The sequence below is a fragment of the Flavobacterium rhizosphaerae genome (assembly GCF_046000445.1).
Classification (GTDB): Bacteria; Bacteroidota; Bacteroidia; order Flavobacteriales; family Flavobacteriaceae; genus Flavobacterium; species Flavobacterium rhizosphaerae.
The window spans coordinates 230,686-346,028 of sequence record NZ_JBELPZ010000001.1 but is presented as its reverse complement, the minus strand read 5'-3'; the positions used below and the strand labels follow the sequence as shown (position 1 = coordinate 346,028).

General features: G+C 39.5%; 108 protein-coding genes, 2 tRNA genes and 1 riboswitch (2 of these 111 only partly in view). Of the genes, 70 read left to right on the top strand and 40 right to left on the bottom strand.

Translation table 11 applies throughout. The features are described 5' to 3' along the window. Positions 1 to 277: the beginning of a thioredoxin domain-containing protein gene (locus ABS766_RS01550; RefSeq protein ID WP_408083324.1), read on the bottom strand. 1,742 nt of this gene lie to the left of the window's left edge; only the first 277 of its 2,019 coding nucleotides appear in the window; the start codon lies at positions 275 to 277; its stop codon lies off the left edge, out of view. Positions 278 to 503: 226 nt separating this feature from the next. On the opposite strand from ABS766_RS01550, the gene ABS766_RS01545 reads away from it, so the two are divergent. Further along, complete coding sequence (locus ABS766_RS01545) at positions 504 to 1,775, top strand: glycosyl hydrolase family 8 (RefSeq protein WP_408083323.1); 1,272 nt, start codon at positions 504 to 506, stop codon at positions 1,773 to 1,775. Between the two features lie 50 nt (positions 1,776 to 1,825). Here ABS766_RS01545 and ABS766_RS01540 read toward each other — a convergent pair whose 3' ends face one another. Then, complete coding sequence (locus tag ABS766_RS01540; protein ID WP_408083322.1) at positions 1,826 to 2,272, bottom strand: KTSC domain-containing protein; 447 nt, start codon at positions 2,270 to 2,272, stop codon at positions 1,826 to 1,828. A 75-nt stretch (positions 2,273 to 2,347) separates the two neighbouring features. Beyond that, positions 2,348 to 2,420 (bottom strand) — tRNA-Phe (locus ABS766_RS01535). Positions 2,421 to 2,519: 99 nt separating this feature from the next. Between ABS766_RS01535 and ABS766_RS01530 the strand changes: the two genes are divergently transcribed. The 6 genes from ABS766_RS01530 (at position 2,520) to ABS766_RS01505 (ending at position 10,143) form a co-directional block, all read left to right on the top strand. Next, a complete protein-coding gene (locus tag ABS766_RS01530; RefSeq protein WP_408083321.1) occupies positions 2,520 to 3,251 on the top strand; it encodes a type III pantothenate kinase in 732 nt (243 codons plus the stop codon). Beyond that, positions 3,248 to 4,516 carry a hypothetical protein gene (locus tag ABS766_RS01525; protein ID WP_408083320.1) on the top strand — a complete coding sequence of 423 codons (1,269 nt, stop codon included), beginning with the start codon at positions 3,248 to 3,250 and terminating at the stop codon, positions 4,514 to 4,516. The genes ABS766_RS01530 and ABS766_RS01525 overlap by 4 nt, the downstream gene beginning before the upstream one ends. 18 nt (positions 4,517 to 4,534) lie before the next feature. After that, on the top strand, positions 4,535 to 5,905 hold the full coding sequence (locus tag ABS766_RS01520) for a tetratricopeptide repeat protein (protein WP_408083319.1): 1,371 nt from the start codon (positions 4,535 to 4,537) through the stop codon (positions 5,903 to 5,905). A gap of 7 nt (positions 5,906 to 5,912) precedes the next feature. After that, entirely contained in the window at positions 5,913 to 6,461 is a 549-nt protein-coding gene (lptC, locus tag ABS766_RS01515) for an LPS export ABC transporter periplasmic protein LptC (protein WP_408083318.1), read from the top strand. A 212-nt stretch (positions 6,462 to 6,673) separates the two neighbouring features. Next, a complete protein-coding gene (locus ABS766_RS01510; protein WP_408083317.1) occupies positions 6,674 to 7,939 on the top strand; it encodes a hemolysin family protein in 1,266 nt (421 codons plus the stop codon). A 95-nt stretch (positions 7,940 to 8,034) separates the two neighbouring features. Next, positions 8,035 to 10,143, top strand: a complete 2,109-nt coding sequence (locus ABS766_RS01505; RefSeq protein WP_408083316.1) for a peptidylprolyl isomerase — start codon at positions 8,035 to 8,037, stop codon at positions 10,141 to 10,143. Between the two features lie 55 nt (positions 10,144 to 10,198). Here the strand turns inward: ABS766_RS01505 and ABS766_RS01500 are convergent, their stop codons facing one another. Then, positions 10,199 to 11,068, bottom strand: coding sequence for a GYDIA family GHMP kinase (locus tag ABS766_RS01500; RefSeq protein WP_408083315.1), 870 nt, complete (start codon positions 11,066 to 11,068; stop codon positions 10,199 to 10,201). A 16-nt stretch (positions 11,069 to 11,084) separates the two neighbouring features. Next, complete coding sequence (locus ABS766_RS01495) at positions 11,085 to 12,431, bottom strand: hydroxymethylglutaryl-CoA reductase, degradative (protein WP_408083314.1); 1,347 nt, start codon at positions 12,429 to 12,431, stop codon at positions 11,085 to 11,087. A gap of 163 nt (positions 12,432 to 12,594) precedes the next feature. Here ABS766_RS01495 and ABS766_RS01490 point away from each other — a divergent pair, with 163 nt between their 5' ends. From ABS766_RS01490 to ABS766_RS01475, 4 genes are read left to right on the top strand one after another with little or no spacing between them, the layout of a single operon-like run. After that, a complete protein-coding gene (locus ABS766_RS01490; RefSeq protein ID WP_408083313.1) occupies positions 12,595 to 14,760 on the top strand; it encodes a S9 family peptidase in 2,166 nt (721 codons plus the stop codon). Between the two features lie 18 nt (positions 14,761 to 14,778). Next, positions 14,779 to 16,614, top strand: coding sequence for a peptide MFS transporter (locus ABS766_RS01485; protein WP_408083312.1), 1,836 nt, complete (start codon positions 14,779 to 14,781; stop codon positions 16,612 to 16,614). A gap of 19 nt (positions 16,615 to 16,633) precedes the next feature. Beyond that, on the top strand, positions 16,634 to 18,502 hold the full coding sequence (locus tag ABS766_RS01480) for a peptide MFS transporter (RefSeq protein ID WP_408083311.1): 1,869 nt from the start codon (positions 16,634 to 16,636) through the stop codon (positions 18,500 to 18,502). A gap of 43 nt (positions 18,503 to 18,545) precedes the next feature. After that, positions 18,546 to 19,034 (top strand): thioredoxin family protein, encoded by a 489-nt coding sequence (locus ABS766_RS01475; RefSeq protein ID WP_408083310.1) that lies wholly within the window; start codon positions 18,546 to 18,548, stop codon positions 19,032 to 19,034. A gap of 5 nt (positions 19,035 to 19,039) precedes the next feature. Here ABS766_RS01475 and ABS766_RS01470 read toward each other — a convergent pair whose 3' ends face one another. From ABS766_RS01470 to surE, 4 genes are all read right to left on the bottom strand, one after another. Beyond that, positions 19,040 to 21,064 (bottom strand): ComEC/Rec2 family competence protein, encoded by a 2,025-nt coding sequence (locus tag ABS766_RS01470; RefSeq protein ID WP_408083309.1) that lies wholly within the window; start codon positions 21,062 to 21,064, stop codon positions 19,040 to 19,042. Between the two features lie 24 nt (positions 21,065 to 21,088). After that, positions 21,089 to 21,823, bottom strand: a complete 735-nt coding sequence (locus ABS766_RS01465) for a C40 family peptidase (protein ID WP_408083308.1) — start codon at positions 21,821 to 21,823, stop codon at positions 21,089 to 21,091. A 66-nt stretch (positions 21,824 to 21,889) separates the two neighbouring features. Next, positions 21,890 to 23,002 (bottom strand): lipid-A-disaccharide synthase, encoded by a 1,113-nt coding sequence (lpxB, locus tag ABS766_RS01460; RefSeq protein ID WP_408083307.1) that lies wholly within the window; start codon positions 23,000 to 23,002, stop codon positions 21,890 to 21,892. Positions 23,003 to 23,173: 171 nt separating this feature from the next. Beyond that, positions 23,174 to 23,947 (bottom strand): 5'/3'-nucleotidase SurE, encoded by a 774-nt coding sequence (gene surE / locus ABS766_RS01455; protein ID WP_408083306.1) that lies wholly within the window; start codon positions 23,945 to 23,947, stop codon positions 23,174 to 23,176. Positions 23,948 to 24,075: 128 nt separating this feature from the next. Between surE and ABS766_RS01450 the strand changes: the two genes are divergently transcribed. Continuing rightward, positions 24,076 to 26,334, top strand: coding sequence for a carboxy terminal-processing peptidase (locus ABS766_RS01450; RefSeq protein ID WP_408083305.1), 2,259 nt, complete (start codon positions 24,076 to 24,078; stop codon positions 26,332 to 26,334). A gap of 9 nt (positions 26,335 to 26,343) precedes the next feature. After that, positions 26,344 to 27,447, top strand: coding sequence for an ABC transporter permease (locus ABS766_RS01445; RefSeq protein ID WP_408083304.1), 1,104 nt, complete (start codon positions 26,344 to 26,346; stop codon positions 27,445 to 27,447). 99 nt (positions 27,448 to 27,546) lie between these two features. Here ABS766_RS01445 and rodA read toward each other — a convergent pair whose 3' ends face one another. From rodA to purH, 6 genes are all read right to left on the bottom strand, one after another. Then, positions 27,547 to 28,803: a rod shape-determining protein RodA gene (gene rodA, locus ABS766_RS01440; RefSeq protein WP_408083303.1), complete on the bottom strand. Its 1,257-nt coding sequence runs from the start codon at positions 28,801 to 28,803 to the stop codon at positions 27,547 to 27,549. Positions 28,804 to 28,812: 9 nt separating this feature from the next. Further along, entirely contained in the window at positions 28,813 to 30,684 is a 1,872-nt protein-coding gene (mrdA, locus tag ABS766_RS01435; protein ID WP_408083302.1) for a penicillin-binding protein 2, read from the bottom strand. Continuing rightward, a complete protein-coding gene (locus tag ABS766_RS01430) occupies positions 30,681 to 31,187 on the bottom strand; it encodes a rod shape-determining protein MreD (RefSeq protein ID WP_408083301.1) in 507 nt (168 codons plus the stop codon). The genes mrdA and ABS766_RS01430 overlap by 4 nt, the downstream gene beginning before the upstream one ends. Further along, positions 31,180 to 31,998: a rod shape-determining protein MreC gene (gene mreC, locus ABS766_RS01425; protein ID WP_408083300.1), complete on the bottom strand. Its 819-nt coding sequence runs from the start codon at positions 31,996 to 31,998 to the stop codon at positions 31,180 to 31,182. The genes ABS766_RS01430 and mreC overlap by 8 nt, the downstream gene beginning before the upstream one ends. A gap of 7 nt (positions 31,999 to 32,005) precedes the next feature. Continuing rightward, positions 32,006 to 33,034: a rod shape-determining protein gene (locus ABS766_RS01420; protein ID WP_408083299.1), complete on the bottom strand. Its 1,029-nt coding sequence runs from the start codon at positions 33,032 to 33,034 to the stop codon at positions 32,006 to 32,008. A gap of 61 nt (positions 33,035 to 33,095) precedes the next feature. Continuing rightward, positions 33,096 to 34,619 carry a bifunctional phosphoribosylaminoimidazolecarboxamide formyltransferase/IMP cyclohydrolase gene (gene purH, locus ABS766_RS01415; RefSeq protein WP_408083298.1) on the bottom strand — a complete coding sequence of 508 codons (1,524 nt, stop codon included), beginning with the start codon at positions 34,617 to 34,619 and terminating at the stop codon, positions 33,096 to 33,098. A gap of 158 nt (positions 34,620 to 34,777) precedes the next feature. On the opposite strand from purH, the gene ABS766_RS01410 reads away from it, so the two are divergent. Further along, entirely contained in the window at positions 34,778 to 36,028 is a 1,251-nt protein-coding gene (locus tag ABS766_RS01410) for an ABC transporter permease (protein ID WP_408083297.1), read from the top strand. Between the two features lie 626 nt (positions 36,029 to 36,654). Here the strand turns inward: ABS766_RS01410 and ABS766_RS01405 are convergent. From ABS766_RS01405 to ABS766_RS01385, 5 genes are all read right to left on the bottom strand, one after another. Next, positions 36,655 to 37,173, bottom strand: a complete 519-nt coding sequence (locus tag ABS766_RS01405; RefSeq protein WP_408083296.1) for an inorganic diphosphatase — start codon at positions 37,171 to 37,173, stop codon at positions 36,655 to 36,657. Between the two features lie 163 nt (positions 37,174 to 37,336). Next, entirely contained in the window at positions 37,337 to 37,876 is a 540-nt protein-coding gene (locus tag ABS766_RS01400) for a hypothetical protein (RefSeq protein WP_408083295.1), read from the bottom strand. Between the two features lie 82 nt (positions 37,877 to 37,958). Continuing rightward, on the bottom strand, positions 37,959 to 38,453 hold the full coding sequence (locus tag ABS766_RS01395) for a hypothetical protein (protein WP_408083294.1): 495 nt from the start codon (positions 38,451 to 38,453) through the stop codon (positions 37,959 to 37,961). Positions 38,454 to 38,517: 64 nt separating this feature from the next. Further along, complete coding sequence (locus ABS766_RS01390) at positions 38,518 to 41,013, bottom strand: DUF5686 and carboxypeptidase-like regulatory domain-containing protein (RefSeq protein ID WP_408083293.1); 2,496 nt, start codon at positions 41,011 to 41,013, stop codon at positions 38,518 to 38,520. Between the two features lie 72 nt (positions 41,014 to 41,085). Continuing rightward, positions 41,086 to 42,069 (bottom strand): pyruvate dehydrogenase complex E1 component subunit beta, encoded by a 984-nt coding sequence (locus ABS766_RS01385; protein ID WP_408083495.1) that lies wholly within the window; start codon positions 42,067 to 42,069, stop codon positions 41,086 to 41,088. A 433-nt stretch (positions 42,070 to 42,502) separates the two neighbouring features. Between ABS766_RS01385 and ABS766_RS01380 the strand changes: the two genes are divergently transcribed. The 10 genes from ABS766_RS01380 (at position 42,503) to porT (ending at position 49,724) form a co-directional block, all read left to right on the top strand. Next, positions 42,503 to 43,249: an electron transfer flavoprotein subunit beta/FixA family protein gene (locus tag ABS766_RS01380; protein ID WP_408083292.1), complete on the top strand. Its 747-nt coding sequence runs from the start codon at positions 42,503 to 42,505 to the stop codon at positions 43,247 to 43,249. An 87-nt stretch (positions 43,250 to 43,336) separates the two neighbouring features. Continuing rightward, the gene (locus ABS766_RS01375; protein WP_408083291.1) at positions 43,337 to 44,305 is read left to right on the top strand and encodes an electron transfer flavoprotein subunit alpha/FixB family protein; all 969 of its coding nucleotides are present in this window, start codon (positions 43,337 to 43,339) and stop codon (positions 44,303 to 44,305) included. 91 nt (positions 44,306 to 44,396) lie between these two features. Then, the gene (locus ABS766_RS01370; protein WP_408083290.1) at positions 44,397 to 45,014 is read left to right on the top strand and encodes a bifunctional nuclease family protein; all 618 of its coding nucleotides are present in this window, start codon (positions 44,397 to 44,399) and stop codon (positions 45,012 to 45,014) included. Further along, entirely contained in the window at positions 44,989 to 45,630 is a 642-nt protein-coding gene (locus tag ABS766_RS01365) for a hypothetical protein (protein ID WP_408083289.1), read from the top strand. Before ABS766_RS01370 ends, ABS766_RS01365 begins: the two co-directional genes overlap by 26 nt. A gap of 150 nt (positions 45,631 to 45,780) precedes the next feature. Then, the gene (locus ABS766_RS01360; RefSeq protein ID WP_408083288.1) at positions 45,781 to 46,605 is read left to right on the top strand and encodes a thymidylate synthase; all 825 of its coding nucleotides are present in this window, start codon (positions 45,781 to 45,783) and stop codon (positions 46,603 to 46,605) included. A 34-nt stretch (positions 46,606 to 46,639) separates the two neighbouring features. After that, positions 46,640 to 46,984, top strand: coding sequence for a 2TM domain-containing protein (locus ABS766_RS01355; protein WP_408083287.1), 345 nt, complete (start codon positions 46,640 to 46,642; stop codon positions 46,982 to 46,984). Continuing rightward, complete coding sequence (locus ABS766_RS01350; protein ID WP_408083286.1) at positions 46,981 to 47,472, top strand: dihydrofolate reductase; 492 nt, start codon at positions 46,981 to 46,983, stop codon at positions 47,470 to 47,472. The genes ABS766_RS01355 and ABS766_RS01350 overlap by 4 nt, the downstream gene beginning before the upstream one ends. A gap of 12 nt (positions 47,473 to 47,484) precedes the next feature. Continuing rightward, complete coding sequence (locus ABS766_RS01345; protein WP_408083285.1) at positions 47,485 to 48,018, top strand: hypothetical protein; 534 nt, start codon at positions 47,485 to 47,487, stop codon at positions 48,016 to 48,018. Positions 48,019 to 48,280: 262 nt separating this feature from the next. Continuing rightward, positions 48,281 to 49,012 carry a bifunctional demethylmenaquinone methyltransferase/2-methoxy-6-polyprenyl-1,4-benzoquinol methylase UbiE gene (ubiE, locus tag ABS766_RS01340; RefSeq protein WP_408083284.1) on the top strand — a complete coding sequence of 244 codons (732 nt, stop codon included), beginning with the start codon at positions 48,281 to 48,283 and terminating at the stop codon, positions 49,010 to 49,012. Between the two features lies 1 nt (position 49,013). Then, positions 49,014 to 49,724, top strand: coding sequence for a type IX secretion/gliding motility protein PorT/SprT (gene porT / locus ABS766_RS01335; protein WP_408083283.1), 711 nt, complete (start codon positions 49,014 to 49,016; stop codon positions 49,722 to 49,724). On the opposite strand, the gene ABS766_RS01330 is transcribed toward porT, so the two are convergent. After that, positions 49,711 to 50,448, bottom strand: coding sequence for a TrmH family RNA methyltransferase (locus ABS766_RS01330; protein ID WP_408083282.1), 738 nt, complete (start codon positions 50,446 to 50,448; stop codon positions 49,711 to 49,713). The two genes, porT and ABS766_RS01330, sit on opposite strands and share 14 nt — an antisense overlap. 38 nt (positions 50,449 to 50,486) lie before the next feature. On the opposite strand from ABS766_RS01330, the gene tamL reads away from it, so the two are divergent. From tamL to accD, 3 genes are all read left to right on the top strand, one after another. Further along, the gene (gene tamL, locus ABS766_RS01325) at positions 50,487 to 53,045 is read left to right on the top strand and encodes a translocation and assembly module lipoprotein TamL (RefSeq protein WP_408083281.1); all 2,559 of its coding nucleotides are present in this window, start codon (positions 50,487 to 50,489) and stop codon (positions 53,043 to 53,045) included. A gap of 45 nt (positions 53,046 to 53,090) precedes the next feature. After that, the gene (gene fbaA / locus ABS766_RS01320; RefSeq protein ID WP_408083280.1) at positions 53,091 to 54,158 is read left to right on the top strand and encodes a class II fructose-bisphosphate aldolase; all 1,068 of its coding nucleotides are present in this window, start codon (positions 53,091 to 53,093) and stop codon (positions 54,156 to 54,158) included. A 76-nt stretch (positions 54,159 to 54,234) separates the two neighbouring features. Continuing rightward, complete coding sequence (gene accD / locus ABS766_RS01315; RefSeq protein WP_408083279.1) at positions 54,235 to 55,089, top strand: acetyl-CoA carboxylase, carboxyltransferase subunit beta; 855 nt, start codon at positions 54,235 to 54,237, stop codon at positions 55,087 to 55,089. A gap of 34 nt (positions 55,090 to 55,123) precedes the next feature. On the opposite strand, the gene ABS766_RS01310 is transcribed toward accD, so the two are convergent. Continuing rightward, positions 55,124 to 55,738, bottom strand: coding sequence for a deoxynucleoside kinase (locus tag ABS766_RS01310; protein WP_408083278.1), 615 nt, complete (start codon positions 55,736 to 55,738; stop codon positions 55,124 to 55,126). 9 nt (positions 55,739 to 55,747) lie between these two features. Then, complete coding sequence (locus ABS766_RS01305) at positions 55,748 to 56,545, bottom strand: hypothetical protein (RefSeq protein WP_408083277.1); 798 nt, start codon at positions 56,543 to 56,545, stop codon at positions 55,748 to 55,750. 202 nt (positions 56,546 to 56,747) lie between these two features. On the opposite strand from ABS766_RS01305, the gene ABS766_RS01300 reads away from it, so the two are divergent. From ABS766_RS01300 to ABS766_RS01290, 3 genes are all read left to right on the top strand, one after another. After that, positions 56,748 to 57,632 (top strand): GLPGLI family protein, encoded by an 885-nt coding sequence (locus ABS766_RS01300; RefSeq protein WP_408083276.1) that lies wholly within the window; start codon positions 56,748 to 56,750, stop codon positions 57,630 to 57,632. Positions 57,633 to 57,674: 42 nt separating this feature from the next. Beyond that, positions 57,675 to 60,419 (top strand): carboxypeptidase regulatory-like domain-containing protein, encoded by a 2,745-nt coding sequence (locus ABS766_RS01295; protein WP_408083275.1) that lies wholly within the window; start codon positions 57,675 to 57,677, stop codon positions 60,417 to 60,419. 84 nt (positions 60,420 to 60,503) lie between these two features. Next, the gene (locus ABS766_RS01290) at positions 60,504 to 60,983 is read left to right on the top strand and encodes a hypothetical protein (protein WP_408083274.1); all 480 of its coding nucleotides are present in this window, start codon (positions 60,504 to 60,506) and stop codon (positions 60,981 to 60,983) included. 94 nt (positions 60,984 to 61,077) lie between these two features. Here the strand turns inward: ABS766_RS01290 and metK are convergent, their stop codons facing one another. Together metK and ABS766_RS01280 are read right to left on the bottom strand one after the other, a co-directional pair. Then, positions 61,078 to 62,328, bottom strand: a complete 1,251-nt coding sequence (gene metK, locus ABS766_RS01285; RefSeq protein ID WP_408083273.1) for a methionine adenosyltransferase — start codon at positions 62,326 to 62,328, stop codon at positions 61,078 to 61,080. Between the two features lie 256 nt (positions 62,329 to 62,584). After that, positions 62,585 to 63,016: a hypothetical protein gene (locus tag ABS766_RS01280; RefSeq protein WP_408083272.1), complete on the bottom strand. Its 432-nt coding sequence runs from the start codon at positions 63,014 to 63,016 to the stop codon at positions 62,585 to 62,587. Between the two features lie 483 nt (positions 63,017 to 63,499). Between ABS766_RS01280 and ABS766_RS01275 the strand changes: the two genes are divergently transcribed. From ABS766_RS01275 to ABS766_RS01215, 13 genes are all read left to right on the top strand, one after another. Then, positions 63,500 to 64,792, top strand: a complete 1,293-nt coding sequence (locus ABS766_RS01275; protein WP_408083271.1) for an O-acetylhomoserine aminocarboxypropyltransferase/cysteine synthase family protein — start codon at positions 63,500 to 63,502, stop codon at positions 64,790 to 64,792. A gap of 74 nt (positions 64,793 to 64,866) precedes the next feature. Beyond that, positions 64,867 to 65,871 (top strand): alpha/beta fold hydrolase, encoded by a 1,005-nt coding sequence (locus ABS766_RS01270; protein ID WP_408083270.1) that lies wholly within the window; start codon positions 64,867 to 64,869, stop codon positions 65,869 to 65,871. Between the two features lie 414 nt (positions 65,872 to 66,285). After that, positions 66,286 to 66,726, top strand: coding sequence for an OsmC family protein (locus ABS766_RS01265; RefSeq protein WP_408083269.1), 441 nt, complete (start codon positions 66,286 to 66,288; stop codon positions 66,724 to 66,726). 142 nt (positions 66,727 to 66,868) lie between these two features. Beyond that, entirely contained in the window at positions 66,869 to 67,393 is a 525-nt protein-coding gene (locus ABS766_RS01260; protein ID WP_408083268.1) for a hypothetical protein, read from the top strand. Between the two features lie 45 nt (positions 67,394 to 67,438). Continuing rightward, entirely contained in the window at positions 67,439 to 68,230 is a 792-nt protein-coding gene (locus ABS766_RS01255; RefSeq protein ID WP_408083267.1) for an FRG domain-containing protein, read from the top strand. Between the two features lie 72 nt (positions 68,231 to 68,302). Continuing rightward, positions 68,303 to 68,405: riboswitch (SAM riboswitch) on the top strand. 106 nt (positions 68,406 to 68,511) lie between these two features. Then, on the top strand, positions 68,512 to 69,516 hold the full coding sequence (locus tag ABS766_RS01250) for a homocysteine S-methyltransferase family protein (RefSeq protein ID WP_408083266.1): 1,005 nt from the start codon (positions 68,512 to 68,514) through the stop codon (positions 69,514 to 69,516). A 27-nt stretch (positions 69,517 to 69,543) separates the two neighbouring features. Next, positions 69,544 to 69,897 carry a four helix bundle protein gene (locus ABS766_RS01245; RefSeq protein WP_408083265.1) on the top strand — a complete coding sequence of 118 codons (354 nt, stop codon included), beginning with the start codon at positions 69,544 to 69,546 and terminating at the stop codon, positions 69,895 to 69,897. A gap of 2 nt (positions 69,898 to 69,899) precedes the next feature. After that, on the top strand, positions 69,900 to 72,635 hold the full coding sequence (metH, locus tag ABS766_RS01240) for a methionine synthase (RefSeq protein ID WP_408083264.1): 2,736 nt from the start codon (positions 69,900 to 69,902) through the stop codon (positions 72,633 to 72,635). Positions 72,636 to 72,748: 113 nt separating this feature from the next. After that, positions 72,749 to 73,705: a methylenetetrahydrofolate reductase [NAD(P)H] gene (gene metF / locus ABS766_RS01235; RefSeq protein WP_408083263.1), complete on the top strand. Its 957-nt coding sequence runs from the start codon at positions 72,749 to 72,751 to the stop codon at positions 73,703 to 73,705. A 61-nt stretch (positions 73,706 to 73,766) separates the two neighbouring features. Continuing rightward, positions 73,767 to 74,147: a hypothetical protein gene (locus tag ABS766_RS01230; protein WP_408083262.1), complete on the top strand. Its 381-nt coding sequence runs from the start codon at positions 73,767 to 73,769 to the stop codon at positions 74,145 to 74,147. Between the two features lie 11 nt (positions 74,148 to 74,158). Further along, positions 74,159 to 74,590, top strand: coding sequence for a TlpA family protein disulfide reductase (locus ABS766_RS01225; protein ID WP_408083494.1), 432 nt, complete (start codon positions 74,159 to 74,161; stop codon positions 74,588 to 74,590). Between the two features lie 59 nt (positions 74,591 to 74,649). Beyond that, complete coding sequence (locus ABS766_RS01220; RefSeq protein ID WP_408083261.1) at positions 74,650 to 75,744, top strand: acyloxyacyl hydrolase; 1,095 nt, start codon at positions 74,650 to 74,652, stop codon at positions 75,742 to 75,744. A gap of 4 nt (positions 75,745 to 75,748) precedes the next feature. Next, positions 75,749 to 76,510 (top strand): head GIN domain-containing protein, encoded by a 762-nt coding sequence (locus ABS766_RS01215; protein WP_408083260.1) that lies wholly within the window; start codon positions 75,749 to 75,751, stop codon positions 76,508 to 76,510. A gap of 163 nt (positions 76,511 to 76,673) precedes the next feature. Here the strand turns inward: ABS766_RS01215 and gldA are convergent, their stop codons facing one another. Continuing rightward, positions 76,674 to 77,579, bottom strand: coding sequence for a gliding motility-associated ABC transporter ATP-binding subunit GldA (gene gldA, locus ABS766_RS01210; RefSeq protein ID WP_408083259.1), 906 nt, complete (start codon positions 77,577 to 77,579; stop codon positions 76,674 to 76,676). 284 nt (positions 77,580 to 77,863) lie between these two features. Between gldA and ABS766_RS01205 the strand changes: the two genes are divergently transcribed. The 16 genes from ABS766_RS01205 to ABS766_RS01130 all read left to right on the top strand — a co-directional run bounded on the left by ABS766_RS01205 (position 77,864) and on the right by ABS766_RS01130 (position 93,762). Further along, positions 77,864 to 78,703, top strand: coding sequence for a prephenate dehydratase (locus ABS766_RS01205; RefSeq protein WP_408083258.1), 840 nt, complete (start codon positions 77,864 to 77,866; stop codon positions 78,701 to 78,703). Further along, positions 78,700 to 79,881, top strand: a complete 1,182-nt coding sequence (locus ABS766_RS01200) for a pyridoxal phosphate-dependent aminotransferase (RefSeq protein WP_408083257.1) — start codon at positions 78,700 to 78,702, stop codon at positions 79,879 to 79,881. The genes ABS766_RS01205 and ABS766_RS01200 overlap by 4 nt, the downstream gene beginning before the upstream one ends. 94 nt (positions 79,882 to 79,975) lie before the next feature. After that, positions 79,976 to 80,824 carry a prephenate dehydrogenase gene (locus tag ABS766_RS01195; protein ID WP_408083256.1) on the top strand — a complete coding sequence of 283 codons (849 nt, stop codon included), beginning with the start codon at positions 79,976 to 79,978 and terminating at the stop codon, positions 80,822 to 80,824. Positions 80,825 to 80,884: 60 nt separating this feature from the next. Further along, entirely contained in the window at positions 80,885 to 81,967 is a 1,083-nt protein-coding gene (locus ABS766_RS01190; protein WP_408083255.1) for a chorismate mutase, read from the top strand. 31 nt (positions 81,968 to 81,998) lie between these two features. Next, on the top strand, positions 81,999 to 83,123 hold the full coding sequence (locus ABS766_RS01185; RefSeq protein ID WP_408083254.1) for a WG repeat-containing protein: 1,125 nt from the start codon (positions 81,999 to 82,001) through the stop codon (positions 83,121 to 83,123). A gap of 59 nt (positions 83,124 to 83,182) precedes the next feature. Beyond that, positions 83,183 to 84,151: a ribosome small subunit-dependent GTPase A gene (rsgA, locus tag ABS766_RS01180; RefSeq protein ID WP_408083252.1), complete on the top strand. Its 969-nt coding sequence runs from the start codon at positions 83,183 to 83,185 to the stop codon at positions 84,149 to 84,151. Continuing rightward, complete coding sequence (gene dtd / locus ABS766_RS01175; protein ID WP_408083251.1) at positions 84,151 to 84,603, top strand: D-aminoacyl-tRNA deacylase; 453 nt, start codon at positions 84,151 to 84,153, stop codon at positions 84,601 to 84,603. The genes rsgA and dtd overlap by 1 nt, the downstream gene beginning before the upstream one ends. A 53-nt stretch (positions 84,604 to 84,656) precedes the next feature. Then, positions 84,657 to 86,558 (top strand): DUF3857 domain-containing protein, encoded by a 1,902-nt coding sequence (locus ABS766_RS01170; protein ID WP_408083250.1) that lies wholly within the window; start codon positions 84,657 to 84,659, stop codon positions 86,556 to 86,558. Between the two features lie 31 nt (positions 86,559 to 86,589). After that, positions 86,590 to 88,596 carry a DUF3857 domain-containing protein gene (locus ABS766_RS01165; protein WP_408083249.1) on the top strand — a complete coding sequence of 669 codons (2,007 nt, stop codon included), beginning with the start codon at positions 86,590 to 86,592 and terminating at the stop codon, positions 88,594 to 88,596. A 4-nt stretch (positions 88,597 to 88,600) separates the two neighbouring features. Then, positions 88,601 to 90,538: a DUF3857 domain-containing protein gene (locus tag ABS766_RS01160; RefSeq protein ID WP_408083248.1), complete on the top strand. Its 1,938-nt coding sequence runs from the start codon at positions 88,601 to 88,603 to the stop codon at positions 90,536 to 90,538. A 78-nt stretch (positions 90,539 to 90,616) separates the two neighbouring features. Continuing rightward, entirely contained in the window at positions 90,617 to 91,150 is a 534-nt protein-coding gene (idi, locus tag ABS766_RS01155; RefSeq protein ID WP_408083247.1) for an isopentenyl-diphosphate Delta-isomerase, read from the top strand. A gap of 68 nt (positions 91,151 to 91,218) precedes the next feature. Next, positions 91,219 to 91,629 carry a 6-pyruvoyl trahydropterin synthase family protein gene (locus ABS766_RS01150; RefSeq protein ID WP_408083246.1) on the top strand — a complete coding sequence of 137 codons (411 nt, stop codon included), beginning with the start codon at positions 91,219 to 91,221 and terminating at the stop codon, positions 91,627 to 91,629. An 8-nt stretch (positions 91,630 to 91,637) separates the two neighbouring features. Continuing rightward, complete coding sequence (locus ABS766_RS01145) at positions 91,638 to 92,606, top strand: type I phosphomannose isomerase catalytic subunit (RefSeq protein WP_408083245.1); 969 nt, start codon at positions 91,638 to 91,640, stop codon at positions 92,604 to 92,606. A gap of 58 nt (positions 92,607 to 92,664) precedes the next feature. Beyond that, a complete protein-coding gene (locus ABS766_RS01140; protein WP_408083244.1) occupies positions 92,665 to 92,931 on the top strand; it encodes a hypothetical protein in 267 nt (88 codons plus the stop codon). Positions 92,932 to 93,010: 79 nt separating this feature from the next. Further along, a tRNA-Thr gene (locus tag ABS766_RS01135) sits at positions 93,011 to 93,084 on the top strand. Positions 93,085 to 93,165: 81 nt separating this feature from the next. Continuing rightward, complete coding sequence (locus tag ABS766_RS01130) at positions 93,166 to 93,762, top strand: 5'-methylthioadenosine/S-adenosylhomocysteine nucleosidase family protein (protein ID WP_408083243.1); 597 nt, start codon at positions 93,166 to 93,168, stop codon at positions 93,760 to 93,762. Between the two features lie 65 nt (positions 93,763 to 93,827). Here the strand turns inward: ABS766_RS01130 and ABS766_RS01125 are convergent, their stop codons facing one another. Genes ABS766_RS01125 through ABS766_RS01115 form a run of 3 tightly spaced genes read right to left on the bottom strand, consistent with a single transcriptional unit; the run spans position 93,828 to position 97,029 of the window. Then, the gene (locus ABS766_RS01125) at positions 93,828 to 95,777 is read right to left on the bottom strand and encodes an SMI1/KNR4 family protein (RefSeq protein ID WP_408083242.1); all 1,950 of its coding nucleotides are present in this window, start codon (positions 95,775 to 95,777) and stop codon (positions 93,828 to 93,830) included. Between the two features lie 55 nt (positions 95,778 to 95,832). Continuing rightward, positions 95,833 to 96,282: a hypothetical protein gene (locus ABS766_RS01120; RefSeq protein WP_408083241.1), complete on the bottom strand. Its 450-nt coding sequence runs from the start codon at positions 96,280 to 96,282 to the stop codon at positions 95,833 to 95,835. A 6-nt stretch (positions 96,283 to 96,288) separates the two neighbouring features. Beyond that, entirely contained in the window at positions 96,289 to 97,029 is a 741-nt protein-coding gene (locus ABS766_RS01115; protein ID WP_408083240.1) for a DUF4369 domain-containing protein, read from the bottom strand. Between the two features lie 356 nt (positions 97,030 to 97,385). Between ABS766_RS01115 and ABS766_RS01110 the strand changes: the two genes are divergently transcribed. Next, positions 97,386 to 97,850 carry a hypothetical protein gene (locus tag ABS766_RS01110; protein ID WP_408083239.1) on the top strand — a complete coding sequence of 155 codons (465 nt, stop codon included), beginning with the start codon at positions 97,386 to 97,388 and terminating at the stop codon, positions 97,848 to 97,850. 278 nt (positions 97,851 to 98,128) lie between these two features. Here ABS766_RS01110 and ABS766_RS01105 read toward each other — a convergent pair whose 3' ends face one another. The 7 genes from ABS766_RS01105 to ABS766_RS01075 all read right to left on the bottom strand — a co-directional run bounded on the left by ABS766_RS01105 (position 98,129) and on the right by ABS766_RS01075 (position 104,156). After that, positions 98,129 to 99,964 carry a M61 family metallopeptidase gene (locus ABS766_RS01105; RefSeq protein WP_408083238.1) on the bottom strand — a complete coding sequence of 612 codons (1,836 nt, stop codon included), beginning with the start codon at positions 99,962 to 99,964 and terminating at the stop codon, positions 98,129 to 98,131. Between the two features lie 90 nt (positions 99,965 to 100,054). Next, on the bottom strand, positions 100,055 to 101,449 hold the full coding sequence (locus tag ABS766_RS01100; RefSeq protein WP_408083237.1) for an alpha/beta hydrolase family protein: 1,395 nt from the start codon (positions 101,447 to 101,449) through the stop codon (positions 100,055 to 100,057). Between the two features lie 2 nt (positions 101,450 to 101,451). Beyond that, positions 101,452 to 102,060: a hypothetical protein gene (locus tag ABS766_RS01095; protein ID WP_408083236.1), complete on the bottom strand. Its 609-nt coding sequence runs from the start codon at positions 102,058 to 102,060 to the stop codon at positions 101,452 to 101,454. 11 nt (positions 102,061 to 102,071) lie between these two features. Further along, positions 102,072 to 102,350, bottom strand: a complete 279-nt coding sequence (locus ABS766_RS01090) for a DUF2089 domain-containing protein (protein WP_408083235.1) — start codon at positions 102,348 to 102,350, stop codon at positions 102,072 to 102,074. Between the two features lie 118 nt (positions 102,351 to 102,468). Further along, the gene (locus tag ABS766_RS01085) at positions 102,469 to 102,741 is read right to left on the bottom strand and encodes a DUF2805 domain-containing protein (protein WP_408083234.1); all 273 of its coding nucleotides are present in this window, start codon (positions 102,739 to 102,741) and stop codon (positions 102,469 to 102,471) included. Between the two features lie 132 nt (positions 102,742 to 102,873). Beyond that, positions 102,874 to 103,227 (bottom strand): DoxX family protein, encoded by a 354-nt coding sequence (locus ABS766_RS01080; RefSeq protein WP_408083233.1) that lies wholly within the window; start codon positions 103,225 to 103,227, stop codon positions 102,874 to 102,876. Between the two features lie 35 nt (positions 103,228 to 103,262). Continuing rightward, positions 103,263 to 104,156, bottom strand: coding sequence for an EamA family transporter (locus ABS766_RS01075; RefSeq protein ID WP_408083232.1), 894 nt, complete (start codon positions 104,154 to 104,156; stop codon positions 103,263 to 103,265). Between the two features lie 117 nt (positions 104,157 to 104,273). Between ABS766_RS01075 and ABS766_RS01070 the strand changes: the two genes are divergently transcribed. Together ABS766_RS01070 and ABS766_RS01065 are read left to right on the top strand one after the other, a co-directional pair. Then, on the top strand, positions 104,274 to 104,672 hold the full coding sequence (locus tag ABS766_RS01070; RefSeq protein ID WP_408083231.1) for a hypothetical protein: 399 nt from the start codon (positions 104,274 to 104,276) through the stop codon (positions 104,670 to 104,672). 93 nt (positions 104,673 to 104,765) lie between these two features. After that, a complete protein-coding gene (locus ABS766_RS01065) occupies positions 104,766 to 105,368 on the top strand; it encodes a murein L,D-transpeptidase catalytic domain-containing protein (RefSeq protein ID WP_408083230.1) in 603 nt (200 codons plus the stop codon). On the opposite strand, the gene ABS766_RS01060 is transcribed toward ABS766_RS01065, so the two are convergent. The 3 genes from ABS766_RS01060 to ABS766_RS01050 are packed head-to-tail and all read right to left on the bottom strand — an operon-like array spanning position 105,369 to position 108,423. Further along, the gene (locus ABS766_RS01060; RefSeq protein ID WP_408083229.1) at positions 105,369 to 106,535 is read right to left on the bottom strand and encodes a DUF1501 domain-containing protein; all 1,167 of its coding nucleotides are present in this window, start codon (positions 106,533 to 106,535) and stop codon (positions 105,369 to 105,371) included. Positions 106,536 to 106,546: 11 nt separating this feature from the next. Next, the gene (locus tag ABS766_RS01055; RefSeq protein WP_408083228.1) at positions 106,547 to 107,950 is read right to left on the bottom strand and encodes a DUF1800 family protein; all 1,404 of its coding nucleotides are present in this window, start codon (positions 107,948 to 107,950) and stop codon (positions 106,547 to 106,549) included. Between the two features lie 56 nt (positions 107,951 to 108,006). Continuing rightward, positions 108,007 to 108,423, bottom strand: a complete 417-nt coding sequence (locus tag ABS766_RS01050; RefSeq protein ID WP_408083227.1) for a DUF2721 domain-containing protein — start codon at positions 108,421 to 108,423, stop codon at positions 108,007 to 108,009. Between the two features lie 221 nt (positions 108,424 to 108,644). Here ABS766_RS01050 and ABS766_RS01045 point away from each other — a divergent pair, with 221 nt between their 5' ends. From ABS766_RS01045 to ABS766_RS01035, 3 genes are all read left to right on the top strand, one after another. Beyond that, complete coding sequence (locus ABS766_RS01045) at positions 108,645 to 109,181, top strand: pyridoxamine 5'-phosphate oxidase family protein (protein WP_408083226.1); 537 nt, start codon at positions 108,645 to 108,647, stop codon at positions 109,179 to 109,181. Positions 109,182 to 109,393: 212 nt separating this feature from the next. Then, positions 109,394 to 109,900, top strand: a complete 507-nt coding sequence (locus ABS766_RS01040; RefSeq protein ID WP_408083224.1) for a hypothetical protein — start codon at positions 109,394 to 109,396, stop codon at positions 109,898 to 109,900. Positions 109,901 to 109,907: 7 nt separating this feature from the next. Further along, the gene (locus ABS766_RS01035) at positions 109,908 to 110,060 is read left to right on the top strand and encodes a hypothetical protein (protein WP_408083223.1); all 153 of its coding nucleotides are present in this window, start codon (positions 109,908 to 109,910) and stop codon (positions 110,058 to 110,060) included. Between the two features lie 64 nt (positions 110,061 to 110,124). On the opposite strand, the gene htpG is transcribed toward ABS766_RS01035, so the two are convergent. After that, positions 110,125 to 112,011 (bottom strand): molecular chaperone HtpG, encoded by a 1,887-nt coding sequence (htpG, locus tag ABS766_RS01030; RefSeq protein WP_408083222.1) that lies wholly within the window; start codon positions 112,009 to 112,011, stop codon positions 110,125 to 110,127. A gap of 356 nt (positions 112,012 to 112,367) precedes the next feature. On the opposite strand from htpG, the gene ABS766_RS01025 reads away from it, so the two are divergent. From ABS766_RS01025 to ABS766_RS01005, 5 genes are all read left to right on the top strand, one after another. Further along, a complete protein-coding gene (locus ABS766_RS01025) occupies positions 112,368 to 112,817 on the top strand; it encodes a lipocalin family protein (protein ID WP_408083221.1) in 450 nt (149 codons plus the stop codon). Positions 112,818 to 112,843: 26 nt separating this feature from the next. Next, complete coding sequence (locus tag ABS766_RS01020; RefSeq protein WP_408083220.1) at positions 112,844 to 113,539, top strand: OmpA family protein; 696 nt, start codon at positions 112,844 to 112,846, stop codon at positions 113,537 to 113,539. A gap of 240 nt (positions 113,540 to 113,779) precedes the next feature. Then, entirely contained in the window at positions 113,780 to 114,946 is a 1,167-nt protein-coding gene (locus ABS766_RS01015; RefSeq protein WP_408083219.1) for a THUMP domain-containing class I SAM-dependent RNA methyltransferase, read from the top strand. After that, positions 114,939 to 115,172 carry a hypothetical protein gene (locus ABS766_RS01010; RefSeq protein ID WP_408083218.1) on the top strand — a complete coding sequence of 78 codons (234 nt, stop codon included), beginning with the start codon at positions 114,939 to 114,941 and terminating at the stop codon, positions 115,170 to 115,172. The genes ABS766_RS01015 and ABS766_RS01010 overlap by 8 nt, the downstream gene beginning before the upstream one ends. A 15-nt stretch (positions 115,173 to 115,187) precedes the next feature. Continuing rightward, positions 115,188 to 115,343, top strand: the beginning of a protein-coding gene (locus ABS766_RS01005) for an O-acetyl-ADP-ribose deacetylase (RefSeq protein ID WP_408083217.1). Its footprint extends 357 nt past the window's final position; 156 of the gene's 513 nt are visible here — the first part of the coding sequence; the start codon lies at positions 115,188 to 115,190; its stop codon lies beyond the right edge, outside the window.

The window sequence follows — 115,343 nt, the reverse complement described above, 5'->3', positions numbered from 1 at the left end:
CTTTCATGTAGGTAGCATCAACATCAGGGCGTTCTTCACGGTCTACCTTAATGCTTATATAATATCTATTCATTATTTCGGCAACGTCATTATCTTCAAAGCTTTCATGCTCCATTACATGGCACCAGTGGCAGGCACTATAGCCAATGCTTACTATAATAAGTTTATCGGCATTTTTAGCATGTTCCAGTATTTTGGGTGACCATGCTTTCCAATGTATTGGATTGCCGGCATGCTGTAACAGGTAAGGACTGGTTTCTAAAGATAGCTCGTTCATTGCTGTAAATTGAAGCATAAAATTAGTAAAACATACCCCTCTAGGCAAGATAAACCCATAGTATTGTAGAATGGTTTAAAAATTATATGCTGAAAGTTATAGGCAAAATGCTATTCAGGTTTATTAAAACGTTTTCGTAGTTTCTCCATTTGATTTCATTTATGGCCTTTTTGTATACGTATTTTTGAGAGGTACTACAAAAGTTAGTAAACTTGAATATACTTATATGAAAAAACTGATACTGTTACTACTTACCTTTTTATCTTCTACTTATTTTTCTAATGGCCAAAATAAAAGCATAGCAAAATCTACAGGTAGTGGCGCATTTTATTCGGGCCACTACAAAAATACACTAAAGGAAAGCGGCTATAGAAAAAAAGCTATTGACCAAAAATTAGCAAAGGCCTACTACGACCTTTTTGAAGGGCCTGATAAAATTTATTTTGAAGTAGGCGATTCTATGGCATATGTTTCAGATATTAAAAATCACGATGCCCGTACCGAAGGACTTTCTTATGGGATGATGGTAGCGGTACAGCTGGATAAAAAAAACGTTTTTGACCGCATCTGGCGCTGGTCTAAAAAATACCTGCAACACCGGGAAGGGCCACGGAAAGGCTATTTTGCATGGAGTATTAACCCGCAAACCATGAAAAAAAATTCTGAAGGCTCTGCGTCAGACGGGGAGTTGTATTATGTTACGGGCCTGCTGTTTGCGGCTAACCGATGGGGGAATGATACCGGAATTGATTATTACAAAGAAGCCCGCTTTATATTGGATGAAATGTGGAAGAAAAATGGCGAAGGCAATATTTATAACCTGATTAATACAGATCATAAAATAATAACTTTTGTGCCTGAAGGCGATGGGTATAAATGGACAGATCCTTCATATCAGGTTCCGGCTTTTTATGAAGTATGGGCTCTGTATGCCAAAGACGGGCACGAAGAGTTTTACAGCGAGTGTGCCGATGCTGCCCGGGAGTTTTTACATCTGGCCTGCAAAGCGCCCACCGCCTTAAATTATGATTATACCGAATTTAACGGAGATGCACACCCTACACCATGGATGCCTGCAGCTTTTAGGTACGACTCTTGGCGGGTGCCTATGAATATTGCTATGGATTATACATGGTTTGGAAAAGACAAAGCCTGGCAGGAAGATTATGCAAAGCGTTTTCAGGGCTTTCTCCGGTCTAAAGGTATTGATACCTTTGACGACCAGTTTGCCATTGACGGCTCAAAGCCCGACTATATATTGCCTGCGGGTGGTATAACAAAACTGCGCCATTCACTGGGGTTGGTAGGTACTGCAGCTACAGCTTCTATGGTTAACAAAGACCCTGAAAGTAAAGATTTTATAAATGCCCTGTGGAAAGCAAGGCTCGAACCTTATGAAGATGGGTATTTTGACCCGTACTATGATGGGTTGATGTATCTCTTCAGCCTAATGCACTTAAGCGGCAATTATCAGCTTATTGAGCCGCAGGCCAGATAGTGCTTTGGTATGACTATACCTGGCAAGAAGGAAAAATCTTACTGATAGTTTTAGCTGTTAGCTACAATTTTAACTGCGCTACGGTATAAATAAGCGCCATGTATATTGCGTTTTGCAAAACGTGCAGGAGAGTCTGCATTTACCATTTTAATGTAAATGTTTTTGGGTACACCAAAATATTCATACTGGTTGCCGTCTGCAAAATTCATGTACAGTACATTATTGTCAAAATAAAAATCTACTAATGGCTGGGTAGTGGTAGTCTGTATATATTCCGCTTTGGTTTTTTCAAGTGTTTCGGGTGCTACGCTTACTAAAAAATGATATGCTTCAATAATAGCAGTACTTCTTTCTTCGGCAGCAATACGTTCTGCATCATCGGCAATAGTGTCCGGATGATGGTCTTTCATGTTATTCCTGTAAATGGTTTTCAGTTCTTTAAGGGTAGCCGTTTTAGTAACGTTGAGTAGCTTTCGGTACTCTATAATCTTCTTCATATTCATAACCCAAACATTTAATGTGTTTATTTTTTTACTTAAAAACCAAAAAACCCGCTATTAGCGGGTTTTTAGTGGTACCTCCAGGAATCGAACCAGGGACACATGGATTTTCAGTCCATTGCTCTACCAACTGAGCTAAGGTACCGTTGTTATTGCGGGTGCAAATATAGAACCATTTTTATATTATGCAAAACAAAATATAAAAAAAATCAATTACTATCTTTGCGCTTCAAAATTAAGTAAGATGCTCTTAGCTGTAGATATAGGCAATACCAGTGTCAAGATGGCTGTTTTTGAGGCTGATGCCCTTTTGGAGCGTTTTGTTTCAGATAAAAAAACAGTACTGCCGGCTTTTTTACAAATTTTTCAAAAATACCCCGGGGTAGCCCATACTATACTTACTTCTGTAGGAAAAGAGGATGATAACCTGTTGGTGTTTTTGAAAAGTAAAACACAAGTAACACAAGTTAATCACAGAACAAAGTTTCCGTTTATTAATAATTACGCCACGCCCCATACCCTGGGTACAGACCGTATGGTGCTTGCAGCCGGGGCAGTTTTAAGCCATCCGGCACAAAACAGGCTGGTTATAGATGCCGGCACCTGTATTACCTATGACTTTGTGGATGCGGATAATGCCTATGCCGGCGGTGCAATATCCCCGGGTATACGTTTACGGTATGAGTCAATGCATAATTTTACGGCAAAACTTCCGTTGTTATATGCTGAGGTGCCACAGGGCTATATTGGCAACACCACCGCAGGGTCTATGCACTCGGGCGTTATAAACGGTGTAGTATTTGAAATTGAAGGGTTTGTGAAGGAGTATGCGCAACAATATCAGCAGGTAACGGTAATATTAACAGGAGGAGATGCAGAGTTTTTGGCAAAGAGATTAAAAAGCACCATATTTGCCAATTCAAATTTCCTGCTGCAAAGCCTGAATCTTTTATATTTATATACAAATCAAAAATGATTAAAAAAATTATTGCGGGCGTATGCCTTCTTTTCTCGAGCATAGTTTTTTCACAGCAAAACAGCGCTTCACCATATTCATATTATGGCATTGGTACAGTTAAAACGGGTACTGTTGACACAAGGTCAATGGGGGGGCTGGGTATTTTTCCGGACAGTATACACTTAAACCTGCAAAACCCTGCTTCTTATAGTGCCTTACGCCTAACAACATTTACCGTAGCAGGCAGCAATGCCAGGACAACTTTAAAATCAGACGAAGGTTCAGAAAAAACCAGTACAGCTACAATAGATTATATTGCACTGGCGCTTCCCTTTGAAAAAATAGCATTTTCGGTAGGGCTAATGCCTTATTCTTCGGTAGGCTACCGTATAGAAAACACTACACAGCCAGACCCGGGTGACGGACTTACCCGCGCCCACAGGTTTGAAGGTAACGGTGGTATAAACCGTGTATATGCCGGGGTAGGTTATGCTATATCATCTAAGCTACGCTTAGGGGTAGATGTACAGTATAATTTTGGTAATATAGAAACCAAAGCCATTACTACGGTTCCCGATGGGCAACTACAATATTATACCCGCGAAATAAACTCATCAGATTACAGCGGTTTTTCTTTTAACATCGGCGCTATGTATGCTGCAAAGTTCAGGGACAAATACAACTGGTTTACCAGTGCTACTTTTTCACCTCAATATAACTTAAACAGCGATTCCAGCAGGCAGATTGCTACAATTACTTTAGGGAGCTCAGGTGCTGAAGGTGTTGTTGATGAAGTAGATATTAATGCTATTAATGCCGATACAAAAATGCCAATGAAATTTTCGTTAGGTACCGGTATAGGGCAGGCACAAAAATGGTTTGCAGGGTTAGAGTATACCTATACAGGCGAAAATGAGCTTAGCAGCCGTTTTGATAATGTAACTAACGCCGGTTATGAGGTGTCGCATAAAGTATCATTAGGCGGGTTTTATATCCCTAATTATTTTTCTTATACCAGTTATTTAAGCAGGGTTACTTACAGGGCCGGTATACGTTATGAAAAAACAGGTTTGGTTTTAAATAATGAGCCTATTAATGATTACGGCCTTACCCTTGGACTTGGCCTGCCGCTTGGCGGTATTGGCGGCTCTAACCTTAACATAGGGGCTGAGTTTGGAAAAAGGGGTACTACTAACGCAGGTCTTGTGGTTGAAAATTACATGAACTTTTTTGTAAGCCTGTCCTTAAATGACAAGTGGTTTATAAAGAGAAAGTATGATTAATTTATTATATTTGGGAGTATGAAAACAAAACACACCCTTTTATGGTTTCTGGCAATGGTTTTTCCTGTGCTCTCATCAGCACAGGCATTTAAGTGCGAAGAGGCGTTCAATTCTTTTCAGGAAAAAACCGTATCGGCAAACTATAAAGAGGCAGCAGTGTTTTTACAGGACTTAAGAAAATCATGCCCCAAATATGATGTAAAGCTATATATTCTTGGGCAGGAAGTGCTTCATTATACAATAGAAGCGTCACGCACACCGGAGGAAAAGCAAAAAAATATTGATAACCTTATCAGCCTTTATACAGAACAGGAACGTAATTTTCCATATACAGGTGGTAGTGTAAATAAGGCATTGCTGTTGTATGAAAATAAACTTGCTGATGGTGATGAGGTATATAAAATGCTGGATGCAGCAGCTACACTGCACCCTGAGTCATTTACAGATTATAAAGCCATAGAAACATATTTTAACCTGTACCTTAAGCAATATGAGGGGGGTGAAAAAGGTATAAATCAACTTGATTTTATTGAAAAATACAGTATGATGGCCGGTCAGCTCGCCGGGGCTAAAAAAACACTTCAGGTAAAAGAGCGTGAACTGAAAGAAAAAGAAGAAGCAGGTGTTGAGCCTTTAGAGTATGCAGAGAAAAAGTTTTTAGCCAATGCACCGCTTGCGCTTAATGCGTTTGATGCCGTAAAAGATAATATGCATATACAGGCCTCTGAATATTTTACCTGTGATAACCTTGAAGCTTATTACGGGCAAGGTTACGATAAAAAAAAGGATGATGCCGCATGGCTACAGGGCCTTGTTGCATCTATGTATGATAACAAATGTTATCAGTCGGCAGTGCTTGAAAAGGCGGCTGTAAGGCTGCAAGAGTTGCAACCTGATGTAAATACGCTGTTTATCTTAGGTAACCTTTCGCTAAGAAATAACAAGCAGGCCTATGGTATTGCTTATTTTGATAAGGCCGCAAGCCTGGAAGATAATCCAAAAGAGAAAGCAGAACTTTATGGCCGTATTGCCGGCATATACAGAAATATTGACAGGGCGCAGGCCAAGCAATACATACAAAAAGCTATTGATCTTGATAGGGCTTCGGGTAAAAACTACCTGTTTTTGGCAGAGTTATATAGTACCCCGTCTAAAGATTGCCCGCTTGATGATTTTGAAAAAAAAGCTTTGTTGTGGCTGGCGGTTGACGCTGCCAGAAAAGCTGAGGTGGCAGAGCCACGCTACAAGCCTACGGTAGCCTCTTTAATGAATACGTATAACAAAAAACTCCCTACCAGGGCAGACCTTAAAGCCTCTAAGTATAAAAGTGGCGATACCGTAACTTTTGGTTGCTGGATTAATGAAACCGTTACCATTCCTAAATTATAATACTACAATGAGGTTACGTTTTGCTGGTTTATGGTGTGTTGTTTTGTTAACGGTGTTTTTTTTGCTTTCGTGCGAGAGCAACCTTAAAGATGTTCAGCGTATGAACGCCACATCATTTAACCCTGCCGGTATAACCGAAGATATTAACCTGAAATATACCGATTCGGGAAAAATAAAAGCAATACTCATAAGTCCGCTTATGAATGATTTTACCAATTTGCAATACGGGTTTAATGAGTTTCCTAAAGGGGTAAATGTAACTTTTTATGATAATAAGGGAGGTAAAAGCCATGTAGTGGCCGATTATGCCATAACGTATGAGGAAACCAGTATTATAGATCTGCAGGGCAATGTAAAACTTTCTACAGATGATGGCAAAGTGCTGCAAACAGAGCAGCTTTACTATGACCAGAAAAACGAGTGGTTCTATACCGAGAAATATTTTAAATTTACAGATGGTGAAGGGGAATATGAAGGCCCCGGTATAGACTTTAGTAAAGACTTCAGTGTGTTTAATATGCAGCAAAACTCTGGCCGTATAAACAATTTGCAATAAAAAATAATTAAAACAATGACGTATTTTAAATACACAATATATTTATACTTAATAGCCGCTGCGTTTTTAACCTTTGATGGTTTTATGAAATTGCAGGATAATGAAAATCCTTTTTTGAGTTTTTTTCTTGCCGCAATTGCAATCTTTATGTTTTTCTTTCGCAGAAGGTTCCAGAAAAAATTTGAACAGCGGCATAAGGATAGTTAACACCTATGGAGGCAGTAACAATTATAGTATGCCTGCTTTTTTCAGCCTTTTTTTCGGGCATGGAGATAGCTTATGTTTCCTGCAATAAGGTATACCTTGGTGTAGAAAAACAACAGCTAAGCCTGCGCTCAAGGGTATTGGCCCGACTTATTGATAAGCCCATACAGTTTTTAACTGCCATGATGGTAGGCAACAGCGTAGCGCTGGTAATTTATGCCTACAATATATCCAATGCCATAACAAGGTGGTTTGTACCGGAAGGGTCTGGTATTGCGGCATTTTACCATCTACTCATACAGGTGGCCATATCGGTTATGGTATTACTGTTTACAGCAGAGTTCATCCCGAAAGTTTTTTTTCAGATATACGCCAATAACCTTATTAAGTTTTTTGCATTACCGGCCTACGTTTTTTATTGGCTTTTTTACCAGGTAAGCAAATACCTGATTGTAGTTTCAGATTTTATACTGGTAAAACTATTACGCACCAATGGGGATAAGCACCAGGCTTTTTTTAGCAAAGGCGACCTGGGAAATTACATTACAGAGCAGCTTAGCAATAAGCACCATGAAGAAGAAGTTGATTCTGAAATACAGATATTCAGGAACGCTCTCGAATTTAGCGGACGTAAAGCCAGGGATATTATGACACCTCGTACAGAAATCGCAGCTATAGATATAAACGAAGGAATTGCCTCCTTAAAAGATCTTTTTGTGGAAACCGGGTACAGTAAACTGGTAATATACAATGAGGGTATTGATGATGCTATTGGATATGTACACTCGTTTGAACTTTTTAAAAAACCTAAATCTATAAAACAGGTGCTTATACCTGTTGAGTTTGTGCCTGAAACCATATTAATAAAAGACGTACTGGACCTGCTTACCCGCAAACGCAAGAGTATGTCTGTGGTGCTGGATGAATATGGAGGCACATCAGGTATTATAACGGTAGAAGATATTATAGAAGAGTTGTTTGGCGAAATTGAAGATGAGCATGACGAAGAAGAAGAGCTTATTGAAAAAGAATTAGAAAATGGGGCATACCTGTTTTCTGCGCGCCTTGATGTTGCTTATCTAAATGAAGAATATAGCCTTGACCTGCCCGAAAGCGACTCCTATGCTACATTAGGTGGCCTTGTAGTACATCAGGCTGGTGAAATACCACAGGACGGCCAGCGGCTTGAAACAGATGGTTTTGTGTTTGTAATTCAGCAGGCATCAGGTAAAAAGATAGAGTTGATAAAGGTATACCCCGTTACCAACAAATAATAAAAATAAAACTTACGTAAAAAACACTGCACTATTTTTATTATTAAATAGATAATTGTATTTTCGCCCACTGAATAAAATTAATAACATAAAAAATGGCGGTTTTATCAAAAATCAGGGAGCGTTCGCTGTTGCTAATACTTGTAATAGGCTTTTGCCTTTTAGCTTTTATTGTAGGTGATATTATAAGGAACGGCGGTTTTGGCGTAACCAAAAATGTAGGAAGCGTAAACGGGGAAGATATTCCTTCGCAGGAGTTTTTACAAAAAGTTCAAAACATGGAGCGCAACCAACCCGGTAGCGGCTCAATGGCTTTTAATTCTGTATGGAACCAGGAAGTTGAAAGCATACTATATAAAGAAAAAACTGACAAGGCAGGTTTACGTGCCGGGCGTGAGCATGTGCTTGATGTATATGCACAGCAGTTTGCCGGCAATCCTCAGTTTTTAAATGCTTTTGGTAAGTTTGATAAAGCTAAATTTAATACTTACCTGCAGGAAATGAAGTCAACTAACCCTGAAATGTACAGGGCTATTGAAAGCAACAGACCTGCGGTAGAGGATTATGCCAAAAGACAGTTTTATGTTGCATTGCTGCAGGGAGGTGTGTATACTACAAAAGCAGAAGCGAAAGCAAAATATGAAATGGAGAACGATAAAGTTTCGTTTGATTATGTATATGTGCCTTATACTACTGTAAATGATGAAGAGGTAAAGGTAAGCGATGATGAGATTGTAGCTTATATGAAAAAGAATGAAAAGAAATATAAAGCTGATGCTACACGCAACCTTGAATATGTGCTTATAGAAAATAAACCTTCTACTGCTGATGAAAATGAAATAAGGGGAAACATCAATTCACTTCTTTCTCCTTCGGTAGAGTATAATGAATCTACAGGTAAAAACGATACAATTCCAAGTTTTGCCAATGTAAGCGATGATAAAATTGGCGAATACGTAAGGGAGCATTCAGATATGCCTTATGATACTACATATGTAACCAAAGAGCAGCTTCCTGTTGATTATGCCAATGAAATATTTAATCTTCAGAAAGGGCAGGTTTACGGGCCTTACACATTTAACGGTTACCAGATGTTAACCAAAATGGTAGGCAGGAAACCAAATGAGAGCACTAAAGTAGTTCACGTACTTGTGGCTTACAAAGGCGCTTTAAGGGCTGCACCTTCTATAACAAGAACGAAAGAAGAAGCAAAAGCGCTTGCTGATACTTATCTGAACCAGACAAACAGTAACCCTGAGGCTATTAAAGAACTTGCCAAAACAAATTCAGACGATCCGGGTTCTGCACAAAATGCCGGGATTTATGATGTTACCCCTGATGGCGGATGGGCAGAAGAGTTTAAAGACTTTGCGGTTAAAAGCCCTGCCGGTAAAACAGGTGTGGTTGAAACCGATTTTGGGTACCACGTAATGAGGATACTTGAAAAGAACGATGCTGTACAAATAGCTACTATAGCACAAAAAATACAGCCTTCAGAAAAAACAGTAGATGATTTGTTTACAAAAGCTACCAAACTTGAAGTTGATGCAGCTGAAGGCAAAAAATCTTTTGAAGAGCTTGCTAAAGAAAACGGACTGACTGTAGTTCCTGTAAACGGGGTTACAATTAACGACCAAAATATACAAGGCCTTGGTGCCCAAAGAGGTATTATTCGCTGGGCTTATGATGACGAAACTGAAGAAGGCGCTGTAAAAAGGTTTGATGTAACCAACGGGCACGTTATTGTAAAAGTAAAATCGATTAATAAAGAAGGCTTGCAACCTGTTGACGCTGTTAAGCTTACCATACTGCCTATTTTACAAAATGAAAAAAAAGCAGCTATTATAAAAGAAAAAATGAAAGGCGAATCGTTAGAGGAGGTTGCTAAAAGCACCGGATCTTCGGTTAGTTCTGCAAGTAGTATTACTATGGCTAACCCTATAATTCAGGGTGTGGGCTCAGAGCCTAAAGTTGTAGGAACTGCTTTCGGACTTGAAGATGGTAAAACTTCAGGCCTTGTTGACGATACAACGGGTGTATTTAAAGTGAGGAAAAAATCTGTAGAGAAAGCTCCTGAACTTCCTAACTATACCTCATACGTTTCAAGGATGAATTCACAAAACAGAGGCAGTGTACAGCCAAGGCTTACCAAAGCTATGAAAGAAGAAGCTGATATAGAAGATAACAGATATATGTTCTACTAATAATTATTAGTAAAGCGAGATAAAAAAAGGTTCCGGTATTTCCGGAACCTTTTTTTTATAGTACCATTTTATGATAGGGTAGTATGGTTTTAAAGCCTTTTTCAGTAAAATAAGCTTCAGGGTTTTCTTCAGAAACTGCCAGTATAAAATCGCCTCCCCAGGCGCCAAGGCTTTTAACAACTCCGTTAAAATCGGGAAAAAGCTTTTCCTGAACGGTTGCTATACCCAGTATGCCCGCCATAAGTGCTTCCTGCTTTTCTAATGCCGAAGCAAATGAGATTAGGTCGCGAGCCTGTATAAGCTGGTTTATCAACCGGTCTATATGGTGTACTAAGATTTCTTTATCATAATCCCGTTTACGATAGGCAGCAATAGCTTCACGGCTGTTTTGTTTTTGGTTAAGATATACAAAGTAAAGCTTATCTGTAAAATCAGGATTAAAGTGTACCGGAGTTACCTTGGGTATTTCTGCTTTAAGGTTATAAATAAGCGGCGTGTTATATTGCGCACAGGCAATATCATAACCGCTGCCGCCAAAAGTTGCTGACAATAAGGCATAAGCATCAATACCAAACCATTTTGCCACCAGTGCAATAAGGGTAGATGAGGTGCCAAGCCCCCATTTGCGCGGAAAGGTAAGTTTGGTTACCACATTGTATCCTGTTTGCAATATCTCCTTATTGGCGTTGTGTGCTGCGCTCAGTACTTTTACCAGCATGGCGGTTTCTGTTTCCGGTTTTTCTTCTGTGCGGGTGTTTACTATCTGTTTTAAAGGTATAGATACATCGAGCCATAATTTACCGTCAGCATCATAACTTTTCCAGTATATAGCCTGGCTCATGTTGTTTTCTGCCTCCAGGTGTTGTCCAAATTTAGTGGGCAATGCAAAAGCATCAGAACCGTCTAAAACGGTATACTCACCCATTATAAATAGTTTGCCGTTAGCGTATAAAGTCTTTTTCAATAGTAGAAGGGTCATTTTGGCGCAGCCGGGTGATAAATTCAACCGCTGCAGCATGGCTTACGGTTACTTTTTCAAAATGCTTAAAAGCCAGTTGCTTTTCGTTATCAGTAGCGCTAAGCTGGTTTAATATGTTCATCAGGTGCATTTTCATGTGCCCTTTTTGTATGCCTGTAGTGGTGAGCGAACGCAAGGCTGCAAAATTTTGTGCCAGCCCGGCCACTGCCACTACCTGCATGAGCTCTTCAGCCGAAGGGCTGCCCAGCAGTTGCAGGCAAAATTTTACCAGCGGGTGCAGGGTAGTAAGGCCGCCTACAGTGCCGAGGGCTAAAGGTACATCAAGCCAAAAGGTAAAAATGCCGTTCTCTATCTTAGCGTGGCTCAGGCTGGTATATTTGCCATCTTTGGCAGCATAGGCATGCACGCCTGCTTCTATAGCCCTAAAGTCGTTACCGGTAGCCACTACAAGGGCATCAACACCATTCATAATACCTTTATTATGTGTTACGGCACGGTATGGCTCAGCTTCTGCAATGCGTACTGCGGTGATGAATTTTTGTGCAAATTCTTCCCCGTTTATAGTGCCTTCGGTTAAATCATCAACCGGGCAAGATACTTCTGCACGTACAACACAATTGGGTACATAGTTGGAGAGTATACTCATAACCACCTCAGGCTGATTATTTTTATCAAACCCCGAAAAGTTTTCTGCCTCATGTTTCAACGTGTTAGAAAACTGCTCAAGGCAGGAGTTAATAAAATTAGCCCCCATACTGTCTACTGTTTCAAAAGTAGCATGCAGCTGGTAATAATTTTCGATAGCTTCGGTTTTGTCGTGCAGTTCTATACCGGTAATACCGCCGCCACGTTTTTGCATGTTATGGGTAATACTTTCGGTATCAGCTATAAGCTGTGGTTTTATCTGTGAAAAAAAATCTTCAAGCTGTTCTTTTGGACCACTGTATAAAAAATGCACCTGGCCAATTTTTTCGGTACTTAATACCGTAGCTTTAAACCCGCCGCGCTCTGCCCAGAATTTAGCCGATTTTGATGCCGCTGCTACTACAGAACTTTCTTCTATAGCCATGGGCAAGGTGTAATTTTTACCGTTTATTATAAAGTTTGGCGCAATGCCCAAGGGAAGGTAAAAATTACTTATGGTATTTTCTATAAATTCATCATGCAGTTTTTGCAACACCCCATCGGCATTCCAATATGATTTCAAAACAGCAATGGCCTCTTCCGGGTCAGAAAAAAATTCACTGGCCAGCCAGTTTATTTTTTCTTCCTTTGAGCGTTTTGAAAAGCCTGCAATATTTTTACTCATTATCAGTGTCTTAAAAAAATTATGTGTTGCAAAGATACATTTTCGCTCCCTTAAACATCAAATATATACCCTGTAAAAAGAAGCCGTATTCTTATTTAACAAAAAAAAGGCCGGGTAAGTCATAAAATTTTACTAAAATTGAAAGTTTTTTTACCCAAACTAAATGAAATATAATTTTACAGCGTTTTTATTCTTTTTATTAACGGCACTGCCACTGGCAGCACAGCAAAAATTAACCCTTGAAGCAATTTGGGGCAGCGCCTTCCGCACACAGGATATGGATGAACTCCATGCCCTGAAAAATGCTAACCAGTATACTGTGCTTAATGCCGATTATCGCAATGGCATTGCTACTATAGACCTTTATGATTTTAAAACACTTGAAAAGGTAAAAACACTCATTAATTCCAGAGATTTTCCTGAACTGAACGGCATTGATGATTATACATTTAGCCCGGATGAAAAAAAATTGCTCATTGCAACAAATTCTGAACAGATTTACAGGCATTCTTTTACTGCCGATTTTTATATTTACGATATAACATCAAAATCGCTTACAAAGCTTAGTGATAATAAAGTACAGGAGCCAACTTTTAGTGCTGATAACTCTAAAGTTGCCTATGGTTTTGATAATAACCTGTATGTTTATGATATTGCTGCCAAATCTACCAAACAAATAACTACCGATGGCAAGCGCAATGCTGTGATAAATGGCATTACCGATTGGGTATATGAAGAAGAATTTGCTTTTGTACGCGCTTATGACTGGAATGCAACGGGAGATAAAATAGCGTATATTCGCTTTGATGAAACCGAAGTGCCGGAATTTACGATGGAGTATTATAACCAAGGGCTTTACCCTGTGCCGTATACCTTTAAATACCCAAAGGCCGGGGAGAAAAACTCAGAGGTTTCATTACATATTTATGATGTAAAAGCCGGAACTGATAAAACGGTTAACTTAGGAGATACCTATTACATTCCGCGGATACAGTGGACTAATGAAGCACAAACCCTTAGCGTACAAACCCTGAACCGCCACCAAAACAACTTAAACCTGTTTTTTATTGATGCTACTACCGGCAAGGCATCGGTTATTATGAATGAAACTGATAAAGCGTATATTGAAATTACCGACAACCTGACTTTTTTAGATGATAACAGCTACATCTGGACGAGTGAGAAAGATGGCTATAACCATATTTACCATTATAATAAAAACGGTAAGCTTATACGGCAGGTAACACAAGGCTCATGGGAGATTACAGCTTATTACGGTTATGATAAAAAGTCTAAAAATATATTTTACCAATCGGTAGAAAACGGCAGTATCAACCGCGATGTATACCGTATAGGTATTGACGGCAAAAATAAAGTAAGGCTTAGTCTCAAAGAAGGTACAACTTCGGCCACCTTTAGCCCGGAATATGATTATTTTATACAGTCATATGCCAGTGTAAACCAATCCCCAACTTATACGCTAAATAGCAGTAAAGATGGTAAACAGGTTAAGGAAATCATTAACAATAATGCTTTAGCACAAAAGCTAAGAGATTATAACCTGCCTCAAAAAGAGTTCATGGTGATTACAACAGATAAAGGCCATCAACTGAATGCATGGATGATTAAACCCAAAGATTTTGACCCTTTAAAAAAATATCCGGTACTAATGTACCAGTACAGCGGGCCAGGCTCTCAGGAAGTATCTAACGACTGGTTTAGTATTAACGACTATTACTATTTTATGCTGGCACAGCAAGGCTATATTGTAGCCTGTGTAGATGGCCGCGGTACTGGCTATAAAGGTGCCGAATTTAAAAAAGTTACTTACAAAGAGTTGGGTAAATATGAAGTGGAAGACCAGATTGATGCAGTAAAAGTAATTGGTAGGTATAGCTATGTAGACCCTGAAAGGATTGGTATATGGGGGTGGAGCTTTGGTGGTTTTATGGCCTCAAACTGTATATTAAAAGGTAATGATGTATTTAGTATGGCTATTGCCGTAGCCCCGGTAACCAACTGGAGGTTTTATGATACGGTGTACACCGAGCGCTATATGCAAACACCACAGGAAAACCCTGCGGGTTATGACCAGAATTCACCCATTAACTTTGCAGGTAATTTAAAGGGGAAATTCCTTTTAGTGCATGGCTCTGCAGATGATAATGTACACGTGCAGAATTCTATGCTGATGATAGAAGCACTAGTTCAGAATAATAAACAATTTGACTGGGCTATATACCCCGATAAAAACCACGGCATTTATGGGGGCTATACACGATTACAGCTTTATACCAAAATGCTGAACTTTATTAAAGAAAATTTATAACCGAACCTTAATAACTATATGTCTACACTTGTAAAACAACCTCACCAAAAAGAGCTTTTCGGCCACCCGGCGGGATTGTTTATCTTGTTTTTTACCGAAATGTGGGAGCGCTTTTCGTATTACGGAATGCGCGGAATTTTAACCTTATATATTGCTACGTCTGCTACAGCTATAGACCCCGGGCTGGGATGGACTAATAAAGATGCGCTTTGGCTTTACGGTTGGTATACCATGCTGGTATATGTGGCCTCTATACCCGGAGGGTGGATTGCAGATAAGTTTTTAGGCCAGAAAAAAACGGTAATGCTCGGAGGCTTATTGTTGTGTATCGGGCACGGTGTGCTGGCAATACCGGAAAGTTGGGCATTTTTTACGGGCCTTATTCTTATTATTTTAGGGGTAGGCGGCTTAAAGCCAAACATTTCTACCATGGTAGGCGGTTTGTATAAAGAAGGCGATATACGCCGTGACAGCGGTTTTACCATTTTTTATATAGGTATTAACGTAGGGGCTTTCCTGGCCAGTATATCAGTTGGCTTTGTAGCTTATATTTACGGTTGGCATTATGGGTTTGGCCTTGCCGGTATTGGTATGCTTTTAGGGCAGATTGTATATATTTGGGGGCAACGCTTTCTTAAAGGTGTAGGCGAATTTTCGGGAGGTGCTGAAGTTTCTGAAGCCGAACGTGAGGTAGCAAAACGCCCTTTAACTAAAATTGAGAAAGACAGGATAATTGTACTTTTAATATCATTCCTTATTGTAATAGTATTTTGGGGAGCCTTTGAGCAGGCCGGGGGGTTAATGAACCTGTATACTGATGCCAAAGTTGACCGTACTGTTGGCCTAAGCTGGTTAGAGGAAATACCGGCAGCGGTATTTCAGTCGCTTAATGCCGGATATATTATTATTTTTGGCACTATGGTGGGCAGCTTTTGGTTTTGGAGAAAGAAAAAAGGTAAAGAAGCCTCATCATTATATAAAATGGCTATTGGTACCATGATTATGGGGTTAGGCTATGTATTTATGATGTTTGCCAGTAAAGAGGCCAGCGCCGAGGTATTTGGCAAAGCAGCTATGGGGTGGGTATTTTTAGCCTACCTTTTTCACACTATTGGAGAGTTATGTACTTCGCCGGTTGCATTATCATTCATTACAAAACTGGCGCCGCTTAAATATGCTTCTATTATGATGGGGGTTTATTTTGCTGCAACCGGTTTCGGTAATAAACTTGCAGGTACTATTGGCGAATCATCTCAGTTAGAACCTTTTTCGGGTGCAATGGTAGCTTCTAAAGAGCAGGTTTTACCTTTAATAAGCAAAGATTATATTAAAGAAAAAGGTGCGGATAAAAAAATACATAAAATTTATGATTATCCTATAAACCTTGATAAAAATTTCAGCATCAAAGCCGATGTATATCTTAGTGGTGATAAAGTAATGTTTGAAAAAATAGGAAGCAATGAAAACCTGAACGGTCTTTTTACGCTTTCTGATGGTGAAGATTCAAATACGCCTGAGCTTAAAGAAACGTTAGAAGCAAATAATGTAACAAAAAACCATCCTTACCATGCCCGTCTTGTATTTGAAAAAGACAGTGATGCAGTACAGAAAACGGAAAACAAAGGGGATGGTAAAAATTACGGTGTTTCTTTTGTTTTAGAAGAACAGCAAAGTGAGCAGGAATACAAAACCTTTATGTGGCTAACCATATTTACGGTGGCCTTTGGTATTTTATTATTGCTCTTCCTTAAAAAGCTTAAAAAGCTTACGCACGGGGCAGAAGATAACGAACGTGATTTAACAGAGCAGGATAATAAAGGCCCTGAACTGGAACAATTTGAAGAATCTAAATAAATAATAAGAGACTATATAAATGGCAACTACAGCACAAAACGACTTTTTTAAATCTAATGTATTAGGGCACCCTGCCGGGCTTTTTGTTCTTTTCTTTACTGAAATGTGGGAACGTTTTTCATATTATGGAATGCGTGCGCTCTTAATATTATTTTTCACTACCTCTTTAACAGATGCCCGCCCAGGGTGGGGATGGCCCCAGGACCATGCGTATGCGCTTTTTGGCTCATATACTGCATTAGTATATCTGTCAACCATGATAGGCGGCTATTTTGCAGATAAGCTGATAGGGTATAGATGGGCTGTGATTGTAGGTGCCTTTTTGATGACGATGGGTCACGCCAGTATGGCTGTAGAAACGCCTTTCTTTATTTATCTTGGCCTTACATTGCTTGTGTTTGGTACTGGTTTTTTTAAGCCAAACATGACCTCAATTATTTCTGAAATGTATAAAGACCGTCCTGAGAAAAAGGATGGAGCCTATACCATATTTTATATGGGGGTTAATGCCGGGGCTTTCTTTGGTATTTTATTATGTGGCTACCTTGGCGAGAAGGTTGGCTGGAGTATTGGTTTTGGACTTGCAGGAATATTTATGCTTTTCGGCCTTTTACAGTTTTACTTTTCCCAAAATATTTTTGGCACTATAGGGTTAAGCCCTAAAATGGCTGAGAAGCTTGCCCTGGCCAATTCTGATGCCATGGAAATAAATACGAATATAGCTTCTGAAGAAGATGTAAATAAAAAAGAAGTAGCCGATAAACGTGTGCCTTTTGCGCCCTGGCAACTTGTAATAATTGCCGTATGTAGCCTATTGGGGCTTGTATGGGTTATAAATGACCCAGCTTCTAAAATATCATATGGCAAAGTAAACTTTTTTAAGTGGGGAGATACAGATTATTCTAATGCAGCAATACTAACTGCACTGGTGCTCTTCTTTATATTATTAATATACAGGATAGTTCAGTATTCTTATGTTACAAGGCAAAAAATGCTTGCAGTTACATTTTTTGCTACATTAACATTCTGTTTTTTTGCCGTATTTGAGCAGGCTCCCGGTACACTTACCATGTTTGCAAACAATTATACTGACAGGGTTTTAACGGGCAATGCAAGCCTGATATTTTTAGTTGTCAATTCACTTATTGCAGTAGTGCCTTTGGCCATTATTACATGGGTACTATATATGCTGTTCAGGCAGACGTTTAAAAATTATGCACTTGCAAATATTTTTCTGGGCCTGAGTTTTGTGATCATTTGGTGTATAACCATATGGATGCTTGTTAAAGATTTTTATTCAGCAGGTTACCTTGAATTATCAGACAGTACCCTGATGGCTTTGAAAATTGATAAGGTGCTAAATCCGCTTACAGAGATTCCTGCAACCTGGTTTAATGTATTAAATTCACTCTTCATTATTACTCTTGCCCCCTTGTTTTCAAAATGGTGGGAAAGTAAATATAATCCGTCAGCTAATGCCAAATTCGGTATTGGTATGATACTTTTAGGATTGGGTATGGGCTTTGTTGCCTATGGCGGTAAAGATATTGTCCCCGGCGCTACCACAGCTTCGGTTAGTTTATTCTGGTTAGTTTTTGTATATTTATTTCACACAATGGGAGAATTATGTATTTCCCCTGTAGGGTTATCTTATGTAAGTAAGCTGGTTCCCGGCAGGATGATTGCCTTTATGTTTGGAGTATGGTACCTTGCCATTGCGATAGCTAATAAAGTAGCAGGTATAATAGGAGAGAGTAGTACCGATATTGCTAAAGAAGAGGGGATTGGTAATTTCTTTTTTATAATTACTATTGTTGCCATTGCTGTAGGTGTTATATCAATAGTGCTTAATAAGCCTATCAAAAAACTAATGCATGGTGTACGTTAATATTCGGCATTGTTTTTGGTTATAGCGTATAAAATATCTGGTTATGAAAAAAATACTATTACTATTGTTAGTTGCCTTTGCAGCTCCCAATCTACAAGCACAGGAAAGTGAATTGGACTGGCATACGGATATTAGCGAGGCGGTAAGCCTTTCTTCTAAAACACAAAAGCCTATGATGCTGTTTTTTACGGGCAGCGACTGGTGTGGATGGTGTAAAAAACTTGAAAGGGAAGTATTTTTCACTCCGGAATTTACAAAATGGGCTAAGGATAATGTGATACTTGTTGAGCTTGACTTTCCAAGAAGCAAGCCCCAGAGTGTTGAATTAAAGCAGCAAAATGCACAGCTTAATGCCTTTTTTAAAGTAAGGGGCTACCCAACAATATGGTTTGTAAATGGAAATGAAAATGGTGAGGGTAAAATAGCTTTTGAAGCTCTTGGCAGCACAGGATATGTAGCCGGAGGGCCGGAAAAATGGCTTGCCGGAGCCAACAGTATTATAAATAAAGATAAAAGTACAGGCTCTAAATAAGCTGCTTATTTTATAACATAATATCCCTTTTCGGCTGTGGCATGAAAAGGGATGTTTTTTTTACGGCAGGTGGCTTTCCACCGTTTTATATCCCAGGGTTTATTGGTTCCATCAGCTACTACCGTATCAGGTTGCAAAGTCTCCAGCGTACGCTCAAGGTTGATTTTTGGCGAGCTGGTTAGCAATAATATATCAGGCTTCATGGCATTGCTGTAAAGGCAGAGGCTATCTATTACAAGTATTTTTTTATTGTGGTGCCATAATATATTTTCTAATGGCTTATATGTAATACTTTTATTAACCTGCCCTTTCAGGTAGCTGCTTACAGCATAATTTTCTCCCAAAAGGCTATCTGCCCCCGCTATTATTATTTTTCCTGCATTGTTGGTTATTATCAGTGGTGCTTCCGGGTTGTTTAATATCACCATTTCTTCCACTTTTTTGCCTTTTTCTGCTATCGTCATGTGTAATACCTGAAACAGTAAAACGGTGAACAGCAGCACAGCAGTCCTGTAAAAATCCTGTTTATACAGCCAGCGCACTACTGCTATAAGTACCAGGTAGAGGCAGATCATGAGTAAAAGTGGAAATGATATGTTTTTTATGATGAATGTTTCAAATGAAGTAATCCAGTTAATATAACCATTCATAACGTCAATCAGCAAACCCAATGCTTTTCCTAAAATTATGGATAGAGGGGCATATATAAAATTAAAAACCAAAACCACAATTCCCAATACGAGTATAAAGCTTACTAAAGGTATCACTACAATATTTGCCAATAAAAATAAAGCCGGAAACTGGTTAAAATAATACAGGCTTAATGGCAAAACGCCAATTTGTGCCGCAATTGATACGGCTATAATATCAGTGATATACTGTAATACCTTGTTTTTCGGTTTTTTAAATTTCTTATACAGAGGCTGTAGCCACACTATAGCAAATACTGCGGCATAACTAAGCTGAAAACCGGCATCAAATATAAAAGAAGGCTTAACAAGTAGAATAACCAGCATTGAAATAGCAATAGAATTGTAAATGTGCCCGTTGCGATTTAGTAGCTGGCCCGTTAAAATAAAGCTGAACATGATAACCGATCGGGTTATTGAGGCCGAAAGTCCTGTTAGTAAAGCAAAGCTCCATAACATGGCCATCATAATAATAAAGCGCAATACTGCACCATTTTTATAAAGCCGCCTGAGGGGCTTTAACAGCATGGTAAAGATATAGAAGAGTACACCAAAATGCAGCCCTGATATGGCAAGTATATGCATTACACCGGCATCTGCATATTGTGCAGATGTTTGCTTTTCCAAGTCTTGCCGCTGGCCAAAAAGCAAGGCATTTAGTATATGCTGGGTGGCGGCGCTGTAATGGTGTATTTTGAAGCTGTTTATTAATTTTTCCCTCAAATTGCCTATGTAATAGTGGTAGCCTTTTTCGGTGCCTGAAAGCGTATAATTTTTTTTGAGTGTGAGCTGGTGGTATATGCCTTGTTTTTGCATATAAGAAGCATAGTCAAACTGATTGGGATTTAAAGCAGGCTTAAAAGGCTGGGGTAGTTGCGTTGTAATTATTCTTTGCCCGTTTTGTAATATACAATCAGGATTGCTTTTAGGTACAGCAAGTAAAATTTTCCCTGTGGCCGGGTGTTTATCCACAGCCCTTATTTGTAGGATATATTTTTGGGAATAGTCATTAGGCTTCAACCTCTCGGCAATAACCCCGCTCATTACAGGATTTGGTATAGTATCAAGATAATGGGTGTAATGCAGCTTTTGATTTGGGGCGTAATGAATGGCCTGAACCACCATGCCCAATATGAAAGCATTTATCCATACCAGCAGCGTAAACCAGGGATTTGGCAACAGTTTGTTTTTAGAATATAACCATGTACCCAACAATGCAGCCATAAAAAAGGCTGATGAAATATAAATAATTTGCGATAACGGTTTAAGATAGTAACAGGTGGCTATGCCGGGAATAAAGAAAAGAATGATGCTGATTACAGGATATTTTACTGCCTTCATTATGCATCAGTAACGTGGGGGTGGTTAATCTTCTATAATGCGGTTAGCTTGTGCAAAGGTGTTGGTATAATACGTTTCACTCATAGATGAAATAATAACACCGCCGTGTAATGCTGCGTGAATAAATTTTATTTCACCGTCTTCGGTTACTTCGGTTACAAGGCCCACATGGTTAATCCTGTTATGGCGCCTGTTGTTTTTAAAGAAAAGCAAATCGCCTTTTCGTACTTCAGAAAGATTTATTTTCCTGCCTTCACCGGCTTGGTCATGAGAACTGCGCGGTAAGGTTATGTCAAAAATCTGAAATGTGGTATATACCATGCCACTGCAATCCATACCATCAGTAGTGGTACCTCCGGTTCTATAACGCACGCCTTCAAAATCAAGGGCATTATTCACTATTTGCAGCGCAAGGTAGTTTTCGTCAGGTATAGGCTCGTAATCAGCTTCGTCAGAAAGGATGTCCTGCCATTTGGTGCGGTTGGGCGCTGTAGTAGCTTTTTCAGCCTGTTCTGTTTTTTTAGCGCTGCTCTTTTTTGGCTTTTCCTTTGCAGGCTTATTGGCGGCTGTTGCCAGCGCTACATCATTACTATTGGCCTGTCTTGGTTCGGGTAATGCATTAAGGCCAATAAGTCGGGTATCATTATAGCTGTAAGCACCTTTTTTTTCGGCTTCACTTTTAGAGGTAGTTATTTGTGCACCGGCACTCCATGAGGCAGCCACAAACAGAAAAAGGTATATACTCAGCTTTTTTATCAAAATCTATATTTTGGGTAGACATCGTTAATTACAAATATAGAAATTAATTTAATAAATATTTATGATTTATGTTAAATCGTCAACTATTAACTTTGCCGTAGTACTGCTTGCCCCTGCGCCACCCAGTTTTTCTTCCAGCAGATCATAGTCTTTCAGTATATTTTTACGCTGTTCGGGGTCTAAAATTTTTGCCAGTTCTTTTTTAAGGTTTTTAGTATTTAGCTCTCCCTGTATCAGTTCTTTTACTACTTCACGGTCCATAATCAGGTTTACCAGTGAAATAAATTTAAGCGTAATAATACGTTTTGCAATCTGGTAAGATATCCAGCCGCCTTTGTAACAAACTACTTCGGGCACTTTAAATAATGCAGTTTCTAAGGTTGCCGTGCCCGATGTTACCAGGGCGGCATGCGCTATGCTTAAAAGGCTGTAGGTTTTATTAGATACAAAATGCACACTGTCATTACTAAGAAATGGCTTGTAAAAACTATACTCCTGGCTTGGGGCACCGGCAATAACAAACTGGTAACCGGGAAAACTATCTACAACCGAAAGCATTACCGAAAGCATTTTGGTTATTTCCTGTTTACGGCTGCCCGGTAGTAATGCAATAACCGGCTTTTCGTCTAAATTATATTCTTTTTTAAAGGCAGCAGCGTCTATAGGTTCCCGGTTATGGATGGCATCAATAAGCGGGTGCCCTACAAACTCCACCGGAAAATTATGTTTCACTTCATAGAAATCTTTTTCAAACGGCAGTATAATATACATTTTATCCACATCGCGCTTTATAGCATTAATACGGTTTTCTTTCCATGCCCATATTTGTGGGGATATGTAATAATATGTTTTATATCCTTTTTGTTTTGCCCAGCGGGCTATACGCATATTAAATCCGGGGTAGTCTATAAAAATAATAGCATCAGGGTTAAATGCGGCTATATCTTCTTTGCAGAATTTTATGTTGTTAAATATTGTTTTAAGGTTTGCTACTACTTCGGCAAAACCCATAAATGCCAGGTCGCGGTAATGTTTTACAAGGGTTCCTCCTGTGGCCTGCATCAGGTCGCCACCCCAAAAGCGGATGTTGGCCTCAGGATCGTTTTTAAAAAGTTCCTTCATCAGGTTAGACCCATGCAGGTCGCCACTGGCTTCTCCGGCAATTATATAGTATTTCATAAACGTGCTTTACAAAGCAAATGTACTATTTTTATTTCCCAATAAGAAAGCCCGGCGCATAATTGCCGGGCCTCCCGTTTGTGTAGTAGTTATCTAATTTTATTATAAGACGCAGCCGGTAATTAAAGGTTGCGTTTATACCAGTTTTTTTATCTAAAACATACTTTTTCTTTACATATCCCAGTTGTTTAATTGGTGTATGGCATGGTGTGCGGTAAGGTCAAACTGTACAGGTACAACCGACACATATCCGTGATCCAGCGCCCACTCATCAGTATCTTCACCTTTATCAAGATTTACAAATTTGCCACTCAGCCAGTAATAATCGCGCCCCATGGGGTTGGTGCGTTTGTCAAAGCTTTCTGTCCACATAGCTTTGGCCTGGCGGCATATTTTAATGCCTTTTATCTGGCTTTTGGGCAGCTTAGGGAAGTTTACATTAAGTATAACACCTTCGGGCAGCCCATTATTAATTACATTTTCTGTAATTTTTTTAATATACCTTTTGGCAGGCTCAAAATCGGCTTCCCAGTTATAATCCAGTAACGAAAAGCCTATGGCGGGTATACCTTCGATGCCTGCTTCTACCGCTGCCGATAGGGTGCCCGAATAAATAACATTTATAGATGAATTAGAACCGTGGTTAACTCCGCTTACACATAAGTCGGGCTTTCGGTGCAGTATTTCGTTTACGGCAAATTTTACGCAGTCTACAGGCGTGCCACTACAGCTATATGCGGTTTTTACGGCTTCATCTATCTGCACTTTGTTTATAAACAGTGTGTTATTTATGGTTATGGCATGCCCTGTAGCGCTCTGCGGGCTGTCTGGCGCTACCACAACTACATCGCCCAGCTCTTTCATTACGCTTATAAGCGCCATAATACCCGGTGCGGTAATGCCATCATCATTTGTTACCAGAATAAGTGGTTTTTTTGCTGCCATGTGGTAAATTAAAATAAGTGTTGTATTTTTACGTTGCTAAATTACAATTTTTGTTATGGCTGAGTGAAAAGGGCCTGCTGAAATTTTTGGCACGCTTTTTAATGTAGTAATGATATACTTGAATACTAATGAATGCCTTTTTAAGCTTTATGAAAAGAAACTATAAAATACTGGCGATTGTTGTGCTGTTGGCCGGCGCGCTGTTTAGTTTTACACTATTTCCGGGAAACAAGAGTGAAGATCCAGATAAAGACCAGGTGCTTTTAGAACTTATAACCTTTGTGGTTGAAAAAGCGCACTATGACCCTGCGGCCATAGATGACGATTTCTCGCGCGGGGTATATAAAAGCTACCTTGAATCGTTAGATCCTTCTAAGCGGTTTTTTACACAGGCGGATATGGATGAATTTGCCCCTTTTGAAACGCTTTTGGATGATATGATTAATGCACGGGACCTGAGCTTTTTTAACCTTACATACCAAAGGTTGTTACAGCGTATTAAAGAAAGCGAAGGTTTTTACCGCGATATACTGGCACAGCCGTTTGACCTGCATAAAAATGAGGAATTTAATGTAGATTATGAGAAACAGCCCTATGCAGCAGATGATGCCGCACTGAGGGACCGTTGGAGGAAACAGCTTAAGCTTTCGGTGCTTTCTACGGTGGCCGATAAGCAAAAATTACAGGATGCCCCAAAAGACAAATTAAAGGAAAGCAAGCCTAAAAATGATGTTGAGGCTTTTGAAGATGAAGAGGTTACACCCCCGGTATCTGACATTAAAAATAAAGAAAATAAAACAGTAGCACAGCTTGAAAAAGAGGCACGTGAAAGCACATTAAAATCGCTTGACCAGTACTTTGAATTTATAGATGAGCTTAAACGTGAAGAATGGTTTAGCTTTTACCTGAATGCCATAGCAGAACGTTTTGATCCGCACACGTATTATTTTGCACCCGATGATAAGGAAAAATTTGATACCAGTATGCGTGGCTCTATAGAAGGTATTGGAGCAAGGCTGCAAAAGAAAAACGACTATGTTGAAATAACCGAGCTTATACCCGGCGGCCCGGCATGGAGGGGTAAAGACCTTGAGCAGGGCGACCTGATTATGAAAGTTGCCCAGGGTAGCGGAGAACCTATTGATATTGCAGGTATGAGGCTTGATGATGTAGTTAAAAAAATTAAAGGCCCTAAAGGTACTGAGGTACGCCTTACTGTTAAAAAAGTGGATGGCAGTGTAGATGTTATCCCTATTATACGTGAGGTGGTTGAGGTTGAGGAAACGTATGCTAAATCAAGTGTGGTTAAAAAAGGAGATAAGCTTTATGGCATTATTAACCTGCCTAAATTTTATATTGATTTTGAAAACCAGGATAACCGCGATGCAGCCAAAGATGTAGCCCTTGAGGTAGACAGGCTTAAAGAACAAGGTGTAGAAGGTATTATAATAGACCTTAGGGATAACGGCGGCGGATCATTAAAAACAGTAGTGGATATGACCGGTCTGTTTATTAATAAAGGCCCTGTGGTGCAGGTTCGAAGCCGCGATGCAGGCAGTGGCAACAGTGTTGAAGTGCTTTCTGATACCGATTCTAAAGTGCAATGGGATGGCCCGCTGGTAGTATTGGTAAATAACTTCTCGGCTTCGGCTTCAGAAATTTTTGCAGCAGCCATACAGGATTATAACCGCGGTATTATAATGGGCAGTAAACATACCTATGGTAAAGGCACTGTACAAAATGTAATAGACCTTAACCGTTTTGTAAGAAATAGCTCTTATGGCGATTTAGGCGCACTTAAAACCACGACACAGAAATTTTACAGGATAAACGGTGGTTCTACCCAGCGCGAAGGCGTATTAAGCGATATTGTTATGCCGGACAAGTATTCTTATATAGACATGGGTGAACGTGATATAGATAATGCCCTGCCATGGGATAAAATTGCCCCTGCCGATTATAACGGCATTAAAAATAACTATAATAAAGTTATTGCAAACAGTAAAAAACGTATTGAAGAAAACCCTCAGTTTAAGCTGATGGATGAAAATGCAAAATGGGTAAGCGAAAAAAAGGATGATAATACCTATAACCTGGATATTGATAAGTTTAAAGCAGAAATGCAAAAGGCTGAAGCAGTAACCAAAAAGTTTAAAGCGCTTACCAATTATACCAATAAACTTGTTTTTGAGGCGCTGCCTTATGAAAAAGAACAGTTTAAAAAAGATCCCGGCCTTGAAGAAAAGAAACAAAGGTGGTTTGAAAGCCTGAGTAAAGATATTTATGTTGAAGAAGCTATTAATGTATTAGATGATATGGAGAATGGCAAAACAGCTTCTAAAACCGCAGCTAATGTAAATAAAAAGAGTCAGGTTAAAACCCGATAAAATGTATTGATGGGCAACAAAAACGGTCAGTCACTTACAAGCTTGGCGCTCCGGAAGTTCAAAAAGAACTTTTGGGGCGTTTTAAGTTTTGTGGTTATTGCACTTATGGCCTTTATAGCTGTTTTTGCATATGTTTTTTCTCCCGATAAAACCCGTAATGCCAATTGGGGAGACCTTGCCATACACAGCAAGCCCCCGGGCTTTGCAGTAACAATGCTGCATTTTGAAAAAGATGAAAGGGCTTTTTCTGATTATTTTTTTGGCAGTGAAGTGCCCAGCCGCAAAATTGCGATACTCGATTATAAAATACAGGGTGACAGCCTTACATATTGGGAGTATGCCGCTGACCCTTCTCTGGCCGTTTCAAAAACAATAGCTTTAAAGAGTTTTGGCCCACATATTACCCCGGAAGTATTTAATAAGGACTTTATTTCAAAACAAAAATTTATATTAGGCACCGATAGCCAAGGCAGAGATTTGTTGAGCAGGCTTATTATTGGCTCACGGGTATCTATAGCAATAGGTTTTGTTGCCGTATTTATTTCATTACTTGTGGGTATATTTTTTGGCGCTATTGCTGGCTATTATGGTGGCAGAGTTGATGCGTTTGTAATGTGGCTGGTAAATATTATATGGAGTATACCCACGCTGCTGCTGGTTATAGCCATTACGCTTGCCCTGGGCAAGGGTTTTTGGCAGGTGTTTGTTGCGGTGGGGCTTACTATGTGGGTAGAGGTAGCGCGTGTGGTACGCGGGCAGGTAATGTCAATAAAACAAATGCAGTTTGTAACAGCAGCCCGTGCCCTTGGGTATAACAACAGGCGTATTATTATAAACCATATATTGCCCAACAGCATGGCACCGGTTATTGTAATTTCGGCAGCTAACTTTGCTTCTGCCATATTGATAGAAAGCGGCCTTAGCTTTTTAGGATTGGGAGCGCAGCCGCCGGTACCCAGCTGGGGCGGCATGATTAAAGACCACTACAATTATATTATATTAGGCAAACCCTGGCTGGCTTTGGCGCCGGGTATAGCGATGCTCTTGCTGGTGCTTGCTTTTATGATGGTTGGCAATGCCCTTAGGGATGCCCTGGATGTAAAAGCAGAATGAGGATATAAGGATAATTTAGTTAATTATTACTATCAGGCTTTAGATGCTGCGATCTAAAAAGCGTATGTACAATAAATCGTGAGCTTTTCACTTTTAAAGCTACCACTCATTAACTTTATTGGCATCTAGCTTTACAAAAATAAAAAGCAATATAGTAAAGGCCCATAAGCTGGATCCTCCGTATGAAAAGAAGGGTAGCGGTACGCCTATGGTTGGGAAAAGCTTTATGAGCATGGCTATATTTACAAAAAAGTGCGTAAACAGTATGGCAACTACACAATAGCCATATACCCGGCTAAATTTGCTCTTTTGCCGCTCGGCAAGATACACCAGGCGAAGCAACAGGGTTACAAACAGGCCAATAACTACCATACCGCCTGTAAAGCCCCACTCTTCGCCCACTGTGGTAAAAATATAATCGGTATGCTGTTCGGGTACAAATCCGCCTTTTGTTTGTGTGCCTTCTAAATAGCCTGTGCCAAACCACCCGCCCGAACCTATGGCGATGAGAGACTGGTTAAGGTTATATCCTTCGTCTTTCAAGTCTACATCCTGGCCAAACAACACATTGATACGTTCTTTCTGGTGTTCTTCCAGTACGTTTTCATACACATAGCTTACTGATAGCGTAAATACCGAAGCGGCTATAAAAACCATGGTTGAAAGAATCATATTTCGTTTAGATTTTCGGCTAAGGAAATACTGAAGTATGATGAGTAATAAAATACACACTATAAGAAAATAGGGTTGCACAAATAATGCCAGCAGAAACAGTACAATTGCTGCCACACCTGTGTTTAGATACCATCCGGGCAGCCCTTCGCGGTATAATACAAGAAAAAAGGAAAGAAATATCATGGCGCTACCGGCATCAGGCTGCATTAAAATAAGCAGTACCGGCAAGCCAATAATGCCAAAAGCTAAAAATTGATGCTTAAAATTAGCAAGGTTAATCTGTACATCGCTTAAGTACTTAGCTAATACCAGCCCGGTGGCTATTTTTACAAACTCCGATGGCTGAAAACCAAAACTACCAAACGAGTACCAGTTGGTTTGCCCTTTTTTGGCAGAGCCAAAAACAAACAGCCCTGCCAGCAACACTATGCCAATACCATAAAAAATTATGGAGTATGCCTCAAATATCTTGGCATCGAGAGAAAGCACTACAATAATAATGGGTATACAACCTATTATAAACATTATCTGCTTACCATAAATTTCATTAAGGTCAAATATAGAGTTACTTTGGTCAGAAAGTGAGGCAGAATAAATAGTTACCCACCCCATACATACTAAAATAGTATAAAGCAATATGGTAAGCCAGTCAATACTGTTGGTTACTTTCTGGTTTTTCATGCCTTTTGGTTAGGGTATATATACCGGTTCATTAATCCTGAAAGGCTCACCGCTTATAACCTTTTCATATTCGCGTTTAAGGCCCTGTGTAAGCATTTTATTTTCCAGGGCAGTGCGTGATATAGTTCCGTTTATATATTTTTCTATCATAAGTGTGGCAATAGGCCCGGCCCAGCGTGCGCCCCAGTAACCGTTTTCTACAAATACAGCTATGGCAATTTTTGGATCGTTACGGGGAGCAAAGGCTACAAAAATAGAATGGTCTGTAAGCTGTGTATTTACACCGTTTATTTTTTTAAAGTTTTCAGCAGTACCGGTTTTACCACAAATTTCAATATCCTTTACCTGAAGACTTTGTGCCGTACCTTTATTAAAAACATCATACAGGCCATCAATTACCGGCTGAAAATATTTTTCATCTATAGTTGTTACATGCTTTGTGGTAAACTTAGAGTCTATTTTTGCACCCTTTATATTTTTAATGATGTGGGGTGTATAATAATATCCATGGTTGGCTACAGTAGCCATCATATTGGCAAGCTGTATAGGCGTCATTAATATTTCGCCCTGCCCAATAGAATTAGAGATAATGGTAGAACTGCGCCAGCCGCCATTAGGGTACCAGCGCTGGTAATATTCGGTAGTGGGTATAAGCCCTTTTCTGCCCGGGGGTAAATCATACCCCAAAAAATTACCCAGTCCGAAACTTTTTAAATGGCCGCTCCAGGCATCTACGCCAAAAGCAGGTTTAGGATATTTATCTATTGTCAGCCTGAAGGTATTGCCAAAGTAGGTATTACATGATTTGTAAATACCGCTGTTTAGATTATTTGCTCCGGAATCATGGCATTTCATAAATGCCCCGCGCCCGTAAGAAAAACCATGGTGGCACACAAAGGTTGTATTTTCATCAATCACACCTTCCTGCAGGCCAATAAGCCCGGTAAGTATTTTAAACGGCGATCCCGGCGGATACTCTGCCAGCAAACCCCTGTCAAATAAAGGTAACCCTAATGAATCATTTTGCAGCGCCTGGTAATTTTCAGATCTTTTACGGCCCACCAGCAAAGAGGGATCATAAGAAGGGGCTGTAATAAGCGCCAGTATTTCACCGGTTTTCGGCTCTATTGCAACAATACCGCCACGCTTCTCAAACATTAACGCTTCACCATATTTTTGAAGGTCAATATCAAGGGTTAAGGTTATGTCTTTTCCTTCTTCAGATATAGTATCATATACTCCTTCTTTAAAGGGGCCTATAATGCGCCCGAAACGGTCCCTCTGTAAATATTTAACCCCTTTAACCCCCCGCAGAATTTTTTCATACGTTTCTTCCACACCCTGGCGGCCGATAAGGTCTCCGCTTTTATAATAATGGTCTTTTTGTATGGTAGCTTCACCTGCCTGGGTTATATAGCCAAAAACATTGGCGGCTACATCAACCTGGTAATCGCGCAATGAGCGTTTTACAATATTAAAGCCTTTAAAACGGCGTATTTTTTCCTGAAATGCAGCAAATTCTTTTTTAGTAAGCGAGGGCAAAAAAACAGACGGTGCCCTCCAGCTGTATACTTTGGCTTTTTTGATACGCTTATTAAAATATACGGTATCTATGTTGAGCAGATTACATAGCTCCAGCGTATCAATATTTTTCATGTCATTAGGGGTAACCATAATGTCATAAGAAGGCTGGTTGGCAACCAGTAATTTGCTGTTACGGTCATAAATATAACCGCGTTCCGGGTATTCATATACAATTTTCAGGGCGTTGTTTTCAGATTTTTTGATGTAAGAGTCATCAACAATCTGAAGGTAAAACAACTGTCCGGAAATTAATAAGGTGGCGGCAACAATCAGCAGTGGCAATAAAATCTTTCTCATCTTTGGGCCGGCTTAATAAGATATATAGCAATTATAATAATAACTAAAGTAAATAACGTGGTATAGAGTGTACGGAGCAGTGTATCAACAATAAGGCTGAACCTGAAAAACTCTAACAGGTATAAAATTAAGTGATGTGTAACAATACTCAAAAGAATAAATGAAAATCTTTCACTGCTTAGCTTATCATTTATACGCACTGTTTGGTACTCGTAGCTTATACCAAATGAAAACCTGAAAAAAGAAGGCCTTACATAGGCAAGTGTAACGCAGGCAGCTGCATGGCTTCCCCCGGAATTTAAGAACATATCCATAGTAAGGCCCAGTAAAAAAGAACTGAGCAAAAGTATGTACCGGTTACCGGCAACAGGATACAGTAATATAAACAGGATATAAGGGTACGGATTTAAAAAACCAAAGAGGTTGATGCGGTTAAAAATAACCACCTGAAGGATGAGCAGTACAAAAAACCGCAGTATATTTATGATGAGTGTACTATTCATTAACAGTTTGTTGCTCTAACTGGATTATTTCTTCCTGGTCTTTATTTTCTATAATATATACATGGCCAAGGCTTGTCATATCATTAAACAAGCGTACATCAATAGTAAAGTAATTGTTGGTTTGGTCAGTATATATGGTTTCAATTGTTCCGATGGGTATGTTTTCAGGAAAAATCCTTGATTCTGCCCCTGTAACAATAGTATCGCCTTTATGAACCGATGCCAGCCTGGGTACATCTATAAGCTGGGCAAAGCCTGTGCTTTTTCCATTCCATATCAGGGTGCCAAAGTGGTTGTTTTTTTTCATCTTTGCATCAAGCCTGAAATTTGTATTGAGTACGCTTATAACCGTAGCATAGTTTTTACTGGTTTGTTCTACAATACCTACTACTCCAAGGCTGCTTACTACACCCATATCGCGGTTTACGCCATCATTACGCCCTTTGTTTATGGTGAAATAATTTTCTTTAAGGCTGTAAGAATTGTTTATTGCCTTTGCCGGTATTACATTAAACGTACCTGATGCTAAAGGTAACTGTGTTACTTTAACCGAATCGGTGGTATTAAACAACAGCTTTTTTAGCTGGGTATTTTCGTCAGCCAGTTTCTGGTTCTCTTCCTTAAGGCTCAGGTAAGTTTCTACATTGTCAATCTGTTGGTATACAAAACCACTTACTGCATTAGCCGATGAAATAGTGCGGCTGCGGTGATAACTATGCGATTGTATGGTAAAGGTTAACGATATGCCCAAAAGCAGCAAAAACAGTAAGAAAATACTGTTTTTATATATAAAGCTGAATATTTGCTGCATGTGTTACCTATTTAATAAGTATACTCCTGAATTTTGGTATTTGTTTAAGTGTCATCCCGGTACCTCTTACTACCGCCCTTAGTGGGTCTTCTGCAATATATACAGGGAGGTCAGTTTTTTGGGATATCCTTTTATCAAGCCCCCTTAGCATAGAGCCGCCCCCGGCAAGATAAATACCGGTATTATAAATATCGGCAGCCAGCTCCGGCGGGGTTTGAGACAGGGTTTCCATAACTGCATCTTCTATACGCTGTATAGATTTATCCAGCGCCTTGGCAATTTCGCGGTAAGATATATCTACCTGTTTCGGTTTTCCTGTAAGCAGGTCACGCCCCTGTACTGACATGTCTTCGGGTGGTGTATCAAGGTCTTCAAGTGCGGCACCAATGGTTAATTTAATTTTTTCGGCAGTACTTTCACCTACAAAAAGGTTGTGCTGTGTACGCATATAATATACAATATCATTGGTAAACACGTCTCCGGCAATTTTAACAGACTTATCGCACACTATGCCACCCAGGGCAATAACGGCAATTTCTGTTGTACCGCCGCCTATATCTACAATCATATTCCCTTTGGGCTGCATAATATCTAACCCGATACCTATGGCTGCAGCCATAGGCTCGTGTATTAGGTATACTTCTTTTCCATTTACCCTTTCGGCCGATTCTTTTACGGCACGCATCTCTACCTCTGTTATGCCCGATGGTATACATATAACCATACGCAGGGCAGGGGTAAAGAGTTTCTTTTTAAGTGCAGGGATGCTTTTTATGAACATGGTAAGCATTTTTTCAGAAGCATCAAAATCTGCAATAACACCATCTTTTAACGGGCGTATGGTTTTAATGTTTTCATGTGTTTTACCCTGCATCATGCTTGCCTCTTTTCCTACAGCTATTATTTTACCGCTTACACGGTCTCTCGCTACTATAGAGGGGCTGTCTATAACTACTTTTCCATTATGTATAATGAGGGTATTGGCGGTGCCAAGGTCAATGGCGATATCCTCAGTCATGAAATCAAAAAATCCCATACGGTATCAGGGTTTTAGGGTATTGTGAATTTAATTTATTTAAACCTCAAAAATAGTAAATTTAATGTTTAAAATGACGTATTCCTGTAAATACCATTGCAACATTATTTTGGTTACAATAATTAATACTCAGTTCATCTTTTATAGAGCCTCCGGGTTGTATTACGGCGGTTATTCCGGCCTCTTTGGCTATTTCCACACAATCCGGGAACGGGAAAAAAGCATCGCTGGCCATTACAGCACCTTCAAGGCTAAAACCAAATGAATTTGCTTTTTCAATAGCCTGCTTAAGTGCATCTACCCGGGATGTTTGCCCTGTGCCACTTGCAATAAGTTGCCCGTTTTTGGCAAAAACTATAGTATTAGATTTTGTGTGCTTGCATATTTTAGAAGCAAAAAGCAAATCTTCAACCTCTTGCTCTGTAGGAGATGTTACAGTAACCGTTTTTAAAATATCTTTAGAGTCAGTAACATTGTCTTTATCCTGTACCAGGATGCCGTTAAGGCAGGTGCGTACCTGTTTTTGGGGCAATGCTACCTCATTTTGTATTAAAATAATCCTGTTTTTCTTTTCCTGTAATATGGTTACTGCGTCATCGTTATAAGCCGGAGCTATAACCACTTCGCAAAATAATTTGTTTATTTCTTCGGCAGCGGCTTTGTCTATTTTTGTGTTGGTTATCAGCACTCCCCCAAAAGCAGAGGTAGGATCGCCCGCAAGGGCATCAAGATAAGCCTGTTTAACAGTGTCTCTTGTAGCAAGGCCGCAGGCATTATTATGCTTTAAAATAGCAAACGTAGGCTTGTCGTTTTTAAATTCGGCAATCAGGTTTACGGCTGCGTCTACATCAAGCAGGTTGTTGTAAGACAGTTCTTTTCCGTGCAGTTTTGTAAACATGGTGTCTAACCCGCCAAAAAAATAGCCTTTTTGGTGCGGGTTTTCTCCATAACGAAGCACCTGGCCGTTTGCCTCACTGGCTTTATAGTACGTTTCTTCTGTGTTGAAATAGTTAAAAATTGCGGTATCGTAGTTTGAAGATACATGAAAAGCCCTTGTAGCAAGAAGCCTTCTTTCTTCTATAGTGGTGCTGCCGTTGTTGTTGGTATAAAAATCAAGAAAAGTTGCATAGTCTTCAACAGAGGCTACTATAACCGTGTCTTTAAAGTTTTTAGCTGCTGCGCGTATTAACGATATTCCACCTATGTCAATTTTTTCAATAATATCTGCTTCACCAGCGCCCGATGCTACCGTTTTTTCAAAAGGATAGAGGTCTACAATCACCAAATCAATTTGAGGGATGTCAAATTCCTGCATTTGTGCAACATCCTGCTCATTGTCCTGACGGTTTAGTATACCGCCAAATACTTTTGGGTGAAGGGTTTTAACACGTCCGCCTAAAATAGAGGGGTAAGAAGTAACATCTTCTACCGCTACTACAGGTATGCCCAGGTTTTTTATAAAGGTTTCGGTTCCTCCTGTACTGTAAATAGTTACGCTGTTTTTGTATAGCTCTTTTACAATAGGCTCAAGGCCTTCTTTATCAAATACTGAAATTAAGGCGGAAGTTATCTTTTTACTACTCATTTGTTGTGTGTTTATAAAACTGCAAAAGTAGCTATTGTGAGGTTAACATTCAAAGCCAACGTGGCTATATTTTTGTGTAAATTAAAAAATTTTGCACTAAAGGTTTCAGGGTTTTAAAAAAATGCTGAATTTTACGCAAGCCAATTATATTTATCATTATGCTGCTTTACCTCAGATTACTTAAAGAAAGCCTTTTTTTTGCCCTTGGAGCCTTAGCTAACAATAAGCTGAGGACATTTCTTTCTTTGCTTGGCGTAACTATAGGTATTTTTTCTATCATTGCCGTACTGGCTGCTGTAGATTCCTTAGACAGAAAAATTAAGGAAAGCATGAGTAGTGTAGATAAAAATACCATGTACCTTAAAAGGTTTTCTTTTGCACCTACCGATATACCCCGCTGGAAGATGGATAATTTTCCGGATGTGACATATGATGAGTATGAATACCTGAAAGAAAATGTACACACGGCACAGTATATGGCATTTCAGATATTTACCAAAAGTGAAGTTATACGTTTTGAAGACCAGTCAGCCTCTAATGTTAATATAATACCTGTATCATACGAATTTGAAGATATACAGGCTCTCAAAATTGAAAAAGGCCGCTTTTTTAATGAAGCAGAATCTATATCGGGTACAGCAGTTATTGTGCTGGGGTATGAAATTGCGCAAACCCTTTTTGGCGATTTAGACCCGCTGGAACGTAAAGTAAGGTTATATGGGCAGCGTTTCACGGTTATAGGCGTGCTGGAAAAACAGGGTAGTGGCACGTTTGGAGAAAGTAATGATACCGCAGCAATTATACCGGTAAATGTTTTACGCAGGCTCTATGGTGACCATAACAGCTTTATGACCCCGATAATAATTATTAAACCGCAACCTGGAATTAAAGGCGAAGAAACCAAAGCAGAGGTTACGCAGCGCCTGCGCATGTACAGGGGCATTAAAGCTGGTGAGCCAGATAATTTTATGATAGATATACTTAGTACTTTTACTGACCTTATAGATAATGTTGTGGGCACCCTTAATATTGGGGGATGGGTTATAAGTCTTTTCTCTTTATTGGTGGGTGGTTTTGGTATTGCCAATATTATGTTTGTTTCGGTTAAAGAACGTACTAACCTTATAGGCATACAAAAAGCGCTTGGGGCTAAAAGGCGTTTTATACTGTTTCAGTTTCTCTTTGAGGCTATAATACTTTCGGCTATTGGCGGTTTAGTAGGCCTTTTACTGGTTTGGGGTGTTGCTACTATAGCTACCAGCCTGTTAGATTTTAAATTTGTACTGAGTTTTGGTAATATAGCGTTGGGTACCGGACTTGCGGTGCTAATAGGTTTAATCTCAGGAATACTCCCTGCAATATCTGCGGCTAAACTGGATCCTGTTGAGGCTATACGAAGTGGTATGTAAGGTATAAGTACAACGAAGTCACTTACAGACAGACGCCTTGGGTTCCTGGAGGTAACCAATCTGTTGAATCCGGATATTCTAATTCCTATTTAGTAACAAAATAATTTTTACAAAAATAGTGAGCACAAAAAAAGCAGTTTGTTTTTTATACTTTTAGTAGTGTCTCTATATATTTATACAGATATTATACTGACAAATAAATATAATAAAGTGCATTATGCAGAATCTTTTACTGCTGTAGTAACGGAGCTTAAGCATTACTAAGGCTTAACCATTTTTTATCAAAAAATTCCAACCAAACAGGAAAGTAGCTTTTATGCTACAACTAATGATTTGTATTTACTTGAAGTGGGTGACACCATATATAAAATACCTAATAGTATTTATTGTATTGTAATAAATAAAAATATTAAGATACAATGTTACGACGAGGATATAGTACCTAATTAAAGCTTTATGTTACATCAGGTATATATTATTTGAGCTATCTTAACATCCCACCTTAACTCACAAAACCAATAATAACTAATGCCGCCAAACCTATTATAACCGTACATAGTAAACCAAAACAAAAAAAGCCACCCAATTATTGTTGGATGGCTATGAAACATCAATTTTTCTTTTTCTTATTTCAGGCTAAACAGCGGATTTGGGTTTGCATTAAAACGCTCGGCGCATTCTGCAAAAAGTTTACGGGCTTCGGCAGCATCACCCCAGCCTTTTACCTCTACCTTTTTGTTTTCAAGATCTTTATACACTTTAAAAAAGTGCTCAATTTCTTTAATTAGGTGCGGGTTAATGTCTTTAATGTCTGTACAGTCATTAACCATAGGGTCAGATACCGGCACACATATTACCTTTTCATCCTGTCCTTTATCGTCAGCCATATTAAAAACAGCTATCGCCTTTACTTCAATAACACAACCGGGTACCGTAGGTTCTGTAGATAATACAAGTACATCCAGCGGGTCTCCGTCAAGTGCAAGTGTTTCCGGAATAAATCCATAATCAGCAGGGTACATCATGGAAGAATAGAGCATCCTGTCAAAACGGATTTTTTTCAGTTCAAAGTCATACTCATATTTGTTCCTGCTCCCTTTGGGTATTTCTACAAGAACATCAAATGTAGGTAATACTGCACTCATTTTTTACGTGTTTCTGTTTGTTAAGCTCGGCAAATGTAGCGCAAAAAAATACTCAAAGCAAAGTTTTATTTTGCCAAAAACCATGTTAAAGCTACATGTTTGCTTAAAATTAAAACACGAAAACGGTTGCGTTATTTTGTTGTGTTAAAAAAGAAGCATAGTTTTAATTAAACGACGCCTCAGATTTATAACAGTTGGCACCGCACCCATTTGCATTGCAATAAGCATATTTGTGGCCATCAAATTTAAGGTAGCTAAGGTTACAGCCCCAGGTGCACCCTATACAAGCAACCGATGATACAGTGCCAGCCTCTACAATGAAATTCCTGCCGCTGCGCGCAAGCATTACCCCGATAGATACCCCATTATTATCAGATCCTATAAGCATATAGCCAAGGTCTGCAGGGTCATTGTCTGCTGTTTTTTCGGCTATACTTAGTGTTTGCAGTGTAGTAGTAACCCCGCCTGTCCTGAGCATTTGCTCAAGGTCACTTTTTATTAACAGAGTGTCTGCCACAAAAGTATAACCGCCGCCGGTCTTATCAGTAGCTATAATACCATCCCAGTAACTACCCCTTTCTGCCTGGGGGGTGCTGTCTTTAGTAGTAGATTCTTCTAATACAAGATTTTCAGTGTCATTAGAGCAGCTAAATGCAAGGCATAGCAAAAAAAGGCCGATAAAGGTTTTGATTGTATTTTTCATAATAATTTAGTTGAATGATAAGCTAAAATAATATAAAAAAATATGTTAATATAAAAAAATATGTTAATCTTAATAGATGGTGTCAATTGTTTAATGCCTCTGTTTCGGTTTTTATACATTCTTTACAGGCAGAGCACCCTAAAGAATTTTCTCCATTTTTATTGATAACAACCGGAAGGCAGCCTTTAGCACAGGTGCCGTGGCAAATAATATTCAATGCTTCCGGCGCTATAAAACATGTATTGCCCTGTATTATTAATAATGCGGCCATACTTGTACTGCCTGATGCTGTACGGGCAATAAGCACAGGGCAAGGCTCATGGATTTCCCCTTCTGATGTTATTTCGGCTATTTCTAAAAAAGATAAAACATCTTTGGTTTTATGGTGCTGTTGTAAGATGTTTTGCCATACCTGTTTAAGGGAATCTTCGTGTATAATGCTGTAAGAGTTATTTTCATAAATGCCTACAGCAATTTTCTCAGTAATACGGTGTGTATTATCTGTCAGCTGTATACTGTTTTGTTTGCAGGAAAACAAAATAAGGGCAAGCAGGAAAAGTATAACCGCATTTTTCATAACAACATCTTGTACAGTATATTGTTACGAAAATACATTTTTTAATTTTATGTTAACAGCTTTGTTAAAAATAAAATCCAAACACCCCTTTAATTGTGAATTTATTAGCGTCAGGTATGTCCAGGTAACTGCCTCTCCAGGCAAAGTCAAGCCGGAATACTTTAAAAATATTCCCGATACCGGCATGATACTCCCAATATACATCCTCTGGGGCGCGATAAATAATTTCTGAAGCATTAAGGCGAATGTTATCCTGGGATACTGTGCCGTATACCCCTTTAATGCCTATAATTTCCCTAAGGTTTAAATCTCTCAGGCCGGGTATCCGCGAAAACAGCCTGCCGTTAAAATTATGCTCAAAATGCAACGATACATATTCGTCTGCTACAAACTCATAGTAATCCAGCAGGTTGTAGGTGTTTTCTATAATAAAATATGATTGGTTACCGGGTATTACACCCATAAGGCTCAGCGGTACAGAGCCAAAAGTTTTACCGGCTTCCAGCGTGGTAAATAACCGCCCGAAACCCCCAACCAGTACAGGCTGCCTGTAATAAAACTGTAATTTTCTGTAATTAAAGTCATAGTTAGTAAGTCCGTCTATGCCGTGCGAAAATTTAAGGTAGAGACGGGCATAGTTGTCATCTACATCAGAACGTTCTACACCATAGCCGATAGTTTTACGGCCCGGGGTATAATCTACAAGAAAACCATATTCAAATTGTTCTGTATAGCTTTCTGTGCCTTTAGAATGGTCATAAGGGTCTACCCAGTAATCCAGGCTAAACAGCTTAGGGTCTGCTGCTTTTAAAGTGCGGTAATTAAAGTTAGCCAGAAACCTGAGGTTTTTCACTGGCTCTATCTCTGCCGAAAAAGTGCTGAAGTTTATAGAAGTAAGTTTATTGTTACTACCGCTGGAAAATAGTGATGAAGAGGCAAAACTACGGCCAAGCACATCATTAGTAGCAGTAAGGCTAACGCCTATTTGCTCAATATCCCGCCGGTTACCACCAGAAAGTATCAGCCTTTTCTTTTTATCAACCATCCACTTGCCTGAAAGTCCATATTTAAATTTATTGTCTTTAAAGCCATAGGCGGTATATCCTTCCAGTCTCCAGGGGTCATTCTGACCAAAATAGGTGCGCCCACCGGTACGTATGCGGGCACCTTCTACATTATTATAACCAAAACTTGAAAATATAGGGCCGTAATCAAAATTACCTATCTGGTAATAGCCACTGCCCAATGTAGCAACCAGGTCATATGCTTGTTTAAAGCGGGGCACGGTTTTTAGAGTGTCCAGCATTTGGTATATGCCCCGTTCATCCTGGTTGAGTGACTCAAAGCGGTTTTCTTCCCAGTACTCGTCTGACCGGTTATGGACTTCCTCGTCATAATAATTTACCTCTGGGGTATAAAAATCATCCGGCTTTTTAATATTAAATTCATAATCCCTGAACAAGGTTGTACGTTTACCATATACGCCTTTAGAATCTTCTTTTTTATTAAGGGCAAAGTCGCTCATCATGTGGTCGCGCTTTAAAAGAAAAACTGAGTCGTTAAGCACATCAAATTCCTGCTCAATATAAATATCACGTACCCAGTTAATATTGGCGGCCTTACTGGCGCTCATGGCTATTTGTTTTATGGCAAAAGTGGTATCGTTTACCCAAAAGTTACCTTTAAAGGTAAGTTCGCCTTTTCTGCGGGGATAAAACACTATATTATAACAATATTTGTTATCTACATAAGCTGTGTCAGCCAATACATAATTGTATACATTAATACCTGTGCGCGACAGGGGGCTCACAAAATCTTTGTCAAAAAACTTTAGGTAATTATCATAAATGTCATAATCGGCATACAGGTCTTTTACGAAGGCAATAATTTGCTGATTATTACTGAAGCCCGAATTACGGTTTCCATCAATAATTTCTTTGGTTTTGTTTAATGTATTATCGCCATATACTTTACTCACAGCCTCATTAATAAACATAGGGAGGTAGGTTTTTCCGGTAACATTGCTGGTATCTATATGCTCAAAAATAAATTCCATGCCTTTAAACAGCTTTCGCTTCATAAAAGCGCTGTCTATACTATTCATGTCAAACTCAACCTTTTCATACTTATCATACTGGTACTGGTCAAACATATGGAGGCCGTTTTTACGGCGGCGTTCCCATATTTTACGTAAAATGTCAAGCGCAGGATTATCCTTTTTGGAGGTTTTACCGGTATATAATACTACTTCTTTGAGCATTGTAGCCTCTGACAATACTACTTCAAGGTTATAGGTTACCGGTTTGGTAAGGGTAATTATTTTGGGCGAAAAACCTACAAACGTAACTTCCAGTTCCGTATATGTTTTTTTAGATTCCAGGTAAAATTTACCATTTTCGTCTGATATGGTACCTTCATTTGTGTCTTTAAAATATACATTGGCATAAGGTACAGGGAGTTGGGTGTCATCCAGCACTATGCCGCTCACTTTTGTTTGGGCAAAAGAAGAGATGGCCGTTAACAATACGGTTATTATGAGTTGGGATAGCTTTATTTTCATACAGGCTTATAAAACAAAAAACTTCATCATTTAGTATGATGAAGTTTCAAATATAAAGTAATATTTTGTTATTTATTTGTACATAACCTTTTTTACTGCTTTTACTACGTCGCCAGAATTGGGTATCCATTCCTTAAGCAGGGCAGGAGAGTAAGGTGCGGGGGTATCGGCAGTGGTAATACGTTGTATTGGTGCATCAAGGTAATCAAAAGCACGCTCCTGAACAATGTAGGTAATTTCAGAGGCAACAGAGCCAAACGGCCATGCTTCTTCTAATATTACCAGCCTGTTGGTTTTTTTAACAGATTCAAGTATAGTTTTGTGGTCCATTGGGCGCACTGTCCTAAGATCAATTATTTCGCAGCTGATACCTTCTTTTTCCAATTCATCGGCAGCAGCAAAAGCTTCTTTGATTATTTTACCGAAAGATACTATAGTTACATCCTTTCCTTCGCGCTTTACATCGGCAACGCCAATGGGTAATGTATATTCTCCTTCAGGTACTTCGCCTTTATCACCATACATCTGCTCAGATTCCATAAAGATAACAGGATCGTTATCACGAATGGCTGACTTTAGTAGTCCTTTAGCATCATATGGATTAGAGGGTACCACTACCTTAAGGCCGGGAGTGTTAGCATACCAGTTTTCAAAAGCCTGGCTGTGGGTAGCGGCAAGCTGCCCGGCAGAAGCTGTTGGTCCACGGAACACTATAGGGCAGTTAAACTGTCCGGCGCTCATCTGTCTTATTTTTGCAGCGTTGTTTATTATTTGGTCTATACCCACAAGGGCAAAGTTAAAGGTCATAAATTCAACTATAGGCCTGTTGCCGTTCATGGCGCTGCCTACAGCTATGCCTGCAAAGCCAAGTTCAGAAATTGGAGTATCTATAACTCTTTTTGCACCAAACTCGTCAAGCATGCCTTTAGAAGCTTTATAAGCCCCATTGTATTCGGCTACTTCCTCACCCATTAGGTATATGGCCTCGTCGCGACGCATCTCTTCGCTCATCGCTTCGCAAATGGCTTCCCTGAATTGTATTGTTCTCATGGATATATTTTTCGCGTATTTTTTATTGCATGGCAAAAATAAATATTTTATATTATTTTATCCTACTTTTATTATGTAATAATGAGTAGTAAATTTTAATTATTAATCAATAACTACGTACCCACAAGGTAAAATGGGGATGTTAATGAATTATTATTGTAACTGTTTCAGGTTTCATTGGTGAAAAACAAAAGAGCGATGCCGCTATAAATTATATATAGCAGTAAAAGATGTTGAGATTAAAAAATATTTTTAAAACCTATGTTTTGCTTTTTATTCTTTTAATATGTTGTGTATTTTTGATAATCTGTTAAAATTAAAATATAATTTGAAAGTTATTTTATTGATTTGAAATTTAATATGCATGCATAGTTATTTTTTCAATTAAAATAATTAACTTCGTAGAAGTGAATCTCAAACGATATAATTCTGATAAAAAATGAAAATATTAGTCTGCATCAGCCACGTGCCTGATACTACTGCAAAAATTAATTTTACAAACGGAGACAGTGAGTTTGATACAAACGGCGTTCAGTTTGTTATTAACCCTAATGATGAATTTGGCCTTACCCGCGCTATCTGGTTTAAAGAGCAGGCGGGTGCCGCAGTTACTGTGGTAAATGTAGGCGGCGCTGATGCCGAAGCTACCCTGCGTAAAGCCCTTGCTATTGGTGCTGATGAAGCTATACGTGTAAACGCACAGCCTACCGATGGGCTTTTTGTAGCTAAACAGCTTGCCGAGGTGGTAAAAAATGGCGGTTATGATTTGGTAATTGCCGGTAAAGAGTCGTTAGATTATAATGGAGGTATGGTGCCGGGTATGTTGGCAGGGCTTTTGGGGTATGATTTTGTGAACGGTTGTATAAAACTTGATGTAAATGGAGCAGAGGCTACGGCAGTGCGCGAGATTGACGGTGGTAAAGAAACACTGAGTGCTAAATTACCCCTGGTTATTGGCGGGCAAAAAGGCCTTGTAGAAGAAAAAGACCTTAAAATACCTAACATGCGCGGTATTATGATGGCACGCCAAAAGAAACTTGAGGTGTTGGAGCCTGTAAGCGTAGAGGCGGCTACCAAAGCAGTAAAATTTGAAAAACCGGCTCCTAAGTCGGCTGTAAAAATGATAAGCCCGGATAACCTTGATGAGTTGGTCAGCCTGTTGCATACCGAAGCGAAGGTGATCTAATTTGCTGATTTGAAAATGAGGCAATTTGAAAAGGCCTCACTACTGTAGTTTTCAAATTCTAAATGTTCAATTTTCAAATTAAAAATCATGTCTATACTAATATATGCCGAATCGGCCGAAGGAAAATTTAAAAAGACTGCGTTTGAGCTGGCTTCTTACGCTAAAAAAATAGCCGGTGAAACCGGTACCACTGTAACTGCTGTAGCGGTAAATGTAACAGATGCCTTTGCACTTGGGGGCTATGGGGTAGATAAAGTATTAAAAGTTACTAACGATAAGCTAAAGACCTTTAATGCTAAAGCATATGCTGATGTAATAAAGCAAGCGGCTGAAAAAGAAAGTGCAAAATTTGTGTTGTTTTCCAGCAATACCGATAGTTTATATATTGCACCACTGGTAGCGGTTGGGCTTAACGCTGGGTATGCCAGTAATGTAGTAGCATTGCCCGAAAGCCTTGCGCCTTTTAAAGTAAAGCGCAATGCCTTCTCTAACAAGGCGTTTAACATTACCGAAATTACAACAGATATAAAAGTGCTGGCTATTGCCAAAAACTCATTTGGGCTTGTAGAATCACAGGCATCTGCAACCGAAGAAGATTTTGCACCATCACTTAATGATGCAGATTTTAGCGTAAAGGTAGAATCGAGCGAAAAAATAACCGGAAAAGTAACCATAGCCGATGCTGAGGTTGTAGTATCCGGCGGGCGCGGACTTAAAGGCCCTGAAAACTGGGGTATGATAGAAGATCTTGCCAGCGTGCTTGGCGCTGCAACAGCTTGTTCTAAACCTGTAAGTGATATGGGTTGGAGGCCACATAGCGAACACGTGGGGCAAACCGGTAAGCCTGTTGCTGCAAACCTTTATGTAGCGGTGGGTATTTCAGGAGCTATACAACACATTGCAGGTATTAACTCCAGCAAGGTAAAAGTGGTTATTAATAATGACCCCGAAGCGCCCTTTTTTAAAGTGGCAGACTACGGTGTGGTAGGCGATGCCTTTGAAATAGTACCAAAGCTTACAGAAAAAATAAAGGAATTTAAGGCGCATAACTCATAATTTTATTATAAATTGTGCCCGTAACAGGGCTATCTGGTACTGATAGTTTATCTTTGCCAGATAGCCTTTTTTTGTATACCTTGCGACCACTATGAGCTTAGTAAAACTGAATATTAAGGGTATATCGTATAGCCAGACGCAAAACGGAGCATACGCCCTTATTTTAAATGAAGTAGACGGTGAACGGAAATTGCCCATTGTTATAGGTGCCTTTGAGGCGCAGTCTATAGCTATTGCGCTTGAAAAAGAAATTAAGCCGCCAAGGCCGCTTACACATGACCTTTTCAAGAATTTTGCCGACCGTTTTGATATTGCCGTTAAACAGGTAATTATCCATAAACTGGTAGATGGGGTGTTTTTCTCCAGTATTATTTGCGAGCGCGACCGCATTGAAGAAATTATAGATGCCCGTACCAGCGATGCTATTGCTTTGGCATTACGTTTTAATGCGCCTATATTTACCTATAAAAACATTTTGGATAAAGCGGGTATTTACCTCAAAATAAACCCCGAAAGTGAAGGCGAGGGCGAAGAAGGCGAAGTGCTTAGCACACCGCAGGAGTTTTCGGCAGAAAGTACCGTAAGCGGTGAAGGATATTCGCAATACACCTTGCAGGAGCTTAATGATCAGCTGGAAAGCGCTGTGCAAAATGAGGACTATGAAAAAGCTGCCAAGATACGTGATGAAATTTCAAAAAGGGAAAGTTGATAGTATAGGTACAGTAGTTAAAGTAGTATTGTTACTGCTTTTATTATCATTTTTAACAAGTTGCTCAAAAAAGCTTGCTCCTACTGCTGCTTACAGCATGCTGGAAAAACGTGAACTCACCAAAAGCCTTGGTTATGGAAGCGAAACGGCTGATAATACTATACTACCTGAAAAAGCAGCTGAATTTAAGCTGGCAATAACAGATTCTGTAATGGCAGCTACTAAACAGCCATATACCCGCACTAATTTTAAGGAACTGTATTTAAAAACAAAACCCAATACTAAATATAAAATAACAATAAGCAGCCTTTGTGATTGCTTAGGGAGTAGGAAATATTTATTTAAACCGGTGTTACTTCTTTACGATAAAAACTCAAACCTGTTACAATGTAATATTGAAGGGGAGGATTTTGGTTATACACACGGTCCATTATCAATGGATAGGGCTTGGGTATTTAATACTTTGAATACTGAAGGAGACTTGAGGTTAATTGTGTTTTCAGATAACAATAATTTAAACCAGAGTGTGTATAAATATATTGTAGCGTTTGCTGCAGTAGAAGTTAAATCTACTACTAATGGAGATTTTTATGTTTTATTAGAAGAAATAAGATAGTTTCCTTAAGGAGGAATATAATTAGAGACACTCTTATAGTATTTGTGTCTTGTCAATAACTTCCTGATAAAAAATGTCACCTTTATTAAATTAAAAACTTATAATTTTTAATTTTTGCATATTGATATTTTATAATATAAGGGTTAAAAAATGAAGCAGTATTTAGATTTAGTAAAGCATGTAATGGAACACGGCAACCAAAAGGGCGACCGTACCGGTACCGGTACCAAAAGCGTTTTTGGTTACCAGATGCGGTTTGATTTAAGTGAGGGTTTCCCTATGGTGACTACTAAAAAATTACATCTTAAATCGATTATTTATGAGCTGCTTTGGTTTTTAAAAGGCGATACCAATATTAATTACCTTATCGAAAACGGTGTGCGCATCTGGAATGAGTGGGCCGATGAAAATGGTAACCTGGGTCCGGTATACGGTGCACAGTGGCGCAATTGGGACAGCAGGGAAATTGACCAGATTGCTGAATTGATTGATACCCTGAAAACCAACCCCAACAGCCGCCGGATGTTGGTTAGCGCATGGAACCCCCGTGTGCTGCCGGAAAGCGGAAAATCATTTGCTGAAAATGTAGCTGCCGGTAATGTAGCTTTGCCGCCATGCCACGCGTTTTTTCAGTTTTATGTGGCTGACAATAAGTTGAGCTGCCAGTTGTACCAGCGCAGCGCCGATATATTTTTGGGTGTGCCGTTTAATATTGCTTCTTATGCTTTATTAACCCTTATGATTGCCCACGTTTGCGGTTTTGAGCCGGGCAATTTTGTACACACTTTTGGCGATGCGCATATTTACAACAACCATATAGAGCAGTTGGAGCTTCAACTTACGCGTGAGCCACGCCCGTTGCCAAAAATGATACTTAACCCTGAAGTGAAAAATATTTTTGATTTTAATTTTGATGATTTTACATTGACAGATTATGATCCGCACCCGCATATAAAAGGTGTGGTTGCTGTGTAAAAAATTACTATCTTTAGATACATAAATTAAAAATATGGAAAAAAATCAGCAGGAACTTTATGAATATGCGCGTAAAAGGGTAAAACAAAAAAGGCGTGTATACCTGCATTTTATTTTCTTTTTTGTAGGCAGTATATTTTTGTTCATAATTAATAAATGGCTCGATGTAGAGCCTGATTATGACTGGTATCTGTGGGCTATTACCGCATGGGCTTTTTTATTTATATTACATTTTATAAAGGTTTTTGTTACCGAAAGTTTTATAAATAAAAAGTGGGAACAGGAACAGATAGAAAAACTGGTAGCCCGCCAGGAGCGCCGTATAGACCAGTTGCAGCAAAAAATAGATAAAGAAAACCCGCAGAATATCCAGGAATGACCATTACTCTTATAGCCGCAGCCGCAGAAAACAATGCTTTGGGAAAAGACAACCAGATGGTATGGCGCCTGCCGGACGATTTTAAGCGGTTTAAAGCCCTTACCACCGGGCACCATATTGTTATGGGGCGCAAAACCCTTGAAAGTATGGATGGCCCACTACCCAACCGAACCAATATTATAATTACCCGCCAGAAAGAGTATACCTATGAAGGCTGCATTATTGTATACAGCCTTGAAGAAGCCCTTGCCGCCTGCCCGCAAAATGAAGAGGTCTTTATTATTGGCGGTGGCGAAATTTACAAACAAAGTATTGATAACGCCGACAAAATTGAGCTTACCCGCGTACACACTACGGTTAAGGCTGATGCATTTTTCCCGGAGATTGACGAAAAGAAATGGAAATTGACTGAAAAAGTTTTTCACCCCAAAGATGAAAAACATCAATACGATTTTGTTTTTGAGACTTGGGTGAGGAAAATTCGGTAAATGATTTTGTAAATGGGATATTTTTTCTTTGACCTGTTTTTTCTGTTCATAGTCGTCCCTGTAATAATTATACTATTCATACTGTGGCTAATCAACCCGAAAAAAATATTTATCAAAACCATCTTTGGGATACTTATTGGTCTGTTTAGCCTGATAGTGCTTTCAGGAATTTTTAATTTTCTAAGAAGCAAAAAAGTTTTATCTAAAGACGACTATTACGGCAACTATGTTATTGATAAAGAAATTATATCAGGAAAACAAGCGGACTGGCAGTACGACCACTTCAGATTTGAAATAAAAGACAATGACTCCGTATATTTTTATGAAACCGATAAAAATAAGATACTCCAAACCTATAGGGGTAGTATCTCAACGGTTAAGCCATATAATTCTGAAAGGTTAGTACTACATATGACTCAGCCCACGCATCATATACTATCTACTAACCCTACCATATACCGAAGCGCCTGGGGCTTTACATTGGTGTTTGAATCGCCAAAATTTGGGAATATGTTTTTCGTGAAAGGAAATTGGAAGGAAGAATAAAAACTTAATTTTTTTCGTTATTTTGTACCACTAACCTTCTTAATATGAAACAAAAGGGTTTAACAATAAGCATTGTTCTTACTTTAGCTGTAATCATACCTTGAGCATCTCATACATAAAAACAAGAATATTGGTACACTGGCTACATATTAAGGATTATAGATGTGTAATTGATTAGCCAGGCCATTGTCTTTTTAATTCCCTGTTATATTACCATCCCGTTAACAAAACTATTTTTATCTTTGCATCGTAAATAGCTGTAATGTCGCAAAATGTAACTCCTTATAAAGATTCTGGCCTGGGTAAAAAAGAACAGGTAGCCCAGATGTTTGATACCATTAGTGGTAATTATGACGGACTTAACCGTGTAATATCGTTTGGTATAGATGTTAAATGGCGCAAAAAAGTGCTCAAACTCGTGGCTGCCAACAACCCGAAAACTATACTGGATATTGCCACAGGTACAGGAGACCTTGCCATACTTATGGCGCAAACAGGCGCTAAAGAAATTATTGGCGCCGATATTAGCGAAGGCATGATGGAGGTGGGGCGCAAAAAAGTAGCCGAAAAAAAACTAGATAAACGCATTACCCTGCAATATGGCGATAGCGAAAACCTGCCGTTTCAGGATGATTATTTTGATGCCATAACTGTGGCATTCGGAATTCGTAATTTTGAAACGCTCGAAAAAGGCCTTGCCGAAATATTGCGGGTATTAAAACCGGGTGGTATTTTTGTAATACTGGAAACCTCGGTGCCTACAAAATTTCCGTACAAACAAGGCTATACATTCTACTCAAAATACCTGTTGCCACTTATAGGCAGGGCTTTTAGTAAAGACCGTTCTGCTTATGCTTATTTAAGCGAATCGGCCTCGGTTTTTCCTTTTGGTGAAAAACTGAACAATATTTTACGTAAAACCGGGTTTATAGAGGTGAAAGATATGCCGCAGACTTTTGGCGTTGCTACTATATATTCGGCATCAAAAAAATAACATGAAGAAGGCTTTATTATATACGCTTTTGCTATGCGGTCTTGGCGCGCAGGCACAAATTGGTACCCGTGTTTTTGGTAAGGACCCTATTATCAATCTTGAAAATTTTGATAAGCAACGGGTGCACTGGGGCTATTTTTTAGGGTTTAACTCCTATGATTTTAAGTTTGATTACAAAGTAGACCCCGGCAAAGATATTATTGTAAAAAGCACTACTGGCTTTAATGTAGGGCTGGTAGGCAACCTGCGCCTGTTTGAATATCTGGACCTGCGTTTTGAACCGGGACTGTATTATACCCAGCGAGACCTTGCATTCCCTAATATACAGGATGCGTATGACAGGCTTCGCGAAGTAAAATCAACTTACATACATTTTCCACTGTTACTTAAATTCTCTTCTAAAAGGGTGGGTAATGTAAGGCCATATCTTACAGGCGGCGTATCGCGCACGTGGAATCTGGATAGTAACGAGTTTGTAAAAGACGATAATATAACAGGCGACCGTTTCCGGATGAAAACCTGGACTAATAATTATGAACTTGGTTTTGGTATAGACCTATATTTTGAATACTTTAAATTTTCACCTTCTATACGCGGGGTATTTAGTTTTGATGATGAAATTATCAGGGATAATGATCCGTCAAGCCCTTATACAGGTAACATAGGTTCTATGAAAACCAGGGCCATTTTAGTGAATTTTACGTTCCACTAAAATTTCGCCTGAACTCACTTAAAATTATGGCTCCGGCTGTGGCCACATTTAGGCTTTCGGTCTGTTGCATATTGCCAAAGCGTGGTATGGCAATGCGGTGACTGCATAATGCTTCAACATCAGCCGAAATCCCATTGGCTTCGTTACCTAAAACTACAATACCATTTTCAGGTAAATTTTCGGTATATACATTGCTGCCATCCATAAAAGTGCCGTAAACCGGCAGGCCAGATTTTTGTAAATAAGCCTCAAGTTCGGTATAAACCACATTTACGCGCGATAGTGAACCCATGGTAGCCTGAACAACTTTTGGGTTAAAGGCATCCACACAGGCTTCAGAACATACAAGATGTTCAATGCCAAACCAGTCGCACAGGCGTATAATGGTGCCCAGGTTACCGGGATCGCGTACATCATCAAGCGCCAGTATAAGTCCGTTATCGGGCAGGGGCTTTTCGTCCGGTATATAAAAAAGTGCCAGACAGGCTTGCGGTGTGGCAAGCGCACTGATTTTTTTCAGTTCAGCTTCACTGATTATAGTAGCCTTGTCTTTATCTACAGTGTTAAAAACAGTATCTGTAGTATATAAATGGTGTAGCTGCAGGTTGGAATTAAGTAATTCCTGTACTACCTTTATGCCTTCGGCAAAAAACATTTTATGCTGTTTTCGGTGTTTTTTTTGCTTTAGGCCCGTTATTGTTTTGATTTGGTTTTTGCTAACCATAAATAATGTATTTTTGAATTCTATTTTGGCAGTACAACTTGAGAAATAAAGCAACAAAAATAATACTTCTGATTATATCAGGCCTTATTTTAATTTCCTGTTCGCTTACCAAAAGGGTTCCTGACGGTAAATACCTTCTTGAAGACAACAAGATTGAGGTAAACGGAGAAAAGAAAAATGACGAAGAGATAAGGGATCAGTTATACCAGCAACCCAACTCTACCACGCTGATAGGCGTGCACACCCGCCTGCACCTGTATAACCTTGCCAAGCCTAATGCCGACTCCTCATACAGGGCATGGCTGGAGCGTAAACCGGCACGCCATGAGTTTTTAACCAAGCTGCTTTCAGAAAAACAGGTAGGCAGGCTGGGCAACTCTTTTATAGTATCGGGGTTAAGTAACTTCTTTAAAAAAGTAGGGGAGCCCCCGGTAATTGTAGACGAGGCACGGGTTAAAAAATCAAGGAACCGGCTTTTTGCATATTATTACAAAAAAGGATATTTCCGGGCTAAGGTAGGCTATAAAATAGATACGGTTGGCAATAAAAAGGCCGTAGTTAATTATGATGTAATAACAGGTGATGCTTATAAAATAGATTCTATAAAACCTTTAATTGAAAGCCCGCTGCTGGATAGCCTGTATGTAAAAGCCGCCCCGGCTTCACTTATAAAAAAGGGTAAAAATTACCAGGAAACCGATTTTATACAGGAACGTGAGCGCCTTACTACCTATTTTAGAAACAGGGGTGCCTATACCTTTCAGCAAAACTACATTAACTACACTATTGATACTATAAACACAGGGCACAAAGCTAATGTAGAGCTTATTGTGGATAATGAAAACGTCCGCCAGGGCGATTCTACATACATAAGGCCGTTTAAGCTATACCGTATTAGCAGGGTAAATATTTATACTGTAAATGCTGCCAGCGAAAACCAGTCTATAGACAGTACTACTTACGGCGGCTTTAAAATATACAGTACCGGTAAACTAAATTACAGGCCAAAAGCCATAACCGATGCAATTTTTATTACCCCGGGCAGTATGTTTAGCGATGAGCGCCGTGTACTTACCAGCCGGTACCTTAGTAACCTCAGGGTGTTTTATTATCCCAGTATACAATATGTGGAAGACAGTACCGATGTTAGCGGCACCTCATTAATTTCAAATATTTACTTAAAACCAAGAGAGCGTTTCCGGGTGAATGCAGCGGCCGATTTTACCCATTCAAACATACAGGAATTTGGTATACAGGGCAGCCTTGGGCTTAGCGTGCGCAATATTTTTCGCGGGGCAGAGGTATTGCAGCTTTCTACAAGGGGCAATATAGGTTCATCGCGCGACAATAGCATTAAAGACCGCTCATTTTTTAATATCCTGGAGTATGGCGCTGATATAAAATTAACGTTCCCAAGGATATTTTTTCCGCTGAACACAGAAAAAATTATTCCAAAAAACATGATACCCACTACCGCACTGAGCTTTGGTATTAGCAGGCAACAAAATATAGGCCTTGATAAAGAAAGCTTTACAGGTATATTTAATTACAGCTGGACACCAAGGCCCAACAGGCATACTGCTAAACTCGATTTGTTTAATATACAATATATACGCAACGTAAATCCCGGCAATTACTTTAACGTGTACAGTTCATCTTACAACCGCCTGGATGATTTTGCAAAAGAGTACCGGAACCAGGTGCCGGATGCTTATTTTAATTCTAATAACAACCTGGACCCGCAGGAAGGTACACTTTTGTTTATTGATGATGTAAAAAACGGAACAATTACCGTTGCACCGGGCGATGAGCAATCAATACGCAGTATTGATGAGCGTAGAAAGCGCCTTGTGGAAAATAACCTTATTGTAGCAACAAATTTTACCTATACCACAACTACAAGAGAAAATATTAATGATAAAGACTTTTTTATTTTTAAAACCAAAATAGAAGGGGCAGGTAATACGCTGTCGCTTGTATCGGGATTATTTAATGAAAATAAAAATGCCTCTATAGAAAACCGTACATTGTTTGATGTGCAGTATTCGCAATATTTAAAAGGGGAGCTTGATTTTATTAAGCATTTTGACCTTAGACGTAATAAAGTACTGGCTATGCGTGCTTTTTTCGGCCTGGCGGTGCCTTACGGCAATTCAACATCAATACCTTTTACGCGCAGTTACTTTGCGGGAGGATCTAATGATAACAGGGCGTGGCAATCATACAGCCTTGGGCCGGGGCGCAGCGGCAGCCGTAACGATTTTAATGAGGCCAACCTTAAGCTGGCCTATAGTGCAGAACTTCGGTTTAATATATTTGGGCAGCTTAACGGGGCTATATTTGGCGATGTAGGCAATATATGGAATGTTTTTGATGAGGTTGATGACCCCGATTATACCTTTAACGGGCTTAGCTCTTTAGAAGACCTTGCATTTGGTACCGGCTTAGGTTTTAGGTATGACTTTAATTTTTTTGTAGTACGGTTTGATTTGGGCTTTAAAACCTATAACCCGGCTAATGATGAAGGTAGCCGTTGGTTTAGGGAATACAATTTTGCTAACAGCGTTCTAAATGTTGGAATTAATTATCCGTTCTAAATTTAAAATATTATTTTTGTGAATTAATTTTTAAAAAATAACTACATGGCCCACAATATTAAACCCGGTGTAGCCACCGGAGACCAGGTTCAGGAAATATTTAAATATGCCAAAGAAAAGGGCTTTGCCCTTCCGGCAGTAAACGTAACAGGTTCCAGCACTATTAATGGTGTGTTAGAAACTGCAGCAAAATTAAAAGCTCCTGTAATAATTCAGTTTTCTAATGGTGGCGCGGCGTTTAATGCTGGTAAAGGCCTGAGTAATGAGGGGCAAAAAGCCTCTATACTGGGGGCTATAGCCGGAGCAAAACATATACATACCCTTGCAGAAGCTTACGGTGCTACCGTAATACTACATACAGACCATTGTGCTAAAAACCTGCTACCCTGGATAGACGGGTTGCTTGATGCCAGCGAAAAACATTTTAAAGAAACAGGTAAGCCACTTTTCAGCTCTCACATGCTTGACCTTTCTGAAGAGCCTATTGAAGAGAATATTGAAATTTGCAAAGAATACCTGAAAAGGATGAGCAAAATGGGTATGACCCTGGAAATTGAGCTAGGTATTACAGGTGGTGAAGAAGATGGTGTAGATAACTCTGATGTAGACAGCTCTAAACTTTATACGCAGCCGGAAGAAGTTGCTTATGCGTATGAAGAGTTAAATAAAATATCTGACAAAATAACTATTGCTGCGGCCTTTGGTAATGTGCATGGTGTTTATAAGCCAGGTAACGTAAAACTTACGCCAAAAATACTTAAAAACTCTCAGGAGTATGTACAGCAAAAATTTGGTACAGAAGCTAACCCCGTTGATTTTGTTTTTCACGGAGGGTCGGGTTCTACCCTTGAAGAAATCCGTGAGGCTATAGGCTACGGTGTAATTAAAATGAATATTGATACTGACTTGCAGTTTGCTTTTACCGAAGGCATACGTGATTATATGAACAGTAAGATAGATTACCTTAAAACCCAAATTGGTAGCCCAGACGGGCCTGAATCGCCAAACAAAAAACATTATGACCCAAGAAAATGGGTTAGAGAAGGCGAACTTACTTTTAACAAAAGGCTTGAAAAAGCTTTTGAAGACCTGAATAACGTAAATACACTATAGTTTTTGGTTACTGGTTTGTGGTTGTTTTGCTTTATAAACAACCACAAACTAACAACCGTTTACCAAAATTAAATATATGGCTTGGTTTAAAAGAACGGAAAAAGGGATACAGACTCCAACAGAAGATAAAAAAGATGTTCCTAAAGGGTTATGGTATAAATCTCCTACCGGAAAGATTGTAGATGCTGATGAGCTAGCCAGGAATTTTTATGTTAGCCCAGAAGATGGGTACCATGTAAGGATAGGCAGTAAAGAGTATTTTTCGATGCTTTTTGATGATGATTATAAGGAGCTTAATAAAGACATAACCTCTAAAGACACGCTGAAATTTGTAGATACAAAGAAATACAGCGACAGGCTTAAAGATGCTATGGATAAAACCAGGCTTAAAGATGCGGTGCGCACTGCTGTGGGTAAATCTAAGGGTAAAGATATTGTGATTGCCTGTATGGATTTTGCTTTTATAGGCGGATCTATGGGGGCGGTTGTAGGCGAAAAGATAGCCCGCGCCATAGATCATTCTATTAAAAACCGAATACCATTTTTAATGATCTCAAAATCGGGTGGTGCCCGTATGATGGAGGCAGCATATTCACTTATGCAGCTGGCTAAAACCTCTGCTAAGCTGGCACAGCTTGCCGATGCGAAAATACCCTATATTTCACTTTGTACTGACCCTACAACAGGGGGTACCACAGCATCATACGCCATGCTGGGCGATGTAAATATTTCTGAACCCGGCGCACTGATTGGCTTTGCAGGCCCAAGGGTGGTTAAAGATACTACAGGTAAAGACCTGCCTGAAGGTTTTCAAACGGCAGAGTTTGTACTGGAACATGGTTTTCTTGACTTTATAACGCCAAGAAAAGAGTTGAAAGACAAGGTTAACCTTTATCTGGATCTCATACAGAACCAGCCTTTAAGGAAATAAAAAATAAAACCCGCTGATAAGCGGGTTTTATTTTTTAAAACAGGCCGTTAAGCTCTGCATTAATTCGGTTTATAATATCGCCCAGGTCTTCTGGGTTATCTACAAAGTTTATATTATCTACATCAATTATAAGCAGTTTTCCTTTATCATATCCCTGTATCCAGGCCTCATAACGTTCGTTAAGCCTGCTCAGGTAATCTATAGATATAGAGTTTTCATAATCCCTGCCACGCTTGTGTATTTGTTTTACCAGGTTAGGTATAGAGCTGCGCAGGTATATAAGCAGGTCTGGCGCGCCTACAAAGCCTTCCATTAACTCAAACAGGGTTTTGTAGTTGTTATAATCGCGGTTGGCCATTAGCCCCATGGCATGCAGGTTTGGGGCAAAAATATGGGCATCTTCGTAAATGGTACGGTCCTGTATAATTTTTTTACCACTTTCCCTGAATTGGAGCACCTGGCTAAACCTGCTATTTAAAAAGTAAATCTGAAGGTTAAACGCCCAGCGTTCCATCTGGTGGTAAAAATCATCAAGGTACGGGTTGTCTACTACATCTTCATAATGAGGTTCCCATTTAAAATGTTTGGCCAACAGCCCCGTTAATGTTGTTTTTCCAGCTCCTATGTTGCCTGCTACAGCTATATGCATTATGTGTATTTAAGGTAATGTTATTTGGTAACTTGTTATTTGGGTGCCTGTAAAAATAGTTAAAATTTGGGCAGTATAATAAAAACTCTGTATGCTTTTTTCGGTTAGCTGTATTTGCTGATTGGGCATGCCATTAAAGTTATGTATATATATGTTGTTGTTTTTACTGTATATAAATTGCTTTGCCGTTGTTAGCTGGGCATAGTCAAATACGGGTACAGTGCCCAATACATCAACCCTGCCAAAAACATTTACCCTGCGGCACAGATTGTTATTATCTGTCCAGTAAAAATAGTTGTAATCAGAGGCATAATAGGTAATCCCGTCATTAGACGGGGGAGTTATGGTTTTAAAAGTGCTTTGTGCAATATCATAAAGGCCGACCTGTTGTGAGATAATGTCGTATACCCATAAACGGTTCTGGCTGGCAAGGCCCACCGCCTCGGCTACCAGTTCGGGCTGGTTGTCTTTACTAATGCTGAAATTTATACGGTTGGTTTCGTTTAGCTGGTTATCCAGTAATACTGCCGTGTTTTGCTTTTTGTAAAACAATACAATTTGTAAGGGGCTCTGTATGTCAACCTTATAAATATCGCCCAAGGCTACATTTTTATATTTGAGTGTGCGGCCGTCTTTGGTTTTATGAAATTCATTTTCGGCTATTGTATATTGCCAGCCAAAAGCATCGGTACCCACGTAGCTGTCTATAGATGCCTCAGTATTGGTAAGCTGCTTTACCGGTAAAATTTCCTGCCCGCCGGTGGTTATTGCTGTCAGCAGCACTAATATCAATACTATATTTTTCATCAATTCTATTTTATGTAAAAATAAAAATTACCTGCTAACAATTACCCAGCCTCCATTATAAAGTATAAAAGGGTTTATTTGAGATATTAGCCATGTTGTAGGTTTAGTTGGGAAGTATAAAGAAGGTTTGTCTGGTTTTTAATAAATTGCAGTTATGAAGTAACAAAAAGATATATTTGAAGTCTTATTAAAAAACTTAATTATGAACAACATACAATTACGCACTGTCCTGTTTTTTGCTTTACTGGTTTTTTCGGCAGGATATGCACAAAATTTTCAGGGTATGGCCGTATATGAATCTAAAACTGCATTGCCAAAATTTGATGTGCCTAAGGGAATGAACATTACACCCGAAATGCAAAAGCAAATACAAGAAGGTATGAGTAAAGCGCTGGAAAAAACTTTTGTGCTTAACTTTAACAGGACAGAATCGGTTTATGAAGAAGAGCAAAAACTTGACGCACCCGGGCAGAACAGCCCTTTCAGGATGATGGCAAATTTTGGCGGGACTTCAGGTGTTCTGTACAAAAATATAAAAGACCAGAAACTGCTTATCCAAAGAGAGTTTTTTGGTAAAGACTTTTTAATAAACGATTCCTTGCCCAGGTTAAAATGGGTAATGGGGGGCGAAAGTAAAAAAATAGGGAATTATACCTGCTATAAAGCCACAGTGATAGTGCCTACAAATAAGGCAGACTTTAGGGATATGCGTCCAAAAGAAGAAAAAGAAGCAGAGAAGGAAAAAGATACACTTACCAGCGCACCTGCCACAAATTTTATGGACATGATAGAAATGCCTAAAGAAAAAACCATTACGGCATGGTATACCCCGGACATACCGGTAAGCCAGGGGCCCGAAAACTATTGGGGCCTGCCGGGGCTTATACTGGAAGTAAGCGATGGTACCACAATAATGTTATGCTCTAAAGTGGTGTTAAACCCTAAAGACAAAGCCGAAATAAAAGCTCCGCATAAAGGTAAAGAGGTTACCCAGGCCGAATATGATGATATTGTGGTTAAAAAGGTGGAAGAAATGAGGCAGATGTATCAAATGGGTGGTGGTAGGATGCCGTTTCGCTCTAATTAATTTAAATAAGCAGCATTTTCTATAACCTTCTATTATTGCTCTATGACTAAATTTTTTTTCGGGCTGGCATTGCTTTGCTCTTTACTCTCCCAGGCACAAAATATACGGGTAACAGGAAGTATAAAAGATAAATCAGGCCCTTTGGAAATGGCCAATATTATGGCAGTAAATAAAGCAACCAATGCTATGGATGCCTATGCTATTACTGATGATAAAGGCAGGTATCAAATGGTGTTGAGTGCCAATACAGAATATATTATAAAAGCCAGCTACATAGGCTATACTTCTTTTGAAGAAACTATTACTACCGGTAAGGAGGACATGGTGAAACAGATTGTGCTTGAAGAGGGTGTTGAAATGGACGAGCTGGAAATAGTGCACGAAATGCCTGTGAAAATTAGTGGCGATACTATTATTTATAATGCCGATTCTTTTAAAAACGGTACCGAACGCAAACTTGGCGATGTATTAAAAAAACTGCCTGGCGTTGAGGTAGATGATGATGGCGGGGTTACCGTTGAGGGTAAAACCGTGACCAAGCTTATGGTAGAAGGCAAAGACTTTTTTGACGGCGACACCAAACTTGGGGTAAAGAACATACCAGCAGATGCCCTTGATAAAATTGAGGTTTTGCGTAATTATAATGAAGTCAGCCAGCTGAAAGGCCTTGAAAATAATGAGGAAAATGTAGCGATGAACATTAAACTGAAGGACGGTAAAAAGAACTTTTGGTTTGGTGATGTTACAGCAGGTGCCGGGGCCGGAGATGGTGAGCGCTATATAGTAAACCCCAAAGTGTTTTATTACAGCCCCAAATACAGCCTTAATGCCATAGGTAATATTAATAACAACGGAGAGCTGCCCTTAACCATACAGGACTATTTTAAAATGACAGGAGGCTTCAGGAATATGATGAGTAAGGGCGGCACCAACTTTAATGTAAGCAGTAATGATGTGGGCATGCTTACACTGCGTAATAACAGGGCCAAGAATATTGAAACCAGATTCGGCGCAGCAAATTTTAGCTATAATCCTAATAAAGCATGGACTATCAGTGGTTTTGGTATATTCAATTCCAACCGTAACGAAATGGAAACCGTTACCCGTAATCAGGTATTAGACCCCGAAACGGGCGACCCTGCAACCATACAGGACACCCAGGATAAAACTACACAGCGCAGTGACTTTGCCCTGGCAAAAATCAGCTCCAGCTATATACCCAACGCCAACCTGCATTTTGATTATGATCTGTTGCTTAAAACTTCGAAGCAATCTGAAGAAGCAGCACTTATTTCAACTGTTTTCCCGGAAACCAGCCAAAGTCAGGATATATTTACCAACAAAGAGCAAAACCCTTTCAGCATTAACCAAAATTTAAACCTGTATTATACACTTAACGATAAAAATGTTTTTGCGTTTGAAATGCAGCACCTGTACCAGCAGGAAGATCCGTTTTATAACGCTGTATTACAAAACAATCCTTTTCCTGATATTCCGGGTGCCAACCAGTTAAACCTCGGTCTGGTTACATCTGATACTTATAATCTTAACCAAAACCGTTTAGTAACCACCAACAAACTGGATGCAAAAATAGATTATTACTATATGCTGACCCCAAAGAGCAATATAAACGTTACAGTGGGCAATACGTATTCTTACCAGAATTTTAATTCTGATATTTTCCAGATACTGGATAACGGCACTACAGATGGCCTTGATGAGAACAGTAAGAATGATGTAGATTATAGTTTTAATGATGTTTTTGCCGGGGTGCATTATAAATTTATTGCTGGTAAACTTACCCTAAACCCAGGTGCAATGCTGCATGCTTATAATTCGTATAACGGCCAGTTGGATACCAAAGTGCATAATGATTTTTACCGGTTGCTGCCTGATGTGTTTGCGGTATATCAGTTTAAAAATTCTGAAAGGCTGCAATATACCTATAACATGACCACCGAATTTACTGATGTGTCTAATTTTGCACGGGGACTGGTGCTAAACAACTATAGCAGCTTGTTTCGCGGTAACCGTAACCTGGAAAATGCACTATACCAAAACCATAACCTGAATTATTTTAGGTATAACATGTTTAATTTTACACAAATGTTTGCCCGGGTAACCTACAGCTATCGGCAGGATGCTGTTAAAAACCTTTCGGCTTTTAGTGGTATTAACCAGGTAAGCACGGTGGAGAATTCAAATTTTGCCGACCAGGTGTTTACTGCAGCAGCAGGGTATACCCGTAGTTTTGCACGTTTTTATAAAGCATCGGCAGGGGCTACCTTTTCGTGGAGTAAGTTTAATAACTTTAGGTTCAATCAATCCTTTACAGACGATATTAGTATAGACAATGCCCTGCGGCAGGTAAATGAACAGATAATGCAAAATTATACGGCTAACTTTAGCACTAACTATAAAACATGGCCTAATCTTGAGGTAGGTTACTCTTTATTGCTGAATGATTATGCCAACAATAAATTTTATACCCATAGCCCCTATGCGCGTGTAGATTACCTATTGCTTAAAAATATTACACTTACAGCAAACTATACTTATAACCATTATTATAACGATGTGCGTACTACAAATAACCAATATGATTTTTTAAATGCCAGTATTATGTACCTTACTACATTGCAAAAATGGGAATTTAAGGTAAGTGGCACCAATTTGTTAAATACCACATCTTTAAATGATGATAGTTTTAACCAATTTAGTACGCGTACCTCACGATACAGGGTGCAGCCACGTTATATATTGTTAAACATAAGTTACAATTTATGATTTATGTGTTAAATTTTTGATATTATTTGGTTAATTTATTGTAAAAAACCACCTTTGGCAGATAACCATATTAAATTCACTTTTATGAGAAAAATGTTTTTATCCGCATTTGTGGCAGCCACTTTATTAGTTTCATGTAGTTCAGATGATTCTGACGATACTAATAGTAATGGCGGTTTTTCTAACGGTCCCGTTTCAGGCACAATTTACAACGAAGATTTTACTGCGGCTGGTGGCGTTGCCAGGCCTATAACACTAAGCAGTACAGAATCGCTTTACATTTACCTGGGTACTTCTGCTCTTAACTGTGAAAGCAGTACAGCTAATACTCCTATATGGATTACAGTTCCGGCTGCGGAGGGTACTTATAAGCCTCAAACGGATGGTCACGTACAATTCAGGTCTACCGATGGTGATAGTTTTGAAGGTGCTATTGATGCAGAGATAGAAATTACTTCAATTACCGAAACTTCGGTAAAAGGTAAGGTTAAAGCTACAGGTTTTGATGATGATGAAAACAACATTAATGGTACTTTTGAAGTGCCTTACTGTAGTTTAGACTAAAGCAATTTTATCTGACTAAAAATAAGGATACAACAAAACAGCCCCGCACAATGCGGGGCTGTTTTAGTATAAAAACTTTTATATTATATCCTGATTAAAGTGAAAAAGCTTCTTTTACTTTCTCAACATAATCCAGTTTTTCCCAGGTAAATAATTCAACCTCTACGGTTTTTTCTTCGCCATTTGGTGAGGTAAATGTTTTTGTTACCACCTCTGGCGTACGCCCCATGTGTCCGTATGCTGCGGTTTCGCTATAAATGGGGTTGCGTAGTTTAAGGCGCTGCTCAATAAAATAAGGGCGCATATCAAAAATACCTTCTACTTTTTTGGCTATTTCACCATCGGTAAGGTTTACTTTGGCGGTACCATAGGTGTTAATATAAATACCCATAGGTTTGGCTACCCCAATAGCATAAGATACCTGTACCAGTATTTCATCGGCCACACCGGCAGCCACCAGGTTTTTAGCAATATGGCGTGTTGCATAGGCTGCACTACGGTCTACCTTGCTTGGATCTTTACCGCTAAAGGCACCACCACCGTGGGCGCCTTTGCCACCATAGGTGTCTACAATTATTTTACGCCCCGTAAGGCCGGCATCGCCATGAGGGCCGCCAATTACAAACTTTCCGGTAGGGTTAATGTGGTAGGTAATATCATCATTAAATAAATGCGCATACTGCGGATTATCTTTAACAATGCGGGGAACTAATATCTCCTTAATATCTTTTTCTATTTTGGCAAGCATAGCCGGTTCAGCATCAAAATCATCATGCTGGGTGCTAATTACAATGGCATCAATGCGTACCGGTTTATTGTTGTTGTCATACTCCAGCGTAACCTGGCTTTTTGCATCGGGACGCAGGTAGTTAATCTCTTTATTTTCGCGCCTTAGTACGGCAAGTTCTTTGAGTAGTTTATGCGAAAGGCTCAGTGCCAGCGGCATATACTCTTCAGTTTCGTTAGTGGCATAGCCAAACATCATACCCTGGTCGCCTGCGCCTTGTTCTTCTTTAGTCTGGCGGTCTACCCCCTGGTTAATATCCTGGCTTTGCTCGTGTATGGCGCTAAGCACCCCACACGAATTGGCCTCAAACATATATTCGCTTTTGGTATACCCTATTCTTTTGATAACATCGCGCGCAATTTGCTGTACATCAAGGTACGTTTTGCTTTTTACTTCGCCTGCCAGTATTACCTGCCCGGTAGTAACCAGTGTTTCACAGGCTACCTTACTGTCTGGGTCAAACGCCAGGAAATTATCAATTAATGCATCAGAGATTTGGTCAGCAATTTTGTCAGGATGTCCTTCACTTACAGACTCCGACGTAAATAAATATGCCATAATATCAGTCTACTGTTTTAGTAGGAAATATTGAAAGGGATGCAACTAAAGAAGGGGTGAGATTCCTGCTTTAGCATTTTTTAGCGAGGTTGCAATCAGTCAAATCTTTCCTCTGTTTATTTAGCACAAATGTATAAAACCTTGTTGTAATAAAAAAAGAAAGATTAAAAAACAGTTATTTGCGAAATGTATTTATACTGGTTGACGGATAAAAAGCTAATCAGCATACATTTTTAGCATTGTAATGGTGAAAGGCTCAATCAGATTTTTCAATTGTAAAACCCATTTCCCCAAAATCTGTTTTTAGCCTGTTGCCTTGTTTAAGTCCGCGCAAATTGTAATCGCTTCCCAATTGGCAAAACCAAACAATACTATCGTATTTTTTAATATAAAATACTCTTTTATTTGCAATGCTGTCTTCTACATAATCAAATACCTTAGGTTTAATGCCAAAATAAATTCCGTACCGGGTTTCATAGAGTAGAGCAACTCGCCCGTCAATTTTTACATATTGTAAAGCATCTCCATAATTTACCTTAGAAACCACTAACGACTCCAGTTTTTTGGTTTCGGGATAAACCACCGTTAAATCATAAAAAAGATTCGAAAACACCAAAATAGCTATTATTGCAGCTATAAAAAATCCGGCAAATACTAATCTTATATCCTGTTTAACCTGCTTAGGCATAATGCACTTAAAATTTAACCTGACCCCAAATATACTTTCTTTGGGTAATGTTTTATTAAGTGCTGAATGTTAAAATTTAAAATAATGTTTGGCAAATTGAAAATTAGTTTAGAAGTTTGCTAAACGAAAAACAAAGTAACAATGAAATTTATAATGTGCAATATGTGTTGTATGATGTGGAAACATTCCGCGGAACACGCTGTTGCATAATTTTAAATTTATAAAATATACGCAAAAGCCTTCCGCAGATACGGAAGGCTTTTTTAGTTTATAACAGTTTGCTGATGAAAAACAATATGAAAAATAGTATGATGTGTTGCGCCATGTGTATGTGCACCAAAACGCTGTTGCCAAAAGGGGACGATGAACCATCGTACTGTTGAAATATACAAGCCCTTTTGGTGTAGCAGCCTTAAGGGCTTTTTTTAGCTTTAAATCTTAGTTTAATTAGTTTCAAAATAAAATTTTAAAAAATCAATTATCATGAGCGACCAGAAATTTTCTACCAATGCCCTGCACGCAGGCCACGATGTAACCAAAAACGGCGGTACCCGTGCGGTGCCTATTTACCAGACAACTTCATACGTTTTTAATAACGCAGAGCATGCTGCCAACCTGTTTGGCCTTGCCGAACCCGGTTTTATCTATACCCGTTTAAACAACCCAACCAATGATGTACTTGAACAACGCCTTGCGGCACTTGAGGGTGGTATAGCGGCTGTGGTTACTGCATCGGGCGCGGCGGCGCTGGCTACAACTTTTTTAACTTTATTAAGGGCGGGCGACCATATTGTGGCCTCTAACAGCCTGTACGGTGGTACGTATAACCTTTTAAGCGTTACCCTGCCGAGGCTGGGTATTACTACTACGTTTGTTGACCCCTCTGACCCTAAGAATTTTGCCGAAGCCGCACAGGAAAATACCCGCGCCTTTTTTGCGGAATCGTTGGGTAATCCCAAGCTTGATGTGCTTGACCTAAAAGCTATTGCCGATGAAGCCAAAGCTTTTAAAGTGCCTTTTATTGTTGATAATACGGTGGCTACGCCTTACCTGCTAAACCCTATTGAATATGGCGCTAACATTGTAATACATTCGCTTACAAAATATATTACTGGTAACGGTACGTCGCTTGGCGGTGTTATTATAGATGCCGGTACGTTTGACTGGAGCAGTGGTAAATTCCCCGAATTTACAGAACCTTCTGCTGGGTATCATGGCATGGTATACCATGAGGCATTAGGCCCCGCTGCCTTTATTGCCAAAGTGCGTATAGAAGGCCTGCGCGATTTTGGTGCTGCGCTTAGCCCCTTTAACGCATTCCAGACAATTCAGGGATTGGAAACCCTTGACATCCGTGTAGAAAAACACAGTAAAAATGCCCTTGCGCTTGCAGAGTGGCTGGAAAGCCGCGATGAAGTGGCATGGGTAAATTATCCGGGGCTGAAATCCAGTAAATATTATGATATTGCCCAGAAGTACCTGCCAAAAGGCCAGAGCGGTATTGTAACTTTCGGATTAAAAGGTGGGTTTGAAGCGGCCAAAAAAGTAGCTGATGAAACCAAACTATTTTCACTTTTAGCCAATATTGGCGATACCAAATCGCTCATCATACACCCGGCAAGTACTACCCACCAACAGCTTAATGATGCACAGCAGGAAGCTACGGGTGTAACAAAAGATTTGGTACGCCTTTCGGTAGGGCTTGAAGATATTGAAGACCTGAAAGCTGATTTACAGGCGGTTTTTGAAACCATTGATGCTCCTGTAAAAGCTTAAATTACTAACTCAGGCCCAGGCCTTTTTATACTGCCCCGGCGTAACTAACCCGGCCGGGGTAGTTTTTATAACTTATGGAACTACAATTTTTAACTATACCCAACTGGCGGCTGCAAAACGGCACAAGCCGTAATAATGTAGGGTTGAGTTACCAGACTTTTGGGCCGGCTTTAGGCACGGCACCGGTAGTGGTGGTAAATCACGCACTTACAGGTAACAGCCATGTAACAGGAAAAAAAGGCTGGTGGGCCAACCTGATAGGGAAAGGGCAGATTATAGATACCACCGTTTTTACAGTTATAGCCTTTAACATTCCCGGTAATGGATATGACGGCGCACCGGAAAATCTTATAGATGATTATAAAGAATATACTACGGGTGATGTGGCCGGTGTATTTTGGCAGGGTTTGGACTTGCTTGGTGTGGAAAAATTATTTTCCGTTATAGGCGGAAGCTTGGGTGGGGGCGTGGCCTGGGAAATGGCTGCTTTGCGTCCCGGTGCTATTGAAAATCTGATTCCCGTTGCTACGGACTGGAAAGCTACAGATTGGGTAATTGCCAATGTATTGGTGCAAGAGCGGATTTTGAATAACAGTACCGACCCGATTGCCAATGCACGGCTGCATGCCATGCTGCTGTATCGCACGCCGCAGTCATTACAACAGCGGTTTAAGCGTCAAAGGGCAGAAGGGAATGCTTTTAAAATTGAAACATGGCTTAACCGCCATGGACATAAGCTACAGGAACGCTTTACGTTACAGGCGTATAGGCTCATGAACCATTTGTTGGGTAGTATTGATATTACACGTAATGGTGGTTTTGAAACGGTTCTTTCGGGATTTAAAGGCAGTGTACATTTAATTGCAGTAGATACCGATATGCTTTTTACCGCTGATGAAACCCTTGATACCTATAAAAAATTGCAGGATGCAGCAGTTGATGTAGTGTATAACGAAATAAAATCAATACACGGGCATGATGCTTTTTTAATGGAGTACGAACAATTGGCAGATATATTGGCACCTGTTTTTAAAACGCGGGCAGAAAAAGCTGAATTATCTAAGGCTGTAAAAAAATAAAATATTTCTTGTATATTATAAAAAAGTTTACGAAGTTTGGTAGACAATAAAAAGACAGAAAAAATGAAATTTATTATGTGTCAGTCGCATCTCTCAATCTGGAAGTTTTCCACAGGGGCTGCTTTTGCACAATTTTAAATTCAGTTTAAAATATAAGTTTAAAGCCCCTGCAATAAAAGCAGGGGCTTTTTTGTTATAATAAAAGTAATGAGCGCTATGGGCAATTTATTTATTTGTAAAAAACATATTCAGCATAACTGGTCGTCATCGGTTAAAATGCTGTGTATACCTATACCAAAACGGGCAACATAACTTAAGTTATATTTCAGGTGAAAGGGTCCTTTTGGTAGTAAGAAACTAAAAGGGCCTTTTTTTATAGTTCAGAATTCAGTCATCAGTCAAAAAAAGTACATTATGAAAACACAAGCCATCAACGTATTGGGCTACACCGGTAACAACAGCCAGTTTGTAGTAAAAACATTAAATACCGATTTGCGCATCAGCCAAAACGCAAAGTTCCCGGAGCTAAACGGCCCGAACCCTTATGAGTATATATTGGCAGGCTTTGCCGGCTGTATTAACGCTTTGGGGCAGATAGTAGCTGTAGAGCTGGGTATAGCGTTAAAGTCATTACAAATAGAAATTACGGGAAATTTTACGCATCGCATGTCCGAAAGCCGCCGCCCGGGCTTTGAACGGATAGATATTACGCTGAAACCTTCGGCAGCTGCGCCCCTTGATGCGTTACAACGCTGGATGAAAGAAGTGCAGTTTCGCAGCCCTGCCTATAATAGTATGGTGAATAATACTCCAGTAAACCTTAGCCTGTATAAAGAGTTTACTACGGTAAATTAGTGAAACTGAAAATATAAGAGACACTTTTCAAGTTTGGATAATACTCATAATGTTTGTTTTAAGTTGTTTTTTGTTTGTTTGTTTTTAAGTGCCGCCCCCGTTATCAGCAACGGAGGCGGTTTCTTCATCTAAAATTTTAATTATGGCCATAGAAATAAATATAGTGCTTTTTGGTATAGGCAATGCCGGCAGCGCTTTGATAAATAAAGTAATAAAAAGCAGGGAGGATATTACAGTGCCTGTGCCCGATATACGTTTTCCGGTGATAACCAACAGCCGTGTTGCCTTTTTTGAAAAGGATGCCGACGGCTATGCATGGGAAGCCAATTTTATACGGTTTGCCGTGCCGTTTAAAATGGATGATGTGGTGGAGTATGTTATAGAGCACGATTTGCAAAACCTTATTGCGGTAGATGCTACACCAAGCGCAGAGCTTACGGCAGAATACCCAGATTTGGTTCGTACAGGTTTTAGTATCGTATCTTTAAACGAAAGCCTGCAGTACCTGCCGGAGAATTTTGAAAAGGGCATTAAGTTTTTAACCGAAAGCCGGGGGCTGGGTTATAAATTTATAAAAGGTGTACCGGGTGATGCCGCCGCCGCGGGTAATGCGTTATACAATGCAGTTCTGGAAGTAGTTGGGAAAGTGAAAGAGGGGGTTGTTTGAGGGAGTATTCTTTGTAATTTAGTTATACTGCTAAATAATTTGATTATGGAAATTAAAGGAGTAATAAATACAATCGATGAGTTTTATAATTTAATTTCTAAAATTCAGTCTAAGAGATTTGAATTCACTAATGGCTATTTTTGTCAACTTTATCAAGAATTATATAGAGGCCAGGATAATTTTAATTATAAATTAGAACCATCTATAATTAGGAATATAAAAGATAGGAATGTTTTAGAACTTGAGGAGTCCTATTTTAATCAATTTAAATCTAAAATAGAAGCAAATGATGGTTTAAAATATATTCAATTGTCAATCTCTGAAAACATAATTGATTATGAAAATGATTGGAGGTATCTAGAGCAAATGCGTCATTATGGCTTACCCTCCCGTTTATTAGATTGGGCTTTGATACCTGAAGTCGCATTATATTTTGCTTGTGAAAAGCACTTAGATATTGATGGACAGTTTTGGATTTTCAAAAGTCCTTTAGATTGGGATTGTGATGATCATTTCAATATTAATCCTTTTAAATTAAAAAATACACGAGTATGTAATAGTAGTTTTTACGTTGAAGCTAATTCTTCAACAGCATTTGCTGAAACAAATCGAGGTAATCAAAGTGGAAAATTCACTATACAGAATTATTTGAACTGTTTGATTCCTCTTGAAGAACAATTAAAGTTTCAAGAGTTATTGGAATTGTATAAAATTCCGGCAAATAAAAAAGAAAATTTTTTGAATTTTTTAAAAAATGAAAGAAACATACATTCTGAAACGATATACTCTAATCTAGATAATAAAATTAAAGCTATTGTTGATAGTATAAGTATTTAATAATCTTTCAAGCTCATTTGCTTTCTATAAATCTATGCACTACTTTTGCGTTGTTCTTTAACACATTGCACTATGTTATCATGAAAGGTGGAGGGATTAGACCCGCAGAAACCTTAGCAACCCTTTAGCTCTAAAGAAGGTGCTACATTCTACCGCTCGCGCGGATAGATAACACAAGCGGAATTTCTTTTCCACACCCTCCTGATGACATATTTTAATTAAGAATTTAAGGTATCAAGATTAACTTGAAACTTTAAACCTGAAACTTTGAACTTTAAATTATGTCTAAAATATACAACGTGCTTGCAAAACGCATACTGGTGCTGGACGGCGCTATGGGAACCATGCTGCAACGCTACAACTTTACCGAAGAAGATTATCGCGGCGAACGTTTTAAGGATTTTCCGCACCCGCTTAAAGGTAATAATGATTTACTGAGCCTTACCCAGCCGGAAGCCATAAAAGAAGTGCACCGCAAATATTTTGCGGCAGGCGCCGATATTGTAGAAACCAATACGTTTAGCGGTACTACCATTGGCATGGCCGATTATCACATGGAAGATTTGGTGTATGAGTTGAATTACGAGTCGGCCAGGCTGGCGCGTGAGGCCGCCGATGAGTTTACCGCTGCCAATCCGGATAAACCCCGTTTTGTGGCAGGCTCTATTGGCCCTACCAACCGGACGGCAAGTATGAGCCCTGATGTGAACGATCCGGGCTACCGTGCCGTGACGTTTGACGATTTGCGCATCGCCTATAAAGAGCAGGTTAAAGCTCTGATAGAGGGTGGGAGCGATATACTTTTGGTTGAAACTATTTTTGATACCCTGAATGCTAAGGCAGCACTTTTTGCCATAGAAGAGGTGAAGGAAGAATTGGGTGTAGATACCCCAATTATGGTGAGTGGTACCATTACTGATGCCAGCGGGCGTACACTGAGCGGTCAGACCGTTGAGGCTTTCCTGATTTCAATTTCACATATTCCGTTACTAAGTGTAGGCTTTAACTGTGCCCTGGGCGCCGACCAGTTAAAGCCTTACCTCAAAAGGCTTGCTCACAATACACAGTTTAGTGTTTCGGCGCACCCTAACGCAGGCTTGCCCAATGCCTTTGGTGAATATGACCAGACTCCCGAAGAAATGCAGGCGCTTATTAAAGAGTACCTCGAAGATAACCTGGTTAATATTATAGGTGGCTGCTGCGGTACCACACCGGAGCATATAAAGCTGATAGCGGAAGTGGCTGCTAAGTATGAACCGAGAAAGTTGTTTTCGGTTGTCGGTTGATGGTTGTCAGATTTTTAGCTACATAGAATGGATTATACAAAATTAGATGTTTGGCTTGAAGCCAGGAGATTGACGAACATGACATACAAAATATCTAAATACTTCCCCAAAGAAGAAGTTTATGGCCTGACAAATCAGATGAGGAGATGTGCCATATCTGTGCCGTCTAATATTGCTGAAGGCTGCGGAAGGCAAACAGCAAAAGATACCATAAATTTTCTACATATTGCAAGAGGTTCATTATATGAATTAGAAACCCAATATTTTGTTGCATTAGACCAAAAATATATAAGTCAAGAAGATTTTAATTCAGTATTCGATTTAATTCAGGCGTGTAAAAGATTATTAAATGGATTTATTAATTATTTTAAAAAGCTCTAAAAATGCCTGTAGATAATAATTTATCCGACAACCGACAACCGACAACTGGTAACATTCTTCCAGACAACCGACAGCCAAAAACTAACAACCGCTATTTACGCTTATCAGGTCTTGAACCGCTTATAGTTACCCCCGAAAGTAACTTTATAAACGTGGGTGAACGGACTAACGTAACGGGCTCGCGTAAATTTCTTCGGCTTATTAAAGAAGAAAAATACGAAGAAGCTCTTGATGTGGCACGTGCGCAGGTGGAGGGTGGTGCCCAGATCATTGATGTGAATATGGATGAGGGGATGTTAGATGGTGTGTATGCCATGACCAAATTCCTGAACCTTATAGCTTCTGAACCTGATATTGCCCGCGTACCCCTGATGATTGACAGCTCTAAATGGGAAATTATAGAGGCGGGCTTAAAAGTAGCACAGGGCAAAAGCGTGGTAAATTCCATTAGCCTTAAAGAAGGGGAGGAGCTTTTTATAGACCATGCTAAAAAAATAAAACGTTATGGGGCAGCCGCCATCATTATGGCTTTTGATGAGGTAGGGCAGGCTGACACCTATCAGCGGCGTATAGATATCTGTAAACGCAGTTATGATATACTGGTTGATAAAGTAGGCTTTCCGCCCGAAGATATTATTTTCGACCCCAATATTTTTCCGGTAGCAACAGGTATGGAAGAACACCGCAAAAATGCACTGGATTTCTTTCTGGCTACCAAATGGATTCGTGAAAACCTTCCGCATGCCCATGTAAGCGGGGGGGTGAGTAATGTGTCATTTTCTTTCAGGGGTAATGACAGGGTTAGGGAGGCAATGCACTCGGCTTTCTTGTATCACGCCATTCAGCACGGTATGGATATGGGCATTGTAAACCCCGAAATGATTGAGGTATATGATAATATAGATAAAGAACTTTTAGAGCACGTTGAAGATGTTTTGTTAGACCGCCGTGATGATGCCACCGAACGTCTTTTGACATTTGCCGAAAATGTAAAAGGGGGCGATAAAATATCTGAAAAGCAAGTGCAGGAGTGGCGCAGCCTGCCTGTGCAGGAACGGCTTACCTATGCGCTTGTGAAAGGTATAGATGAATTTATTGAGGTGGATGTGGAAGAAGCACGCCTTGCTGCTGCCAGGCCTATTGAGGTGATTGAAATTAACCTTATGGCAGGTATGAATGTAGTGGGCGACCTTTTTGGTAGTGGTAAAATGTTTTTACCACAGGTGGTAAAATCGGCCCGCGTGATGAAAAAGGCCGTAGCCTATTTGTTGCCGTATATTGAAGCCGAAAAAGATGGGCGTTCTTCGAGCGCCGGGCGTGTGTTACTTGCTACCGTAAAAGGCGATGTGCATGACATTGGTAAAAACATAGTATCGGTAGTGCTGGCCTGTAACAATTTTGAAATAATAGACCTGGGGGTAATGGTTCCCCCAGAAAAAATTATAGAAACTGCCATTAAAGAGCAGGTAGATATTATTGGGCTTAGCGGGCTTATTACACCCTCACTTGATGAAATGGTATATTTAGCCAAAGAATTACAGAGGCTTAATATAACCATACCAATAATGATAGGCGGCGCAACCACAAGCCGCGCCCACACCGCTGTTAAAATTGCACCGGAATATAAAGAAACCGTAGTACATGTTAATGATGCCAGCCGTGCGGTAACGGTGGCAGGCAATCTGTTAAATAATACTACAAAAACAGGCTATGCCAAAAATATTCGCGAAGAATATGACAAACTGCGCGAAGGCTACCTGAACCGTTCACGCGAGAAAGATTTTTTGAGTATTGCAGATGCCCGGACTAATAAATTTAAAATAGACTGGGATACTTTTCAACCTTCTATACCTAAGCAGTTGGGCGTACACACTATTTACCCTGAATTATCAGTGCTTGAAAAATATATAGACTGGACACCTTTTTTCCAGACTTGGGATCTACACGGTAAATACCCGGCTATATTAACTGATGAAGTGGTGGGCGAGCAGGCGCAATTACTTTTTAATGATGCACAGAAAATGTTGCAGCAAATTGTAGAAGAAAATTGGTTTACTGCGAAAGGCGTATATGGTATTTTTCAGGCAAACACCGTTAATGATGATGATATTGAGGTGAATGGCGGAGATGCTAAATTTTTGACGCTTCGCCAGCAATCTCAAAAAACAAAGGGAGCGCCAAACATTGCCCTCGCTGATTTTATTGCACCGAAAGAGAGCGGTAAGCATGATTACATGGGTGCATTTTGTGTTACTACAGGCTTTGGGGTAGATGAAAAAGCGGCTGCATTTGAAAAAGTGCACGACGATTATAACTCTATAATGGCCAAAGCGCTGGGCGACCGTTTGGCAGAAGCTTTTGCAGAATACCTGCATCAAAAAGTACGTAAAGAACTATGGGGTTATGCCGCAGATGAACAACTGGGCAATCAGGAATTAATAAAAGAGGAATATCAGGGTATTCGCCCTGCACCGGGTTATCCCGCCTGCCCGGACCATTTGGAGAAAAATACCATCTGGCAATTGCTGGATGTTGAAAACAAAATAGGTGTAACCCTTACCGAAAGCCTTGCCATGTGGCCTGCCGCATCGGTATCGGGGTATTATTTTGCAAACCCGCAAAGTAAATATTTCGGCCTTGGTAAAATAAAGTCGGACCAGGTAGAAGATTACGCTAAAAGAAGAAATATAAGTATTGAAGAAGCCATAAAATGGCTCAACCCTAACATAGCTGATTAATTTTGTTATTAGTTGACAGTTGTAGGTTGTCGGAGCTCTCATGCCGGTGATTATCTAACAACTGACAACTGACAACTGACAACTGACAACCGACAACCGACAACTAAAAACAGATGAAAGTAACCGAACATATAGAAAAAGCCAACGGCAAAACCCTTTTTTCATTTGAAATACTGCCTCCGTTAAAGGGCCAGAACATACAATCGATATTTGACGGTATAGATCCGCTTATGGAGTTTAACCCGCCGTTTATAGATGTTACCTATCACCGGGAAGAGTATGAATATAAAGAACTTGCCAGCGGCTTGCTGGAACGCCGCGTGGTTAAAAAACGCCCGGGTACTGTTGGTATTTGCTCCGCTATACAAAACAAATACCAGGTAGATGCCATTCCGCATATACTTTGTGGTGGCTTTACTAAAGAAGATACCGAAAACTTTTTAATAGACCTGGACTTTTTAGGCATCCAGAATGTGGTGGCGCTTAGAGGGGATGCTGTAAAAAGCGAGATTTACTTTCGGCCGGAAAAAGACGGGCACCATTATGCTACCGAACTGGTAACGCAAATAGCCAACCTGAATAACGGCGTATACCTTGATGAAGAATTGCTAAACTCTGCCTGTACCGATTTTTGTATTGGTGTGGCCGGGTATCCTGAAAAACACATGGAAGCCCCAAGCCTGGACAGCGACCTGCATTTTTTGAAACAGAAGATAAAAAACGGCGCCCAGTATATTATTACCCAGATGTTTTTTGATAACCACAAGTTTTTTGAGTTTGTAGCCAAATGCCGAAAAGAAGGTATTACGGTTCCTATTATACCGGGTTTGAAACCTATAGCTACCAAAAAGCAGCTCAATACCATACCTCACCGCTTTAAGGTAGATTTACCCGATGATTTGATTATGGAAGTGGTTAAAGCAAAAGATAATGATGCGGTAAAACAGGTGGGTATAGAATGGTGCACAGCCCAGAGTAAAGAGTTGGTTAAAGCCGGCATACCGGTGCTGCATTATTACAGCATGGGCAAAGCCGAAAACATAAAAGCCATAGCTAAAGCGGTGTTTTAAGCACTCTGCGCGCAATAAAGCAGGTTGTTTTACTGTTTTAGTATAACAAATTAATCATTTCATGAAAAAAACACTACTCTTTTTACTCGTTTTTATGGGCGTTACGGCCCTTGGGCAGGATTATTCTTTTTTATCATCGACTTCGCGCAAAACCAAAGCGCATGAATATGTGTACTATCTTAATGACCCGGCCAATATAAAAGACAGCACCTATAACAAGCCTAAGTATTACCTTGAAAATGGTAAGCAGTATGGTGAGGCGTACCGCGACTCTATTTCAAAGTCAGAAGACCGGTATAAATACTTAACTATTGGATACCGCGATACGATTACCAACCAGTTTAGTTTTGTGCTGCACAAACGCACGGATGAAGAGCTGGAAAAAGAACAGGAATACTGGAAAAATTATACCGAAGAAGATAAAAAAACAGGAATAAGCTAAAAGGTTCGGTTATAGAAGACCTTACCCTGACTGATATGGACGGGAATACTTACACGATGGAGAGCCTTAAAGGTAAAGCCATAGTAATAGATTTTTGGTTTGTTACCTGCGCCGCCTGTATTGAAGAGATGCCCGAGCTTAATACGATGAAAGAAAAATATGGAACTGATGAGGTGGCTTGGTTTGGTATAACGTTTGACACCAAAGAGCAAACAGAAAGGTTTTTAAAGCGCACGCAGTTTGATTTTACCATAATACCCAATGGAAAGCCTATAACAAATCGGTTTGGTATTAAATTTTATCCCACCACACTGGTTCTTGATGAAAATCACGAAGTAGTATATACAGGAGATTCAGGCCCTATACTCAATGCACCAAAAGAGATTGAGAAAGCCCTGAAGAAAGTGCTTAAAAGTATAAAGAAGCATAAAAACAAAGCATAACTGCTGATTTTCTTATATAAAAGCACAAATCTGCTATATTTGCCACATTAACCAATATAATGAGGCGAATACTACTGTTTTTGCTTACTATACCTTTGTACGTTTCTGCACAGCAAGATGCAGAGACAGGTTGCACGGTTGATGCCGGTTATTTTTACGGCAATATTATTCCCCACCGCAAAAGCATCAAACACCTTATTATTGGGCATCCCACAGGTATGCTCATCAGCCTGAACCGGAAAACATTTGGCAAATATGAATGGGAGCAGGCCTATAATTATCCTGATTATGGCGTTTCGTTACATTATGAGGATATGAAAAATGAAGCGTTGGGCGAAATGTACGGGTTGTACGGGCATTATAATTTTTATTTTATAAATAGGAGCGTTATGTTGCGCATAGGGCAGGGCGTGGCTTATAATACCAACCCTTACGATAAGGATACTAACTTTCGTAACTATGCGTATGGCGCACACCTTATGCCTTCTACCTACTTTATGCTAAACTACACCAGACAGCATATTTTTGCAGGGTTTGGCCTGCAGGCCGGGCTTTTGTTTGTGCACCACAGCAATGCCAGTATGAAATCTCCCAACACCAGTACCAATACTTTTGCCGTAAATGTTGGGCTTAATTATAGTTTTGATAAGAACGCCGATAATGTTTATCAGGTTTCAGTTACCGATTCGGTATACCGGCAGCCCCTGCATTATAATGTTTTTTTTAAGGGGGGTATTAACCAGAGCGATGTTATTGGCAGCAAACAATATCCGTATTATGCTGTTGGTGGTTATGTTGATAAACGCATAAGCCGTAAAAGCGGCTTTCAGCTTGGCGCTGAATTTTTTATACCTAAATACCTTAAAGAATATATACATTATAAATCGGTAGCCTTCCCTGAAGAACATGTAGACCCTGATACTGATTACCACAAAGCCGGGATTTTTGGCGGGTATGAGTTATATATCAACCGTATGTCATTTGAAGCTCAGGTGGGGTATTATGTATATGCACCATTTAAAAGTACCGGAATGCATTATGAGCGTATAGGGCTAAAATATTATTTTAGTAAGCGTATATTTGGAGGCTTAGGCCTGAAAACTCATGGCGCAAAGGCAGAAGTTTTAGAACTGGGTTTAGGGTATAGACTGTAAAACTATGGACGGATTTAAAATTATAAATTATTTTAAATGTGTAACAGCAACGTTACTGTTGCTACTTGCCGGGTGTAATAATGATGCTGCCCCCGAATGTTTTACCGCTACCGGTACTGCGGTAAACTATAACATGGAGGTACCTGAATTTACAGCCATACATGTTTCGGCAGGGATAGAGTTAGTGGTTGTGGAGGCCGATGAACAAAGCCTAACCATTGCAACAGGTGAAAATATAAAAGAATATATAACCGCCGAAGTGATTGATGGTACCCTGTGGCTTACCAATGCCAACAACTGCAACTGGGTGCATATTTACAACACTACCACCATAACAGTAGCTACCCCCAACCTTGAAAAAATATTTACAGCTACGCAGTTTGCCGTACGCTCACAGGGCGTGTTGCACTTTCCATCGCTTAGTATACAGTCTGGTCTTATTAGTGAAACGTCATCAGGAACGGTAAATTTAAATGTTGACAGCCAGTTGTTTACGGTAGAAGACAACCAAAACCTGTATTGCATTTTAAGCGGTTATGTGGAAAACCTTACCGTAAATTTTTATTCCGGCGATGCCCGTTTTGATGGTACGGCATTAAATTCAAAAAATGTTGAGGTTTTTCACCGCAGTAGTAATGATATTATTGTAAGGGCAGAAAACCAGGTAACGGGTACTATAAACTCCACCGGTAATTTAGTACTGCTAAACCATCCGCCTGTAGTTGATGTACAGCAGGTGTATACCGGGCGTGTGGTGTATGAGTAGTTTAAATCAAAGCGCTTAAAATTAAGTTATTAACAGTGTTTAATTTAATCACATTCCGGAGTATCTTCCCCTTTATCAGGTTCAGGGATGTTTTGTTGTTCTTTCTCCTTGCGGTCTTTTTCTAATTCTTCTTCCCACCAGGGTAATGGTACGCCACACATACTTAGTTCTTTTTAGTCATTTCCCGGAAAACTGATTCGAGATTTTTGTTTTTCAGGCTGATTTGCAGTGTCTTCAGGTTATTGGCTTGCGCAAAGTCAAAAACCGCAGGGCGCATATCAGTATCAGTAGTAAAAATAAGCTCCCATACATTACCTACAGTGTTACTGGCTGAGGTTAGGTTAGCAATGCCTGAAATCATCTCTTTAGTAACTGCTTTATCAAATTCTACTTCAATAAGCTGTTGCTGTGTATCATTTTTTACCAGGCTCTTCAGGTTTTTATCGGTAACAATTTTTCCGTTGTTAATAATAATTACGCGGTCGCAAATGGCCTCCACTTCCTGCATAATATGGGTAGAAAGAAACACGGTTTTATTTTTACCAATATTACGTATCAGCTCGCGTATTTCAACCAGTTGGTTAGGGTCAAGCCCTGTTGTGGGCTCGTCTAAAATCAACACTTCCGGGTCGTGCAACAAAGCAGCGGCAAGGCCCACGCGCTGGCGGTATCCTTTACTAAGCGCACCTATTTTTTTATGGGCTTCGGGTGTAAGGCCAGTAAGGTTAATAACCTCATTAATACGGCTTTTGCTTACGTGGTATACATCGGCATTAAAGGCAAGGTACTCACGCACATACAAGTCCAGGTATAGCGGGTTGTGCTCCGGCAGGTACCCAACCGATTTCTGCACTGCTTTTTGCTGTGAGGTTACATTGTTTCCATTTACAAAAGCATCGCCTTGGTCGGCATTAAGGTAGGTAGTAAGTATTTTCATTAAGGTACTTTTTCCTGCGCCGTTTGGCCCCAAAAACCCTACAATCTCCCCTTTGTTTACTGAAAAAGAAACCGCATCCAGCGCTTTCTGGTTTCCGTAATTTTTGCTTACCTGTTTAACCTCTATAGACATAACCTTTGTATCTTTTACGCAAAAGTAATAAAGAAAGTGCATTTTGCACCGTTTAACCTGTATAAACGGAAAGAAGAAACTTTTAGCATAAATTGTTGCGCGTAAAAAAATATTTGCTACTTTAGCAACAAGCAAAGCATACTATGAACACAGCTGTATTTTATAACACCTATTTTTATTTCTTCTGGAAAGAGGACAGGGGTTATATGGCTGTATGCTAAACAAGGTAAAAACAGACAACAAATATAATCCCGATGAAAATCGGGATTTTTTTTTGGAATTAAATGGAAACAAAAACAGCAACAAAAATAGCCATACAGGGCATAAAAGGGAGCTTTCACCATCAGGTGGCAACAGTGTGGTTTGGCAGGGATGCCGAACTTGAAGAGTGCCTTTCATTCCATGTGCTGGTGCAAAGTCTTGTAAATAAGGAGGCTACAACGGGTATAATGGCGCTGGAAAATTCCATAGCCGGGAGCATTATCCCGAACTATGCGCTGATAGACCATAACAACCTGCATATTATTGGTGAACATTACCTGAACATCAGTATGAACCTTATGGCACTGCCGGGGCAAACTATTGCTGATATAAAAGAGGTACATTCGCACCCTATGGCGCTGTTGCAGTGTAATGAATTTTTCAGGCAATTTACTGAAATTAAACTGGTTGAAAGTGCCGATACTGCCGAAAGCGCGCGTTTTATCCAGCAAAATAATTTAAAGGGTATAGCCGCAATAGGCAGCCCAGCAGCAGCAGAACTCTTTGATTTGGAGTTGCTTGCAGAAAATATTCATAATATACAGAATAACCAGACCCGGTTTGTAATTGTAAAAACGCAGAACAGTGCTGTGCCTGAGGCAGATATAAATAAAGCATCGGTAAAATTTACGTTGGAAGACACCCCCGGAAGCCTGGCAACGGTGCTTAATGTGATGAACAACTGCAAGTTGAACCTGAGTAAGATACAAAGCATGCCCATTGCCGAAACCCCTTTTAAATACTCGTTTTTTGTAGATGTGGTGTTTGAAAAATACAAACATTACCAAAAGGCAAAATCCATTTTAGAGCTGATGACCACTGAGTTTAAAGTACTTGGCGAATATAAAAACGGAAAAATATGATAGCACCTGCAAAAAGGCTCGAAGAAATAAAAGAATACTATTTTAGTGCAAAACTGAAGGAAGTACGCCAAATGATGGGCGATGGCAAAAATGTCATCAATCTGGGTATTGGCAGCCCGGATTTGCCTCCCTCACAGGAGGTTATACATGCTATAACCCAGTCGTTTACTGATGCCAAAGCACACGAGTACCAAAGCTATCAGGGTCTGCCGGAACTCCGCGAAGCTATGGCGCGATTTTATAAAACGCATTTCAATGTAACTATAAATCCTGTAAGTGAAATACTACCATTAATGGGCAGTAAAGAGGGAATCGTTCACATTTGTGCTGCTTTTTTAAATCCGGGTGAGAAAGCATTAGTACCCAACCCAGGGTATCCTACATATACTTCTGCTACCAGGCTGGCCGGGGCTTTACCAGTGTTTTACGACCTTGAAGAGGGTAACGGGTGGCAACCGGATCTTTCACAATTGGAGTCGATGGATTTAACAGGTGTGAAGCTGATGTGGATAAATTATCCGCACATGCCGACGGGTGCAAAAGGTAGCCGTAAAATGATGCAGGATTTGGTTGACTTTGCAAAAAAGCACCAGATACTTTTAGTGAACGATAACCCGTATAGTTTTGTGCTAAATGATGCCCCGCTTTCGGTGTTTCAGGCGGAGGGTGCAAAAGAGGTGGCGCTGGAACTTAACTCGCTGAGTAAAACCTTTAATATGGCGGGCTGGCGTGTAGGTATGGTATTGGGTAACCCACAGCTTTTAGAAAGCGTGCTCAAGGTAAAAAGCAATATGGATAGCGGTATGTTTTACGGCATACAAAAAGGGGCAATCGCTGCGCTTAACAGTAACCAAAACTGGTTTAGCGAATTAAATACAATATACGGCAAAAGGCGTGCGCTTGTTTTTAAACTGGCTGATACGCTGGGGTGTACTTATGATAAGAATACCGCCGGGTTATTTGTGTGGGCAAAGCTCCCGCAGGGTGTCAGCAGTGCCGAAGCTTTTATAGATGATATATTACAAACCCAACATATTTTTATAACACCCGGTACCATTTTTGGCAGTGCCGGAGAGGGGTATATCCGTTTTTCGCTCTGTGCTGATGAAGAAATGATACAGGAAGCTGTTTATAGAGTCGAAAGTCATAAAGTCAAAAGAGAAGATGTAGCTAAGTAACAAGCTCCTTTCTCCTAAGGAGAGAGGTTGGGGGGTGAGGGTTCTACGTAAAGGTTATGAAGAAGTAACTGACAACCAACAACTGACAACAACTATGAATATAACAATAATAGGCCTGGGGCTCATAGGGGGCTCACTGGCGTTAGATATAAAAAAAGCCTTTCCGCAGGCGGTAATAACCGGGATAGATGCCAGTACACAGCACCTTGAAGAGGCGCTCTCTTTGGGTATCATCCGGCAAAAAGGCATATTGGAAGATGTACGGGATGCCGACTGGGTTATTTTGGCGGTTCCGGTAGATGTTATTACAAAAGTGCTGCCGCAGGTGTTGGATAATGTTGGAGAAGAAACCATAGTGTTTGATGCCGGTTCTACCAAAGCGGCCATTTGCAGGTCGGTTGAAAAACACCCCCGCAGGCGTAATTTTATAGCGGCCCACCCCATAGCCGGTACCGAGTTCAGCGGACCATCCGCAGCTATAACAGGGCTTTTTAATGGTAAAACCAATATTATCTGTGAAGTTGAGAAAACCGCTTTTAAGCTACAGGAAAAAGCGCTGGAGCTTTTTAAGGCCCTGGGTATGCGCATCCGTTATATGGATCCCGTAGCGCACGATATGCATATTGCTTATGTGTCGCACCTGTCGCACATCAGCTCGTTTATGCTGGGTAAAACAGTTATCGAAAAAGAAAAGGATGAACGCGATATTTTTGACATGGCGGGCAGCGGTTTTACCAGCACAGTGCGCCTTGCCAAAAGCTCGCCCAACACCTGGGCCAGTATTTTTAGTGAAAATAAAGAAAATGTATCGGCGGCCTTACAGCAATATATAGCCAACCTGAAAAACTTTCAGCAATTGCTGGATAGTGGTGATTATGAGGGGATGCATGCCGAAATGGAAAACACCAACAGGATTAAGAATATACTTAACGGAATTAAATAAGCCCTTGTGATTGATTAACAGAAAAATTAAATAGAAACCTAAGATATTAAAATAAAAGATATGGAAAATAGTACCGCCTTACGCACCTGGTTAGATGATTTTAAGCTGGACCACCCATTGGTAATTGCCGGCCCCTGTAGCGCCGAAACCGAGCAGCAAGTATTAAAAATAGCACATGAGCTAAAAGATAGTGATGTGAGCATTTACCGGGCCGGGATATGGAAACCCCGTACGCGCCCCGGCGGGTTTGAAGGTGTAGGCGCCATTGGGCTAAAATGGCTGCAAAAAGCTAAAGCCGAGACCGGCCTGCTTATGGCAACCGAGGTAGCCAATGCCACCCATGTAAAACTGGCGCTGGAGCATGATATAGATGTGTTGTGGATAGGCGCACGCACCACCGTAAACCCTTTTGCCGTGCAGGAAATTGCCGATGCCCTGGCGGGTACCGATAAAATTGTACTGGTTAAAAACCCGGTGAATCCGGATCTTGCCCTGTGGCTGGGTGGTGTAGAGCGGTTGTATAATGCAGGTATTAAAAAGCTTGGAGTGATACACCGCGGGTTTTCAACGTACGAGAAAACTAAGTACCGCAACATACCCGAATGGCAGCTGGTTATTGAATTGCAGAATAAATTTCCCGACCTGCCGCTTATTTGCGACCCGAGCCATATAACTGGAAAACGGGATATGATACAGGAGGTAAGCCAGCAGGCGCTGGACCTGAATTATGACGGGCTTATTATTGAAACGCATACTGACCCTGATAATGCCTGGAGTGATGCCGCACAGCAGGTAACCCCAACTACACTCAAGCATATTTTTGAGGCCCTGCGTGTGCGTAAAGAAACGGGGCAGGATGACGGTTATAATAGAAAAATGGCCGCCCTGCGGGTTAATATAGATGAGTTTGACAAAAAAATAATTGATGCCCTTGGCAAACGCATGAAGGTGTCTGAACAGATTGGCCAGGTAAAAAAAGAGTTTAATGTGGCTGTACTGCAAAACAAGCGCTGGAATGAGATACTCGATAAAATGAAAGCCGAAGGCAAAGAGCAGGGACTTAATGAAGAGTTTATCATCAATATATTTAAAGCCATACACCAGGAAAGCATCACCCATCAGGAAAAGGTTATTAATAAGTAGTATATTAGCGCTAACACTTTAATTTTAGGGTATGGCTGTAAGAATCAAAATACCTGCATTGTTAACCCTGTTTATGTTGGTTTCATGCGGCACCCTGTCAATACATAAAACTTCAGATTTTAAAAAGCTAAGCAGCCGCTACCAGCTAAATAAAGTGTATTATAGCGAAGGCGAAAACAGCAAAAAGAATATAATGGAGTGGCAGATGCACTCAATATCGCTGTTGAGGTTATTTAATATATATGATCATGATGCAGATTTTATTTCCCTGTATTTTGAAGGAGAAAATAAGCTGTTGCTTGATTACATCATTATTCAGGAGGGCGTAGTAACGGTAAAACATGAAGAGTTTACCGGTAAGTGGAAGAAAAACTTTTTTGAAGTATACCTTTCAAAAAAACAATTCTTTATTCCCCTGTTGTATGGCAGGTTTGATATTGACAGGCTAAGAATAGGAGTAAATGATAAAGGAAATCTTTTTATCCGTAATTTTTATGACCGTTCAGGGTATATAACTGGCTTTGCAGCCGGGAATAGTGCAGAAAACCCATATTACTTTATAACACAGCAACAATATACCGGGCTTATGCCATATAATGATAACGGATTATGGGGGTATAAAAATAATGAGGGTAAAATTATAATAGCACCGCAGTATAATTTTGCCCGCACTTTTGAGTATGATGCAGCACGGGTGATTTTAAATGGTAAATGGGGGCTTATAGATACTTTAGGGGCAGTACTCGCAGCACCACAATATGACTCTATAAGTAAACCAAATGCAATGAGTTTGCCACCTGTTTATGTTGTTTCTAAAAACAATAAACTTGGGCTGGCAGATGCAAAAGGAAAGATAATATGTGCCGTGCAGTATGATGAAATAAGCGGCGGCTACAAAAATTATTTCAGCACTAAGCTTGGAGATAAATACGGAATAGCTTCAAGGCAAAAAACAATTGTACCCGCTTTGTATGACAGGGTGGGTATTTATGACGACAAAGGTTTTTTCACAGTATTTAAAAATAAAAAAGAATATTTGGTAGATACACTTGGGTATGAATATGATATTATTCCCCCTCCTAAAAGGCGGTTTATAGACTTTAGTCCATATTATGGCAAAGTGCCTGATATTTCAACCCGGCGGATAGCCAACTAAATAGATGTTTTACTTTTTTTACAAGGTTTATTTATAGCTAAGAATACTATCTTTGCGGTATGACAGGATTGGTATATAAATCTACAGGTAGTTGGTATGCGGTAAAAACCGCTGAAGGTACCTTGTATGAATGCCGTATAAAAGGTAAATTCCGTATTAAGGATATTAAAAGTACCAACCCAGTGGCTGTGGGCGATGTAGTAGATTTTGACCTGGAAGAAACAACAGATGCCGTTACGGGCATCATCACACATATACACGACAGGAAAAACTACATCATCCGTAAATCGGTAAACCTTTCTAAACAGGTACACATTATTGCCTCTAATATAGATAAGCTTTTCCTGCTGGTTACCATAAACAACCCGCCTACTACCACCAGTTTTATAGACCGCTTTCTGGTTACTGCCGAGGCTTATGGTGTAGAGGCTGTACTACTGTTTAATAAGGTAGATACACTTCAGGGCGATATGCTCGATGAGCAGCTATACCTGCAATATGTATATAGTAATATTGGCTATAAATGCATGCGGGTTTCGGCAGTTAACGGTAAAGGCATAGAAGAGCTGCGAGAAGAAATGAAGGGCTGCGTAAGCATGTTTTCAGGGCATTCGGGCGTAGGTAAAAGTACGCTTATCAATACGCTACAACCGGGTTTGGAGCTAAAAACAAAGCAAATATCAGAGCAGCACAGCCAGGGGCAGCATACTACTACATTTGCCGAAATGTTTGACCTTGATTTTGGCGCTAAAATTATAGATACCCCCGGCATACGCGGTTTTGGCGTGGTTGATATGGGTAAAGCCGAACTGGGCGATTACTTCCCTGAATTTTTTGCCCTTAAAGACCAGTGTAAATTTAACAATTGCCTGCATAAGGAAGAACCTCACTGCGCCGTAAAAGACGCGTTGGAAAATGACCAAATTGCCTGGAGCCGTTACCGTAGCTACCTGCAAATGCTGGAAGGCGATGATGATACCTACCGTACCGATTTATATGGCGACGGTCAAAATAATCCCGAAGAATAATGCGTGTAGTACTGCAAAGGGTAAGCGAAGCCGGTGTTACTATTGATGGCCATAAGGTGGCCGCTATAGGGCAGGGCCTGCTTATTTTGTTAGGTATTGAAGATGCCGACACCCCCGAAGATAGCAGCTGGTTAACCTCAAAGATTGTTAAGATGCGCATTTTTGGCGATGACGCAGGGGTTATGAACCTTTCGGTACAGGATGTAAACGGCGATATTATTGTGGTAAGCCAGTTTACCCTGCATGCCATGACTAAAAAAGGCAACCGCCCGGGCTACAGTAAGGCTGCCCGCCACGAAACAGCTATTCCGCTTTACCTGGATTTTATAAAAAAACTTGAAAATGAGCTTGATAAACCTGTGCAAACCGGAAGGTTTGGGGCTGACATGAAAGTGACTTTAATTAATGATGGCCCCGTTACCATATTAATTGATAGTAAAAACAAGGAATAACCCTTTTGTTTTTGATAAAAACTATTACTTTAGCGATAAATAATAGTTTTAACATGAAATTAAGAATTTTCTGCTTATTCTTTTGTATTTGTAGTGCATCAATCTTCGCTCAGGAAAACCTTGGCGTAGGTGCTATACCCGATTCCCTTTTAGAAAATGCCAATGCTGTGGTACGGCTGGACCAGACTGATGTTGAAATCACATCGCAAAGGTCTATGAGCATTAAAAAAACACGCATTGTAACCATACTTAACGAAAATGGTATGGGGCATATAGGTGCGTCAGAAAATTTCAGCAAAACTACTTCTGTTAAAGCTATCGAAGCCGTTGTATATGACTCCCGCGGAGAAAAAATAAACCGGTACAAGAAAAAAGATTTTAAAGAGGTATCAGTAAGCCAGAGCTATGAAGTTACCGATAACAAAGTACTATATCTTGACTATACGCCGGTGCGGTACCCTTTTACGGTAGTGTACACAAGTGAGCTGCAAACTGATAACACGGCATTTATATTGCCCTGGAGCCCTGTAGAGGGCGCCTATTGCGCTTCGGAGAAATCGGTATATACTATTACTTACCCGGCTAACCTTGGCTTTAGGTATAAAGAGTATAACAGTAGCGATGCTATACCCGTTAAAAAAACAGAAACAGGCAATTCAATCACACTCCAGGCCGTAAACATCTCCCCGGTAAAAAGGGAAGATTACAGCCCAGCACTATCACAGCTGGTGCCCATATATTTCTTTTCATTAAAAAAATTTCACCTCGAGGGTGTAGATGGCGAAGCTGAAGACTGGGCTGCGTTTGGTAAATGGATGTATGATAACCTGGTAAATGGTACCGATGAGCTGCCCGAAGCAACGGTGGCAAAAATTAAAGCACTGGTGGGTAATGAAACCGACCCATTAAAAAAAGCAGATATTGTATATAAATACGTTCAGGGCAAAACACGCTATGTAAGCATACAGCTGGGCATTGGTGGCTGGAAACCCATGAATGCCAAAGATGTAGACCGGCTTGGTTACGGCGATTGTAAAGGGCTTAGCAATTACACCCGCTCACTGCTTAAGGTGGTGGGGGTGGATGCCTATGATGTTATTATTTATGGCGATCATGACAAGCGCGACCTTAAAGATGATTTTGTGTGTATGCAGGGCAACCATATGATACTGGCCATACCGTATAATAACGATTATGTTTGGCTGGAGTGTACCAGCCAAACCCATCCTTTTGGTTTTCAGGGCGATTTTACTGATAACAGGATGGCACTAGTTATAAAGCCCGAAGGCGGTGAGTTGGTGCGTACACATGCATATAACCCAAAGGGCAATACACAGATAAGCCGCGGCACTTATACCATTAACCAGGATGGCAGCATTAACGGGAATGTGCAAATTGTTTCGGGCGGCCTGCAGTATGAACGCAAATACCGCAGGGAAAGCCAGTCACCTGATGATCTGGATAAAATCTATAAAAACTACTTCCGCAACATTAATAACCTAAAGCTTTTAAAAAAAGATGTTAAAAACAACAGTCCTGAACAGCAGTTTACAGAAAATATAGAACTGCAGGCCGGTGGTTATTGTGCAAAAAGCGGCAACAGGATAATGTTTGCGGTAAATGCCTTTAATCCGTATGATGATGTGCCACGCCGTTATAGAAATCGTAAAACACCTTTTGAAATTTCAATGGGGTTTTATGATGAAGACGAAATAACCATAACACTGCCCGAAGGCTTTACTATGGAGGCCAAACCCGATGATGTAACCATAAATGGCAAATTTGGAGAGTATAAAACCCAATATACATTGCTTTCAGAAAATCAGATGTTATACAGGAGAACCCTATTTATGAATGAGGGTAAATATGAAAGTAATGACTATGAAGATTTCAGGGATTTCCGCGAAAAAATAGCCAGAAACGATAATGCCAAAGTAGTTTTGGTTAAAAATTAAATAGAAACAGTATATCAGCAAACCAATTATTATGAAAAAACTTTTAGTATTATTTTTTGCGTGCTCCGGGTTTTTAGTACAGGCCCAGAAGTATGAACTTGGAGAGGTAACCAAAGAAGAACTGGCAGAAAAAGCACACCCAACAGACCCTTCGGCACCGGCAGCTATATTATTTAGCAAAGGCGAAACATTTTTACAATACTCTGTAACCGGCGATAATTTTGAACTGGTTACTGAAGTAGAAATGAAAATTAAAATTTACAATAAAGAAGGGTATGACTGGGCCAACAAAACGATGAAATATTATAATGATGGCCAGCAGAAGGAGATGCTGGATTTTTCTAAAGCAGTAACCTATAATCTTGTTGATGGTAAAATAGAAAAGACCAAGTTAAAAAGTGACGGTGAATTTACCGAAGAGGTAAATAAATACTGGAAAGCTAAAAAAATAATGATGCCCGATGTAAAGGAGGGGAGCATTATAGAGTATAAATATGTAGTACGGTCTCCCTTTATCTCAACATTCCCTGATTGGCAGTTTCAGGAATCTATACCCGTAAACCATTCAGAATATACCACTAAAATACCCGAATATTTTATTTATAATCCAAATTTCAGGGGATATTATACCCCAACAGTAACTAACGATGCAGCCACCAGGTCTTTTAGCATCACTTCTAAAGAACGTACAGGTACACGTGCTGTCAGGACCACATTTACTACAGATAAAATAGACTACAGGGAAGCCGTTACCAAATATGTACTCAATAACCTTGAAGCTTTAAAAGACGAGTCTTATGTTAATAATATAGCAAACTATTCTGCTGCCGTAGAGCATGAGCTTTCTATAATAAAATATCCAAACAGCCCCATTAAAACCATTTCTACCAATTGGGATGACGTAGCTAAAACCATTTATAAGTATGATGATTTTGGACCGGAACTTGATAAAACAGGCTATTATGATGAGGATATAGATGCACTGCTTGCCGGCATTACCTCTCCGGCAGAAAAAGCCTATACTATATTCTTCTATGTTAAAAGCAGGATGAACTGGAATGGCTTTGTAGGCTATTCCTGCGAGCAGGGAGTAAAAAAGGCCTATAAAGAAAAAGTAGGCAATGTGGCCGATATTAACCTTATGCTTACCTCTATGCTGCGTTATGCAGGGCTTGATGCCAACCCGGTTTTAGTAAGCACACGGGCAAATAAAATAGCGCTGTTTCCCAGCCGCTCTGCTTTTAATTATGTAATAGCAACGGTTAATATAGAAGGTGCAAATATACTTTTTGATGCTACCTCTAAACAGGCAATGCCCAATATACTGCCAACAAGAACCCTTAACTGGGAGGGCAGGCTTATTAAAAAAGACGGTAGCTCTGAGCCTATAGCACTTATGCCGTATACACCGTCTAGGGAAGTAATTATGGTTACTGCCGAGTTAGATAAAGAAGGTAAACTTTCGGGGAAAGCGCGTGACCAGTACTTTGATTATAATGCATACATATTCAGGGACAGGTATGAAAATGTAAAGAAGGAAAGTTATATAGAAAAAATGGAAGCAGATTATACCGGGCTGGAGTTAATAGAATATGAAGTAGAGCATGATGATCCGTCAAAACCTGTAATCGAAACCTATGCTTTTAACCACAACAACACATCAGAAATTATAGGCGATAAAATTTATATAAATCCCTTGCTGTTTTTTGCCAGGACAGAGAACCCGTTTAAATTGGAAAAACGCCAATATCCGATAGACTTTGTTTTTCCGACTGAAGATAAGTTTTTTATTACCATAACCCTGCCCGAAGGTTATGAGGTAGAATCGTTACCAGAGCCACTGGCCATGTCAATGGAGCAAAACATAGGGGGCTTTAAATACAACATTGCCCAAAGTAATAATAAATTGCAGATAATAGCTACAGTAAATATTAACTACGCTACCATTCCGCCCGATTATTACGATACCGTAAAACATTTCTATCAACAAATGGTTGATAAGCAAAAAGAAAAGATAGTTTTAAAGAAAGCGCTCTAAAACAATGATCAAAAATCTCATTACAGCGTTGATATGCATAGTTTGTCTATCTACAAAAGCGCAGGATTTTAAACTTGGCGATGTTAGTATAGAAGAACTTAGCGAAAAGCGAAACCCTATAGATACTACTGCTGCCGCGGCAATACTTTTTAAGCGTGGTAAAACCACTTTTACAGCAAACGATTACTGGAATGTTGTTTATGAAGTAGAGTGCCGTATAAAAATATACAAAAAAGAGGGGTATGAAAGGGCTAACCAGTCCATCAGCTATTGGACGGGTGGAAGAAGCATAAGAGCATTTTTTTCAGATGCAGCTACTTATAACCTGGTAGACGGCAAGATAGAAAAAACAAAGCTTAAAGGCGATGGTGAGTTTAAGGAAAAGGTAAATGATGAGTTTGAACGTATAAAAATTACCCTGCCAAATGTAAAGGAAGGTAGTGTGATAGAGTTTAAGTACACCAAAATTGTACCCTATTTTAACCCCATAAGCGATTGGTACTTTCAATATGATATACCTGCCAAATATGTAGAATATGAGTTTGCCATACCTTCTTATTTTGATTATAACACCTATTTATCAGGTTATGTTGATGTAGAAAAGGTTAAGCCAGTTATGCGCTATGGCAGGGGTGGGCGCTTTCAGGAAGGGGTGTATATATTTAAAGCTACTAATGTAAAGCCTTTTAAAGATGAATCGTATGTAAATAATATAGAAAACTACATATCGGTACTAAAGAGCGAACTTGCTTCTACAAATTTTAGCTCCGGCAAAGAAAAATATGCGACCGACTGGATAGCTGTAGCAAAAAAAATATATGAAAATGATGATTTTGGCCGGCAGTTAGAATTTGATAACTACTTTGAAGAAGACCTTAATGCGCTGCTTGTAAATAAACAGGCTAGTGATGAAGAAAAAATGCAGATGATTTTTAAATATGTGCAGCACCTCATGCACTGGGATGGCGAATCGGCATACAGGTGTGAGAAGGGCGTAAAAAAAGCATATAAAGATAAAACCGGCAACGCAGCAGAAATAAACCTGATGCTAACAGCTATGCTGCGCTATGCAGGCCTTAACGCTAACCCGGTGCTTGTAAGCACACGCAATAATGGTGTGGCACTTTACCCAACCCGTACCGCTTATAATTATGTGGTGGCAGGTATTAAAAATGCCAATGGTATTATATTGCTGGATGCCACAAGCAAATATACCACTCCCGGCCTGTTGCCATTACGTGCCCTGAACTGGCAGGGGCGTATGATAACTAAAGAGGGTAATACGATGGAGGTAGACCTTATGCCCGGAAGCAGGTCGAGGGAGGTAATAAACGTATCAGCCGTATTGGCGGCTGATGGTAGCATTAATGGTACCGTGCGAGACCAGTATATGGATCATTATGCCTACCTTTTCAGGGAGCGCCATGCCGGCGAAAATGAGCAGGCTCATACTAAAAGGCTCGAAGAAAAATATGATGGCATTGCCATACAAAGCATAACGGTGCAAAACGATAAAGAAACAGATAAAACCCTTATTGAGCAATATGATTTTAGCCACAACCGGGTTGCCGATGTAATTGGAGATAATATATACATTAGCCCGTTACTGTTTTTTGCACAAACAGAAAACCCTTTTAAGCAGGAAGAGCGTGAGTATCCTGTAGATATATCTTTTCCATATTATGATCGTTATCAAATAAGCATTATAATTCCCGAAGGGTACACGGTAGAATCGCTGCCAAAGCCACTTTCTTTAGGTATGGAGCAAAATATAGGAGCTTTCAGGTATACAGCTAATCATGTAAATAACATGGTACAGATAAGCGTAATATCAGAAATAAATTATTCCAACATAAGTAATGCATACTATAAAACACTCAAAGATTTCTTTCAGAAATCCATAGAAAAGCAAAGCGAAAAAATAGTGTTGAAGAAAGCATAACGGGTTTGCATTGCTAACAAAACGTTAATCGCTTCTTTTCCGCAAAAGTTTTCTTATTTTTGAGAGCTAATACATATTATGGCGGAAGAAAAAGTAATACTTGTAAACGAAAAAGATGAACCCATTGGCTTAATGCCTAAAATGGAAGCGCATGAAAAAGCGCTGTTGCACCGTGCCTTTTCGGTATTTGTAATAAATGCTAAAAACCAGATTATGCTGCAACAGCGTGCCGCACACAAATATCACTCGCCGCTATTGTGGACCAACACCACCTGCAGCCATCAGCGCGAAGGAGAAAATAATATACAGGCCGGTACCCGCAGGCTACAGGAAGAAATGGGCTTTAGTACCGATTTGAAAGAACTCTTTTCGTTCATTTATAAAGCGCCGTTTGATAACGGGCTTACAGAGCATGAGTTTGACCATGTTATGATAGGGTATTATGAAGGAGAACCCAACCTTAACCCGGATGAAGCCGAAAGCTGGCAATGGATGGCAATTGAAGATGTTAAGGCAGATATGCAGCTGCACCCTGAAAAATATACCGTGTGGTTCAGGATTATATTTGATAAGTTTTACCATTATATAGAAGAGCATAAAACCTTTCTTTAAACAGAAAAAATCAAGTTAAATTAACAACCTGCCGGCACCTTTGTGCAGCAGGGTTTGGAGAAAAGAATATGAGAGTTACCGTAAACAGGAAAGCACATTTTAACGCAGCACACCGCCTGTACAAAAAAGACTGGACAGACGGGCAGAATGATGCTGTTTTTGGTAAATGCAATAACCCTAACTTTCACGGCCATAATTATGAGCTTATTGTTGGCGTAACTGGTGAAATAGACCCCGATACGGGCTATGTGATAGATATGAAAGTATTAAAGGATATTATTGCCGAAGAGGTAGAAGAACCTTTTGACCATAAAAACCTAAACCTTGACGCGCCTGAGTTTGCAGACCTTAACCCAACGGCAGAAAATATAGCTGTGGTAATATATAACCGTATCCGCCGCCGCATTACCCCAAATCTTGAACTGGAAATAACCCTTTACGAAACCCCGCGCAATTTTGTAACCTATAAAGGAAATTAAGCTAAACTATGGATATACAACATTACCCCCTTGTTTTTGAACCCATCCTGCAGGACAGGATTTGGGGTGGTACAAAATTAAAAACCGACCTTGGTAAAAACATACCAACACAAACCACAGGCGAAAGCTGGGAGCTTTCTGCAGTGCCTGGCAATGTAAGTGTTGTTAAAAACGGACCACTGGCCGGTAAAACCCTTACGGAGCTTATGGAGCAATACCCGGATGATGTTTTGGGTACCAATGTGCATAAAAGGTTTGGCAAACAGTTTCCGCTGTTGTTTAAATTTCTTGATGCCAAACAGGATTTGTCTATACAGGTACACCCTAACGATGAGTTGGCTAAAAAACGCCATAACTCATTTGGTAAAACCGAAATGTGGTATGTTATGCAGGCTGATGAGGGTTCACGTATTATTGTGGGATTCAACCATAAGTCAAGCCCCGAAGAATATCTTGAAAAACTAAAAAGCAAGCAGCTTATAGATATATTAAACCAGGTGCCTGCCAAAAAAGGCGATGTGTATTTTCTGGAAACAGGTACTATACATGCAATTGGCGGGGGTATAGTAATTGCCGAAATACAGCAAACCAGCGATATTACCTACCGGGTGTATGACTGGGACAGGGTAGACGCCAACGGCAACTCTCGGGAGTTACACGTAGAAGAGGCGTTGGATGCCATGAATTACAATACTACCGATACCCAAAAAACATACACCAAAGATGAGAATAAGAGCAATACTATGGTAGACTGCCCTTATTTCACCACTAACTACCTGCCATTACATGGCACTACGGCAATACAAAAAAGTGGTACTACTTTTACTGTGTATATATGTACTGATGGCGAATATAAATTTGAAGTAGAAGGCGAAACCTATAGTTTTAAAAAAGGTGATACCGTATTAGTGCCGGCTGCTATAAAGGCATTTACACTAACAGGAAACGCTACTTTACTTGAAATATATATTTCTTAACATTTTTTAACGACAGATGTTGTAAATTTGCTCCCTAAATTTAAACAGACAGAAAAACATGGCAAGTGTAAAAGATTTAAAAAAAGATATCAATTACGTTTTAGGTGATATTATTGAAGCTGTATACCTTAATGAAATAGCGGCAGGCGGTAAACCAACCGAAAAATCTCAGGCTATTATTGATGAGGCTATTACAACTTTTGATGATCTTGTAAAAGAAGTAAACGCTAAAAATGTAGAGAACAAAAAAGAACACTTCAGGAAAATTAATAAAAAACTTGAAGAATCTGCTTCTCAGCTTGTTGAAAAGCTAAATGCTCTTTAATTAAAAAATATTCAATAAAATTGCTGTATAGTTTTTGGAAATTTCAAATTCAGGATTATATTTGCACCCGAATTGAGTTGCCGGTGTAGCTCAGCTGGCTAGAGCAGCTGATTTGTAATCAGCAGGTCGTGGGTTCGAGTCCCTCCATCGGCTCAATAATTTTAAACCGCCTTGTAAAGGGCGGTTTTTTTATTTCTATATTATTTTTGTACACAATCCAATTTATTTAGAAGAATGCTTAACCCCATAACTCCTGTCCAGTTAAAAGAACTTTTAAATGATAACCCTCTTTATGTTTTTGCACTGGAGAGTGAGGCAGCAAATGAGTTTGAAACTGAAGATACGCTTTTTGTGGGCGTAGGCAAATTAAATGCCATGTATCACCTTATGAAACGTATTCAGGAGCAAAAACCATCTGTTATAGTAAATTTAGGCTCTGCGGGCAGCCTGGAGCATAACAGGGGAGAAGTGGTGTGCTGTACCGGTTTTGTGCAACGCGATATGGATGTAACACCACTGGGATTCGGCAAGTATGAAACTCCCTTTGCACGCCATGAGCCTACATTGTTTAATGGTATTAATGCAAAAGGCTTTCCAAGGGGGGTGTGTGGCACGGGAGACAGTTTTGTGATAAATCACAATACAACCGATTATAATGTTATTGATATGGAAGCTTATGCCATATCATGGCTGGCACTTCATGAGCAGATACCTTTTTTGTGCCTTAAATACATTTCAGACGGGGCAGACGGTGCCGCTGCCGAAGACTGGCAGGAAACCATTAAACATGCTGCTAAAACACTTAAAGCAGCAATAAGCAGCCTGTTGTAGTTTAGTGCGTTATAATCTCAGGCTTTTTGCCGGTCTGCAGCATAATAGGAAACTTTTTCATTTTATTACGGATTAACAGTATCAATAAAATTAATCACGCTTATAAAATAAGCTGTAAGGTTTTCATAACGTATTTCGCCGGGCAGCCATCCGGTAAATTTCCAGTATTCCCATTTGCCGTTTATACCTGTTGGCGGTATAAGTAAAAATAGTTGTGGCTCTAAAAAGCCCCCGCCTACTATAATAGCAGAGGCAAATTTGGTTTTATAAGTTTCATCTTCAATATGCTCATTCCATAATTTTACTAAATTAGGGTCAACCTTATTAAGGTACTCAATATTTTCTGCCATGAAAAAGCTGGGTTCAGATATCCTGAAACAAGTTTTATAGCCATTGGCAATAAGCAGAAATTTTTTATAATCATCAGGCAGGGTAATGCCAAGTCTCATTTCGGCAGCTTTTATTTCATCTTCTTGGGCTCCGGGGTTTCCTATCCATTTCGTTTCCCTTTGTTTTTCGGTATAACTGTTCCCTTCTTTCAGCGTGACAGATTTTTCAAAAAGCGAACTTACCATTTGGTACATACCGGAAGTGTAATTATTACTGGTATAGTTTTCCGGTTCCCCCTTAAGGTTAAATATCTTGCAGGGTGTCTGCAAGCCCGGATAGTTGTTGCCCCATGTTTTGTAAGTGTAGTTCAATGTTTTTTCTCCATCCATCAGGTATAGTAATACACGGTTATCAGGCAACAAAAACCAGAGCGAGTATCCTTCATTATCATCGTTCACTATTTCAAAAGTTATTGCCTTTTTTATAGTGCCTTCATCAAGACGAAGATTACAGCCACAGTTTTTTTCCTCTGAATAATTAATGTTGAATAAAACATATTCTGAACTACGTGGGTTTTTCCGTAAATACTCCATCTGTTTTTCCGCATATTTGTCATGGGCTTTCCAGAGTTTTTGGTTGGTATTTACGCGGTTTATATCATAAGTAGAAATAGCGCTGCCGTTATAATATTTAATATATAAGCGTGTTTTTGGGTTAGAGTTAAGGTAATCACTGATAAAGTCAATAGCCTTAACCCGTTCAACTATAGTTTTATAATTTTCTTTTAACGAATCACGGGTATAAAGTGTGTGATTATTTTCGGTAGCAAAAAAATTAATATACATATTAGGCAGCATGCTGCTGTTATGCAATTTTATAATATATTCTTTCTCTTTTTTCCTGTTCAGTTCTGCTTTTTCAATGGTAAAATCAGTAGCCAGTTCATCTATTTCCGTTTTATATTTTTTTGCACCGAGTTCATAAAGTTTCAGGGCATTATTTTTTATGATTCTTTCCGCTAGAGATGCTGTCAGTTCTTTTCCTTCGACAACAGAAATCTTATCCCCCATCAGGGTGGCAAATAACGGCTCAAGTTTCGGGTTATAATTTTCTGTTCCCGAAACCATATCAAGCCAAGGCAGGTTGTACCCTGTACGCGAAAGTGTGGTTGTGCCGGAATACGTAAGCCTGCCCCTCGAAAAGAATTTTATAATAAATTGTTTTTTAGTCCTGTCCCGTAAACCTACCGAAAAATCAAGCCCGGTATAAAAATCTTCCTCATAAAGTGCTTTGTAATTTTCTATGTCGGCGAGCAGGGGCAATATGTAAGCTTTCTGTTCCGTAATCCATTCAAAATCCCCCTGCTTTAATAACTTTTCGGATTTATTTTTAATTTGAAGTGTATCAATGCCAAGGTTATTAAAATGTGCGTCAAAGTCCATAGGTGTTTGCACTGCTGCTACAAATTTTTCAATTTGTTTGGTGGTTGCCTGTATTTTATGGCCTCCAATAAAAAAGTTTCCTTTATTATTAGTGAGGTTTAAAGAAGTAGATTTATACTTAAATTCTTTACCACTAAAGGAGACACCATACACATCTATTGATACCTGTATGCTGTCTGGAAGGTTTTGTGCCATGCACACCGACACAGCGAATAAAAAAAGCAAGAGAAGTTTTTTAGGCATAAGTGTTTATTAAAATTGGTTGTAGCCAAATATAATAAACCTTTTTATATTGATATTACCTGCTGCCCCTGCCTTTTAAAATACCTACACCAAAATTAATAATAAAAAGCGGTTGGGCTATTAATACCAGTAATAGTATATAAAGGGTGTACTGTTGTAAAATACTGTTTTGTATAGTTCCCAGGGTATTTTCGCGTATAAGCTCAACAACCATTAATAAAGCGTTAGCGGCTACACCGCCTATGCTTATATAAGTATGTATTTTAGTAAGGGTAGGGTTAAGCCGTAGCTTTAAGCGAAAACCAATCCAGTATAGCAGGCCAAGTAAAAGATAAACTACTTTAAAAAGCATAGTAATCTGAAAGCGGTCTGCTACGTAGTAAATATCCTTAAAATTTACTACTATTTTACTGTTACTGCTCCATATAAGCAGGGCAAGCCCGTATACAAATATTAAAAATGATGTAATCCAGAAATACCAGTATATCCTGTTATTAAGCTTCATTACTGCTTAGTTTATCGATGCTTTTTCCTGCTGCTCCTCTTTTAACTGGTCTACATATTTTTTAAGTAATTGCCCGTATGCTGAATTTGCAACTTTAGGTGTCATACTCTTGCAGATAGTATCCATATATTGCAGGCCGGCTACACCGGCATCGGGCAATTCAGACACGGCTACATAAGGCCCTACCTCATGCGATGCGTTGTTTACAGCAAAATTAACCGTATACAGGTAATGCCTTTTTAACAGGCTTACGTGTTGTTTGTCTAAACTATCCAGTTTTTTAGGGTCGCTGGTTTCGGCGCTAAGTTTAATAAGGTCTAAGTTTTTATCGGTATAGCGCGATTTTAACTTAAGGTATTGTTCATACAATTTCTGGTTTTCGCTGCCGGTTATTTTCGCTTTTGCAAAAAAGCCATCAAGGCGGGTATCTATATGTATATCACCAGGCTCGGCAAAAAACAGCAATTTATCGTCCATTGAGTTAGTTTCCCCCCGGTTAAGGAACAGATAGTACATCTCGGGCGACTCTATATTTAAGTAGCTTTCAAAATCAGGGTTGCCGTCTATTACAATACTGTCCAGCGTTACAAACGTAGTATCTTCTATTTTTTTTATATATAATGTACCCTTACGCAGGCCTTTTACCGTGCCGCTTATGTGCAGGTTTTTACCCTGTGGGGCATCTTTTTTTTCATCATTACATGCGCATAACACAAGCGCAAACAGTATGGGGAGCAGTTTTTTCATCAAAAAAAATTATGGCCGCAAAGTAACAAAAAATATAATTAACTATTGTCAAGGTAAATTTTACGAAATGAACATTATTATAAGGGTGATACTAATCCATTTACTAAAATTTATGGCATTATACACAGGCCCCCCGGGAATCATCTTAAAAGAGCAGTAATTTTAAATTTTTATAATAATTTTATAGATGGAGTAGAAATGAGATTAATTTATAAAACATGAAATATTTATTTTTACTAATTTTTGGAGCTAACTTTTTTTCCTATGCACAGGACAAAGAAAAACTATTAATTTATTATGATATCGAGGGATAATGAATCTCCTCCGGGATAATAACAACAGTATACTATTTTTAGATGAAATCCTTCCTCTCTTTTATATTATTAATTTCACTACAATGTTTCAGTCAAAATATTGAGCCCTTTTACTTAAATGGCCCTATTTATATTGATATGACAAATGACTCAATTGTAATGAACAAATACTTGGAATTTAATTCATTTAAATTTTACATTACAGATAATACTTTTCAAAGGGAATATACTTTTAATGACAAAAAAATTACAAGCAGAACAGTAATTTTAGGTAATTTTCGTCAAATGCATGGTGATCATATATGTGTTAAGAAAAGTAAATTTTATATTGATAATGCGCCAAGAATTTTTGATCTTGATTTTATCGATAAAGTAGGTTTATCATTTTTTTTCCTAAATCTAAGAAGTAGAGCAGGAATATATATAATAGAAAGGGATAAGAAGAAGAGTAAAAAAGTTAAACTGATAGAGGTAAGACGAATCATTATAGGATATGCCCCTCAGTAGTTCCAGCCTTTATTTAACTTTACCCTATAAACTAAGTAAAAACATCTTTGCTCTACCACTAAGTTCTTACTATTTATGAAACTCTTTCTCTCTTTTATAGTATTAATTTAACTACAATGTTACAGTCAAAATATTGAACCATTTTATTTACATAGCCCTATTTTATTAATATAACAAACGACTCGATTGTGATGAAAAAATATGCCTAAAATTATTATACATTAAGGGCTGTCTCAAAATGAAACAGCCCCTCTTATATATCATAATATCCTCCAGAATTATCCTTTAAGCCAGGCTTCTCTTAGTTTGGCTTTAGTCTCGTCAGTAGCGTGGTAGCCCTCTACTTCTTCTATCGGTAATTTTACTTTGCCCTTAATTTCCTGTTCTTTTCCTTCGCGTTTAATAGTCAGGGTAATATCATCGCCTTCTTTCCAGCTAAAACTGCTAATAATAAGGTCGTTTATATTATCAAGGTTATATGCGGTGCCGTTAACAGCCACTATAACATCACTTTTTTGTATGCCAAGGTTAGTGAAAAACACATTAGGCTCAATATCCGGCCTTACCATGATAACTTTTGTATTAGGGTCTACCATTATATACGGCTCCTGCATATCTTTAATAAAGGCATTGCCCGGCTGGCTTATTATGGTTTTGGTTACGCCCATGCGTGCCAGAAAATCTTCATACGGTATAGGCGTGTTGCCTGCTACATACGTGTTTAAAAACTCGCCCACCTGCGGGTAAGAAAGTTCTGTTACCTTTGCAAACAGGTCTTTGTCATCAAACGGTTTGTTATTGCCATACTCTTCACCAAGAGATCGCATAAGGCTTAAAATACCTTTTTCGCCATGGCTTTGTTCCCTCATAATTATATCAATGCACATAGCAATAAGGGCACCCTTTTGGTATACGTTTACATAAGCATCTTTGTAAGGCTTTTTAAGCACATTTTTACTCATTACTGTGAACGGCATGGTTTCGTCAAATTGTTTAGACTGTGCTATTTTATCGGCTATACGTTTATAAAAAGCATCTTCGTCAATAAGCCCTTGGTTTACCTGGAAAAGGTTGGCAAAATATTCTGTAATACCTTCATACATCCAAAGATGTTCACTCATTTTTGGAGTATTGTAATCAAAATACTGTATTTCTTTAGAGTGCACGCTTAGCGGTGTTACAATATGAAAAAACTCGTGGCTCACCACATCTTTAAGGGTTTCTTCAAGCTGGTCTACCGGCATCATTTCCGGAAGCACTACTGTGGTAGATGTAGTATGCTCCAGTGCGCCATAACCCTGTGCATCCTCAGCCCCCGCGGTAGAAAGGTAAATAAGCACACTGTATTTTTTGGTTGAGTTTATAGGCCCCAAAAACTTCTTTTGCGCACGCATCATGGTTTCCATCTTCGGGCTAATTTCTTTTGCGGTTACTTTTCCTGTAGGGGAGTAAACACTTATCAATATATCCATTCCGTCTACCGTAAACGTGGTATAATCGGGTTTGGCATACATTACAGGGTGGTCTACCAATTCAGGGTAACGCTTGGTGCGAAACTCATCTTTTTCGTTGCTGCTATCAAGGTCTGTCATTGAAGTAGCACCCCAAAGCCCTGCCGGGTGTGCAATAGTAACATCATAAGGCAATTCTTTTTTGTCGTTAAAATAGCCTACAAAACCATGTGTATTCAGCATAAAATTTTCTCCTGCCGCAATGTTGGTGCCGGCTGGCGAAAAAATATCATGCCCGGCAGACTGTTCTGTATCAAAGCTATCGTTTACCAGGTAGGTTATTTTTGCCAGTTTTTTAGCGTTAGAAATGGTCCAGGAATTATCGCCTTTTATTACTTCAAGCTCTTTGCCTTTATTATCGTATGCTTTAAAATCTTCTATAAACTGGCCGTAGTTATCTTCAGAATAGGTTCCGGGTACAATTTTAGGGATAAAATACGTAAGGCTTTTTTCTTTAAAATCAGGAGGGGTTACCGTAACCATTACTTTGTCATTGTTTACCTTAGTAAGGTCGATAGCCACTTTAATATCGTTTTTTGACTGGGCAAAGGATACCGAGCCCATAGTTAACGCCAGTGCAAGCGTACAGATAAGTTTTTTCATATAAATAATCTTAAGATAATAAGTAAGTCGAAAAAGCCCGTAAAATGTTACGGGCTAAGATAGAAAATTATTTGCACGCTGTGGCGTATACTATTTAACCTGTTGTTTTATCCAGGTGCTTATTTCATTAAGTGCGGTTGGCGAAAATGTTTCTTCAATCTGTCTGTATTCGGCAGGTGCACCTGTTTCTGTAGTCTGAAACAGGTGGTTTAGACCGGGCAGCTCTTTTATAGTTACCTTTTTATTACCGCTTTTTTCCACAATCCTTTTAAGGGCTTCTATATTAGCTGTTGGAGCTACCTGTAAATCTTTTTCTCCATACAGAGCCAGTATAGGGCATTTTACCTTTTCAAGCGCCGGCGCCGGGTTGTATTTAATAAAGTTGATATACCAAGGAGAAGCAAGCCCATCCACTTGTGCATCTATATACTCATCTACGCGGCTTGCCGGTATGCCTTTAGATATAAACAGCGCTTTAGATTCGGTATCATAAACCGCCTTTAATTTGGTTTTTAGGGTTGGTATATCATTCTCCTGCTTAACAAGGTCATATATCTTCCGGTTTGTTTTACCCAGTTTGGTAAGCTCTTCCTCAGGCATATTATCAGCCTTACCTATCATATAATTTTGAAGCATTAATATTTCATCTCCGGCAATGGCAGGCCCTGCAAGCATTACCACAAAGGCTACCCCCGCATTTTCTGAAGCTACTAATGGGGCTATCAGGCCGCCTTCGCTATGCCCCATAAGGCCGATTTTTTTCGGGTTAACTTCTTTCCGGGTTTTAAGGTACATATACGCCGCTGCCGCATCAGTAGCAAAATCCTGAGAGGTGGCTGTGGCAAAATCTCCTGTGCTTTCGGCAGTACCCCTGTCATCATAGCGCAGTACGGCAATGCCATTTCGGGTAAGGTAATCGGCAAGTACTAAAAAAGGTTTGTGGTCAAGCAGCTCGCTGTTGCGGTCTTGTGCGCCGCTGCCGCTTATAAGTATTACTGCCGGAAAATTACCTTCTTTTTTAGGCAGGGTAAGTGTACCGGCAAGCGTAATACCTGCTTTATCATTTTTAAATGTTACGTTTTCTTCGTAATAAGGATAAGGGCTTTTGGGTTCCTGTGGGCGTTTTGGCGCAACCACGGTAACCTCTTGGCGGCTAAAATTAAGGGGTAACTCTGTGCTACCCTGCTTAAAGGTACCGGTAAAGCCATTGTTTTCATACGTACCCTTATAGGTAATCTGGGCCTGTTTCAGGGCAAAAACCAGGGTGTTGTTTTCAAAAGCCACATCGTTTAGCGGTATATTTTCAGCGCCCTGTTCGGGTATATCCATAGTGGCAGTATAATTTTCACCGTTTTGTGTAAGGTGTATATTAATGTGTAAGTCACCCCCGGGGAAACTCAGCAGGCCGTACCAGGTACCGTTTATATCCTGTGCAGTAAGTAACGCCGTTATAAAAAAGGCACAAAGTGTAATAAGTTTTTTCATGGTTAATAAGGTATAACTGAGATTAAGAATTTTGAAATGATTTCGGCAAAGATTATGGCAGCGCCAAAAAATACTTTTTGGCCAGTTGTTTTAATATTTGCTGCAGTTTTATAGCCATTATACAGCAGCACTACAAACCACACCAGTGTGCCAAGGGCAATGAGTGAAAACACTAAAATTATTATAAGCGCAATGGGATCTACCAATGTAAATGTAGCAGAATAATCTCCACTCATGTTTTTTCCGTTGGTTATTGATTGCTCCAGCGGAGCGGTAATACTATACATAAAGTTATTTATATTAAAAAGCGGCAGTATATAAAATGGCGCCGGGGCAATAAGTATAGTGCTTAAAAAATCTATTGGGCGGCTTTTACGGTTAACATAATATCCGGCGGGATATAGCACAACAAATAATGACACCGTATTAATGATAATATCAATAAAAGGCTGTACGGTTAATTTTTGGGGTACAAAGTGGGTATCTAAAACACCATCATAACGGGCCTGAAATATGGCGCCAGTAAAGCTGCCGGCTATTAAAAATAAAAGGCCAAGGGTAAGCAATGCCTTTTCAGGATATTTTTCAAAAGGGTTAAAAATAATTTTCATTGAGTGGTGAATTATACAGATTGAAGGTGTTTAATTTTCTGGATGAGGTCGTCTAAACGGTTGCGTACCGTAGGGTAACTAACGCCGGTGCGCGAGGCCATTTCTTTAAGGCTGCCCCCGGTAAGTACAAATTGTATAATAAAGTCCTGCTCTTCTTCCGGCAACTTCAATAAAACGGGCAGTGTAAATGTACCCGATACCGCTGTACTGCAATGCGGGCAACTAAGTTGGCTCACATTAAGCGTACTGCTACAACTGGGACATAATGTTGGAAGTTTAATTTTATTCATTCAAATATCAATAATGTGTATACAAATCTAAATAAAATTAAATTTAATATAAATATTATTGCGTTTATTTTTTGATTCAGACATAAAAAAACTCCTTTTATCAGGAGTTTGTATAATTTTAAAATTTGTTTCTGAGGTAGTATTTTGAGCCTAACTCATCATCATCAAAATTATTCATCGGCTTTGGCTTCGGTTTCTTCGCAGCCGTTTTCTTTTTCCACAACTCAAAATCTTCTGTAGATAATTTATTGCGCATAATTTCTGTGACTTCTTTTTCAGAAAGCCCGTACTGGACTTTTATTTCTTCAAAAGGCTTTTTTTCTTCCTGTGCCAGCGTTACAATTCTGTTTAACGCCTCATTGTCAAGTTCCGGACGCTTACTCTTTTTCATCACGTGAAAAATTAAATCGGTAATTAATTATTGTTTTTTAAAGTTATACGTAAATCAATATTACTAAAAAAATCAATAAATAACAACGCTTCCCTAAATTTTTAGGTATAAGTAGTATAATTCAGCACATGCTTAGGTATAGTTATAGGCCCATAAAATTAATATAAGCTGCAAAGGTAATCGTAGTAACAATAACCATTTAGGCAGGTGCATACCTGCTTTGGCATTGGTAACCATGTAAATATTAGCAGGAAAAATAGCAATAAGCAGGGCAATTATACCCCATGCTGCCCATACTGAAACTTCAGGAATGCATAGGCCAATACCCAGTAATATTTCGGCAAGGCCACTTATTTTATTAAGCAAAACAGGTTTTGGCAATGCCGGTGGAATAATACGCAGGTACATTTTCGGTTTACGAAAGTGGTTAAGACCTGCCAGTATATACAGGGCAGCCATAACGTAAAGATGCCAGGGTAGTTGCATAAGTAAAGTAATAAATTACAGCTTAAAGGTAAGCATTATTGCTTTTTTCTGCCCATGTTTAATAAAACAATAGCGCTGAGTATTATGGCAATGCCAAGCCATTGCAGGCCCAGTACTTTTTCATTCAGTATAAAAAATGCCATAATAACCGATACCGGCAACTCTAAAGCCGCTATAATACTGCCCAGGCCTATGGTTATTTTAGGGAAACCGGCATTCATAAGTACAGGGGGTAAAATAGTGCCAAATATGGCAAGCGGTATGCCCCAGCTTAAAAATATATCATAATTAAATGACCCCGGCCAGGTAATGGCGGTAAATGCCAGTACCACAGCGGCCCCGCCCAGCAGCATATATAAACTGCGTAATGATGCTGTAAGGTTTACTGCAATACGGTTGCCAGCATACATGGTTCCCGTGTAAGATGCCGCAGCAAGCAACCCCCAGGCTACGCCTTGTAAGCTTACCATTTGCTCTTGCCCTGTAAGGTTGGTTGCCAGCAATGTGCCGCCAATAACTATACCCACAGCGAGTAGCTTTTTTATACCCGGAAATTTTTTTGTAGAAAACCACTCTGCAATAACTCCCATCCATACACTTTGCATAAGCAATACAATACCTACCGAAACCGATACGTATTGTAAAGACAAGTAATAAAATACACTGGTAAACCCTATGGTGGTACCGGCAATTAGCAGCTGTATTTTATTTTTTGAGGTAGAAGCGGGTGTGGGTACAGCATTTTTATTTTTTTGAAAAATATAAAGCGACGCTACGCCTATAATGCCCAGGAGAATTTGAGAAGCGGTAATTTCGGCAGTGGTATACCCATCGCTGTATGCTTTTTTTACAAAAGTGGCCAGCAGGCCGTAGCTGGCAGCGCCAAGCCCAACCAATACTGCTCCTTTTATAAAATCTTTATTTTCCATAGGTGAAAAAATTACGGCGGGCAAAGGTACTATAAGTATTATGAGGCGCTGATATAATTTTTAATTTTTTAACCGCTAATTGCTATATTTGGCTATTAACCAATAAACTTACATTTTATGAAAATACTATTTTCATTTTGCACAATGGTTTTTATATTACTGCTTTCAGCCGGCAGGGTTAACGCACAAAACTGCGAAATGCTGCACAGCGGAAAGTTTGAATATGATGTTGAGGGCGGGGGAGTAGCCACCGTAATAATTAACGGGAATAAGCACACCGAGTACCATAATGATGGCGAATATGTTATAGAAAGCACGCTGAAATGGGTAAACGAATGTGAATATATAGCCACGCTGGTTCGGGCTACAGTACCCGGTTTCCCATTTAGCCCCGGCACAACACTTAACGTAAGGGTTAAAAAAACAGAGGGCAACAATATTTACTATGTGTGTAAACTGGATGATCACGGCACCACTGCTGTTTTCAGCAGTAAGCTTACTAAAGTGGAGGATTAAAGGCTAAATTTTATACGATAGCCACGCTAATAAACACCAGGCACAATAAATCAACTATAAATATAGTTATAGAGTTAACCAATCTTTATTTCTATGCTTCGTGTTTTTGTACTGCTTGTTACCAGCCTGATCAGTTGCGCACAAAAAAGCAATGATAAACCCGGCCTTACTGCTAAAGATTATACAGTAACCCATACCGAAGCCCTTGTTTATTGTAAAGAACATGGGTTTAACCAAGAATATTATTTTCTGCTTGATTTTAGTATTCACTCAGGTAAAACACGCTTTTTTATATACAATTTTAAGGAGGAAAAAATAACCGGCCGCAGCCTGGTAACGCACGGCAGCTGTGATGTGCCTGATAATTATAGTGATAAATGGCAAAAACCACGCTTTAGCAATACGCAAAACAGCCATTGCAGTGCAATTGGCAAATATAAAATAGGTAACCGCGATTACAGTTCGTGGGGTATACATGTAAAGTACTGGCTGCACGGGTTAGAAGATACAAACAGCAATGCTGTAAAACGCGTAATAGTACTGCATTCATGGAGTGCGGTTTCAGATTATGAAGTGTACCCGCAGTACAGCCCGCTAAGCTGGGGTTGCCCGGCGGTATCAGACAATTTTATGAAAGAGCTTGATGCAAAGCTACAGCAAACCACAAAACCGGTACTGCTCTGGATTATTGAATGATTAAAACAATCCCTGTAAAGCCGGGTTGGTAATGCCTATCTGTTTCGGGTCAAAGGCAAACTTATCTTTTAAAAGGGCTGAATACACGCTCCTGAAATCAGTTTCATAAATAAGGTCGCCCTGGTCTAGGTTTAGCAGGTTAGGATTTTTACCAATAATTGTTCCTTTAGTATTCCCGCCAATTATAAACATAGGCGCTGCGGTTCCGTGGTCGGTACCATGGCCGTTATCTTCAACACGCCTTCCAAATTCCGAAAAGACAACTATGGTAACCTGCTGCATTTTTCCGGCGCTTTTCAGGTCGTTGTAAAAAGCATACACCGCTTCGCTAAGTTCTGTAAACTTGTTTTTTTGCGCACCAAGCTGATTGTTATGCGTATCATAACCGCTTTGCGAACTATAATATACTTTGCTGTTCAGCCCGCCTTTTATAAGGTCTGCAATCCACTTCAGGTTTTTAGAAAGCCCCGATTTTGGGTAGCTTACTTCTGCCGGGGTTGCTTTATCCAGTGCAGCGCTAATGTTTTCAGCTCCTTCTGTAACAGAATTGGCTACTTTTCGTACAAAGTCAAGCTGTGGATTATCAGAAAGGGTTATATTTTCGTCATCTTTATGGCTCAAAAAACGGTCAGGTTTTGCTACAGTAATGGCATTAAGCTCATTACCCATAAGTGCTAAATTATCAGTAGCATCAAGGTTAATGCCTGCTGTGGGCTGGTGGCCTTTACACTGTAGGTCTAAAAAACGCCCTAACCACCCTTCTGAAAGGTATTGATTGGAGGCCGACCCTGTTTGCCATATTTCCTGGCTGCGGAAGTGGGATCGGTTTGGCTCGGGGTAACCAACATTTTGTATTACAGTAAGGTCGCCTTTTTGCTGTATTTCTGCAAAGCCTTTAAGCGCCGGGTGAAACGCCATGCCATTAGTTGCAGCTATAACATCGTTTTTATTTATAGCAATGTTTGGCCTATATTTATAATAAAGCTCATCCTCATAGGGTATAAAAGCATTAAGCCCGTCATTACCACCATTTAGCTGTATAAATACCAGGCTGTTATCTCCTGCAGTCAGGTTTTGCTGTAAAGCAAAAGAATATAAAAAATCAGGTAACAGCAGCAGCCCGCCAGTGCATGTACCCGTAAGTTTAAAAAATCCTCTCCGGTTCATAGTGCTGTATTTTAAATTATCTGAAATTCAGGGGTTTTTGCCATATAGTTAAAAAGGCGCATTATTCCATTTGCAGCCCCTTCGGCTTTTGGGTCAAAATCATATTTGAGTATCGTTTCAAAATCTTTTTGCAGATTATCATCGTCATTAAAAATCAGCCTGTTTTTAAACTGGTTTATAATATCTTTATTGTTGCCTGTTGTGGCATACTGTATATTTGGTTTAAAATTTTTACCCGTACCGGCACTAACACCACCGGTATCTATATTTTCCATTAGTTTCCAATACAGGCCTTTGCTCCGGCACAACATGTCTGCCATATTATTACGCTGAAGGTATAGCTGGGCGGTTAACCATTTTTGCCCGCCTTCCCAGCCTTTTACATTAGGCTGGTTATAAGGTTCCATGCCCTGCTGCTTTAAAAAGGCATTAACTATCTCATATTTGGGTGCTTTTAAGTGAAGCTCGTCCATCAGGTGAAACAAAAAAACAAGGGGGTCTTTTATTTTAGAGCCCGCTGTAGGCTTGTTAAACTCTTCTGTAAACATTTTGGTAAGCAGGGGCTGTATTTCATAATCTTTCTCCCGCAGGTAATCGCCATAATATGTTACCAGCTCTTCAGGCGGATTATCATAAATAAACCATTTCAGCAACTTCCGGGTAATATGGTACGGGGCATTTTTTTGCTGAAAGATAATATCTATCATTTCATCGCTTTTAAAATTTCCTGTTTTGCCAAAATAGGTAAAGGTTTCATTGGTTTCTAAATTGGGGTAGTATACCGCCATTTCTTCGCCATAATTAAGCCCGGCAAGGCCTTTAGCGCCATGTTTAATATCGTCTTCGGTATAATTGCCAATTCCCAGTGTAAAAAGCTCCAGCAGCTCCCGGCTAAGGTTTTCGTTATATTTGCCTTTGCGGTTTTTGTCGTTATTCAGGTATTTTACTACGGCATTTGTGCGTACTGCCTGTTTTGTGAGTTCCCTGAAGTTGCCAAAAGCATGTATACGCAGGGTTTGGTTATGTTTATACGTCCAGTAGGGTACATACGTTTTAGTTTGGGTAGCCACAAAGTGGTTGTGCCAGAAAAAAGTCATTTTTTCGCGAAGGGGATAAGGAGATTCATGCATTTTTTGCAGCCACCAGCGCCTAAAACCCGATCCGGCTTTGTTTAATTGCTTTTTAAGCTTTTCATTCCCCTCTTTTTCATTGCCACTTTCGGCTATTAGCTTTTTGCGGTAAAGGCTGATTTCTTTTTGAGATTTAGGCAAGCCCTCAAGAAATTCAGGCATTGTAGTATCAGGTACGTCTGTAAACGAGTTTTTAAGGAAAGTTTTTATCCCCTGCTGTTTTATAAGTGCTGCCTCCCTGCCGCTAAACCCAAGCCGAAGCGACCATAAATTGTTAGCATCCATACCACCGCCTTTTTAAATAAAGATATTACTATTAGACGATAACGGCCTATAAAAGTTTATTGGTTGCGTGTTAAATTTTTAGTCTCCTCTATCATGTCGCTAAGGTGTACCCGTAATGCTTTTACAGAGATACTTATTTCCCAGAAAGAAAGGGCTAACGATACCAGCATTAAAAACAGGCTGGCCATAAACAGGTAAGCGCCCCAGTTATTAATATCCAAAAACATCAGCGTAAGGGAGAAAACCGAAAAAAACAGGCTAAGTACCCCATACATCTGCATATGGCGGATGAGTGTAAGGCGCAGGTTGAGGTTTTTTATTTCTACAAGAATACTTTTTGTCTGGTTTTCTTCGTAATTTTTTTTAAGCCCACGCACTATACTTGCAATAGTAAGGAAACGGTTAGTATAGGCCAGCAGTATTAGTGATGTGGCTGAGAACAGCAGTGCGGGGGTTTCGGGTGAAAGGTTCATTTAAGTCTGAAGTTTGTAAAGTCTTAAAGTCAAAAAGTTGACGAGATACCAAAGTTACAAAGTTTTTGTTTGGTTGACTGATGTTTTTGAGGGGTTGTATTTACTCTTATTAAGATAAAGGTGCCATTTTGATAATTTTTTTTGGTAAAACATTATCAATATGCTAACAACTGTATGCTGCTATATGTATTACCTTTAAGTTATAATTAAAAAAAAATGTTATGGACTCTATAAACAAGCAACAACCCGAAGATAATTTTAAAAACCTGGCAGGGCAGGAAGGCCTTGAGAAAATTAAGGAACTGGCAAAAGCTGCAGGCTCATGTTTTTTTTGTACGCAGATAGAAACCGGTAAACCATTTGATACCCGCCCAATGGCCCCCGAGGTTATTGATGACGAAGGTAACTTCTGGTTTTTAAGTGCAGACGATTCTCACAAAAACAAAGAACTTGAAAAAGACCCTGCTGCGCAACTTCTTTTTCAGGGTGGGAAGTACAGCGATTTTTTAAGCCTTTACGGGCACTGCACCATCAGCAAGGACAAACAGAAGATTGATGAACTATGGGACCCGATGATGAAAACCTGGTTTACCGAAGGTAAAGATGACCCGCGTATTACGGTTATTAAATTTACCCCTACCGATGGTTATTACTGGGATACCAAGCACGGTATGGCTGTAGCACTGGTAAAACGCGCTTACGGCGCCATAAAAGGCGAAACGTATGATGATAGTGTAGAAGGTACTATTAAGCCTTAAAATAAAAAATCTGCGGTTTTAAAAGATATTTTTATCTGTTTCACTCATTTTCTATCTGAGCACAATACCTGCTATGGTAAGTATTGTTGTGATTATAATTTATTATGTTTTTGTAATAGTTAAATATTGTGTTAAAAACTACATGCAATTGTTAAAAAAAATATATTCTAGATGTTGATATTATTTGTAAATTAGTATTATAATTTTCTTATATGGAGGGTAGAGTATGGGCATGTTTAGTTAATTTTAAATATAAATCATTTTTAGTTGAACTGTTATACAAGAAATATCAAAAAAGAGAATGGTGTATAAGTCTTTTTTTAACCATTGCCTCTTCATCTAGTATCGCAGGATGGTTAATTTGGGATGAATTACAATTACTTTGGACTATAATTATAGCTACTTCTCAGGCTATAACAACAATTAGACCTTTACTTCCATATAATAAGTATATAAAAGAATTAGGTACAAAATATATAAATCTAGAAGATTTAAATTTACAATATGAAAGGTTTTGGGACAGAATATCTAGGGGTAAACTCAATGAGGATGACATAGAAGAATATTATTATGAATTAAAAAAACAAGCAATTGAGATTTTAAAATTTAGTGATGACGTATTTTTTGATGTTCCAAAAAAAATAAATAAGCAAGCGGAAGACAAGATTAGTGTCTTTTTGAAGAGCAATTATAATGTAAAACCTATAAATGATAAATAAATTTATTATGAGTGATGATAAAAAGCACATAAGTGATTCCTCTAACAATGGAAATATTGGAGGCAGAGTTAATGGAGGTGTTGAAAAAAGTAGTTTGCCGGATTATAAATATACACCCCCACCACCGCGAACTGATATTAAACCTACAGATAAGAAATAGAAACCCTGCGGCTCGCACCGCAGGGTTTCTATTATCTCTCATCTATTATCTAATAGTCTTATTCTTATTTAATAAGTTCAAAGCTACGTTTAACAAACGCAGTTAGCTCTTCACCTTTTAAAAGGTTTTGGCTAAGCTTGGCAAGATCCAGTGCTTGTTTAACTAAAGCGGAGCGTTGTGCAGCATCTTCGGTGCCCAATATCTGCCCGGCAAGCTCGCTGTTGGTATTTACTACAAGGTTATACATTTCCGGCATGTTGCCCATACCAAACATACCACCGCCGCCGCTCTGGCTCATCTCTTTCATACGGCGCATAAACTCCGGCTGTGTAATGCGGAAAGGTGTTGCGCTGCTGTCCATAGCCTCAAGCTGAACGGTATAGGTTTGCTTTGGTACAATTTCCTCAAGTTGGGTTTTTAGCTTTTCTTTTTCCTCATCATTTAGTTTGCTTATCTGCTCCTCATCTTTATTAATAAGCTTATCAAGAGAATCAGCATCTACACGGGCAAACGTAAGGTTTTCGTTATCGGCCTCAAGTTTTTGTATCAGGTGAGATACTATAGGGCTGTCTAAAAGCAGCACTTCATATTCTTTTTCTTTTGCATCGGCAATGTAGCTGTGTTGTTCTTCCTTATTGCTTGCATACAATACTACCAGTTTACCGTCTTTATCAGTCTGTTTATCTTTAAGGGCTTCTTTAAGCTCTTCAAGCGTATAATATTTACCATCGGTAGTAGGGTATAGGGTAAAGGCGCCGGCCTTTTCATAAAATTTAGGCTCGCTTAGCATACCGTATTCCAGTACAATTTTAATATCATCCCATTTTTTCTGGAAATCCTCACGGTTTTCGTTAAATAACGATTTTAGCTTATCGGCTACTTTACGGGTAATGTAGTTGCTTATCTTTTTAACGTTGCCATCTGCCTGTAGGTAAGAGCGCGATACGTTTAACGGAATGTCCGGGCTATCTATCACACCGCGTAGCATGGTTAAAAACTCAGGTACAATACCTTCTACATTGTCGGTAACAAAAACCTGGTTTTGATATAGTTGTATTTTATCTTTCTGTACCTGTAGGTCTGCAGATAGTTTAGGGAAGTACAGTATACCCGTTAAGTTAAATGGATAATCTACATTAAGGTGTATGTTAAAAAGAGGCTCCTCAAACTGCATTGGGTACAGCTCATGGTAAAATGCTTTATAATCTTCATCGGTAAGGTCGCTTGGCTGTTTTGTCCATGCCGGGTTAGGGTTATTGATGATGTTATCCACCTCAATTTCCTCTGCTTTATAATCTTCTGGTGCATCTTCCGGCTTTGGCAGCGTTTCTTTACGGGTACCAAATTTAATAGGCACCGGCATAAATTTGTTGTACTTGGTAAGCAGTTCGCGTATGCGGCCTTCTTCTAAAAACTCAGTTGAGTCTTCTGCAATATGCAGTATTATTTCTGTACCACGCGCTGTTTTGTCAGATGGTTCAAGGGTGAATTCCGGGCTTCCATCGCACGTCCAGTGTACAGCAGGTTCCTCTTTGTATGACTTGGTAATAATCTCTACTTTCTCTGCCACCATAAAGGCAGAATAGAAACCAAGGCCAAAATGGCCTATAATACCTGAATCTTTGGCAGAGTCTTTATATTTCTCCAAAAACTCCTCAGCTCCCGAAAAAGCAACTTCATTAATATATTTGTCAACTTCTTCTGCCGTCATACCAATACCCTGGTCAGTAATATGCAGCTTTTTCCCCTCTTTATCTATTTTAACCTCAATTACCGGGTTGCCGTATTCTACATTGGCTTCACCAATACTGGTAAGGTGTTTCAGCTTAAGTGTGGCATCTGTTGCGTTGCTCACAAGTTCACGTAAAAAAATCTCGTGGTCGCTGTATAAGAATTTCTTGATTAAGGGAAAGATGTTTTCTACCGAAACATTAATTTTTCCTGTTGTCATTATTATATCGTTTTTATTGTTTGCTATACACATTTACCCAAATAAGATACCATTTAACCATTAATGACAAATTGGCATTTTTTTAATACGTAAGACAGCCCTCAATTGTTAAAAGATTTTCGTTTTAAGAAAAGATTAATACAGTATCCTGTGCGGATTATCATTATTGTGTAATGCCTTTATTTTTATGTAACAGCAGCAATAAAGTGTGAACCTGGTGTTATAAAAATAATATAAATCCTGTTAAAATTACTACTCCTGTGTTGTAAAATGGGGGGCAATATGCCTAACTTTACCTTGTAATAACAGGCCATTTGCCTTGGTATTAAAAATAATTTTAACCTATAGTACAGATTATGAAAAAGTTTTTATTATTAGCTGTATTTACAGCATTGCTGGCCTCATGCGGATCTTTAGATACTAAAAGCCAGGTGGGCCTAAAAGGTAATTGGACAATTACCAGTGTTACCTATCCCGGTTCAGATTACATTAAGGTAACTACATTTGATATTGCCGACAGCCAGTGTTTTGTGGGCAGTTCATGGAGTTTTATATCTAATAACAATAAAGGGTCTATGAGCCTTGCCAAAGCAGGCTGCCCTTCTTTCAGCAGCCCTATTGTTTGGACTGTAACTAAAGAAGGCGCTTTTACCCTTAAAATAACCGAAGGTGAAAAAGGCAAAAATGTAACCGATGGCTATTACCTGCAAATGCGTAACCAAACCGAAAATTCGTTTCAGTTAATAGATAACGTTTCTGTAGGTGGTAAAAACGTAGAAGTAGTTTACAATTTTCAAAAAGTATAAATAATAAAAACATTAAAAAAATAATTATGAAAACTAATAAATTTTATACAGTAGTACTGTCATTCTTAGTAGTACTGGGCTTGAGTTCTTGCGATGCGGTAAAAAATTCTAACAACACACAACGCGGTGTGGGTATAGGTGCTGCATCTGGCGCGGTGATTGGCGGTGTTATTGGTAACAATGTAGGTAAAGGCGGCAATACTGCCCTGGGCGCCATTATTGGTGGTGTAGTGGGTGGTACTGTTGGGGGTGTTATTGGTAACCGTATGGATAAACAGGCACAAAAAATTGATGAAGCACTACCGGGTGCAGAAGTAGAAAGGGTAGGAGAAGGTATTAAACTTACACTGGGTGAAAACTCTGTAAATTTTGACCTTAATAAATCATCTTTAACTCCTACAGCAAAAGCCAACCTTGATAAACTGGTTCCCGTATTTAATGAATATCCTGATACTAATATAGATATTTTTGGATATACAGACAGTAGCGGTAGCGATGAGTATAACCAAAAATTAAGCGAACAGCGTGCAGCTTCTGTAAAAAGTTATCTTGCCGGCAAGGGACTTTCTGCCAGCAGGTTTAATACTATGGGTAAAGGTGAAGCCGACCCAATAGCGGATAATGAAACTGCTGAAGGCAGGGCAAAAAACAGGCGTGTTGAGTTTGCTATTACCGCAAATGAAAAAATGATAGAAGATGCCAAAAATGAGGCGAATAAATAAAAATAAAAAGACAGCTTTATAACAAGCAAGTAACTGTATTAGAAAAGCACTGTCTTACTATAAATTACTAAAAAAGGCAACGGAGGATTTTAAACCTCCGTTGCCTTTTTTAGTTGTATAAATAACGTTGAGCATAATGTTCTATAGGCAATCTATTATTTGAGAGTAAAGTATAAAGGCAACCATAAGCGCGTACCATAAATTTAACTTATTTTTGTATCCGAAACGGAAAACGCACAGATGGATAATTATAAAATGGTAGCCAAAACACTGTTTGGCTTTGAAGAAATACTGGCAAAAGAATTGCTGCAGCTGGGTGCCCAGCATGTAGAGCAGGGTGTACGCATGGTGAGTTTTGTAGGCGATAAAGGCTTTATGTATAAAGCCAACCTTGCATTGCGTACCGCATTAAAAATTCTGAAGCCTGTAAAAGAGTTTAGGGTGTATAATGAACAAAGCCTCTATAAAGGCATACAGAGTATAGACTGGAGCGATTATATTACTGTAAATAACAGCTTTGTAATTGATGCTACAGTTAATAGCGAACGCTTTAACCACTCGCAATTTGTGGCACTAAAAGCTAAAGACGCTATTGTAGACCAGTTTAGGGACAACACTGGCAAGCGACCGGACATTGACAAAGATTTTCCAGACCTGCGTATTAACGTGCATATTTTTGATGAATTATGTACGGTGTCGCTTGATTCTTCAGGTAGGTCATTGCATCACAGGGGTTACCGCACCGCAACTAACATAGCACCTATAAATGAGGTGCTGGCGGCAGGCATGCTGTTGCTTAGCGGATGGGACGGCCATGGTGATTTTCTGGACCCTATGTGTGGCAGTGGCACCATTTTGGCCGAAGCTGCCATGATAGCCTGTAATATCCCGGCCAATATTAACCGTAAAGAATTTGCCTTTGAAAAGTGGAACGACTGGGACAATGATTTATTTGATTCTATTACCGAATCGCTACTGAAAAAAGTAAAAGAATTTCATTATACCATAACAGGATATGATAAAGCGCCATCGGCTGTGGCCAAGGCAAAAGATAACATTAAAAATGCCAACCTGGAGGAGTATGTACAAATACACCAGGAGAATTTTTTTGATACGGGAAAGCAAACACAGGGGCCACTGCACATGGTGTTTAATCCCCCCTACGGCGAACGCCTTGATGTAGACCTTGAGCGTTTTTACAGGGAAATAGGAGATACCTTTAAACAAGGCTACCCTAATACCCAGGCATGGTTTATAACAGCTAACCTGGAAGCCCTTAAATATGTGGGATTAAAACCTTCAAGGAAAATTAAACTCTTTAATGGAAAACTGGAGGCCAGACTAGTAAAATATGACATATACGAAGGCAGTAAAAGAGCCAAATTTAATAGTAGCATAAATGAATAAAACAGTAAAAGCATTATTATACAATTTTTTAGGATTTGCACCCTTATTCATACTTTTCCTATATGTTATTGATGAGTTTACAGGCCTTTCAGGGTTTTGGGTGCCGTTAACCGCAGCAGTAGTTTCTACTATTATTGCCCCTAAATTTCAGGCAGTAAGGCTTAAAGGGGAGCAGCGTATTTTTATGAAGTGGATTTTTATAAGCGGTGTTAAAGAAGTAAAATAACTAAATCTTGCGGGTATGGATAAAATAGCCCTGATTAAAGGCGATATTACCAAGATGCATACCGATGCTATTGTAAATGCTGCCAATAGCAGCCTTTTGGGCGGCGGCGGTGTAGATGGAGCCATACACAGAGCAGGGGGTAAAGCCATACTTGAAGACTGTATTAAAATA

Bases quoted from the DNA above. Each gene is read 5' to 3' on its own strand.
- ABS766_RS01545 (WP_408083323.1), top strand. From the start codon at position 504: ATGAAAAAACTGATACTGTTACTACTTACCTTTTTATCTTCTACTTAT.
- ABS766_RS01540 (WP_408083322.1), bottom strand. From the start codon at position 2,272: ATGAAGAAGATTATAGAGTACCGAAAGCTACTCAACGTTACTAAAACG.
- ABS766_RS01530 (WP_408083321.1), top strand. From the start codon at position 2,520: ATGCTCTTAGCTGTAGATATAGGCAATACCAGTGTCAAGATGGCTGTT.
- ABS766_RS01525 (WP_408083320.1), top strand. From the start codon at position 3,248: ATGATTAAAAAAATTATTGCGGGCGTATGCCTTCTTTTCTCGAGCATA.
- ABS766_RS01520 (WP_408083319.1), top strand. From the start codon at position 4,535: ATGAAAACAAAACACACCCTTTTATGGTTTCTGGCAATGGTTTTTCCT.
- lptC (WP_408083318.1), top strand. From the start codon at position 5,913: ATGAGGTTACGTTTTGCTGGTTTATGGTGTGTTGTTTTGTTAACGGTG.
- ABS766_RS01510 (WP_408083317.1), top strand. From the start codon at position 6,674: ATGGAGGCAGTAACAATTATAGTATGCCTGCTTTTTTCAGCCTTTTTT.
- ABS766_RS01505 (WP_408083316.1), top strand. From the start codon at position 8,035: ATGGCGGTTTTATCAAAAATCAGGGAGCGTTCGCTGTTGCTAATACTT.
- ABS766_RS01500 (WP_408083315.1), bottom strand. From the start codon at position 11,068: ATGGGTGAGTATACCGTTTTAGACGGTTCTGATGCTTTTGCATTGCCC.
- ABS766_RS01495 (WP_408083314.1), bottom strand. From the start codon at position 12,431: ATGAGTAAAAATATTGCAGGCTTTTCAAAACGCTCAAAGGAAGAAAAA.
- ABS766_RS01490 (WP_408083313.1), top strand. From the start codon at position 12,595: ATGAAATATAATTTTACAGCGTTTTTATTCTTTTTATTAACGGCACTG.
- ABS766_RS01485 (WP_408083312.1), top strand. From the start codon at position 14,779: ATGTCTACACTTGTAAAACAACCTCACCAAAAAGAGCTTTTCGGCCAC.
- ABS766_RS01480 (WP_408083311.1), top strand. From the start codon at position 16,634: ATGGCAACTACAGCACAAAACGACTTTTTTAAATCTAATGTATTAGGG.
- ABS766_RS01475 (WP_408083310.1), top strand. From the start codon at position 18,546: ATGAAAAAAATACTATTACTATTGTTAGTTGCCTTTGCAGCTCCCAAT.
- ABS766_RS01470 (WP_408083309.1), bottom strand. From the start codon at position 21,064: ATGAAGGCAGTAAAATATCCTGTAATCAGCATCATTCTTTTCTTTATT.
- lpxB (WP_408083307.1), bottom strand. From the start codon at position 23,002: ATGAAATACTATATAATTGCCGGAGAAGCCAGTGGCGACCTGCATGGG.
- surE (WP_408083306.1), bottom strand. From the start codon at position 23,947: ATGGCAGCAAAAAAACCACTTATTCTGGTAACAAATGATGATGGCATT.
- ABS766_RS01450 (WP_408083305.1), top strand. From the start codon at position 24,076: ATGAATGCCTTTTTAAGCTTTATGAAAAGAAACTATAAAATACTGGCG.
- ABS766_RS01445 (WP_408083304.1), top strand. From the start codon at position 26,344: ATGGGCAACAAAAACGGTCAGTCACTTACAAGCTTGGCGCTCCGGAAG.
- rodA (WP_408083303.1), bottom strand. From the start codon at position 28,803: ATGAAAAACCAGAAAGTAACCAACAGTATTGACTGGCTTACCATATTG.
- mrdA (WP_408083302.1), bottom strand. From the start codon at position 30,684: ATGAGAAAGATTTTATTGCCACTGCTGATTGTTGCCGCCACCTTATTA.
- ABS766_RS01430 (WP_408083301.1), bottom strand. From the start codon at position 31,187: ATGAATAGTACACTCATCATAAATATACTGCGGTTTTTTGTACTGCTC.
- mreC (WP_408083300.1), bottom strand. From the start codon at position 31,998: ATGCAGCAAATATTCAGCTTTATATATAAAAACAGTATTTTCTTACTG.
- ABS766_RS01420 (WP_408083299.1), bottom strand. From the start codon at position 33,034: ATGGGATTTTTTGATTTCATGACTGAGGATATCGCCATTGACCTTGGC.
- purH (WP_408083298.1), bottom strand. From the start codon at position 34,619: ATGAGTAGTAAAAAGATAACTTCCGCCTTAATTTCAGTATTTGATAAA.
- ABS766_RS01410 (WP_408083297.1), top strand. From the start codon at position 34,778: ATGCTGCTTTACCTCAGATTACTTAAAGAAAGCCTTTTTTTTGCCCTT.
- ABS766_RS01405 (WP_408083296.1), bottom strand. From the start codon at position 37,173: ATGAGTGCAGTATTACCTACATTTGATGTTCTTGTAGAAATACCCAAA.
- ABS766_RS01400 (WP_408083295.1), bottom strand. From the start codon at position 37,876: ATGAAAAATACAATCAAAACCTTTATCGGCCTTTTTTTGCTATGCCTT.
- ABS766_RS01395 (WP_408083294.1), bottom strand. From the start codon at position 38,453: ATGAAAAATGCGGTTATACTTTTCCTGCTTGCCCTTATTTTGTTTTCC.
- ABS766_RS01390 (WP_408083293.1), bottom strand. From the start codon at position 41,013: ATGAAAATAAAGCTATCCCAACTCATAATAACCGTATTGTTAACGGCC.
- ABS766_RS01380 (WP_408083292.1), top strand. From the start codon at position 42,503: ATGAAAATATTAGTCTGCATCAGCCACGTGCCTGATACTACTGCAAAA.
- ABS766_RS01375 (WP_408083291.1), top strand. From the start codon at position 43,337: ATGTCTATACTAATATATGCCGAATCGGCCGAAGGAAAATTTAAAAAG.
- ABS766_RS01370 (WP_408083290.1), top strand. From the start codon at position 44,397: ATGAGCTTAGTAAAACTGAATATTAAGGGTATATCGTATAGCCAGACG.
- ABS766_RS01365 (WP_408083289.1), top strand. From the start codon at position 44,989: ATGAAATTTCAAAAAGGGAAAGTTGATAGTATAGGTACAGTAGTTAAA.
- ABS766_RS01360 (WP_408083288.1), top strand. From the start codon at position 45,781: ATGAAGCAGTATTTAGATTTAGTAAAGCATGTAATGGAACACGGCAAC.
- ABS766_RS01355 (WP_408083287.1), top strand. From the start codon at position 46,640: ATGGAAAAAAATCAGCAGGAACTTTATGAATATGCGCGTAAAAGGGTA.
- ABS766_RS01350 (WP_408083286.1), top strand. From the start codon at position 46,981: ATGACCATTACTCTTATAGCCGCAGCCGCAGAAAACAATGCTTTGGGA.
- ABS766_RS01345 (WP_408083285.1), top strand. From the start codon at position 47,485: ATGGGATATTTTTTCTTTGACCTGTTTTTTCTGTTCATAGTCGTCCCT.
- ubiE (WP_408083284.1), top strand. From the start codon at position 48,281: ATGTCGCAAAATGTAACTCCTTATAAAGATTCTGGCCTGGGTAAAAAA.
- porT (WP_408083283.1), top strand. From the start codon at position 49,014: ATGAAGAAGGCTTTATTATATACGCTTTTGCTATGCGGTCTTGGCGCG.
- ABS766_RS01330 (WP_408083282.1), bottom strand. From the start codon at position 50,448: ATGGTTAGCAAAAACCAAATCAAAACAATAACGGGCCTAAAGCAAAAA.
- fbaA (WP_408083280.1), top strand. From the start codon at position 53,091: ATGGCCCACAATATTAAACCCGGTGTAGCCACCGGAGACCAGGTTCAG.
- accD (WP_408083279.1), top strand. From the start codon at position 54,235: ATGGCTTGGTTTAAAAGAACGGAAAAAGGGATACAGACTCCAACAGAA.
- ABS766_RS01310 (WP_408083278.1), bottom strand. From the start codon at position 55,738: ATGCATATAGCTGTAGCAGGCAACATAGGAGCTGGAAAAACAACATTA.
- ABS766_RS01305 (WP_408083277.1), bottom strand. From the start codon at position 56,545: ATGAAAAATATAGTATTGATATTAGTGCTGCTGACAGCAATAACCACC.
- ABS766_RS01300 (WP_408083276.1), top strand. From the start codon at position 56,748: ATGAACAACATACAATTACGCACTGTCCTGTTTTTTGCTTTACTGGTT.
- ABS766_RS01295 (WP_408083275.1), top strand. From the start codon at position 57,675: ATGACTAAATTTTTTTTCGGGCTGGCATTGCTTTGCTCTTTACTCTCC.
- ABS766_RS01290 (WP_408083274.1), top strand. From the start codon at position 60,504: ATGAGAAAAATGTTTTTATCCGCATTTGTGGCAGCCACTTTATTAGTT.
- metK (WP_408083273.1), bottom strand. From the start codon at position 62,328: ATGGCATATTTATTTACGTCGGAGTCTGTAAGTGAAGGACATCCTGAC.
- ABS766_RS01280 (WP_408083272.1), bottom strand. From the start codon at position 63,016: ATGCCTAAGCAGGTTAAACAGGATATAAGATTAGTATTTGCCGGATTT.
- ABS766_RS01275 (WP_408083271.1), top strand. From the start codon at position 63,500: ATGAGCGACCAGAAATTTTCTACCAATGCCCTGCACGCAGGCCACGAT.
- ABS766_RS01270 (WP_408083270.1), top strand. From the start codon at position 64,867: ATGGAACTACAATTTTTAACTATACCCAACTGGCGGCTGCAAAACGGC.
- ABS766_RS01265 (WP_408083269.1), top strand. From the start codon at position 66,286: ATGAAAACACAAGCCATCAACGTATTGGGCTACACCGGTAACAACAGC.
- ABS766_RS01260 (WP_408083268.1), top strand. From the start codon at position 66,869: ATGGCCATAGAAATAAATATAGTGCTTTTTGGTATAGGCAATGCCGGC.
- ABS766_RS01255 (WP_408083267.1), top strand. From the start codon at position 67,439: ATGGAAATTAAAGGAGTAATAAATACAATCGATGAGTTTTATAATTTA.
- ABS766_RS01250 (WP_408083266.1), top strand. From the start codon at position 68,512: ATGTCTAAAATATACAACGTGCTTGCAAAACGCATACTGGTGCTGGAC.
- ABS766_RS01245 (WP_408083265.1), top strand. From the start codon at position 69,544: ATGGATTATACAAAATTAGATGTTTGGCTTGAAGCCAGGAGATTGACG.
- metH (WP_408083264.1), top strand. From the start codon at position 69,900: ATGCCTGTAGATAATAATTTATCCGACAACCGACAACCGACAACTGGT.
- metF (WP_408083263.1), top strand. From the start codon at position 72,749: ATGAAAGTAACCGAACATATAGAAAAAGCCAACGGCAAAACCCTTTTT.
- ABS766_RS01230 (WP_408083262.1), top strand. From the start codon at position 73,767: ATGAAAAAAACACTACTCTTTTTACTCGTTTTTATGGGCGTTACGGCC.
- ABS766_RS01220 (WP_408083261.1), top strand. From the start codon at position 74,650: ATGAGGCGAATACTACTGTTTTTGCTTACTATACCTTTGTACGTTTCT.
- ABS766_RS01215 (WP_408083260.1), top strand. From the start codon at position 75,749: ATGGACGGATTTAAAATTATAAATTATTTTAAATGTGTAACAGCAACG.
- gldA (WP_408083259.1), bottom strand. From the start codon at position 77,579: ATGTCTATAGAGGTTAAACAGGTAAGCAAAAATTACGGAAACCAGAAA.
- ABS766_RS01205 (WP_408083258.1), top strand. From the start codon at position 77,864: ATGGAAACAAAAACAGCAACAAAAATAGCCATACAGGGCATAAAAGGG.
- ABS766_RS01200 (WP_408083257.1), top strand. From the start codon at position 78,700: ATGATAGCACCTGCAAAAAGGCTCGAAGAAATAAAAGAATACTATTTT.
- ABS766_RS01195 (WP_408083256.1), top strand. From the start codon at position 79,976: ATGAATATAACAATAATAGGCCTGGGGCTCATAGGGGGCTCACTGGCG.
- ABS766_RS01190 (WP_408083255.1), top strand. From the start codon at position 80,885: ATGGAAAATAGTACCGCCTTACGCACCTGGTTAGATGATTTTAAGCTG.
- ABS766_RS01185 (WP_408083254.1), top strand. From the start codon at position 81,999: ATGGCTGTAAGAATCAAAATACCTGCATTGTTAACCCTGTTTATGTTG.
- rsgA (WP_408083252.1), top strand. From the start codon at position 83,183: ATGACAGGATTGGTATATAAATCTACAGGTAGTTGGTATGCGGTAAAA.
- dtd (WP_408083251.1), top strand. From the start codon at position 84,151: ATGCGTGTAGTACTGCAAAGGGTAAGCGAAGCCGGTGTTACTATTGAT.
- ABS766_RS01170 (WP_408083250.1), top strand. From the start codon at position 84,657: ATGAAATTAAGAATTTTCTGCTTATTCTTTTGTATTTGTAGTGCATCA.
- ABS766_RS01165 (WP_408083249.1), top strand. From the start codon at position 86,590: ATGAAAAAACTTTTAGTATTATTTTTTGCGTGCTCCGGGTTTTTAGTA.
- ABS766_RS01160 (WP_408083248.1), top strand. From the start codon at position 88,601: ATGATCAAAAATCTCATTACAGCGTTGATATGCATAGTTTGTCTATCT.
- idi (WP_408083247.1), top strand. From the start codon at position 90,617: ATGGCGGAAGAAAAAGTAATACTTGTAAACGAAAAAGATGAACCCATT.
- ABS766_RS01150 (WP_408083246.1), top strand. From the start codon at position 91,219: ATGAGAGTTACCGTAAACAGGAAAGCACATTTTAACGCAGCACACCGC.
- ABS766_RS01145 (WP_408083245.1), top strand. From the start codon at position 91,638: ATGGATATACAACATTACCCCCTTGTTTTTGAACCCATCCTGCAGGAC.
- ABS766_RS01140 (WP_408083244.1), top strand. From the start codon at position 92,665: ATGGCAAGTGTAAAAGATTTAAAAAAAGATATCAATTACGTTTTAGGT.
- ABS766_RS01130 (WP_408083243.1), top strand. From the start codon at position 93,166: ATGCTTAACCCCATAACTCCTGTCCAGTTAAAAGAACTTTTAAATGAT.
- ABS766_RS01125 (WP_408083242.1), bottom strand. From the start codon at position 95,777: ATGCCTAAAAAACTTCTCTTGCTTTTTTTATTCGCTGTGTCGGTGTGC.
- ABS766_RS01120 (WP_408083241.1), bottom strand. From the start codon at position 96,282: ATGAAGCTTAATAACAGGATATACTGGTATTTCTGGATTACATCATTT.
- ABS766_RS01115 (WP_408083240.1), bottom strand. From the start codon at position 97,029: ATGAAAAAACTGCTCCCCATACTGTTTGCGCTTGTGTTATGCGCATGT.
- ABS766_RS01110 (WP_408083239.1), top strand. From the start codon at position 97,386: ATGAAATCCTTCCTCTCTTTTATATTATTAATTTCACTACAATGTTTC.
- ABS766_RS01105 (WP_408083238.1), bottom strand. From the start codon at position 99,964: ATGAAAAAACTTATCTGTACGCTTGCACTGGCGTTAACTATGGGCTCG.
- ABS766_RS01100 (WP_408083237.1), bottom strand. From the start codon at position 101,449: ATGAAAAAACTTATTACACTTTGTGCCTTTTTTATAACGGCGTTACTT.
- ABS766_RS01095 (WP_408083236.1), bottom strand. From the start codon at position 102,060: ATGAAAATTATTTTTAACCCTTTTGAAAAATATCCTGAAAAGGCATTG.
- ABS766_RS01090 (WP_408083235.1), bottom strand. From the start codon at position 102,350: ATGAATAAAATTAAACTTCCAACATTATGTCCCAGTTGTAGCAGTACG.
- ABS766_RS01085 (WP_408083234.1), bottom strand. From the start codon at position 102,741: ATGAAAAAGAGTAAGCGTCCGGAACTTGACAATGAGGCGTTAAACAGA.
- ABS766_RS01080 (WP_408083233.1), bottom strand. From the start codon at position 103,227: ATGCAACTACCCTGGCATCTTTACGTTATGGCTGCCCTGTATATACTG.
- ABS766_RS01075 (WP_408083232.1), bottom strand. From the start codon at position 104,156: ATGGAAAATAAAGATTTTATAAAAGGAGCAGTATTGGTTGGGCTTGGC.
- ABS766_RS01070 (WP_408083231.1), top strand. From the start codon at position 104,274: ATGAAAATACTATTTTCATTTTGCACAATGGTTTTTATATTACTGCTT.
- ABS766_RS01065 (WP_408083230.1), top strand. From the start codon at position 104,766: ATGCTTCGTGTTTTTGTACTGCTTGTTACCAGCCTGATCAGTTGCGCA.
- ABS766_RS01060 (WP_408083229.1), bottom strand. From the start codon at position 106,535: ATGAACCGGAGAGGATTTTTTAAACTTACGGGTACATGCACTGGCGGG.
- ABS766_RS01055 (WP_408083228.1), bottom strand. From the start codon at position 107,950: ATGGATGCTAACAATTTATGGTCGCTTCGGCTTGGGTTTAGCGGCAGG.
- ABS766_RS01050 (WP_408083227.1), bottom strand. From the start codon at position 108,423: ATGAACCTTTCACCCGAAACCCCCGCACTGCTGTTCTCAGCCACATCA.
- ABS766_RS01045 (WP_408083226.1), top strand. From the start codon at position 108,645: ATGGACTCTATAAACAAGCAACAACCCGAAGATAATTTTAAAAACCTG.
- ABS766_RS01040 (WP_408083224.1), top strand. From the start codon at position 109,394: ATGGAGGGTAGAGTATGGGCATGTTTAGTTAATTTTAAATATAAATCA.
- ABS766_RS01035 (WP_408083223.1), top strand. From the start codon at position 109,908: ATGAGTGATGATAAAAAGCACATAAGTGATTCCTCTAACAATGGAAAT.
- htpG (WP_408083222.1), bottom strand. From the start codon at position 112,011: ATGACAACAGGAAAAATTAATGTTTCGGTAGAAAACATCTTTCCCTTA.
- ABS766_RS01025 (WP_408083221.1), top strand. From the start codon at position 112,368: ATGAAAAAGTTTTTATTATTAGCTGTATTTACAGCATTGCTGGCCTCA.
- ABS766_RS01020 (WP_408083220.1), top strand. From the start codon at position 112,844: ATGAAAACTAATAAATTTTATACAGTAGTACTGTCATTCTTAGTAGTA.
- ABS766_RS01015 (WP_408083219.1), top strand. From the start codon at position 113,780: ATGGATAATTATAAAATGGTAGCCAAAACACTGTTTGGCTTTGAAGAA.
- ABS766_RS01010 (WP_408083218.1), top strand. From the start codon at position 114,939: ATGAATAAAACAGTAAAAGCATTATTATACAATTTTTTAGGATTTGCA.